We start from the raw sequence: 84,654 nt of genomic DNA on the forward strand, positions 1-84,654 counted from the left end.
CGCGAGTTTTTCGCGGCCGCCGTACAGCGCGGCCAGGCCTTCGCCGTCGTGGGCGGCGGTGAAGGCGAAGGTCCAGCCATTGGATTCGGTGTAGTCGTGGCCCCACACGCGTGGGTCATAGTCCTTGGCGTCCACGCGCCAGCTGCCATCGGTCTTGCGGCCCTGGAAGAAGCCCACGGCCGGGTCGAACACCGTGGCGTAGCCGGCGGCGCGGTAGCGGAAGTACTCAGCCTCGGTGCGATAGCGCTCGCGCGCGGCCGGCGTGGTCGCCTTCGTCGCCAGGGCCTGGGCCATGTTGGCAAGACCGAAGTCGTTCAACGCGCCTTCCATCGTCCACGACATGCCTTCGTGCACGTCGGCGCTGGCGTAGCCGCGGAACGTGGAACGGTCCATGCCCTTGCGGCCGACGTGGCGGTCCGGCGGTACCACGGTCGCGTTCTTCAACGCGGCGGCATAGGCTTCGGTCGCGTCGAAACCGCCGATACCCTTCAGCCAGGCATCGGCGAAGGCCACGTCGGAACTGGTGCCGACCATCAGGTCCGCATAGCCCGGCGACGACCAGCGTGCGATCCAGCCGCCGGCGCGGTACTGCTCGATGAAGCCCTGCACCAGCTGCCCGGCATCGTCCGGGGTGAACAGCGCATAGGCCGGCCAGGTCGTGCGGAAGGTGTCCCAGAAGCCGTTGTTCACATACACCTTGCCGTCGCGCACCGGCGCGAACGTGCGGCTGGCGCTGCCGTCGGTGTTGTTCTCTTCGGCGCTGGCCTGGCTGGCATAACGCCAGTCGGGCGCGGCGGCGGTGCCGACATTCTCGTGCCCGGAATTGGGATACAGGTACAGGCGATAGAGGTTCGAATACAGCGTGGTCTTGGCGTCGTCGCTGGCCTGGCCGATATCGAAGCGCGACAGCCGTGCATCCCAGGCGTCCTGTGCGCGCCCGGCCACGCTGGCCAGGCTGTCGGTGTCGGCAATTTCCAGCGCCAGGTTGTGCCGCGCCTGCTCCAGCGAGATCAGCGAGGTGGCGATGCGCATCGTCACCGTGCGGCCCTGCGCGGTGTCGAACTTGATGTAGCCGGTGGGGCGGCCGGTGTCGATGCGGCCACTGCTGCGCCACGGGCGGTCGAAGCGGGCCACCACGTACATGCGGGTGGCGCCGTTGGACAGGCCGCTGCGGGTGTCGGTGTAGCCGCTCAGGGTCTGCGTGGCGGCATCCAGGGTCAGCCCGCCGCGTGCGTCCACGTTGTCGAACAGCAGGTTGGCGTCGCCGCCCTGCGGAAATTCAAACTGGAACAGGGCGGCATGGTCGGTGGGCGCGATGGACGCTGCGATGCCATTGTCGAAGCGCACGTCGTAGCGGTACGGGCGCGCCGATTCCTGGCTGCGGTCGAAGGACAGGGCGCGCTTGCTGCGGTCGGCCTCGGGCACGCCACGGCTGGCCGACGGCATCACCTGGAACGTCTGCCGATCGCCCATCCACGGGCTGGGCTGGTGGCTGAGCGCCAGCGCCTGCAGCTGCGGCCGGTTCTTCGCATCGTTCTGCTCGCTCCAGCGGTACAGCCAGTTCAGTGCACCGGCATCGGTCACCGGCGTCCAGAAGTTGAAGCCGTGCGGTACTGCGGTGGCCGGGAAGTTGTTGCCGCGCGAGAAGGTGCCGTTGGCCTGGGTGCCGCGGGTGGTCAGCACCCAGTCCGACACGCGTTGCGGCACGTTGCGTGGCTGCACGTCCAGGCGCACATCGTCAATCCAGCCCGAGACCGGCGCGCCGTTGGCGCTGGCCACCGCCAGTTCGATGGCCACCACGCGGCGGCCACGCAGGCCCGGTACATCGCCCAGGCGCACCGCCTTGCGCGCCCACTGCTGCGGGTACAGCGTCTTCGAATCGCCCTGCGCGGTCGCGCCCAGAGCAATGCCGTGCTGGTCGCGTGCCGCGCTGGCCGAGACCCGGCTGCCATCGTCCAGGCGCAGATCAAGCGATACGTAGGTCGAGGCCACCGTATCGCTGCCGACGATTTCCGGCAGCAGCAGCCACGACAGCGTGGTGTCGGCGGCAATGGTCACATCGGTGGTGAACAGTTCGCGCGTTGCGTGGCCGCCATCGCCCCGGTAGTGCAGGGCATGCAGGCCGCTGTAGCCAGCGTTGCGCTTGGCCGCGTACGGGGCGGCCGGGCCGCTGCCGATCTGCACCTGCAGTGGGCCATCGGCCTTCAGCGGTGCCGGTTCGCCCGGCTCGAAGGAGGTCTGCAAGGCCTGCGCCAGCGCCGGCGTCGCGGTGGTCGCACAGGCCAGGGCCAGGGCGAGGGGAAGCAGGGCGCGGCGCGGATCGGTCAGGGTCATGCAGGGTCTCCCGGGTAAGGCAGGCGGCTGGCAGGACCCGCATCGGCGAACACCCAGGACAGCACCGCCCGTGCCGCCAACAGGCAGCGTGGGAGCGATGCAGGTCCGGTGGGGGGCGGGCCGTGCGATCGGGTCAGGTTGTGAGGGTCCCGATGCTGCAACAGGCAGACGCACCCTGACAAGTGCCATTTAGTTCGATCCAAATGCGGAAAATCCGCTGCAGCGCACGGTATGGCCGGAACTGCTTGGATCGATTGAAGAAATCCGCCCGGGCCGCTGCCAGCCCAAGGGCGCGAACCCGCCGGACACATCGGTCCGCCTGTTGCAGCGCAATGCTGGCCCGGCCCAGATGCTAGAATCCCAGCCCTCGCAATCCGTTCATCGACACCCGCCATGAGCCATACCGCCACTGCGCCCGCCAACGCCGAAAAGCGCTACACCGTGCACCGCGCCGACCTGCCGCTGAGCTGCCCGACCCCGGAAATGGCGCTGTGGAACTCGCACCCGCGCGTGTACCTGCCGATCGAAGACGAGCCCAACGGTGAAGCGCAGTGCCCGTACTGCGGCGCCACCTTCGTGCTGGCCGACTGATCGGGCGGCCGTTCGATGCGCCGATTGACCGTGGTGCAGTTGCTGCCGGCGCTGCACTCCGGCGGCGTCGAGCGTTCCACCCTTGAAATCGCCGCCGCCCTGGTGGCGGCCGGCCACCGTGCACTGGTGGTGTCCGCCGGCGGGCGCCTGGTGCAGCCGCTGCTGGACAGCGGTGCCGAGCACCTCACGCTGGATATCGGCCGCAAATCGCTGCTGACCCTTCGCCACATGCCGACCCTGCGCCGCCTGTTTGCCGAAGTGGGCGCGGACATCGTGCATGCGCGCTCGCGCCTGCCGGCGTGGCTGGGCCTGTACGCGATCCGTGCATTGCCGGCCGCGCAGCGCCCGCGCTGGGTCACCACCGTGCATGGCTTGAATTCGCCCAGCCGCTACAGCGCGGTGATGACCAGCGGCGAACGCGTGGTCTGCGTGTCCAACACCGTGCGCGAGTATGTGCACACCCATTACCCGACCGTTCCCGACGCGCGCCTGCAGGTGATTCCGCGCGGCGTGGACGTGGGCCAGTTCCCGCGCGTGGCACGCGCCGATCGTCGCCCACGCCTGGCCCTGGCGGCCGATTACCCGTGGCTGGGGCAGGTGGACGGCCCGCTGCTGCTGCTGCCCGGGCGCGGGACGCGGCTGAAGGGCCATGCGCACGCGCTGCAGTTGCTGGCCGACCTGCGTGCAGCCGGCGTGCCGGCGCAGCTGTGGATGCTGGGCACCGATGAGCCCGGCCGCGAAACCTATCTTGCCGGCCTGCGCGCGCAGGCGGCCGCACTGGGCATTGCCGAGGCCGTGCACATCAGCGTGCCTACCGCGCGCATCGCCCAGGCCTACGCCGCCAGCGACCTGGTGCTGCAGCTGTCGGACAAGCCCGAGGCCTTCGGCCGCACCGTGGTCGAGGCCCTGTCGGTCGGCCGCCCGGTGCTGGGCTGGAACCACGGCGGCGTGGGCGAACTGCTGCGGCAGCTGCAGCCGTCGGGTGCAGTGCCGCTGGGCGATGCACAGGCCCTGCGTGAACGCGCGCTGGCCCTGCTGGCGCAACCGCCTTCGTTGCCGGGCCGGATCCCGTTTACCCTGCAGGCCATGCAGCGCGACACCCTTCGCCTCTATGCCGACCTTGCCGGCTGACCCCAGCCCGGCCCTGCGCGATGATCGCGCCGGGCGCTGGGCGCCCTGGTGGGTGCTGGCCTATGTGGCCCTGTGGCCCTTGCCGGGCATCGCCGAAACCGTGCTCGGCCTGGGCGCGTTGTATGCCGCCGCGCGCATGGTGCTGCGCCGGCTGCAGCATCGCCCGCACCTGCTCAGTCCCGCCGCCTGGGCGCTGACCTCGATCCTGTTCCTGGGCTACTGGCTGCCGCAGGCATTTTCCGCGTTCGATGCCATCGATCCCGCCGCGGCCTGGACCAAGACCGCCGCCGGCCTGCGCTATCTGCCCTTCATGTGGCTGGCGGCCATTGCCGTGGCCACGCCCCAGCGGCGTCGGCTGACCCTGGGCGGGCTGGCGATCATCACCGGTCTGTGGACCCTGGACGCGCTGGTGCAGGCGCTGGCCGGCAGCAGTCCGTGGTTCTGGTCGCTGGACCAGTTGAAGCATGTGGTCAGCGGGCACGGCCTGTGTCCTGCCGATGAAGTCGTGCTGGCCGACCGTCTGAGCGGTGCACTGGGGCCATGCAACCTGAAGTTCGGCCAGGTGCTGGCCAGCCTGTCACCGTTCCTGCTGCTGCCCCTGGCCCGCCGATCCGGCCATGCCGGCTGGCTGCTGGGCGCCGCCGCGCTGGGCATCGTGCTGCTGCTGGCGGGCTCGCGTGCGTCCTGGGTCACCTTTGGGCTGGTGCTGGTGTACAGCGGCCTGCGCCAGTTCGGCTGGAAACGCCTGCTGCTGTTGTCGTTGGCCGGCCTGCTGGGTGCGGCCGCGTTGACCGCCAGCGTGCCGCAGCTGCGCGAGCGCGTGGCGCGCACCGCCATGGCCTGGGATGGCGCCGACGATGGCGTGGACCAGGCCCTGTCCGGCCGCGCCCGCATCTGGTCAGCGGCAGCGTGCATGATCGAAGAGCATCCGATCAATGGCGTCGGCGCGCGTGGCTTCCGCGATGCCTATCCCGGCTGCGTGCGCGAACACGACGCGGCGGTGTGGGGCAACGAACCGGCGCTGCACGCCCACCAGATCGTGCTGGAAATCCTCGCCGAAACCGGCGTGCTGGGCCTGCTGCTGTGGCTGGCAGCCGTGGCCCAGGCCTGGCGCGCATGGCGCTTCGCCCCGGCCCATGCGCGTGAGCGCGCGCGACCGGCCATGCTGGCGCTGGCCGTCACCGTGTTCCCGTTGAACACCCACCTGGCGTTCTATTCCACCTTCTGGGGCGGGGTCACCGTGCTGCTGGCGGCACTGTTCGTCGGCACGCTGCTGGCGCGTGAGCCGGACGATCCGCCCAACGCGATGTAATCGCCCTCCCACCCCACTCGCAGGTAGATCCACGCCATGCGTGCATAGCAGTAGATCCACGCCATGCGTGGATGGCGCTTTCCCGACCCAACCCCGGGCAACTCCCCAATACCCCTGCTGACCGCGGCAGCGCAGGCTGTGGTCATGGCCAGCCCCAGACTCCGCTACGGTCGCTACTCCCGCACCGGCAATGTGTACCGCCTGACCACGGTCACCCTGCGCCGTGAACCCTTCTTCGCCGATGCCGCCAACGTGGCGATCCTGATCGATGCCCTGCGCTTCGTTGAACGTGCCGGCCTCAGCTACAGCCTCACCTGGGGGGTGATGCCCGACCACCTGCATTGGCTGATGGAGCTGCAGAAGGGCACTCTGGCCGAGTGCATGTCCTTGTTTAAATCCCGCAGCAGCCGCCTGTTGAACCAGCAGCTGGGCCGGCGCGGTGCGCTATGGCAGCACGGCTACCACGACCACGCGGTGCGCACCGATGAGTCACTTCACGAGAAGGCCATGTACATCCTGGCCAACCCGGTCCGTGCAGGCTTGGCGTGCGAGGTGGGGGAGTACCCGTACGCATGGTGCCGTTGGCCGTTGTAATCCGCTGGCGTCGCGCGGAAATCATCCACGCATGGCGTGGATCTACTGCACCTCATTCCACGCCACGCGTGGATGCAGCATTCCCGCCGATGGCAGTAGATCCACGCCACGCGTGGATGCGGCATTCCCCGGTTACTTGTAAAAATCGCTGCGGCCGCCAGGCTGGCGCTTGAAACGCCGGTGGATCCACAGGTACTGATCCGGGGCTTCGCGCACCATCTGTTCAATGGCCTGGTTCACCCGCGTGGTATCGGCTTCCACATCCTCGCTGGGGAAGTTCTCCAGCGGTGCGCCGATCTTCAGGAAATACTTCCCGCCTTCGCGGCGGTGGAAGTAGGGAATGACCGCGCAGCCGGTCATGCGTGCCAGCTGGTGGGTGGCGGTGATCGTGGCTGCGGTATGGCCGAAGAACGGCACGAACACGGTGTCCTTGCCGCGCATGTCCTGGTCGGGGGCATACCACAGGAAGCCGCCCTTCTTCAGGTGGCGCACGGTCGCGCGGATGTCCTCGTTGGCGTACATCGCCTTGGCATAGCGCAGCCGGCCGAACTTCACCGCCCACTCGTACACCGGGTTCTTGTGCCTGCGGTACATGCCCGACAGGTCGACGTGGTCGCACAGCAGGCGCCCGCACATCTCCAGCGTCATGAAGTGCCCCGACACCAGCAGCACGCCACGGCCCTCGGCCTGCATCTGCTTCAGGTGTTCCAGGCCCTCGATCTGCACCTGCGGGCGGATGCTGTCGATGCTGCCCCACCAGGAACGCGCACATTCGAAGATGCCCACGCCCAGCGCGTCGAAGCTGTCGCGCACCAGGCGGTTGCGCCAGGCCTCGTCCTTTTCCGGGAAGCACAGCTTCAGGTTGACCTCGGCGGCGCGGCGGCGGCTGCCCAGCAGGCGCCAGGTGATCCAGCCGACCCCGCGCCCCAGCGCGCGCTGCAGGAACCACGGCAGGCGGGCGATGCCGAAGGCAGCGAACATCGCCGCGAACATCGGCCAGTTGCGGGGATCGGCCAGGGACGGGCGGACGGCGGTGGAAGCATCGGACATGGGGCCATTCTACCAAGCCCGCCGCGTGTCTTTCCCTGGGGCGTCCCGTATCCTTGCCGCATGCGTAAAGACCCTGTCGAATGGATCCTGCGCGGCCTGTACTCGGCCGTGCTCTACATCCTGCTGCCGATCACCGTGTACCACCTGGTGTGGCGGGGCTTCCGGGTCCGCGAATACTTCCGGCGCTGGGATGAACGCTATGCGTCCTACCCGCAGCCGACCGGCCAGCCGCGGGTCTGGCTGCACGCGGTGTCGGTGGGCGAAGTGAACGCGGCCGCGCCGCTGGTGAACGCCCTGCGCAAGCAGCGCCCGGACATCCGCTGGGTCATCACCACCATCACCCCCACCGGTTCGGAGCGCGTGCGCGCGCTGTGGGGCGATGCGCTGGATCACGTGTACCTGCCCTATGACGTGCCGGGCAGCGTCAATCGCTTTCTCGGCCATTTCCAGCCCAGCCTGGCGCTGATCCTGGAAACCGAGCTGTGGCCCAACATGCTGTTCGGCTGCCGCGACCGCCGCATTCCGGTCTACATCCTCAACGCGCGGCTGTCGGCGCGTTCGCTGCGGGGCTACCGCGTGCTGGCCGCGCTCATCCGCCGTGCCCTGCGTACGGTCACCTGCGTGGCGGCGCAGTCGCAGGATGATGCCGCGCGCTTCGTGCAGCTGGGGGCGGCGCCCGAACAGGTGCAGGCGCTCGGCAACCTGAAGTTCGACATCGCCATTCCCGAGGTGCAGCCGTTCATCGCCCAGTTCCATCAAAGCGTGCCCGACACCCGTCCGGTATGGATCGCCGCCAGCACCCACGAGGGTGAAGAGCAGGCAGTGATCGACCTGCACCGGCGGCTGCGCCAGCAGCATCCGGATCTGCTGCTGCTATGGGCGCCGCGCCACCCGGAACGCTTCCCGAAGGTGGAAGCGCTGGCCCGCGAACAGGGCTGGCGCGTGGCCACCCGCCGCGCGCAGCGCTGGCCGGCAGCCGATACCGATGTGTTCGTGATCGACACCCTGGGCGAACTGATGCCGTTCTATGGCTGCGCCCAGGTCGCGTTCGTCGGCGGCAGCCTGCAGGCCATCGGCGGGCACAACCTGCTGGAGCCGGCGGCGCTGGGCACGGCCGCAGTCACGGGCCCGCACCTGCACAACTTCGCGGAAATCTCCCGGCGCATGCGCGAAGCCGGGGCGCTGCTGATCGGCGATGACGTGCAGGCAGTGGGCGACCACCTGCAGCATCTGCTGCAGGATGTTCAGGCGCGCGAACACATGGCGCATGCCGGCTGCACGCTGGTCAGCAACGGTCGTGGCGCCCTGCAGCGCACCGTGGCACTGGTGGAACCGCACCTGCCGCCGCCGCGCGACTGACGTTCGACTGCGGAGCATTGTCGCGAACGGCCAAGTCAAGCTTGCTTGATGGCTGTACCGATGTCGTAGCTGGCCTGCCCAGACCGCTGTGGACGTGTCTTTGATCACAGGCCGACGCACGCGTGCGCTTTCCCGATACCGCCAGGCCGCGGCCGCTGCCAGCCTGCTGTCGACCACGCTTGGTCGGCATCAAGGAAGCTTTCAATGGACCGCGATTGCAGTGGCGCCGCGCGGGGTGGCGTGCGAACCGGCGGTGTACTGGGTACCGATCATGTACTGGTGCTGGCGCTCACGCTGGTGGCCGGCGGCAGTGTGATCGCGCTGGTCGGCCAGCACACCGCTGCAGAGGCGGGGCCGGCCATCGTGCTCAGCCTGCTGCTGGCGGCGCTGGGTGCGTGGCTGGTGCTGTGCAGCCTGCGCGATGCGCTGCGTGCGGCGCCCGCGGGTTGCGGTCTGCACGATCTGCTGCAGTTGGCCTGGGGCCGGCGGGTGGCTGATCTGCTGGTGCTGGCGCTGCTGCTGGAGCTGGTGGTCACGGTGGCAGGCGCAGCGCAGAGCGGTGCGCGCCATCTCTACGCCGCCGCCACCGTGGTGGGCGCCGAGCCAGGGCAGTGGCTGCCGGTACAGATCGTGGCAGCTCTGCTGGTGCTGGCCACGGCGGCGATGGCCCTGCTGCGGCCGCGTCGCGCGGTGCTGCTGGCGTGCGCCCTGCTGACGCTGAAGTTCGGCATTGGTGCGCTGCTGGTGCTGCTGGCCGCGCGCCATGTGCATTACGCGCACTGGGTTCCCTGGCTGCCCAATGCAGTAGCGCCCTACCGGTTCGGCCTGGGCGGTGTGCTGGCCGCCAGTGTGCCGCTGCTGGCGGTGTTCGCCAGCACGGGTCTGGTGCTGGCCGTGGCCACGCTCGCGTGGCGGCCGCGGCGGCAACTGGTGCTGGCGGTGGGCGTGGCGGTGCCGGCGGCCATGCTGTGGCTGATGACGCTGGCGGCGCTGCAGTCCGGGCTGGTGGCGTTCCCAGCCTTGGCCAGCACCCGGCCGCTGTCGGTGGCCCTGCAGGGCATTGCGCAGCTGCAGTGGTTGCTGCCGCTGCTGCCGACGGCCGGCGCCGCAGGCCTGGCGGCCCTGCAGCTGGTGCTGCTGCTGCTGGCGGTCACCCTGTGTACGCAACGCTGGCGCGGTGCGCTGCAGCGCCTGGGGCTGCAGCGCGCAACGGTGGTGGCGTCACTGGCAGTGCTGGCCGCCCTGCTGGCGGTGTGGCTGCCCGAGGGCGTGCTGCCGGGTCTGCCGGGGCCGGTGTCATTGCTCGTACTTGCAGCGGTGTGTGCGGGGCAGGTACGGCAGTCCGGCGGGGCGCGGGTGCGCGCGCCCCTGGCCACCGCGCTGTGCCTGCTGCCGGTGCTGCAGCGGTTGCTGTAAGGGCGCGCTGTCGGCCTGGCAGCGTCGTTGCCGCACAAAAAAACCACCCTTGCGGGTGGTTCTTCTGTACCGCCAGCAGCGCGCGGAATCAGCGCGTGGTGGTGGCCGGGGTGCCCGCGTCCTGGGTCAGCAGGCGGTTGACGTCCTGCAGCTCGGCCACGTCCAGCGAACCCAGCGACTGGCTCAGCAGCAGGCGGTTCTGCAGGAAGGTGTAGCGGGCCTGGGCGTAGTCCAGCTGCGCCGAGAACAGGATGCGCTGGTTCTGGATCACGTCCAGCACCGTGCGCGTACCCACTTCCAGGCCAACCTGCGAAGCGTCGTAGGCGCTCTGTGCGGAAACCACCGCCAGACGACGCGCTTCCACTTCGCTGATGCCCTGCACCAGGGTCTGGTAGGCATTGCGGGTGTTGCGGTCCAGGGCGCGCTTCTGCTGCTCGTAGGTGTCCTGGGCGATGTCACGCTGGGCCAGCGCCTGGCGTACGCCGGACTGGGTGGCGCCGCCGGAGAAGATCGGCACGTTCAGGGTCAGGCCGATGCTGTTGGTACGGGCATCGGGCGACAGCGAGCCGGCACCGGTGCTGTCGCCCCAGGTCGCGCTCTTGCCCCAGCTGCCGCCCAGCGACAGGGTGGGGTAGTGGCCGCCACGGGCCGCCTGCACGCCGGCTTCAGCGGCGCTGACCTTCAGTTCCTGTGCCTTCAGTGCCGGGTTCTGGCTGCTGGCCTGGGTCACCAGTTCATCGATGTTGCCACGGTTGGCCGGCACTTCCGGGCGGAAATCGGCCGGCAGGCCGCGCAGGTTCACCACCGGCTGGCCGGTCAGTTCGGTCAGCGCCTGGTAATTGTCGGCCAGGGTGTTCTGCGCAACGATGGTGTTGGCGCGCGCCTGGTCGTACTGGGCGCGGGCTTCGTGCACGTCGGTGATCGGCGCCAGGCCCACTTCCAGGCGCTTGTCGGCGAAGTCGAACTGCTTCTTCGCGGCCGCTTCATTGGTCTGTGCGGCGGTCAGCGATTCGATCGCCACCAGCACGTTGAAGTAGGCCGCCGAGGTGCGCACGATCAGGCTGTCGTTGGCCGAATCGAGGGTGAAATCCGCCGCCTTGCTCAGCTCACGCTGCGAACGCAGGTTGTTGATCTGGGTCCAGTTGAACAGCGTCTGGCTGCCATCGACCGTGTAGCTGCGGCGCTTGCTCATCACCGAGCCGGAGTTGGCGTCGGCATTGGCTTCGCTGCGCGTGCGGTTCAACGCGGCAGTACCGTTGATCTGCGGCAGCAGGGCGGCGCGTGCCTGCACGGCGCCTTCCTTGTCGTACAGCCGGGTCGATTCGGCAGCGGCCAGCTGCGGGTCGCCGTTGCGCGCCATTTCGTAGACCTGCAGCAGGTCGGCGGCATGGGCAGACAACGGCAGCAGGGCAGTGGCCAGCGCAACAGCGAGGGATCGGCGGATCATTGCGGCTTCCTTGGACTCAGAGGTGGAACTGGGGTGCCGGGGCGGCACCGCGCAGGTAATCGATATCGGTCTCGAACAGCGATTCGGTGCTGCCGTCGGCCTTCACCAGCAGCGCTTCCATGGCCGGCGAACGGCCGTGGATCACGAACAGGCGACCGCCCGGACGCAGCCACGAGGCGAACTGTGACGGCACCACGTCCACTGCGCCAGTGACACAGATCACGTCAAAGCGGCGATCGGTCTGCCAGGTCAGGGCGTCGGCCACTTCCACCCGCACGTTGGTGCCCAGGCCCGACGCATCCAGGCGTGCACGCGCCGCGGCGGCCAGTTCCGGATCGATTTCCAGGCTCAGCACGTCGCGCGCCAGCGCGCCGATGCAGGCAGCCAGGAAGCCGCTGCCGGTACCGATCTCCAGCACTTCATCACCCGGCTGCAGATCCAGCGCCTGCAGGGTGCGGCCTTCGATCACCGGCTTCATCATCTTCTGGCCGTTGCCGATGGGCAGTTCGACATCGGTGTAGGCCAGCGCACGGCGCGCGTCGGCGACAAAGGCCTCGCGCGGCAGGCGGGCCAGGACGTCGAGCACCTTGATGTCCAGCACGTCCCAGGGACGGATCTGCTGTTCCACCATCAGTTCGCGGGCGTGGGCGTAATCAATCGTCATGAGGTTCAAATCCAGCGCAGTGGGCCGGCCATTTTACCGGTGCCGGAGGCCGGCGGCGCGCCCAGAGCATCAGCTGCCGGGGGGCCGGGGTCGCAGTGCCGGAAGTCATCGCGACCTCCGGTTCGTTCAGGTTGGTGCGTTCAGCGGTGTCCAGCCCCTCGTGGAGCGTAGGCGCGCAGGAAGAAATCGACGCTGGCGGCCACATGGGTCGTGGCGTCGGTCTCGGCCGGGGACAATGGCATGCCGCACATCATATGCATGTGCACCTCACCCTTCACCAGGGTCAGGAACTGTTGGCCGGCCTGGGCAAAGTCGCTGATCTCCAGCTCGCCGCGTGCCGTGCGCGAGCGCAGGAACTCGGCCAGCGCCTCGCAGGTGCGCAGCGGACCGGCCTGCCAGAACAGTTCGCGCAGGCGCGCGTCGGTTTCCGGGGCCATCATCACCCGCTGGATCGACAGCGCCGCGTCCGAGGTAATCAGCTCGAAGAAGGCATGGCCGATGCCCAGCAGCTGGTCGCGCAACGGGCCATCGGCGTCGGCCACGAACAGCGCGTCGGGCAGCATCTCGATGCACTTGGACTGCACCGCCTGCGAGAACAGGGTCTCTTTGTCGCCGAAATGGCTGTAAACGGTCAGCTTGGACACGCCGGCCTGGGCCGCGATGTTGTCCATGCTGACGCCGCTGTAGCCCTGTTCAATGAACAGCACTTTGGCGGCCTCCAGGATCGCGGCGCGCTTGCCCAGGTCCTTCGGACGCCCGGGCCCGGCAGCCTTCGCCGGAGGCTTGGCCGACGGCTTGCGGGAAGTGGGGGAATTCATTCCCGTAATACTAGACCACGCGGTTCGATATTTATACTATACCGACTGGTTCAATAATCTCCGTGGCGTAACAGAGTGTTGCTGCTGCGGTTTTCCGGATTTCCTTTCAGGTCGTATCGCCATGAAGAACATGCGTTGGTTGGGCGTAGGTGCGTTGGCCGTGGTGCTGGCTGGGTGTGGCAAGCAGGCCGCCGAGCCGGCGCCGGCCATTCCGGTGCTGGTGGTGCATCCGCTCACCCAGGACGGCCAGGCCGCGGCCGCCTACCCCGGCGAAGTGCGCGCGCGCCAGGAAAGCCCGCTGTCGTTCCGCGTGGGCGGCAACCTGGTCAAGCGCCACGTGGACGCCGGCCAACGGGTGAAGAAGGGCCAGTTGCTGGCCGAACTGGACGTGGCCGACTACGCCTCGCAGGCGGCGGCATCGCAGGCGCAACTGGCGGCAGCCGAAGCCGATCTGGTGCGCGCCCGCGACGACCAGAAGCGCTACGCCACCCTGGCCGAAGACCAGCTGGTCAGTCGTTCGGCGCTGGACCAGCAGACCGCGGCGTTCAAGGCCGCGCAGGGCCAGGCCAACGCCGCACGGGCCAACCTGGCCGTAGCCCGCAACCAGGCCGAGTACGCGCAGCTGCGGGCACCGGCCGACGGCGTGATCGCCAGCCGCCAGGCCGAAGCCGGGCAGGTGGTCAGTGCCGGGCAGACGGTGTTCACCCTGGCCGCCGATGGCGGCCGCGAAGTGCTGATCGCGCTGCCGGAAAGCTCGATCCGCGATTACCAGGTGGGCCAGGCGGTGCAGGTGGAACTATGGAACCGCCCGGGCCAGATGCTGCCCGGCACCCTGCGTGAGATCGCCCCGGCGGCCGATGCGCAGGCACGCACCTATGCCACCCGCGTCAGCCTGGCGCCGGAAGCGCTGAGTGAGGTGGAACTGGGCCAGAGCGCACGCGTGTTCGCCACGGCCGGCCGCAGCGGCACGCTGCAGTTGCCGTTGGCTGCGGTGCAGCGCTGCGCCGATGGCCAGGCCAGTGTCTGGGTGGTCAACCCGGCCACCGGTGCACTGAAGGCAACGCGGGTAACGGTAGGCGCCTACGGTGCGCAGGCGGTGCCGGTACTGTCCGGCGTGGGCCCCAGCGACTGGGTGGTGGCCGCGGGCGGTCACCTGCTGCGCGAGGGCCAGGTGGTGACCCCGGTCGATCGGCAGAACCGTCCGGTCCTGGCGCCGACCGCGACCGCTGCCAAGGAACACTGAGCCATGCGCCGCTTCAACCTTTCTGAGTGGGCGCTGGGCAACCGCCCGCTGGTGCTGTTCGCCATGCTGGCCTTCGCGATCATCGGCGCGTGGTCGTACAAGCACCTGGGCCAGTCCGAAGACCCGCCGTTCACCTTCAAGGCAATGGTGATACGCACGATGTGGCCGGGCGCGACCGCCGAACAGGTCTCGCGGCAGGTGACCGAGCCGATCGAGAAGGCGCTGATGAACACCGGCGAATACGAGTTCATCCGTTCGTACTCGCGCCCAGGCGAATCGCAGGTGATCTTCATGGCCCGCGACAGCCTGCGTTCCAAGCAGATTCCCGACCTCTGGTACCAGGTGCGCAAGCGCGTGGGCGATATCCGCGCCACGCTGCCGCGCGAGATCGTCGGGCCGTTCTACAACGATGAATTCGGCGACACCTTCGGCAACATCTACGCATTGACCGGCGAAGGCTTCGACTACGCGGTGATGCGCGACTACGCCGACCGCATCCAGCTGGAACTGCAGCGCGTGCCCGACGTGGGCAAGATCGACCTGGTCGGCCTGCAGGACGAGAAGGTCTGGATCGAACTGTCCAACACCAAGCTGGCCACGCTGGGTGTGTCGCTGCAGCAGGTGCAGCAGGCGTTGGCTGACCAGAACGCGGTGACGGCCACCAGTTTCTTCGAGACCCCGAGCGACCGCGTGCAGCTGCGCGTGACCGGGCAGTTCGATTCGATCGAAGACATCCGCCGCTTCCCGATCCAGGCCGGTGAACGCACCGTGCACCTGGGCGACATTGCCCAGATCAAGCGTGGCTTTGCCGATCCGGCGTCGCCGAAGATGCGCTTCATGGGCCAGGATGCCATCGGCCTGGCGGTGGCGATGAAGGACGGCGGTGACATCCTGAAGCTGGGTGCCACCCTGGATGCCGAGTTCGAGCGCCTGCAGAAGACCCTGCCGGCGGGCATGCAGCTGCGCAAGGTCTCCGACCAGCCGCACGCGGTGGAAGAGTCGGTGGGCGAGTTCGTGCAGGTGCTGACCGAGGCGGTGGTGATCGTGCTGCTGGTCAGCTTCTTCTCGCTGGGTCTGCGCACCGGCCTGGTGGTGGGCGTGACCATCCCGCTGGTGCTGGCGATGACCTTCTTCGTCATGCACTACTTCGATATCGGCCTGCACAAGATCTCGCTGGGCGCGCTGGTGCTGGCGCTGGGCCTGCTGGTGGACGATGCGATCATCGCGGTGGAAATGATGGCCACCAAGATGGAGCAGGGCTACGACCGCCTGCGCGCGGCCAGCTTCGCCTGGGAATCGACCGCGTTCCCGATGCTGACCGGCACGTTGATCACCGCCGCCGGCTTCCTGCCGATTGCCACGGCTGCGTCCAGTACCGGTGAATACACCCGTTCGCTGTTCCAGGTGGTGACCATCGCGCTGGTGGTGTCGTGGATCGCCGCAGTGCTGTTCATCCCGTACCTGGGTGACAAGATGCTGCCGGACCTGTTCAATCCGCAGCCGCCCAGGCCCGGAACCCTGGCCGCGCGCTGGCATGCACGCCGCCTGCAGTGGGCCGACCGCTACCCGGCATTGGCGCGCTGGATCGTGCCCAGACAGCACGGCCACGATCATGATCCGTACCAGGGCCGCTTCTATACGCGCTTCCGTGGCTTCCTGGACCGTTGCCTGCGCCACCGCTGGTGGGTGATCGCCGCGACCATCGCGCTGTTCGTCGGCTCGCTGCTGCTGTTCCGCTTTGTGCCGCAGCAGTTCTTCCCCGATTCCACCCGTCCTGAATTGATGGTGGACATTGAACTGGCCGAAGGCGCTTCGCTGGCGGCCACCCAGGCCCAGGTCGACAAGCTGGAGAAACTGCTGAAGGGGCGCGCCGGCATCAGCAACTACGTGGCCTACGTCGGCACCGGTTCGCCGCGCTTCTACCTGCCGCTGGACCAGCAGTTGCCGGCCACCAACTTCGCCCAGTTCGTGGTGCTTACCGACGATGCCAAGGCCCGCGAGAGCACCCGCGACTGGATGCTGAAGGACGTGATCCAGCAGTTCCCGGACGTGCAGATGCGCGTGACCCGTCTTGAGAATGGCCCGCCGGTCGGCTATCCGGTGCAGATGCGCGTGTCGGGTGAGCACATTGCCCAGGTGCAGGCGATCGCGCGCCAGGTCGAGGCCAAGGTGCGGCAGAACCCGCACGTGATGAACGTGAACCTGGACTGGAGCGAGCCGAGCAAGGTGGTGCGGCTGGTGATCGACCAGGACCGCGCGCGTGCGCTGGGGGTAAGCAGTGCGCAGGTCAGCCAGTTCCTCAGCAGCTCGCTGTCGGGCATGAGCGTGAGCACCTACCGTGAAGGCAACCGCCAGATCGAGATGCTGCTGCGCGGGCCGGACAACGAACGCGCGCAGCTGGACCTGCTGGGCAGCCTGGCGATTCCGACCAGCGGCGGCACCGCGGTGACCCTGTCGCAGGTCGCGCGGCTGGAGTACGCCTTCGAGGACGGCATCATCTGGCACCGCAACCGCCTGCCGACGGTCACCGTGCGTGCGGACATCAGCGATGGCATGCAGGCGCTGGACGTGGTGCAGCAGATCGTGCCGACCCTGGATGGCATCCGTGCCGGGCTGCCCAGTGGCTACCTGCTGGAAACCGGCGGTTCGGTGGAAGACTCCACCCGCGGCCAGGATTCGATCAAGGCCGGCATGCCACTGTTCCTGATCGTGGTGGCTACCCTGCTGATGCTGCAGCTGCGCAGCTTCTCTCGCGCGGCGATGGTGCTGGTCACCGCGCCGTTGGGCATCATCGGTGCCACCCTGTTCCTGCTGCTGTTCCGCGCACCGTTCGGCTTCGTGGCGTTGCTGGGCACGATCGCGTTGGCCGGCATGATCATGCGCAACTCGGTGATCCTGATCGACCAGATCCAGCAGGATATCGACGCCGGGCATGACCGCTGGCACGCGATCATCGACGCGACCGTGCGCCGCTTCCGCCCGATCGTACTGACCGCGCTGGCCGCGGTGCTGGCGATGATTCCGCTGTCGCGAAGCGCGTTCTATGGCTCGATGGCGATCTCGATCATGGGTGGCCTGATCGTCGGCACCGTACTGACCCTGGTGTTCCTGCCGGCGCTGTACGCCGCCTGGTTCCGGGTGAAGCCGGACGAATCCGGGGCGTAATGCCCCGGGTTCCCGGGCCGCTGCCCTTGGTAGGTGCCAACCTTGGTTGGCACGGGTTGGGGCATCCACGCATGGCGTGGGTCTACCGCATCCACGCATGGCGTGGATCTACTGCATCCACGCATGGCGTGGATCTACCGCGGAGGTGCGTGGCGCGGATGGCGGCATCCACGCGTGGCGTGGATCTATCGGGGAGGTGCGTGGCGCGAATGGCGGCCTCCACGCATGGCGTGGATCTACCGGGGAGGTGCGTGGCGCGGATGGCAGCATCCACGCGTGGCGTGGATCTACCGCGGAGGTGCGTGGCACGGATGGCAGCATCCACGCGTGACGTGGATGTACCAGTAGAGCCACCCCATGGGTGGCTGTGCGCAGTATCCGAAGAAGGCCAGATCAGGCCAGCTTGGCCAACACCGCGTCGGTGGCGGCCGCCGTGCTCACCGCCTGGCCCTTGGCGGCCAGGTCGGCGGTGAACACGCCGTCGTCCAGCACCGCATGCACGGCTGCTTCGACGGCGGCGGCTTCCGCTTCCAGCCCCAGCGAATGGCGCAGCAGCATGGCGGCGCTGAAGATCGTCGCGTAGGGGTTGGCGATGCCCTTGCCGGCGATGTCCGGCGCCGAACCATGGATGGGTTCGTAGATGCCCACCGCGCCCGGCTCACCCAGCGAGGCCGACGGCAGCAGGCCCAGCGACCCCGCCAGCATCGAGGCCTCATCGGTGAGGATGTCGCCGAACATGTTCTCGGTCACGATCACGTCGTACTCGCGCGGCTTGGCCAGCAGGTGCATGGCCATCGAGTCGACCAGCTGGTGTTCCAGTGCCACGTCCGGGAACTCCTCGCGGCCGATGCGCGCGGCCACGTCACGCCACAGGCGCGAGGTTTCCAGCACGTTGGCCTTGTCCACCGAAGTGACCTTGCCACGGCGCTGCTGCGCCAGGCGGAAGGCGCTGCGCAGCACGCGCTCGATCTCGGCCACGGTGTAGCGGCACAGGTCGCTGGCACTGTCGGCATCGCGGGTCTTGTCGCCGAAGTAGATGCCGCCCGTCAGTTCGCGCACCACCACGAAGTCCACGCCCTGCAGCAGCTCGGCCTTGATCGGCGAGGCATGCAGCGCGGCTTCATGGGTGCGCACCGGGCGCAGGTTGGCGTACAGGCCCAGCGCCTTGCGGATCGCCAGCAGGCCCTGCTCCGGACGCACCTTGGCATTCGGGTCGGACCACTTCGGGCCACCCACCGCGCCCAGCAGCACCGCGTTGGCAGCCTGGCAGGCGGTGAGGGTGGCGGCCGGCAGCGGCTCGCCATGGCGATCGATGGCGATGCCACCGATATCGTGCTCGCTGAAGGTGAAGCTGTGGTTGAAGCGTTTGGCGACGGCCTTCAGGACGGCAACCGCGGCGGCGGCGACTTCCGGGCCGATGCCATCACCGGGCAGGACAACAATTTCAGCGTGCATGCTCACTCTCGTAACGTTCGATTTCAGGGACACGGCCCAACAGATACCCCAACTGGTCCACGCCTTCCAGCAGGCAGGTCTGCGAGAAGCCGTCCAGCGGGAAGGAATAGACGCGGCCGTCAGGCGTGCGCAGCTCGCGTGCGGCTACGTCGATGGTCAGTTCATCGTCCGGGCGCTGCATCAGGGCCTGCACGTCGGCCTCGTCCAGCACGATCGGCAGCAGGCCGTTCTTCAGCGCGTTGCCGCGGAAGATGTCGGCGATCTCGCTGCTGACGATGGCGCGCAGGCCCAGGTCGGTCAGCGCCCACGGCGCATGCTCGCGCGAGGAGCCGCAGCCGAAGTTGCGGCCGGCCAGCAGGATGCTGCGGCCGGCGTTGTGCGGCTGATTGAAGGCGAAGTCGGCCACCGGCGAACCGTTGGCCTGCCAGCGCCAGTCATTGAACGCGTTGCGGCCCAGGCCGGCGCGCTCGGTGGTGGACAGGAACCGCGCCGGAATGATCTGGTCGGTATCGATGTTGGTCTGCGTCAGCACCACGCTGGACGAGGTCAGGGTACGGAAACCGGCCATTACGCCACCTCCTGTGCGAACAGTTCGCGGGTATCGGCCACCTGGCCCTTCACTGCGGCCCAGGCCGCGCTCATCGGCGAGGCCAGCAGGGTGCGCGAGCCGGGGCCCTGGCGGCCCTCGAAATTGCGGTTGCTGGTGCTCACCGCCAGCTGGCCGGGGGCGACCAGGTCACCGTTCATGGCGATGCACATCGAGCAGCCCGGCTCGCGCCATTCGGCACCGGCCGCGCGCACGATCTCGTGGATGCCTTCGGCCTCGGCCTGGCGCTTGACGATTTCCGAGCCCGGAACCACCAGCATGCGCACACCGTCGGCGACGTGGCGGCCACGCAGCACCTGTGCCACTTCGCGCATGTCGCTCAGGCGCCCGTTGGTGCACGAGCCAACGAACACGACGTCCACCGGCGTGCCTGCCAGCGCATGGCCGGGCTGGAAGTGCATGTAGTCCAGGCCCTTCTGCGCGGCGGCATCGTTGGCGGCCGGAATCGGTGCGTCCACGGCGATGGCCGTGCCCGGGTGGGTGCCCCAGGTCAGGGTCGGGCGGATGTCGGCCGCATCGATGTGCACTTCGCTGTCGAAGCGCGCGCCTTCATCGCTGCGCAGCTGCTGCCAGCGCGCCACGGCGGCGTCGAAGTCGGCGCCCTTGGGGCCGCGCGGGGTGCTGGCCACGAAGTCGAAGGTGACCTGGTCCGGGGCGACCATGCCGGCGCGTGCACCGGCCTCGATCGACATGTTGCACAGGGTCATGCGCTGTTCCATGTCCATCGCTTCGATGGTACTGCCACGGAACTCGATGACGTGGCCGGTGCCACCGTTGACGCCGATCACGCCGATGATGTGCAGGACCACGTCCTTGGCACCGACGCCCGGCGCCAGCGGGCCATCAACGGTGATCGCGAAGGTTTTCGCCTTGCGCTGCAGCAGGCACTGGGTGGCCAGCACATGGCCCACTTCGCTGGTGCCGATGCCGAAGGCCAGCGAACCGAACGCGCCGTGGGTGGAGGTGTGGCTGTCGCCGCAGACGATGGTCATGCCCGGCTGGGTGAAGCCCTGTTCCGGGGCGATGACGTGGACGATGCCGCGGTTGTCCGAGGCCATGTCGAACAGCTCGATGCCATGCTCGGCGCAGTTGCGTGCCAGGGTATCGACCTGCGCTTCGGAGGCGGCGCTGGCGTAGGGCAGCTTGCCGTCGGCACCGGCCGGCAGGGTCGGAGTGGAGTGGTCCATCGTCGCCTTGGTGCGGTCCGGGCGGCGCGGCGCCAGGCCGCGCGAACGCAGCTCGGTGAACGCCTGCGGCGAGGTGACCTCGTGGATCAGGTGCAGGTCGATGTACAGCACGGCAGGGGCGCTGTCGGATTCGGGAACCACCACGTGGGCGTCCCACAGTTTGTCGTACAGGGTGCGGGGTGCGGAAGTCATGCGTATGCCTGGCAGAAGTACGAAGTTGCGAACATCAGTAAAGAAAGCAGATCGGTCAAGTCAGCGGCGGCGGGCAAGCACGCGCAGGCGCACGTAGTCGGCCAGCGGCTGGCCGGCTGCGTCACGCGGCAGGTCGTCCAGCAGGGCCACCGCGGCCTCGCGCACGGTGGCGCGTGCGGCTGCTGGCAGATCGTCCAGCAGCGGCGCGGCGAACACCCGCAGCCAGCCGGCCACGCCGGTCGGCAATGCGGTCGGGCGTGGCGTGGTCTCGATCAACTGCACCTGGAAGCCGTGCTGGCGCAGGCGGTCGGCGTAGGCATCAGCAGTGGGGAAATACCACTGGAACGTGCTGCTGCCATGGCCATGGGCCACGCGTGCGGCCTGCACCGCGGCGATGATCGTGGCCACGTTGCCATGGCCGCCGAACTCGGCGACGAAACGGCCGCCGGGGCGCAGGGAACGACGCACGCCCTCCAGCACGCGGTCCGGGTTGCCCATCCAGTGCAGCGCGGCATTGCTGAACACCGCATCGAACTCGGCGTTGAAGGTCAGCGCGTGGCCATCCATCACCTGGGCATCGACGCCGCGCGCGCGGGCGGCATTGACCAGTTCCGGCGAGGCGTCCACGCCGTGGATGCGTGCGCCGCTCAGGGCCAGTTCGGTGCTGAGTACGCCGTCGCCACAGCCCAGGTCGAGGATGCGCTCACCGGTGCGCGGGTCGAGCAGGCGCGCAACCGCACCGCCGAGCAGCGGCACGAAACCGGCATCGATTGCATAGTCCTGGGCGTTCCACTGCTGGCCGGCGGCCGTGGTGGCGGTGTCGAAGGCGCTCATCTCAGATTCCTCAGGCAGTGGCGGCGGTCGGGGTTTCGGTGCTGCTGGCGGCGGCCTGGCGCTGGCGCAGCAGGCGGTTGGCCACGTCCAGCCAGGCCAGCGCGGACGCTTCGATGATGTCCTTGCTGGTGCCGGTACCGTCGTACTCCACGCCTTCGTGGCGCACGCTCAGGTTGGCTTCGCCACGTGCATCGGCACCGATGCCGACGCTGTGCACCTGGTAGCTGTCCAGCTGCAGCTGCACGCCGGTGGCCGAGGACAGCGCGCCGAACAGCGCATCGACCGGGCCATCGCCCTGTGCGGTTTCGGCCACGCGGTTGCCTTCCGGGTCCGACAGCTCGACCAGCGCATTGGCGCGGCTGCCGACGTCGCTGATGGTCATCGAGGCCAGGCGGTAGCCCTGGGTGTTGGCGCCACCCTGCATCAAGGTCTGCAGGTCGGCGTCGGTGACCACGCGCTGCTGCTCGCACATCGCCTTGAACTGTTCGAAGACCAGCTTCAGCTCGTCTTCTTCCAGCCAGAAGCCCAGTGCACGCAGGCGCGATTCGACCGCGGCGCGGCCACTGTGGCGGCCCAGCACCATCTGCGAATCTTCCCAGCCCACGTCCTCCGGACGCATGATTTCGTAGGTGCCGCGGTGGCGCAGCATCCCGTGCTGGTGGATGCCCGATTCGTGGGCGAAGGCATTGGCGCCGACGATGGCCTTGTTGCGCTGCACCGGCATGCCGACCAGGCGCTGCAGCAGCTGCGAGGTGCCGACGATGCGCGGGGTATTGATGGCGGTGTCCTGGTCGTAGAAGGCCTGGCGCACCTTCAGCACCATGGCGATTTCTTCCAGCGAGCAGTTGCCGGCGCGTTCACCGATGCCGTTGATGGTGCACTCGACCTGGCGTGCGCCACCTTCGACGGCGGCCAGCGAGTTGGCCACGGCCAGGCCCAGGTCGTTGTGGCAGTGCGCGCTGAAGATCACGTTGGCCGCGTTCGGCACGTCGGCCACGCCGGCGATGACCTGCTGGAACATCGCGCGGATTTCTTCCGGCGTGGTGAAGCCGACGGTGTCGGGCAGATTGACGGTGGTCGCGCCGGCGGCGATCGCCACGCGGGCCACCTCAATCAGGTAGTCCAGCTCGGTGCGGGTGGCATCCTCGGCCGAGAACTCCACATCGTCCACATAGGTGCGGGCCAGGGTGACGTGCTTGCGTACCGATTCCAGTACCTGCTCGCGGGTCATGCGCAGCTTGTGCTCGCGGTGCAGCGGGCTGGTGGACAGGAACAGGTGCAGGCGCGGGTTGGCCGCGGCTTCCAGGGCACGTGCCGAGGTTTCGATGTCGGCCTGCAGGCAGCGCGACAGCACCGCCAGGGTCAGGCTCGGGCGGCGCAGCTCACGGCCGATCAGGGCCATCGCTTCGCGGTCGGACTGCGAGCTGGCCGGGAAGCCGGTCTCGATGATGTCCACGCCCAGTTCGTCCAGCGCACGCGCCATCACCAGCTTCTGCGGCGGGCTCATGCTGCAGCCGGGGGACTGCTCGCCGTCACGCAGGGTGGTGTCGAAGATGCGGATGCGCGGGGTGGTAATTCGTTCGATGGTGGTCACAGGGAAATCTCCTCGACAGCGGGCGTTGCGGCTTGCAGGTGGGAAGGGGAAGAGGTGGGGGAGGCGGGGGCGCTGGCCTTGCTGGGCGAGCGTGGGGTTTCACTGCGGCGCCGGCGCGGTTTGCGCGGCGGCCGCGGGCGGATATCGGTGAGCAGGCCGGCCAGGACACCGGCATCGATGTTGCCGCCGGAGACCACTGCGCATTTGCGGCGGCCGGCCACGCGGCGCCCGGCGGCCAGTGCCAGCGCACCGGCGCCTTCGGCGATGATGTGTTCTTCCAGCGCCAGCCGCACCAGCGTCTCGCGCAGTTCGGCTTCGCGCACGATCACCACGTCGTCCAGCAGCGAGGTGCACAGGCGGCGGGTCAGGAAGCCGGGAATCTTCACCCGCACACCGTCGGCCAGCGACGGCACCGGTGCGATCTCGCGCACGTCACCGCTGATCGCGCGGGCCATTGAATCCACGCCCTCGACCTGCGCGCCGATCACGCGCACGCCCTGCGATTTCAGTGCCAGCGCCACGCCGGAGGCCAGGCCGCCGCCACCGATCGGCACGATCACCACGTCCGGTGCATGCGGTGCCAGTTCGATGCCGACCGTGCCCTGGCCGGCGATCACGTCGGCATCGTCGAAGGCGGACAGGAAGCGGTAGCCATGGCGCTGCGCCAGTTCGACGGCGAAGGCGAAGGCATCGTCGTAGCTGTTGCCGTGCTGGCGAACGGTGGCGCCCCAGTGGGCGACACCGGCGATCTTGGTCGCAGGCGCGCCATGCGGCATCACGGTGATGGCCGGCACGTCCAGGCGGTAGGCGGCCCAGGCCACGCCCTGTGCGTGGTTGCCGGCCGAAGCGCAGATCACCGGGCGGGTGTCGCCACGTTCGCGGCCGGCCAGCAGGGCGTTCAGCGCGCCGCGCACCTTGTAGGAACCGGTGCGCTGCAGGTTTTCCAGCTTCAGCCAGGTGCCGAAGCGTTCGGCATGGTGCAGCGGGGTAGGCGGCAGGAAGCGGCGCAGGCGGGCCTGCGCGGCCAGTACGTCGGCAACGCTTACGTCGCCGACATCGCTTTCCTTGCTGGCATCAGCGGCCGGCATGGGCCACCTGCGGGTTGCCGGACTGCGCCGGGTGCGGGCACGGGCGACGAAGAAGACGCCTCCGTGCCGGCACCGTGGTCGCTACGGTACGGGTGTTCATCATGCAGCTCCTTCCACGGGCGTCAGCTGTACCGACACACAGTCGTAGATCTTTTCCATCTGCCGGCACAGGGTGTCCGGCGGCCGCTGGCCATCGACCACCAACTGCAGGTGCCAGCGTCCGTCATCGGCGGCCACCGGCGCGCCGCTGATCGCGCGCGGGGCGAAGCCGCGGCGTTCGGCCATGCCGATCACGCGCAGCAGCGCGCCTTCGGCCGGGTGCAGCACCAGGTCAAGCCGGTATTGCATTGGGGGTCTCCTGGCGGGCGTGGGCGGGGTTGCTTTCCAGCATGGTGCTGTTGGCGGTGTTGGGCGGCACCAGCGGCCACACGTTGGCGCGTGCATCGATGGCCACGTGCAGCAGGGCCGGGCCCGGTTCGGCCAGCAGCGCGGCCAGGCCACCTTCGACGTCATCGCGGTTGTCGATGCGGGTGGCAGCGATGCCGAACACCTTGGCCAGGGCCACGAAGTCCGGGTTGTCGGACAGGTCGATCTCGCTGTAGCGCTCAGCGAAGAACAGCTCCTGCCACTGCCGCACCATGCCCAGGGAACTGTTGTCCAGCAGCACGATCTTCACCGGCAGCCGGCAACGGGCGATGGTGGCCAGCTCCTGCACGTTCATCATGAAGCTGCCATCACCGGACACCAGCACCACGGTGCGGTCGGGGCAGGCGAACTGCGCGCCCATCGCGGCCGGCAGGCCGAAGCCCATGGTGCCCAGCGCGCCACTGGTCAGGTGGTTGCGCGGGTGGTTGAAGCGGCAATGCTGGGCCACCCACATCTGGTGCTGGCCGACATCGCAGGCGATGACCGTGTCGGCGGGCGCCACTTCGCTCAGGCGCTTCAGCAGCGCCGGGGCGTAGATGTGCTGGCCCGGTGCGTCGTAGCGGGCGGCGAAGCGGTCGCGGTGCTGGGCACAGCGCTTGCGCCATGCGTCCTGGTGGGCCTGGGGGGAGGGGAAGGCCGCACGCAGGGCGCGGATGGCATGGCTGACATTGCCCGGCACCGCGACATCGGCGCTGCGCAGCTTGGAGATCTCGTAGGCGTCGGCGTCGATGTGGACCACGCGGGCGAACGGCGCGAACTCGGCCAGCTTGCCGGTGGCACGGTCATCAAAGCGCGCACCCAGCACCAGCAGCAGGTCGCTTTCCTGCACCGCCATGTTGGCCGCGCGGGTGCCGTGCATGCCCAGCATGCCCAGCGACTGCGGGTGCTGCGGGGGCAGCGCGCCCAGGCCACGCAGGGTCATCACGGTGGGGATGGCGCTGGCCTCGGCGAAGTCGCGCAGGTCCTGCACGGCCTCGCCCAGGGCAATGCCACCGCCAGCGTAGATCACCGGCTTCTCGGCCGCCGCCAGTGCGGCGATGGCCTCGGCGATGGCCGCATCGGCGGCGGCCGCCGGCGGCTCCACGCTGGACGGCACGTGCACCGGCAGGTGGCTGGCATCGGCCAGCTGCACGTCCTTGGGCAGGTCGATCAGCACCGGGCCGGGGCGGCCCTCACGGGCAATGCGGAAGGCGTCGGCCACTACGCGCGGCAGGTCATCGACGCTGCGCACCAGCCAGCTGTGCTTGACGATGGGCAGGGTCAGGCCGAACACATCCAGTTCCTGGAAGGCGTCGGTACCCAGCAGCGGCGTGGCGACCTGGCCGGTGATGCAGACCATCGGCACCGAATCCAGCATGGCATCGGCGATGCCGGTGACCAGGTTCGACGCGCCGGGGCCGGAGGTGGCCACGCAGACGCCCACCTGGCCGCTGGCGCGGGCGAAGCCATTGGCCGCCAGCGCGGCACCCTGCTCGTGGCGCACCAGGATGTGCTTCAGCGACGAATCCACCAGCGCGTCGTAGAACGGCATGATGGTGCCGCCGGGATAGCCGAACAGCGTACGGACGCCCTCGGCCTCCAGCGCCTGGGTCAGCCAGCGCGCGCCGTTCGGCGGCGCGCTGCGGTGTGTGGGAGAGTTCATGGGGGAACCTTGCAAAGCGGGTGGGGGAGGCTGCGTGGTTACGCAGCCTGTCCTTGCAACCAGACCATCTTGGCGCGCAGCTCCTTGCCCACCTTCTCGATCGGGTGCTCCAGGTCGGCCTGCTTGTACTTCTTGTAGTTCGGCAGGCCTGCTTCGTACTCGGCCACCCAGTTCTTGGTGAAGGTGCCGTCCTGGATGTCCTTCAGGACTTCCTTCATGCGCTCCTTGGTGCTGGCGTCGATCACGCGCGGGCCGCTGACGTAGTCGCCGTACTGGGCGGTCTCGGAGACGAATTCCAGCATGCGCGAGATGCCGCCTTCGTAGAACAGGTCGACGATCAGCTTCAGTTCGTGCAGCACTTCGTAGTAGGCGATTTCCGGCTGGTAGCCAGCTTCGACCAGCGTTTCGAAGCCGGCCTGCACCAGCGCCGAGGCGCCGCCGCACAGCACGGCCTGCTCGCCGAACAGATCGGTTTCGGTCTCTTCCTTGAAGGTGGTCTGGATCAGGTTGGCGCGGGCGCCGCCCAGGCCGGCTGCATAGGCCTTGGCATGCTGTTCGGCCTTGCCGCTGACATCCTGGTGGATGGCCCAGATGCACGGCACGCCGCGGCCGATTTCGTATTCGCGACGGACCAGCGCGCCCGGGCCCTTCGGCGCGACCAGCACTACGTCCAGATCGGCGCGCGGTTCGATCATGCCGTAATGCACGTTCAGGCCGTGGGCGAACAACAGGCAGGCGCCCTGTTTCATGTTCGGCGCCAGCACCTCGTTGTAGAGCTTCTTCTGCACCATGTCCGGGGTCAGCACGGCCACCAGGTCGGCATCCTTCACGGCTTCGGCCGGGGCCACCACGGTGAAGCCGTCGGCCTGGGCCTTCGCTTCGGTCGGGCCGCCGGGACGCAGGCCTACCACCACGTCGAAGCCGGATTCACGCAGGTTCAGCGCGTGGGCGCGGCCCTGGCTGCCGTAACCGATGACGGCGATCTTGGTCTGGGGCAGGGAGTTGGTGCTCATGGGGGAGGTTCCTTGGCTGGGAAGAAAAAAGACGGCCGGCAGTCGAAGCGACGTACCGGCCGGTCAGGGGAAAGCGGGGGAGGAGGCGCCGCGCATCTCACGGGCACAGCCACCACGGCAGGGCGTGGTGCGGCAGGTCCGGGTTTTGCGGGAGGCGGTGTGCATGGTCGTGACTGGATGGTTGAGTGGTTGCGTGTGAAACCAGGTCCTGAAATGAAAAAACCCGCACCAGGGTGGATGCGGGTTTCTGATCGAGTTCCGGTGTGTCTGTTGCTTACACGCTGGCTCGTCCCGCACCTGTGGGCTGGCTAATAAGTACGAGCACGAGAAGCGAACGCAGCGATGCGGCGCCGGAATCGGCGGCTTCAATGGCGGTTCGCAGGGACGAGTGGCGTTGCAGCATGGGATCGAGAGAAACATAGCCATTTCGACGGTGTCAACCTTCGCAACGGGTTTTTCATCGGTTTCGCCTGCATCTGGCGCAAAGGCTTGTGGCACAAGGATGGTTGCCACTGAAAGTGTTTCAGTGAACCGTAATTCACTCCTTTCAGCGGGTTTTTTGCGCGGATTTGCCGGTGATTCCGCTCTGGTAGGTGCGGACCTTGGTCCGCACTGGATTCCCCGAAGCCGGCAGCCGTGCACGCATCCCGCTCTGGTAGGTGCGGACCTTGGTCCGCACTGGATTCCCCGAAGCCAGCAAAAGTCCGCACCCAGCGAAGCGCTGCCGCCCATGACCTCTGCCCGATTCCGGCTGCAGCCCGAAGCAGCGAAGATCAGGGCACCACCCTTCCATCGGAACCCAACCGTGTCCCGACGCCTTGCCCGCTCCCTGCTGGCCGCTGCCGTGCTGGCCGCAGTCCCCGCCCTGTCCACGGCCGCCGACCGCATCACCGGCCAGACCTTTGCCACCCGCTCCGAGGTCATTGCCCCGCACGCCATGGCCGCCACCTCGCAGCCGCTGGCCACCCAGATTGCGCTGGACGTGATGAAGGCCGGTGGTTCGGCCGTCGATGCCGCCATTGCCGCCAATGCGGCGCTGGGCCTGATGGAGCCGACCGGCAACGGCATCGGCGGCGACCTGTTCGCCATCGTGTGGGATCCGAAGACGCAGAAGCTGTACGGCTACAACGGCTCGGGGCGTTCGCCGAAGTCGCTCACCCTGGCTGAGTTCCAGCGCCGTGGCCTGAAGGAGATTCCGGCCACCGGTCCGCTGCCGGTATCGGTCCCCGGCGCGGTGGACGGTTGGTTCGCGCTGCACGACCGCTTCGGCCGCAAGCCGATGGCCGACAACCTGGCGCCGGCCATCCGCTATGCGCGCGAGGGCCATCCGGTAGCCGAAGTGATTGCCTACTACTGGGATCGTTCGGTGCCGCGCCTGTCGAAGTATCCCGGCTTCACTGAGCAGTTCACCATCGACGGCCATGCCCCGCGCAAGGGCCAGATGTGGAAGAACCCGAACCTGGCCACCACCCTGCAGAAAATCGCCGATGGCGGCCGCGATGCGTTCTACAAGGGCGACGTGGCCCGCACCATCGGCGATTACTTCAAAGCCAACGGCGGTTACCTCAGCTACCAGGACATGGCCGACCACCAGGGGGAATGGGTCGAGCCGGTCAGCAGCAATTACCGTGGTTATGACGTGTGGGAACTGCCACCCAACAGCCAGGGCATTGCCGCGCTGCAGATCCTCAACGTGCTGGAAGGCTACGACTTCTCGAAAATCGCGTTCGGTTCGCCCGAGCACGTGCACCTGTTCGTGGAAGCCAAGAAGCTGGCCTTCGCCGATCGCGCGCGTTTCTATGCCGACATGGCCTTCCAGCCGGCACCGGTGCAGAAACTGATATCCAAGGAGTACGCCGCGCAGCGCCGTGCGCTGATCTCGATGGACAAGGCGTTGAAGGAAGTGCAGCCGGGTACGCCGAAACAGCTCGAACAGGGCGATACGATCTACATGACCGTGGCCGACAGCGACGGCATGATGGTCTCGCTCATCCAGTCCAACTATCGCGGCATGGGCAGCGGCATGGCGCCGCCGGGGCTGGGCTTCATCCTGCAGGACCGCGGCGAGATGTTCGTGCTGCAGAAGAACCATCCCAACGGCTACGCACCGGGCAAGCGACCGTTCCAGACCATCATTCCGGGTTTCATCACCAAGGACGGCAAACCGTATGCCAGTTTCGGCGTAATGGGCGGTGCCATGCAGCCGCAGGGCCATGCGCAGATCGTGATGAACCTGGTGGATTTCGGCATGAACCTGCAGGAGGCCGGCGACGCACCGCGCATCCAGCATGAAGGTTCGACCGAGCCAACCGGGCAGGCCACTGCCATGAGCGATGGCGGTGAAGTGAACCTGGAAACCGGCTTCCCCTACGAAACCGTGCGCGCGCTGATGCGCAAGGGACACCGCGTGGTGTTCGCCGATGGTCCGTATGGTGGCTACCAGGCCATCCTGCGTGATCCGGAAAGCGGCGTGTACTTCGGTGCCTCGGAAAGCCGCAAGGATGGCCAGGCAGCGGGCTACTGAGCCAGCCTGTGCTCTAATACGCAGCAAGAAGCGGGGGTACCGCGGCCATCGGCCACGGTTGAGACAGTCCCTTGGAACCTGATCCGGTTCATACCGGCGTAGGGAAGCTTTGCAGTGCAGCCGTGCCCGGAGTCCGCCCAAGGACCGTCCGGGCGCGGTGCGCAGTGCGCCGCCGCTTCGTCCCTGACCTTCCTGGACGATGCCCGATGAACGCACAGCCTTCCGATCTGCAGCAGCAGGCCCAGCAACTTTCCGCGTCAGTGACCCGGCCCATCGCCGGTTCGCACAAGATCCACGTGCCCGGTTCGCGCCCCGACGTGCGCGTGCCCATGCGCGAGATCGCGCTGACCCGCACGCCCACCCTGTTTGGTGGCGAGGAGAATGCGCCGCTGACCGTGTACGACACCTCCGGTCCGTATACCGATCCGCAAGCGACCATCGACCTGACCACGGGCCTGCCGGCGCTGCGCCGTGGCTGGATCGAAGAACGTGCCGACACCGAAGCGCTCGATGCACTCAGTTCCCGCTTCGGTCGCGAACGCGAGCACGACCCGAAACTGGATGCGGTGCGCTTCCCCGCGCGCAGCCTGCCGCGCCGCGCGAAGGCCGGCGCCAACGTCACCCAGATGCATTACGCACGGCGCGGCATCATCACCCCGGAAATGGAATTCGTGGCGATCCGCGAAAACCAGCGGTTGCAGGACATCGGCGATGCCAGCCTGCTGCAGCAGCATGCCGGTGAATCCTTCGGCGCGGCAATTCCGAAGATCATCACGCCTGAATTCGTGCGTGATGAAATCGCCCGTGGCCGCGCGGTACTGCCCAACAACATCAATCACCCCGAAAGCGAGCCGATGATCATCGGTCGCAATTTCCTGACCAAGATCAACGCCAACATCGGCAACAGCGCGGTGTCCTCCGGCATCGCCGAAGAAGTGGAAAAGCTGGTGTGGGCGATCCGCTGGGGCGGCGACACCGTGATGGATCTGTCCACCGGCAAGCACATCCACGAAACGCGGGAATGGATCATCCGCAATTCGCCGGTGGCCATTGGTACGGTGCCGATCTACCAGGCGCTGGAGAAGGTGGACGGGCGCGCCGAAGCACTCACCTGGGAAATCTTCCGCGACACCCTGATCGAACAGGCCGAGCAGGGCGTGGACTACTTCACCATCCATGCAGGGGTGCTGCTGCGGTATGTGCCGCTCACTGCCAGGCGGGTGACCGGCATCGTCAGCCGTGGGGGTTCGATCATGGCCAAGTGGTGCCTGGCGCACCACAAGGAGAATTTCCTCTACACGCACTTCGAAGAGATCTGCCAGATCATGAAGGCCTATGACGTGACGTTCTCGCTGGGTGATGGCCTGCGCCCGGGCTGCATTGCAGATGCCAACGACGCCGCGCAGTTCGGCGAACTGGAAACGCTGGGCGAGTTGACGAAGATCGCGTGGAAGCATGATGTGCAGACCATGATCGAAGGTCCGGGCCATGTGCCGATGCAGCTGATCAAGGAGAACATGGACAAGCAGCTGCGCGAGTGTGGCGAGGCGCCGTTCTACACGCTGGGCCCACTGACCACCGATATCGCGCCGGGCTACGACCACATCACCAGTGCCATCGGTGCGGCCATGATCGGCTGGTTCGGCACGGCCATGCTCTGCTATGTCACGCCCAAGGAGCACCTGGGCCTGCCCAATCGCCAGGATGTGCGCGACGGCATCATGGCCTACCGCATTGCCGCGCATGCAGCCGACCTGGCCAAGGGGCATCCGGGTGCGCAGGTGCGTGACAACGCGCTGAGCAAGGCGCGCTTCGAATTCCGCTGGGAAGACCAGTTCCACCTGGGCCTGGATCCGGAGAAGGCCAGGGAATTCCATGATGAAACGTTGCCGAAGGATGCACACAAGCTGGCGCACTTCTGTTCGATGTGTGGCCCGCATTTCTGTTCGATGAAGATCACCCAGGACGTGCGCGAATACGCCGAGAGCGGCATGCAGGAAAAATCGGCACAGTTCCGCGCGGCCGGTGCGCAGGTCTACCAGCAGGGCTGAGCGGGGAGCGCCGGGCCAGGCCCGGCGGCTTCTCTCACGCGCGACCAGCTATGCTCGCGCCATCGCCCAGGGGAAGGACGCCATGCCCGTTGCTCTGACCACCCGCTGGCTGGCCATCGCGCGCCGCCATCCGTCGGCCTGGTTGTTGGCCGCGCAGTTGCTGGCGGTGCTGTTGTATCCGGCACTGGATGAAACCGCCGGCGGACGCGCTGCATTGGGCGTGTTCGGCATGGCGGTGCTGGGGCTGGCGTTGTGGGTGGTGCAGCGCAGCCCGCTGGGCACGTGGCTGGCCCTGGTGCTGGCCATTCCTTCGGTCGTGTTCTCCATCGCCGCCGCGCTGCTGGATCATCCCGGGCTGGCCATCACGGCGCAGTTGCTGGAGAGCCTGTTGTACTTCTACACCGCCGGCGCGCTGACCGCCTACATGCTGCAGGACCATAAAGTCACGCGTGATGAACTGTTTGCCGTTGGTGCTACGTTCACATTGCTGGCGTGGGGATTCGCGTTTGCATTCGCGGTATGCCAGCAGTGGTATCCGGGCAGTTTCCAGGGCACCGGCGGTGGCTTGCAGCGCACGTGGATGGAGCTGCTTTATCTGAGCTTCAGCTTGCTGTCCGGGGTCGGCTTGAGCGACGTGGTTCCGCTGCATCCACAGGCACGCGCACTGGTCATGCTGGAGCAGTTTTCCGGCGTCATGTACGTCGCTTTGGTGGTTTCGCGGCTGGTCGGGCTGACCATGCTGCGGCGATCCTGAAAATGAACGCCAGATAAAAATTTCGCGCCCCGAAGGGCGCGAATGATGCTGCTTATTATGTGAATGCGTCGGCGAGAGAGAGCCTGATGTCCACCACGCGATAGGCGAGGTAACCTGCATAGGCTAGTATTCGCGCGCTTGGTTTTTTTTGCGGTATGCGCCGATGGTTTGTGCGGAATCTGGCTTTTGGATGTTGCAGGGAAGGAAGCACAACGCTGCCCCGTGGTATCTGCAACGTGTTTCAAGCTTCTAGCAACGAATGAACAGCTACGAAAGCCAGTCGCCAGAGTGTGACCGCGTTCGCGTAGGCGAATGCGTAGTGACTCTGTCTTCACGTGAAGTCGACGTGCCCGGTGCGCGTCGTCCGCGACGCCTCACGCCGAAGGCGCTGGGCGTGCTGCGCGTGCTGCTGCGGCAGCCTGGGCGCGTGGTCACGCGTGAAGAGCTGTTCGCAGAAGTCTGGCCCGACACGTTGCCCACCAACGATGTGCTGACACAGGCGGTGACCCAGTTGCGCAAGGCCTTCGCCATCGGCGAGGACAACGGCCAGGCGTATATCGAAACCATCGCCAAGACCGGCTATCGGCTGCTGGTGCCGGTGCAGGCGCTGCAGGACAGCGAAGGCCTGGCGCAGACAGCGCAGGCGCTGGACGACGCGGCCAGCGAGGACCTGCCGCAGGCCGATGCACACGATGTACGTCGGCGCAGCCTGCGCATGTGGCGTCGTCGTCTGCTGCTGGTGCTGGGTCTGGCCATGCTGGTCGCGCTGCTGGTGCTTACTTCATTGCTGCTGCGCCGACCGGTGCCGAGCTCACCGCTGGATGCGGTGGTGGAGGATGGCACGCGGGTGATCGGCAGTCCCGAGCGCCCCTATCGATTGATTACCGCCACCGCCGGTTTCGAGACCTATCCCACGCTGTCGCCCGATGGCTCGCAGGTCGCCTACGAGGGCGCCAACGACGACAGCGCAACGGGCGGGGCGATCCGGGTGCAGACCTCGGGCAATGCACCGGCCCGCCAGCTGCTGCAACCGCCTGCCGGCGCCAGCGACCGGTTCCCCAGCTGGTCGCCGGATGGACGCGAGATTGCATTCGCGCGTTTTGGCGCTGACGGCAGTTGCCAGGTGCTGATTGCCAGTGCCACCGGCGGCGCGCTGCGCCAGGCCACCCGCTGTGATGGCACCGAGCTGCTCAGTTTCGACTGGACCCCCGACGGCCGCGGGCTGGTGTTCGGCAGCATGGTGGGGCGCTATGCGCACCGGGGCATCCGCGTGCTCGACCTGCCCAGCGGGCAGTGGCGGGCGCTGCAGTACGAGGCCGGCGCAGATGATTTCGACTATGCACCGCGCTATTCGCCTGACGGGCGCTGGCTGGTGTTCGCGCGCAACCCGCAGCTGGGCGACCTGTGGCGCATGCCTGCCAGCGGCGGCACGCCGGAACAGCTGACCAACGAGGCGGCCGAACTGCGCGGTTGGGCCTGGCTGGGCGATGGCCGGCATATCGTGTTTGGCCGGCGCGTGGACAGTGAGGCGCGGCTGTACTACCTGGATGTGGAGCGCCGTACCTTGCGCGACGCGGGCCTGGACGACGCGCAGTGGCCGGCGGTTTCCCGGCGCGGCGACATGCTCGCCTTCGTCCACCGCCGCGCCCAGTTCGGCATGTTCCGCACGCCGGTGCAGGGCGGTGCCGCGCAGCGCCTGTTCGCCTCCAGCGGCCGCGATGGCCAGCCGATGGTGGCGCCGGACGGCCGGCAGCTGGTGTTCAGTTCCGACCGCTCGGGAAGCTTTGCGCTGTGGTGGGCCGACATGGAGCGTCCCGACTCGCTGCGTCCGATTGAGGGGCTGCGCCCGGAAGCGAGGCAGGCGCCGGACTGGTCGCCCGACAGCCGCCAGTTGCTGGTGGTGGGACGCGACGAGCACGGCCAGGCGGTGGTGTATGAGATCGCGCCGCGCGATGAGCGCCTGCAGGTGCTGCCGGTGCCGGTGCAGCAACCGCTGCAGGCGCTGTATGGCGCCACCGCCGAGCAGGTGCTTGTGCTGGAACGCGATGCGCAACAGCGGGTGCAGTTGACACTGTTTGATCGCAGCACCCAGCCGTGGCGACGCCTGGGCAGTCTGGAAGGGGTCTCGCAGGCCCGCCTGGACCGCAGCAGCGGGCGGGTGTTGTTCACGCGGCTGGCCGCCAGTGGTCTGTGGTCGGTCAATCCCCGCCTGGACGCGGCCAGCGTGCAGCAGGTCAGCGACGCGTGGCCCAGCCGCTGGCGTTACCGCACCTGGGCCGTGGCCGGCAACGGGCGTATCGATTACCTGGGCAGCACTGCCGAATGTTCCACCACCCTGACCCGTGTCCAGGGTGGCACCCGGGAACCGGAGCGCTGCCTGGACGCGCAGCGCCTGAGCGCGGGCAACGGGTTGAGCGCCAGTGCCGACGGAAGCGACCTTTATCTGGCTCTGGCCGTGTCCGACGGTGCCGACATTGGCGTCATGCGCCTGCCCGCAGCGCCGCCGCCGCTGTTTCCGGCCTTCTCCAGGTTGTTGATTTTCAACGACAAAGGTCCTTCGTAACTCTTTCGTGCCGACGTCGTGGCGATTTCGTGGCGATCTCGGCGGTTCTTCCTGACCGGCACGCACCTGATTTGGCAAAACGGTGGCCTGTACTTGGCAAATCCGTGGTGCTCCCATGCGTCAACTCTCGCTGGCCGATCGTGGCCAATCCGTCTCGCTGGACAAGGCCGTCGATGACGTGGCCCCGACCTGCCTGGGTGTTGCCCGGCTGGGCAGCCTGCAGACGGCAGGCAGCAGCTTCACCGTATGGATGCAGGTGCGCGGCACCTCGTGGGTGGAGGCGAAGGAAGGCCGCTTCCGCCTGCGCCAGGGCGAATGGATTGCGTTCGAGAAGGAATCACGCCCGCTGGTGCAGGCCGGTCGCAATGGCCTGTGTGTGGGCCTGAACCTGAACGTGGAAGCGCTGCGCGCGCTGGCCGAAATGGCCGACTGCGGGCTGTATGCCGGGCGTGGGCAGATGAACCGCGGCGATGCCCGCGTGGCCCTGCGCCTGTGGCGTGATGCGCTGGCCAGCGGGCAGCCGGCGCAGTCGCTGCGTCCGCTGCTGCTGCACCTGGCGGGCCTGCAGCGCGGTCTGGCCGACAACGTGCAGCGTTGCCCGGGCCGCTCGCGCAGCCGCAAGCGCCAGGTGTTCGGTCGCATGCAGCGCGCGCGCCTGTACCTGGAAGGCAACAGCCACCGCGTGGTGCGCATCGGCGAACTGGCCGAACTGACCAACTTCTCAAGCTGGTATCTGTCCAAAACGTTCCAGAGCCTGTATGAAGAAAGCCCGCAGTCTCTTTCGGCGCGCCTTCGCCTGGAGCGTGCCGCCGATCTGCTGCGCGACACCGACATGATGGTGGGTGAAGTCGCTGCCGCCAGTGGATTCGACAACTGCTGCAGCTTCGCGCGCGCCTTCCGCGCCCGCTATGGCACGTCTGCATCGCGCTTCCGTGAAGACGGTGCGAATCTCCCGCCAAAATCGGCAAAGTCTCTCGTTGGGTCGCGCAAATACAGCGCTGCAACGCAATCGTAACGTGCTGGGGTGTTTTAACACGCTGCTAACACGTACCTTGGAGAGATTGATGAACGTTCGTAATTCCGCAGTGCGGTTGGGTCTGCTGCCCGCCGGCATTGCGCTGGCGCTGTCGCCGGCCTTTGCTTCCGCGCAGGAAGCGGCCTCCGGCACCACCGACCTGGACCGCATTTCGGTCACCGGTTCGCGTATCCGCCAGGCCAGCATGGAGACCGCACAGCCGGTCATCGCGCTGCAGCGCGCCGATATCGAAAAGCAGGGCTTCACCAGCGTTGCCGACATCGTGCAGAACCTGGCCGCCACCGGCTCCCCGGCCATCAGCCGCAGCGATGCGCTGTCCTCGGGCGAAGAAGTCGGCGGTCAGTTCGTCGATCTGCGCAACCTCGGCCCGGAGCGCACCCTGGTGCTGCTGGACGGCAAGCGCATGGGCACCAGCACCGGTGGTTACACCGATCTGGCCTCGATCCCGACCTCGGTGGTCGAGCGCATTGAAGTGCTGACCGACGGCGCTTCGGCCATTTACGGTTCGGACGCCATCGCCGGTGTGATCAACATCATCACCCGCAAGAACTTCGACGGTCTGGAAGCTTCCTTCTACACCGGCCAGTACGGCCAGGGTGATGGCGAGCAGCAGACCTACAACTTCGTCTATGGCCAGACCGGCGACCGTGGCTCGATCACGCTGGGTGCCGAGTACAACGAACAGGACGAAGTGAAGGCCAAGGACCGTCGCTTCAGCCGCTACCCGAATGGCCAGTGGCACCAGACCCCGGACGCCAATGGCGCCAACGGCTGGTCGGCTGCGTCCAACCAGGGCGTGCTGATCGACCCGACGGATCCGGATCTGTGGTACGTGCGCAACCCGGGCGCCGCTGGCGACTCGCTGTCGGACTTCCACGACTTCGGCCTGGCGGATTACACCAACGCCAGCCAGGAAATGTGGCTGCAGAACAAGCTGAAGCGTCGTTCGGTCTTCGCCAACGGCAACTACGACTTCAACGACAACATCCGCGGCACCGCCAGCCTGCTGTACACCAAGCGTACGGCTACCTCGCAGATCGCCGGCTACCCGTACCAGTCGGAAGTCTATGAAACCCCGCTGTCGGGTCAGAGCATCTACAACCCGCTGGGCCAGGATGCGAACTTCATCCGTCGTGGCTCGGAAGTGCCGCGCCAGACCGAGTCGGAGCAGGAAACCTTCCGCTTCAGCGCCGGCCTGGAAGGCTCCTTCCAGTTCGCTGACCGCTACTTCGACTGGGATGTGGGCTACGTCTACAACCAGAACAAGGGCGTCAAGACCGGCACCGGCGACCTGTTCGTTCCGAACGTGCAGAACGCCGTCGGCCCGTCCTTCATCGATGCAGGCGGCGTTGCCCGTTGCGGCGTCGAGGGCAAGGTGATCGCCGGCTGCACCCCGTGGAACCCGCTGGCACCGTACGGTTCGACCGAAGCCGGCTCGCTGGCTGACCCGGCCCTGCAGGCCTACCTGTTCCTGCCGAGCCACGACACCTACACCAACACCACCAAGGTCTACAGCGCCAACCTGTCGGGCAGCATCGCAACCCTGCCGGCCGGCGACCTGGCCTTCGCGGCGGGTTACGAGCACCGCGAGGAAAGCGGTGAGTACAACCCCGACGCGCTGCTGCAGTCCGGCCTGAGCACCAGCCTGGCCGGTGCGCCGACCAAGGGTGAGTACGAGCTGGACGAGTTCTACCTCGAACTGAACGTGCCGATCCTGGCTGACGTTGCGTTCGCCAAGGAACTGTCGCTGGACGTTGCCGGTCGCTACTCGGACTACAACACCTTCGGTGACACCGTCAATTCGAAGTTCGGCCTGAAGTGGAAGCCGATCGACGACCTGCTGATCCGTGGTACCTACGCCACCGGCTTCCGTGCGCCGAACATCGCCAACATGTACGGCGGCGTGTCGCAGACCTACGACTCGTACACCGATCCGTGCGATACGGCGTTCGGCTCGGCTGCACGCAACCCGTCGGTGGCTGCTGCCTGCGGCGCCGCGGGCGTGCCGGCAGACTTCCGCCAGATCACCTCCGGTGGTGCGCAGTCGACTGGCACGAACACCCAGTCCTACAGCGCCTTCGAGTCCGGTTCCAACCCGGAACTGAAGCCGGAAACCTCCAAGACCTGGACCGCTGGCTTCGTCTACAGCCCGAACTTCGTGCAGGGCCTGGACATCAGCCTGGACTGGTGGAAGATCCGCATCGACGACGTCATCGCGGCTGAGTCGGTCACCTCGATCCTGAACAACTGCTACGTGCTGGGCATCCAGGGCGCCTGCGACCGCTTCGAGCGTGGCACCAGCGGCCGTGCCGTGAACCAGGTGGTCGGCGTGACCCGTACCCTGGTCAACGGCGGCTACCGCGAGACCGCCGGTTACGATCTGGGCGTCAAGTACCGTCTGCCGGAGTTCTCGTTCGGTAACTTCCTGATCGACTGGAAGACCACCTACGTTGACTACCTGGAATACAAGTCTGACAACGAGGCTGAAACCCCGGTCGAGCAGTTCACCGGTTGGGAAGGCAACTTCCGCGTGCGTTCGAACCTGAATGTCGATTGGAGCTTCGGCGACTTCGGCGTGAACTGGGGCGTGCGTTACTACTCCGGCATGAAGGAAGCCTGCTCCTACGATCTGGACGGCGGCCGCGAGTGCAACCTGCCGAACTTCAGCTCGGCGTACACCCTGGCCCAGCCGACCCGCAAGGTCGGTTCGAACACCTTCCACGATCTGCAGGTGCGCTACAACGCACCGTGGGATGCCACCATCTCGATCGGCGCGAACAACGTGTTCAACCACGAAGGCCCGGTCATGTACACCCAGCCGAACTCGAGCTTCTCGTACTACGGTGGCTTCGACATCGGTCGTTACTACTACCTGAAGTACACCCAGCGCTTCTGATCCATCGAAGCCTGGAACGCGCAACACAAGGAGGGCGGACCGCAAGGTCCGCCCTCTTTTTTGCGCCGGACCTGTACACAGCGACCGGCGATGAAAAAAGGGCAGGCCCTGCGGCCTGCCCTTGGTCTGTTGCCTGCGTCGCGCTGCCTCAGGCTTCGGTGGGTACCAGCCCCATCAGGCTGTTGGCATGCTCGCGCCACTGCGGCAGCTTGTTCAGCACGCCCGCACGCTGAAGGTAGTCCTCATCCACCGGGTCACCATTGACCAGCGCAAGCGCCACATGCACCGCGCCGGTTACCCAGAAGCTGCGGGTGGTGGACCGCTGCGGCTGCAGGTGGAAGGCCACGGCCTCGATGATCGGCATCGGCAGGCCCCACAGACCCAGCAGGTAGGCGCCGGCCTCGGCATGGCCGGGCAGGGGGTCGCCGCCCAGCGAGGGCTCGGTGCGTTCATTGCGCACGCCCGGCAGCAGCAGGCCGATATCGGCCAGCAGTGCGGCGGTGGCGCCCAGTTCGGCACTGGATTCGGGCAGCAGCCGTGCCGCCAGGCGCGAAGCCATCAGCGCACGCTGCTGCAGCGAATTGCGCTCGGCCGCGGACAGCGTTGGTGCCGAAAACACTTCGCTGGCCAGCACCAGGTCACGCAGGGTGGCCAGGCCCAGCCGCGTCACCGCCGTACGCAGGTCGGCAATGGTGCGGCCCTGGCTGAAGAAGGCAGAGTTGGAAAGCTGCAGTACCTTGGCGGCAATGGCCGGGTCGGCGGCGACCAGCTTGGCGACATCGGCGCTGTCGGTTTCGTCATCGTGTTCCAGCGCTTGGGTCAGGCTCAGGTACAGGTGCGGCGGCGAGGGCAGCTTCTCGATGCGGCCGATGGCATCACGCAGCCGCGGGCTGTCCAGCACCTCGCGCAGTTCTTCCAGGCTGGTCAGTGCTTCCAGCAGTACTTCCGGTGCCAGCGGCAGTGGCAGGAAGCGGTGCGCCACCCCGATCAGGCGCGCCGGCGGCGGCCGGTTGCCATGCTGGGCATCGACCAGCGCGATGCGGATGGTTTCCGGGCGCAACGTGCGGATCTGCCCCAGCAGCGTGGTGGCATTCAGATCGGGCAACTGTGGGCAGACGATTACCGCATCCACGCCCTGTGTCGCCACCACGCTCATCGCGCTGTGGCCATCGGTGGCGGTCAACGGCTGCCAGTCTTCCCCAAGATCGGCAATGAACTCGGACAGCTCAGCCGGCAGGCTGGCTGCATCCCCTACAAGCAGAATACGCACGACACATTCCCCTGGCTGTCTCGACGATGGACGTCGAAGACGTGTGAAGTGACGCAATTTACCTAATACGGCGCCAATAGTGATGGACCGCCGTCATGAAACGTGACCAGGATCGCTCCGGCGCACTGCGTCGGAGCGATCCTGTTCAGAATCAGGCTTTGCTGTCCAGATGACGCTGGTGCGCCTCGATCAGGATCTGCTTGGCCTCGGCCGCGCCACCCCAACCGTCAAGCTTGACCCACTTGCCCTTCTCCAGATCCTTGTAGTGCTCGAAGAAGTGGCCAATGCGCTCCAGCCAGTGGCTGGACACCTGGGCAATGTCTTCCACGTGGGCGTAGCCACTGAAGATCTTCGAGACCGGCACGGCCAGGATCTTTTCGTCGCTGCCAGCCTCATCGCTCATCTTCAGCACGCCCACCGGACGGCAGCGCACGACCGAACCCGGCACCAGCGGCAGCGGCAGCACCACCAGAACGTCGGCCGGGTCGCCATCGCCACACAGGGTGCTGGGCACGTAACCGTAGTTGCACGGGTAGCGCATCGGGGTGGACAGGATGCGGTCGACGAAGATCGCGCCGGTCTCCTTGTCCACTTCGTACTTCACCGGTTCCGAGTCCTTCGGGATCTCGATGATGACGTTGATTTCTTCCGGCGGGTTCTTGCCGGGCGAGACGAGTTCCAGACCCATGGTGTGCTCCAGGTGGGGGGTATAGACGGTTAGCCCCCTATTTTATGCCTTTGCCGGGCGCTGTGCAGGGTAGGGCAGGGCCGACCTTCGTCGTGGCTCGCGGCCGAGTGCTCGCGGCGGGGTTTCCTGATGGGACCGGAGCACCGGGCGGCGCAGGCTGGGGCCTCATTTGCAAGGAGCGCGCCATGATCTGGAGATATTGCAGTGGCCTTGTCGTCCTGCTGTCGATCGCCCCGCCGGCGGTGGCTGGCAGCCATGTCGATCTGATTGATTTCCCCACCAACGAGGCCAACTGGGACCGCTTCTACGACCTCGAATCGGCCCTGATGCGGGGCTTCGACCGCATCTGCGCAGACACCCTCTGCGCTGGGGATTACAGCAACTACCGGGTCATGCAGGTGCGGTGCGCGGTGCGGCTGCTGACCGGGCGGGTTACCCGCTGCGCCTGGGTGGTGGCCGCCAGCGAGCTGCGTGTGCAACCCGTTACGGGGGACGTCCAGGTCGACAATGGGCGCTGGGTCTGTCCCGTCGATCTGCTGCCGGGGGTGCCGGTGGAGCAGTTCCACACGGTCCTGTCGGGGCCCGATGGCGTGGAAGCCCCGTTCCCCGCTCTGGGGCGGGGCTTGTTCGATGACCTGCTTGGCTGTCTGCAGGCCCCCGGCAACGCCGGGAGGCCGGGATGATGCGCCCCCTGTTGCGGGTGATCGGGCTGCTGCTGTGCCTGGTGGCGCAGGCCGTGCATGCCCAAGACCGATACGTCGACGCCCGCCTCTACCCGGACCAGACCGCGGGCTGGGAGCGTTTCCGCAGCGTCGAACGGGCGCTCGTTGCCGGCTTCGATGATGTCTGTGGCGACACCTTCTGCGAAGGCGAGTACTACAACCTGCGGGCCATGCGCCTGCGTTGCTCGGTGGAGCGGGCCAGCGGCCAGCTGGCCGGCTGCGTGTGGACCTTCGCCGGCAGCAACAGCTCGGTGCTGAGCGACGGGCGCATCGACGTGGACGTGCGCAGCTATGCCTGCGCGTTGCCGCTGGCTGCCGGCACGTCGCTGGAGCACCTGCTGCAGTCGCTGGAAGCCGTGCCGCCCCGCGATTCCATCGATGTTCCACTGCCGGGAACCTCGATCAGCATCTACGAGGGGCTGACCGGGTGCCTGTGAGCCGCGCAGTCATACGCAAACGTGACTGATTCGCATTTACGGAGTAGCATGCGCGCCGCCCTTGTCCGTCCCCACCGCGCATGCCCTCCAATGCCGCCACCCTGACCGAACTGCTGATCCGCGAACGGCCGGCGCTGCTGCGCCGTGTTCAGCGCATCCTCGGTAGTGACAGCAGCGCCGAGGACGTGATCCAGGCGGTGTGGTTCAAGGCCCGCGGGGTCGACAGCCAGCAGCAGATCGACAACCCGCGCGCTTACCTGTACCGGCTGGCGATCAATCTGGCCACCGACCATGGCCGTGAGGCCACCCGCCGCAACCGGCTGCTGGCCGATCACTACCTGTGGCAGGACGAGGACCAGGTGTCCACCGAATCGCAGGTAATGGCCCAGGACGAACTGCAGCGCGTGCTCGATGCCGCTGGCCACCTGCCTGAGCCCACGCGTACCATCTTCCGGCTCAACCGCCTGCAGGGCCTCACCCAGGCCGGGATCGCGCGGCGTCTGGGCGTATCGGTCACCACGGTGGAAAACCACATGCGCGCGGCCCTGCAGCGCCTGGCCCGGGCCCGCGAAGGGCGATGATGCTCGTGCTTGGGGCCGGCGTGCCCGCAGACGTCCTCAAGAGGGGCACGCCGATCCCTCCCCGCGCCCTGCCACGCGATTGAACGCGCCCACCTGCCAGCCCATGAGCCCGCACCTGCCGACCTCACCCGCCCCCGATGCTGCCTTGGCCGAGCAGGCCCGTGACTGGATCGCCTGGCTGGCGGCCGGCGAGCTCAGCGATGCGCGCATGCAGGCGTTTGAAGATTGGCTGGCGCAGCCTGGGCACCGCCGCGCGTTCGAGTACGAACGGCAGGTGTGGCGCAGCCTGGGCCCGCGGCCGGCATCGGCGCCCGCGAGCGCACTTCGCCGCCGCCCGCGCCACCTGCGCTGGGCAATGGCCGCGGCGGCCGTGGTGGCGCTGCTGGTGGTGTGGCCCGATGCCTGGCTGCGCCTGCAGGCCGACTACCGCAGCCAGCAGTTCGTGCAGGACGTGCGCCTGCCCGATGGCAGTCGTGCAGTACTGGACGCCGACAGCGCCATTGCCGTGCACTTCGACGCCCATGCGCGGCAGGTCGAACTGCTGCGCGGTCGCGCCTGGTTCGAAGTGACGGCCGATGCACAGCGCCGTTTCAGCGTGTCGGCCGGCAACGGCGTGGTCGAAGACATCTCCACGGCCTTCACCGTGGAACGGCAAGGGCACGGCGCGCAGGCCGGAGTCGGGCAGGGGCAGGTGCGCGTGGCCAGCCCCGTGGACGGCGGCTGGACCTATCTGCGTGCCGGCCAGCGTGCGTCCTACGGCTCACACAGGGGCGTGCAGCGCCTGCCGGATGTCGCCACCGACGGTATCGGCAGTTGGCGCCGCGGCGAACTGCTGCTGGAACAGGCATCGGTGGCCGAGGCGATACAGCGCCTGGGCCGCTACCGCAGCGGACCGACCTGGGTGCGTGGCGATCTGTCGTCACTGCCGCCGGTGAGCGCTGCCCTGCGCATCGACCGCCCCGAGCAGGCGCTGGATACGCTGGCCGCGACCGCGGGCCTGCGGGTCACCCGCTGGCCGTTGGGCGTGGCCATCGTCCATCAGTAGATCCACGCCATGCGTGGATGAATTCACCTGGGGGTTCCACCCGCCCCATTCGTCTTACCCCGTGAACGTACCCGCCGCCGCCACGTACGTCGTTGTGTCCGCGCTCCGTGCGGATGACGCCGCGTCTGCGGTAACGCTCACCTGACAGGTTTCCCATGTACGACTTCCCCCGCCGTGGCCGTGCGCCGCGCCCGTCCCGCCTGTGCATCGCGCTGCTGGCCGCCGGTCTGGCCGCCACCGCACCTGCCGTCTTCGCCCAGTCCGCGCCGCGCAGCGCCGCTGCCGTGCAGCACTTCGACATTCCGGCGCAACCGCTGGATGAGGCACTGCGCAGCTACATGCGCCAGTCCGGCGTGCAGGTTGCCTATGCCGCTGCGCTTACCTCCGGGCTGAGTTCGCAGGCGCTCGATGGCAACCTGTCCGCCAGCCAGGCCCTGTCGCAGCTGCTGCAGGGCACGGGCTTGCTGGCACGCCCCGCGGGGCCCGATGCGGTAACGCTGGAGACCGGTGCTCCCGTGCAGGCTGGTGATGACGTGATCGTGACCGACACGCTCAGCGTCGCGGGCGACCGGGTGCAGGGCGGTGCCGTCAGTGACGAAGCACGCCTGCTCGACAGCTACCGCACGGTGGGCTCGACCAGCACGCTCAACCGCACCACGCTGGAACGCTTCCGCGGCACGTCCAGCGGCGACATCGTCAAGGGCGTAGCCGGTGTCACCGCAGGCGATCCGCGCGTGGGCAACGGTTTCGACGTCAACATCCGTGGCATCCAGGGCCAGAGCCGGGTCCCGGTCATCATCGACGGCGGCCAGTCCAGCATGGATACCTATCGTGGTTACGCTGGCCAGTCGCAGCGTACCTACCTCGACCCCGACCTGATCTCGCGCCTGACCATCACCAAGGGCCCCAGCCTGCAGGCCAACGCCTCCGGCGGCATTGGGGGCGTGGTGGAGATGGAGACGCTGAACGTCGATGACGTGCTGCGCGAAGGTCGCGATGTGGGTGTGCGCGTGCGCGGCGGCCTGGCCAGCGGCAGCGCCAACAACCTGCCCGGCTACGATGCCGCGGCGCGCACCGATCGCAGCGCCACCGGCAGCCAGTTCTTCAACGTGGCTGCCGCCGGCCACTGGGATCGCTTCGATCTGGTGGCCGCCTACGCCTACCGCGACAATGGCAACTACTTTTCCGGCAAGCGCGGCTACGACGATTTTCCCCAGACCCGGCGCACGCTGGCGCCGTTGAACCCGCCGGACACCGAGGTGTTCAACACGTCCTCGCGTTCGAAGTCGGCGCTGCTGAAGGGCACCTGGCGCATCGATGACGCGCAGACCCTAGAACTGGGCTATCGCCGCTACGAAGGCACGGCCGGCGAGATCATGGCCTCGCAGATCATCCGCGTGGATCGTGACCGCGTGCCGCAGTGGGACCCCGGTCACGTGGACATGGACAGCTACAGCGCACGCTATCGCTTCAACCCGGACAGCGAACGGGTCGACCTGCGCGTGAATGCCTGGTACACCGACGCCGACAGCGTGATGTACAACAGCCTGACCGGCATCACCCCGTGGTACTTCGACCGCCCGACCCAGTGGTACGACGCGCCCAGCTTCAGCGGCAACCGCGGCTACAAGGACGCGTACCGCAACCCGCTGCGGCAGAAGCGCTTCGGCCTGGATGCCAGCAACACGTCGATCTTCGACACCGGCGCCGGCCGTTTCACCCTCGATTACGGCCTGTCCTACAGCGATGAAGACATCGCGCCGGGCAGCTCCGGGCCGATCATGCACGATGACCTGGTCAACAATCGTTTCCTGCGCAACGCCTGGCGCAAGGAATACAGCGCCGTGGCTGGGCTGAAGTGGGAGCCCAACGAACACTGGGAACTGATGGCCGGCGGCCGCTGGAACCGCGTGGACGTGCACGACCGCAACCGCCTGGCCACGGTGGACGAGTATGAAGTGCAGGGCCAGTACCGCTACACCGAACTGCTGAACGGCAACCCGGCGCTGCCATCCTGGCGCGCGCAGCGTATCGCCCTGCTGAACTGGTACCCCGACGCCAACGGCAACTTCACCCAGGCCTCGCTGCTGGCCTCGCCGTACAAGAAGGGCACCGTGGCCGACCTCGGCGGCTGGAACTTCTACGACGCCGATGCCCCGGAAGACTATGAAGTGCCGGTCAGCTGGACCTGGTCGCAGCCGATCCGCCGTCGCGACAGCGCGTTCTCGCCCACCGCCAGCGTGGCGTTCCGCTTCAGCGAAGACAGCATGGTCTACCTGAAGTACGCCGAAGGCACCAAGCTGCCCAGCTTGTTCGAAACCACGCTGGGGCTGTTCACCGCCGCACGGCCGGTGGATGAACTGAAACCGGAAACCGCACACAGTTGGGAGCTGGGCGCCAGCACCATCCACCACGACCTGTTCACCGCTGGCGATCGCCTGGCGCTGAAGCTGGCGTACTTCGATACCCGCATCGACGACCTGATCACCCGCGACTACCGCACGCTGTCGGCCGGGCTGATCCGCAACATCGATCGCTTCAAGGTATCGGGCCTGGAGTTCCAGTCCAGCTATGACAGCGGCAAGCTGTTTGCCGATCTGTCCGCGCATTACTACTTCAAGGCCAAGACCTGCGCGCCGGACATCGCGGCCGAACGCCGCGCCTATGGCGTACAGCGGAAGAACGCCGAACTGGCGGCCACCCCCGATTGCGTGGACGGGGGTTTCGAAGGGTCCTACACCAATACCCAGAACCCGCCGCGCTACATGGTCAACCTGACCCTGGGCTCGCGCCTGTTCGACGAGCGCCTGACCTTCGGCACGCGCGTGGTGCACAACGCCGGGCCGATCAGCAAGCTGGACAAGGAATGGAACGTGGGCCTGTCGGCCATCCAGCAGCTGTACCGCCCGACCACGCTGGTGGATGTGTTCGCCAGCTGGACCTTCAACGATCAGCTGTCGGTGGAGGCGATCGTGGACAACCTGACCGACCGCTACTACCTGGACCCGCTTGCACTGGGCGTGATGCCGGCCCCGGGCCGTACCGCACGCTTGGCGGTGACCTGGCGATACTGATCGGCCGACCGATACCGGGGTCGGATCCCTTTCCCGCGGAAAGGGCTCTGACCCCAGCGAGCCCCAACCGCCCTCGGTGGGTGCGGACCTTGGTCCGCACCGCCTTTGACGTGCGGAAGACTCCGCTTGCCCGGAACAACCGCTCTATATATTGGTTCTCAATCCGTTGGCTGGAAGGTCCAGTGAGAGCTCGACATCCGTCCAGTCTTCTTCAACCGGGAGGCGATGAAAAAGGCTGAGAAATAGTTCGCTCAAGTAGCCAGCCCTGTTCCCGACTTCACCAAGCGGAAGTTCGTGTGGAATCAGGTTTCGCCAGTGATCTTCAGCGCTGTTCGTCCCTGCAAGGAAGCCCAGAGTGCTGCGGACCTGGGCACGGGCAGCGGGACCGAATGTCTCCAGGACTTTGCCCATCTCACCGAACAGCCAGGCTCTGTCCTGCGCATCGTTTATCTCGAACGCCGCCAGTTCATCGTCCGGCATGGACAACAGCGGGTAGTAGAGGTAATGGATGTAGTTGATGTTCGCTACGGTCGCCATGGCGGATCAGCCTTGCTATTCCGCTCATCGTGATGGAAATGACGCGCTTCATCGAGGGCTGATTGCGACTGGGGTTTAGAATTTTCTCGGCAAGGGAGTTCATCCACGCGTGGCGTGGATCTACCGGACAACGGGTAGCGCCGGGCAGGGCCCGGCGAACGCTTACAGCCCGGTCGCGGCCTTCACTGCATCTTCGTGCAGCGACTCGTTCAGCTCATCCACAACGGTGCTCCACGCCGCATCGGCCTGCAGCGATTCGGACAGGAACTGGCGCTGGGCATCGTTCCAGTACGGTGCCTCGACCACTTCCACATCGGTGGCCAGCTGGTGCTCGCGGATGAAGCGGGCGATGCCCTCAGCACTGGCATCCAGGCCCAGCTGCAGGAACAGGTTGGTCATGCGCGGTTCGGTGGTGATCATCATCGGTTCCTGGTGGAAGTAGGGAGTGCCCCATTATCGGCACACACGGGCTTGGGGAAAGCCCCGCGGCGAACGTCTACAGCAGGACGACCCTCCCGACCTTCCCATGAACGCACATATCGCCCCTGAAGACAGCCGCAGCCTGCGGCTCAAGGCCGCCACCCGGGACAGCCACGGCGCGCTGGACAAGCGCATCATGGCCGGCGACATCTTCGCCGACCGCAGCAACTTCGCCCGCTTCCTGCGCGTGCAGTACCGTTTCCACCGCAGCATCGATGCGCTGTACGCCAACCCTGCACTTGACGCGCTGCTGCCGGACCTGCGCGAGCGCCGTCGCCTCAAGCAGGTGTCACGCGACCTTCAGGACCTGGAGCAGACCCTGCCCGGTGCGGACATTGACGCGCTGCCGGCCGACCTGGCACTGCCGGCAGCGCTGGGCTGGCTGTACGTGGCCGAGGGCTCCAACCTCGGCGGCACCCTCCTGTACAAGATGGCGGCCAGGCTGGGCCTGGATCGCGACTTCGGCGCCCGCCACCTGGCTGCGCACCCGGATGGCGCTGCCCGCCATTGGCGTGAGTTCACCGCCGCGCTGGACGCGGTGCCGCTGAGCGCCGAGCAGGAACAGCAGGTAATCGACGCCGCCGGCGCCGCGTTCCGCAGCGTGCATGGCCACGTTGAAGTGGAATTCGCCTGATGAACGCCCGCCACCCGCCGGTGCAGCGCTGATGCGCTGGCTCTGGTTCGCGCTGGGCTGGGTGATGGTCGGCCTCGGCGTGATCGGCGCGTTGCTGCCGGTAATGCCGACCACCATTTTCCTGATCCTTGCGGTGGGCTGCTTCGCGCGCAGCTCGCCGAAGTTCGAGCAGCGCCTGCTGGCGCACCCACGCTACGGCCCGTCGCTGCGGCTGTGGCGTGAGCAGGGCGCGGTGTCGCGCAAGGGCAAGGCGTTCGCCAGCGCCGGCATGGCGGTGGGCTTTGCCCTGTTCTGCTGGGGCGCGCACCCTTCGTGGCGCCTGCTGCTGGGCGTGGGCCTGTTCTTTGCGGTCAGCGCCGGCTATGTGCTCAGTCGACCAGCACCACGCATTGAACCCACACCGATGGTTGAAGCGGACGATGCCAACGATCCGCGCGCGGCCCGCCGCCGTGGCGCAGCCCCCGCTAGCGATGGAACCCGTGACGATGCTGCCTGCTGACCTGGCCCCCGTGGCCGCCCCTGCACTGACCCCGTGGGGCATGTACCTGGCTGCCGACGTGGTGGTGAAGACGGTGATGATCGCGCTGGCACTGGCGTCGCTCGCGACCTGGACCGTGCTGTTGGCCAAGGGCTGGGAGCTGGCCCGGCAGGCGCGGCAGCTGCGCGCGGCGCGCGCGCTGTTGCTGCAGTCCGCACAGTTGCCGGCACAGAGCGAAGCGGCAAGCCTGCAGCAGGGCACCGCACTGGCGATGCTGGACGCCGCACGCACCGAACTGCGCCTGTCGCAGGAGCTGGACAGCCGCGACGGCATCAAGGAACGCGTGGCGTCGCGGTTGGATCGCATCGAGCTGGAAACGGCACGCGTGCAGCGGCGTGGTATCGGCGTGCTCGCCAGCATCGGTGCGGTGGCGCCGTTCGTGGGCCTGTTCGGAACGGTCTGGGGCATCATGAACAGCTTCATCGGCATTGCGCACAGCAACACCACCAACCTCGCCGTGGTGGCGCCGGGCATTGCCGAGGCACTGCTGGCGACCGCACTCGGACTGGTCGCGGCGATTCCCGCAGTACTCGTCTACAACCACTTCAGCCGTGTGCTGGCCGGTCTGCGTGGCCTGCTTGGCGATCTGTCGGCGGCCGTGCAGCAGCTGGTCTCGCGCGATCTTGATCGTTCCGTTCCGTGTACCGCAGCAACGCCGCTGCGCGCGGTGCACTGAGGCGCGGCGATGGCGATCAGGACCGCCTCCGACCGCGACGACACGCCGGAAGAAGCCCACGAGATCAACGTCACACCCTTCATCGACGTAATGCTGGTGCTGTTGATCATCTTCATGGTGGCGGCACCGCTGGCCACTGTGTCGGTACCGGTGCAGCTGCCGGCGAGCAGTGCCAGTGCCACGCCGCCGGAACAGGCGCCGGTGTACATCACCGTGCAGGCCGATCTGTCGCTGCGCGTTGGCGAGCAGGCGGTGGCACGCGAAGGGCTGGCGGCTGCCCTGCACTCAGCCACGCAGGGCGACAGTGCACAGCGCGTCTTCCTGCGCGCCGACACCCGCGTGCCTTACGGCGAATTGATGGCGACGCTGGATGCGCTGCGTGGCGCAGGCTACCTGAAGGTGGCGCTGGTTGGCCTGGAGCAGGACGCGCGATGAGCGGACTGCGGCGCTGGGCGACCAGCCTGGCGATCGTGCTGCTGGTGCATGCGCTGTTGATTGGCGCGGCCTGCTGGTGGGCGGCCCGCGCACCGGTGAAAGCTGCAACGGCACCGCCTGCGGCGTTGATGCTGGAGCTGGCACCGATGGCGCAGGCACCGCCGGTACCGCCGCGCGAAGTCGCCATCGGGCCGCTACAGCAGCAACAGCAGCGGCAGGTGCCGAAGCCGGCCCTGCGCGAGCAGCCGAAGGCGCCGGTGCAGCCGCAAGGTGACCTGCCACCGCCGCGTGCACCGGAGCCGACGCCTTCGCCGGATACCGCAGAGGCGAACGTCGCGCAGACCAGCGCACCACCGCAGGTGGCGGCCGACGAGGCTGCCCGCTATACCGCGCCGCAGACCACGGCCGGCGAACGCAGTCGCGCCGAGACAATCTGGGAAGGGCGCCTGCTCGGCCATCTGCAGAAGCATCGGCGCTATCCGCGCCAGGCCGAGCGGCTGCGCCAGCAGGGCGTGGTCTACGTGCGCTTTGCCGTGTCCCGCGATGGTGCGGTATCCGGATTGAAGCTGGGCCGCAGCAGCGGTTTCGAACTGCTCGACCAGGAGGCGCTGGATACTGTGCAGCGCGCCAGCCCGGTGCCGGCGCCGCCGGCCGAAGTGGCCGGCGACCCGGTGGAAGTGATGGTGCCGGTGTCGTTTTTCCTGCGCGGGCGCTGACCTCGCAGGGTTGCGCATGGCGCGGATCTACAGCAGCGGCACCAGCAGCAGTGCGACGATGTTGATGATCTTGATCAGCGGATTGATCGCCGGGCCTGCGGTGTCCTTGTACGGGTCACCGACGGTATCGCCGGTCACTGCGGCCTTGTGCGCGTCGCTGCCCTTGCCGCCGAAGTGGCCATCTTCGATGTACTTCTTGGCGTTGTCCCAGGCACCGCCGCCGGTGGTCATGGAAATGGCCACGAACAGGCCGGTCACGATCGTGCCGATCAGCAGCCCGCCCAGCGCGCGTGGCCCCAGCAGCAGGCCGACCACCACCGGTACGGCCACCGGCAGCAGCGAGGGCACGATCATTTCGCGGATGGCCGAACGGGTCAGCATGTCCACGGCCTTGTCGTACTGCGGTTTGCCGGTGCCCTGCATGATGCCGGGGATGTCGCGGAACTGTCGGCGCACTTCTTCCACCACGGCACCCGCTGCGCGGCCGACCGCTTCCATCGCCATCGCGCCGAACAGGTAGGGAATCAGCCCGCCGATCAGCAGGCCGATGATCACCGTGTGGTCGCTGAGATCGAAGCGGAACTCCTGGCCGGGATTGGCCGCCTGCAGGTTGTGGGTGTAATCGGCGAACAGCACCAGCGCGGCCAGCGCCGCCGAGCCGATCGCATAGCCCTTGGTCACCGCCTTGGTGGTATTGCCTACCGCGTCCAGCGGATCGGTGATGTCGCGGATCTCCGAAGGCAGTTCGGCCATCTCGGCAATGCCACCGGCGTTGTCGGTGATCGGCCCGTAGGCATCCAGTGCCACGATCATGCCGGCCATCGACAGCATCGCGGTGGCGGCAATGGCGATGCCATACAGGCCGGCCAGCGCGTAGGCGCCCCAGATGGCCGCACACACGGCTACCACGGGCAGGGCGGTGGATTTCATCGAAATGCCCAGGCCGGCGATGATGTTGGTGCCGTGGCCGGTGGTCGAGGCCTGCGCCACGTGCTGCACCGGTTTGTACTGGGTGCCGGTGTAGTACTCGGTGATCCACACGATCAGACCGGTCAGCAGCAGGCCGATCAGCGCGCAGCCGTACAGGGCGATCGGCCCGTGCACGTTGTCGTTCATCAGCCCGGTGGTGATCGGATAGAACGCGATGGCCGCCAGCACGCCGGACACGATCACGCCCTTGTACAGCGCGCCCATGATCGAGCCGCCGGGCTTCACCTTCACGAACAGCGCGCCGATGATCGAGGCGATGATCGACACCCCGCCCAGCACCAGCGGGTACAGCACCGCGTTGGCACCGGCTTCGCTCAGCATCAGGCTGCCCAGCAGCATGGTGGCGATCACCGTTACCGCATAGGTCTCAAACAGGTCGGCGGCCATGCCGGCGCAGTCACCCACGTTGTCGCCCACGTTGTCAGCGATCACCGCCGGGTTGCGCGGGTCATCCTCGGGAATGCCGGCTTCCACCTTGCCGACCAGATCGGCGCCGACGTCGGCGCCCTTGGTGAAGATGCCGCCGCCCAGTCGCGCGAAGATCGAGATCAGCGACGAGCCGAAGGCCAGGCCCACCAGAGCGTGCAGGGCCTGGTCCATCGGCAGCCCCAGCCGCAGCAGCAGCGCGTAGTAACCGGCCACGCCCAGCAGGTCCAGGCCGACCACCAGCATGCCGGTGATCGCGCCGCCGCGGAACGCCACGTCCATCGCCGCGCTGATGCCATGGCGCGCCGCTTCGGCCGTGCGCACGTTGGCCCGCACCGAGACATTCATGCCGATGTAGCCGGCCGCACCGGACAGCACCGCACCGACGGCAAAGCCAATGGCCGTGTACCAGCTCAGGAACACGCCAACCAGCACGAACAGCACCACGCCGGCCACGCCGATGGTCAGGTACTGGCGGTTCAGATACGCACGCGCGCCTTCCTGGATCGCCGTTGCAATGGCGACCATGCGTTCGTTGCCGGTGGGTTGGCGCAGGATCCAGCGCGCCGAGACGATGCCAAACAGGATGGCGAGGACAGCGCAGCCCAGCGCCAGTGACAGCCCATGACGTTCCAGCATTAGACCCCTCCGCAGATTGGATGGTGAGCATCCAGTGGCGATGAACTTCACCACGAAGGGGACGACGGGCTGCAGCCTGGAACCAACCCGTGCCGACCATGACGGTCGTCCAACGTATGGCGGTGTTCAGCATTCCCTGGTGCCCGCAGTATGCGTCCCTCTGCGCCCGGATGGTAGCGCCGGGCCGCGCCGCATGACCCGTGGGCGCCCTTTAGATGAACGCATCGCCATGCGCGCGGAACCTGCCGCCGGTCCATGGGCATGCTTTGAGAGCACAGACCCTTTGCACCCCGTTAAGCCACGCTCTGCAAGCCTGCGCACAGTCCCGTAGGAGAACTCCCATGCGCCTTCCCCTGTTGATTATCGCCGTGCTGGCCCCTGCATTGCCGGCGCTGGCGGCCGAAACCCCGGAACTGCAGCGCGCCGTGGGTGCACCGCAGGCCGTGGGCGCCACACACACGCTGCGGCAGATTCCCGAAGCCTGCGCGCGGCTGGAAGGCGCTTTCACCGGGCAGGCGGCCGAGCCGTATCGCTTCGCCGCCGTGCGCACCAGCGAGCAGTGTCAGCCACGCGCGCGCTTCGTCGATTACGCCAAGGCCCAGCCCAGCGCCGCCAAGGGCTGGAAGCTCAATGATGTGATCCGCGTGCCCAATGCCGCCTGCCCGGCGCAGCAGGCGGTGGTGCGGGTGTGGCGCCTGCCGGTGAACAATACCCAGGCGCTGGATGGCCAGGGCCAGTCGCGCATCTATCTGGAAGAAGCGAAGAAGCAGGCGGCCGCCGGCAAGATTCCGCAGGTGACGATGTTCGCCGCGCAGCTGCAGATGGAAGGCAAGGCCTGCCCGTAGACCGCGGGGTCAGAGCCCGTTGCAGGCAACGGGATCCAACCCCGGTCCGGAATTGGCGTCTAGCCTTCGAACGCGGGCAGCTTCTTCTTCACCGCCACGTTCTTCAGCGTTACGTACTTGGGCAGGCCATCGCTGCCATAGGGCAGCGGCGCTTCGCCCTTGATCAGCGGCGACAGGTAGGCGCGCGCCTTGGCCGTGATGCCGAAGCCATCGCGGCGGATGAAGCCGGCCGGCATCTTCTTTTCATGGTTGGCGATCTTCGACAGCGGCGCCGCTTCGATCTTCCAGCGGTAGGGCGCATCGCTGCTGCGCACGATCACCGGCATCACCCCGTTCTGGCCCTTCAGCGCCAGCTGCACGGCCGCCTTGCCCACCGCCTGCGCCTGCTCCCAGTCGGTCCTGCTGGCCAGGTGGCGGGCCGAGCGCTGCAGGTAGTCGGGCAGCGCCCAGTGCACCTTCAGGCCCAACTGGTCCTTCACCCGGCCTGCCAGGTGCGCGGCCACGCCGCCCAGCTGCGAATGCCCGAACGAATCCTTGCTGCCACCGGCGTCGGCCACGAAGCGGCCGTCGGCCGTGGCGATGCCTTCGGAGGCCACCACCACGCAGTAGCCCACCCGTTCCACCACCGCCTTCACCTTGGCCAGGAAGGCGGCCTCGTCGTAGGCGCGCTCGGGCAGCAGGATGATGTGCGGCGCTTCGTCGTCGCCATTGCCGGCCAGGCCGGCGGCGGCCGCCAGCCAGCCGGCGTGGCGGCCCATCGCCTCGTAGATGAACACCCGGGTGGAGGTCTCGGCCATGGCCGCCACGTCCAATGCCGCTTCGCGCACGGAAACGGCGGTGTACTTGGCGGCCGAACCGAAGCCCGGGCAGGTGTCGGTCACGGCCAGGTCGTTGTCGATCGTCTTGGGCACGCCGATGCAGGTCAGGTCGTAGCCCGACGCCTTGGCCAGCTGCGAAACCTTCAGCGCGGTGTCGGCCGAATCGTTGCCGCCGTTGTACAGGAACCAGCGCACATCGTGGGCACGCAGCACGTCCAGCAAGCGGTCGTAACGGGCACGGTCGGCCTCGAGCGACTTCAGCTTGAAGCGGCATGAGCCGAACGCGCCGCCCGGGGTATGGGCCAGCGCACGGATGGCCGCGGCACTCTCTTTGCTGGTGTCGATCAGCTCTTCGCGCAGGGCACCGAGGATGCCGTTGCGGGCGGCCAGGACCTTGATGCCCTTGGCCCGGGCCTGTTCGATGACGGCCGCCGCCGAGGCATTGATGACTGCGGTGACGCCGCCGGACTGGGCGTAGAGGAGGGTGCCATTGCGCATGCTTCTACCTGCGGGTACGAGGGGACATTGCAGGGACATTACCCGGATGCGGTAAAGTGGCGCTATTGCGGTGCAGCGATACCGGCCCGTCCGGTACGCGAACCTTCTTTGTTTTCAACACGTTGGAGTCAGGTCAATGCGATTGGTTCTGTTGGGACCGCCCGGTTCGGGCAAGGGGACGCAGGCGACGCGCCTGAAGGAAAAGCTGGGCATCGCCCACATTTCGACCGGTGACATGCTGCGCGCGGAAATCGCCGCGGGCTCGGAACTGGGCAAGCAGGCCAAGGCGGTGATGGATGCCGGCAACCTGGTGTCCGATGACATCCTGCTGGGCATGCTCGAGTCGCGCCTGACCCAGGCCGATGTCGCCAAGGGCTTCATCCTGGACGGATACCCGCGCAATGTGGCCCAGGCCAACGCGATGGACGGCCTGCTGGCCAAGATCGGCAAGCCGCTGGATGCGGTGGTGCAGCTGGACGTGGCCACCGAGCTGCTGGTCGAGCGCATTGCCGGTCGTGCCCAGGAGCAGGGCCGCGCCGACGACAACCCCGAATCGGTGCGCCAGCGCCTGCAGGTCTACAACGACCAGACCGCCCCGGTGGTCGACTTCTACGCCGGCCGTGGCACCCTGGCCCGCGTCGATGGCGTGGGCGAGCTGGACGAGATCGAAGCCCGCATCCTGGCGGCGATCCAGCACTGAGTGCGGTGGGCCGGCCATGCCGCCGGTTCCTTCGGGTACAAAAACACAGGCCTGATCCTTGCGGATCAGGCCTGTGTCGTTTCATAGGCGCCAGCAAAAGGCTTGCTCAAGGCCCCGCAGCATGAGCTCCCTTGGGGATGGCCTCTTGGGGAGTAGGACCGGTTCGGGTACTGCGGCTGGCGTTCTGAATTGTGTACGGGTTCACATAACACCGCTATCAGGAATTCCCCGACAGACGATTGGACTTTTCTCATAGTGGATGTAGGACTTGTCTGACCCTGATGCTGACAATGGCCCGATACAGCCGTGATCGGTCACAATCCCCGCTCATGAGCAACGTACATATCCTTGCAATCGCCGGCACCTTCATGGGCGGCGTGGCCGCGCTGGCGCGGGAACTGGGCCATGCGGTCAGTGGCAGCGACCAGGCCATCTACCCGCCCATGTCCACCCAGCTGGAACAGCTGGGCATCAGCCTGGACCAGGGCTACCGGGCCGACAGCGTGCCCGCGGGCACCGACCAGGTCGTGGTGGGCAACGCCCTGTCGCGCGGCAACCCGGCCGTGGAAGCGGTGCTGGACAACGGCCAGCGCTACATCTCCGGCGCGCAGTGGCTGGCCGAACAGGTGCTGCCGGGGCGTGACACCCTTGCCGTGGCCGGCACCCACGGCAAGACCACCACCACCACCATCCTCACCTGGTTGCTGGAAAGCGCCGGTCGCGCGCCCGGCTTCCTGATCGGCGGGGTGGCCGAGGACTTCGGCGTGTCCGCGCGGCTGGGTCAGGGCCGCGAATTCGTGGTCGAGGCCGACGAGTACGACACCGCCTTCTTCGACAAGCGCAGCAAGTTCGTACACTACCGGCCGCTGGTGGCCATCCTCAACAACCTTGAATACGACCACGCCGACATCTTCCCCGACGTGGCCGCGATCCAGCGCCAGTTCCACCACCTGGTGCGCACCGTGCCCGCGCGTGGCCGGCTGATCGTCAATGGCGAAGACCCGTACCTGGCCGAAGTGCTGGCCATGGGTTGCTGGACCCCGGTCGAGCGTTTCGGCTTCGATCCGTCGCTGGAGTGGCATGCCGAGCTGCTGACCGCCGATGGCAGTGCCTTCCGCGTGCACCATCGCGGGCAGGCGCTGGGCGATGTGCAGTGGTCGCTGCTGGGCCGCCACAACGTGCTCAACGGCCTGGCCGCGCTGGCCGCCGCGCATGCTGTGGGCGTGGCCCCGGCCGAGGTCATTCCGGCCCTGGCGCGCTTCAGCAGCGTCAAGCGCCGCATGGAAGTGATCGGCAGCCACGACGGCATCACCATCTACGACGACTTCGCCCACCACCCGACCGCGATCGCCACCACCCTGGAAGGCCTGCGCGCCAAGGTCGGCGATGCACGCATCGTGGTGGCGATGGAGCCGCGCAGCAATTCGATGCGGCTGGGCGCCCATGCGCAGGCGCTGGCGCCGTCGCTGGCGCTGGCCGACGAGGTCGTGTTCCTGCACCGCCCGGAGCTGGCCTGGGATGCCGCCGCGGTCATTGCCGCGGTACGCGGCACGGCGCACGCGGTGCCCGATACCGATGCCCTGCTGGCGCGGTTGCAGGCCGACGTGCGCAGCGGCGACCACGTGGTGTTCATGTCCAACGGTGGCTTCGACGCCGCGCCGCGCCGGCTGCTGGCCGCGTTGCAGGGCCGATGAGCACCGATACGACCCTGCCGCTGTTCCCGCTGCACACCGCGCTGGTGCCCGGCGCGGTGCTCGGCCTGCGCGTGTTTGAACGGCGCTACCTGGATCTGGTGCGCGACTGCGGGCGCAGCGGCGAAGGCTTCGGCGTGTGCCTGATCCTGCAGGGCCAGGAAGTAGGGGAGCCGGCCACCCCGGCCGCCTACGGCGTGCAGGTGCGCATCGAGGATTTCGACGTCGGCGCCGACGGCGTGCTGCAGCTGCGCCTGCGTGGCACCCGCCGCTTCCACGTAGAACGCACGCGGGTGCGTGACAACGGTCTGGTGGTGGCCGACGTGCGCTGGTGCGACGAAGATCCTGACGACGAACTGCGGCCGCAGCATGCACTGCTGGCCACCGTGCTGGGGCACATCATCGAACAGGCCGGCGAAGCCTATGCGCCGGCCAACCCGGCCCTGCTGGACCAGGCCAGCTGGGTGGGCTGGCGCCTGGCCGAACTGCTGCCCTTGGCCGAACAGCAGCGCCTGCAGCTTCTGCAGCTGGACGACCCACACGAACGCCTGCAGCAGCTGTTGGGCTGGATGCCGTAAACACCGGTCTTGGGTAGGCGCGCACCTTGGTGCGCACGCTTTGCATGCCATCCACGCATGGCGTGGATCTACGCCGCCCTGCGTTTGGTAGGTGCGCACCTTGGTGCGCACGCTCGGGGTGCCATCCACGCATGGCGTGGATCTACGCCGTCCTGCGTTTGGTAGGTGCGCACCTTGGTGCGCACGCTCGGGGTGCCATCCACGCTTGGCGTGGATCTACTCCGCCGGCGCGGTCTGCAACCGCAGCACCGGCAGCCCGGTCTCGCGCTGCACGTCCTCGTGCTGCGGCAGGCCCTGCACGGCGTCCTTCACTGCATTGAAGGCAGGGTCGACACCGCGCACCGGGTGCCACATGCCGATCCAGGCGAAGTGCCGCTCGTAGCGCAGGGTCTGCGCACTGCCCATCCACAGCGGCACGGCACCGGGCTGCAACCGCACCGGCGCCGGCCACAGACGCAGCACGTAGCGCTCATCCGGCTTCGCCCCCTGGCGCACCATCAGCAGGGCTTCAACGCGCGTGTCCAGCGTGGCCGGCAGTACCGGCAGTTCGTCGGCACCGGTGTTTTTGTCCAGCATCAGCAGAGCTTCTTCCCAGCCGGCCTGCGCCTGCACGGTCCAGCCACGCGCTTCCAGCTGTGCCTGCAGCGGTGCCAGCGGACCGGCCACCTGCACGTCCAGCGGCCAGCGCTGGTCATCGTCGAACTCGTTGCGGCGCGCCGGCAGGCCTGCCCAGTCGCGCTGCCACCAGGCCTGCAGATCCATCGCCAGCGGCGCCGGCAAGGTCGGTTCGAAGCGCTGCAGCTTCACCGGAATGTTGCGTGGCGCGTACCACATGGCCGCCAGCGCGAATACGCCATAGAACAGCCAGGCCACCGGCTTCACCCAGAACGAGCGGTTGAAGCGGCGGCGGTAGGCGATGCCCAGCACCAGCAGCCAGAAGGTGCCGAACAGCATGCCGCCGATCACATCGCTCAGCCAGTGCGCGCCCAGGTACAGGCGGGCAAAGCCGATCAGGCTGACTACGATGCCCGACACCAGGTACGGCCACACGCGCGTGCGCCCCGGCATCTCGCGGGCGATCAGCACCGCGAAGAAGCCGAAGGTGATGGTGGCCATGGTGACCGACACCGACGGGAAGCCGAAGCCGCTGCTGGCATCCAGCGGGCGCACCACGTCCACGGTGGCGCCCAGCAGCATGGTCAGGGCCAGGCCGAAGGCCAGCGCGGCCAGCCAGTGTGCGGCGGCCATCCAGCGCCGGCGCCAGACCAGGTAGCCCATGCCGGCGGTGGTGGCGGGCAGCAGCACCTGCCATGCGCCCAGCGAGGCCAGTGCCGCCATCGGGTAGTCGGCCAGCGGGTTGCGCAGCGCCAGCATGGCCTGGTGCACCCACAGGTCGACGGCCAGCGGTTCGCCGTGCGCCACCACCACCGTCAGCAGGGCGAACCAGCCCCAGCCCAGTACCAGCAGCATCAGCGCCAGCATTGCCAGGGGCACCGATTCGCGGCGCTTCGGGTCCAGCACGCCCACTGTGTAGCGGCCCAGCGTGGGGTGGCGGTTGGACCAGTCCAGCAGCCGTGCCAGCCAATGGTCCATGCGCGCGGCGGACCAGCGGTAGCCGTACAGCACCAGGGCCCAGACCATGCTCATCAGCACCACCAGCAGCCCGACCACCACCACCAGTCGGCCAGCGACCGCAGCGACCGCGTCATAGGCTTCACCCAGCACCCAGCCGGGCGCCAGGAACAGCAGTGCCCAGGAGATGCTGGCGATGCCGCTGGCCTGCACATAGCGGCTGGCGGGCATGTTCATCATGCCGGCGATGGCCGGCACGAATGGCCGGATCGCACCGACGTAACGGGCGACCAGGATGCTCTTGAACGCATTGCGGCGGAACAGATTCTCGCCGCGATCCAGCAACTGCGGATAACGGCTGAAAGGCCACACCCCGCGCAGGCGATCGCCCCAGCGGCGGCCGATCCAGTAGCTGATGCCGTCACCGGCGAAGGCACCCAGCGCCGCCGCAGCCACGGCATAGGGGCCGGAAATCTGCCCCAGGCCGATGAACACGCCCACCGCGAACAGCAACGGCAGCGCCGGCACGATCGCGCCCAGGATGATGACCGCATCGCAGAAGGCGATCAGAAAAATGACCGCACCCGCCAGAACGGGGTGAGCGGCAATCCACGCAAGCGTGGCGTCGATCCATGAAGAGTCCATTGCACGATTATAGAGGCGTGAAGGTGACTGGTTCCCAGCCGCTTGGTGACCGTTTGCAACCGGCGCCATCGCCTAGAATGGGCGCATGCCGCACTCGACCGACGCTCCAACGCATGCCCTGAAGGCCGACAGCTTCGGCCGCATCCTGCTTGTGCAGGGACCGCAGGGCCCCTTCGTACGCCGCGACCTGGGCGCAACGCCGCTGTGGCTGCGCGTGCCGGCGTGGTGGCTGGCCCGCCGCGAAGCACGCGCGCTGCGACATATCGAGGGCATGGCCGACGTGCCGCAGCTGCTGGAGTGGGATGGCCGGCACCTCGACCGAAGCTTCATGGCTGGCGATGCCATGTACCAGCGCCCGCCGCGCGGCGATGTGGCCTGGTTCCGTGCCGCGCGCCGTCTGCTGCAGCAGCTGCACCGGCGCGGCGTGGCCCATAACGATCTGGCCAAGGAAGCGAACTGGCTGGTGACCCAGGACGGCCGCCCGGCGCTGATCGACTTCCAGCTGGCGGTGATCGGCCACCCACGCTCGCGCTGGATGCGCCTGCTGGCCCGCGAAGACCTGCGCCACCTGCTCAAGCACAAGCGCATGTACTGCCGCGAGTCGCTTACACCGGTGGAGAAGCGCGTGCTCAAGCGCACCTCGTGGGTACGCGAACTGTGGTTCGCCACCGGCAAGCCGGTCTACCGCTTCGTGACCCGCCGCATCCTGCATTGGGAAGACAACGAAGGGCAGGGGCCGAAGCCGTGACCGCCGCGCAGGTGGTGACCGCGCCACCGAGCGCGACCAGCGTGCTGCGCGCGCAGCTGCCCGGCGCCAGTTTCGTGCACGCCTGCCAGGCCCATACCCGTCGCAACGGCCGCAGCGCGTTGCAGGCATACCGGGACATGGCCGCGACCATCCCCGGCTGGTTCGATGGCCTGATGGCGCTGCGCAACCGCGGCATGCGCCTGCTCGGCATGAAGGACCTGGGCTCGTTGCGCGCGGTGCAGGACACCACCGCGCCGCGACCGGGCCAGCGGCTGGGCATCTTCACTCTGCAGACGCTGGATGAGGACGCCATCGTGCTGGAAGACAACGATCGCCACCTGCGCGTGCAGCTGGCCCTGCAGTGGCAGGGCGACGTGCTGGAAGTGGCTACCGTCGTGCATACCCACAACGCGTTTGGGCGGATCTACATGCTGCCGGTGGCGCCGGTGCATCGATGGATCGTGCCGCACCTTCTGAAGAAGCAGGTGCAGTCGTATTGCTGATTCGACGCAGGCCGCCGGGCATGGCCCGGCGCTACCTGGAGGGTACGTTGCGGATCGGTAGCGTCGGGCGACGCGCGGCATTTCGGGTGCTCACAAGAAGGGTTTTGGAATTTTCTGGGTATAGGCGGCTCCGCCGAGGGTGATTATGGACCTCTTGCGCTTGGAGTTTCTGACGCTTTTGGCGTTCCACGCTCTAGCAGGGATCAATGCAATTGCACTTGTCCGCGTCATGCTGTTTTCATGCGGCCTGAAAGTGATCAGCGACGCTGCTGCAGGGATTTGATGGGCTGGAGCGCACATCGAAGGCGAGGGCTTGCCATGTCCAGCCAAGCTGGGCCGTGGCCTTGGTGTTGACACGATGCGCAAGCTGCATGAACTTCGCAGCCGGATTTTTCAGGGGTATGTAAGGGATTGCATGAATATGAAAGTGGTCGGCGCCACTGCCGTCGCCATGGTGGGACTTTCGGTCCTTGGCTGGAAGCAACTGGAAGGTGAAGCGAATGATCTTGCACGCAGTGCCGTGTCAGCTTCGAATCCAGCACCGGGACCAACGGGTACCAGTCATCAAGTCATAGAAGCTCACCCGGTCGCTGGCTCCAACTACCCAACTTCTTTGACGCCTCGGCATCCCTTCCCGGAAGTGCCTCTGACGCGCGAAGGCATGGACTTTGAAGATGACCCAGGCTTTGCAGAAAGCAGAGCTGAGCAGCAGTGGCTTGACCTGCACGGCTATCCGAACCTCGAGCAGTGGCAGGCTTACAGCGTTGCGCCCAATGAAAAGCTGCGGGAGGCGGCTGCCGCTGGTGATGGAGTCGCAGGCGCGATGCTGGACGGGCGGCTTCTGAGCACGGATCCCAAGGCTCAGGAGCGGCTGGTTGACGCTGGGGTAGATGGCAACCTGTTCGCGCTCCAGTTGCTGGCTTCGTACCAGGCTGGGAGCCGGGACGGCGATCTCGTGGCTGCCTATGCGGTGTCGCGGGTCAGTGAGTTGCGTGGTGACCTGCGTGCAGCCATTGGCCGCGAGGTGATGTTGCCGGCGCCACTAACGCCGGACCAGCGACTGCTTGGAGAAGCAGAAGCGATGCGGCTGAACGAGGAAATGAACAGAATGCATTTTGAAAAACACGGAACACCTGCGGAGTTCCTGCCGCGACCAATCGGTCATTCCTGAAGAGCCCACGGATCAACACATAAGAGAATGGATTCATGCAGCTGAAAAAGAAACTTTCGCTTTCCCTCATCGGTTTTGGAGCAGTTGTCGGGGTTGCCATCGCCTGCCAGGTGCTTCCCATGCCTCCCATGACACCGCTGAAGGTCACGATGGTGGATCTGCCCAAGGCCAACGATTACAGCAACCCAGCAAACGCAGCCTTCATGAAGAAGCTCGATAGTGCCGCTGGGAAGCTGGTTGGTTCGGGGAACTGGCGTGCCAACGCCTTCCATGGTCACGTCACCTATTCCTTCAAGCTGATGATGATGACCGGTATGGGCATCATCTACGTCGAGAAGCCTTGTGACAGTTCAGCCGAGGAGATGGCGCAGAAGGCTGCACAGTCGGTGGGGGCCATTGGCGGAGGCGGAAGCGGCGGCGGAGGCGGTAGCGGAGGAGTACTGATCGGCGGTGGTTGCTACGGCAGTTGCGGCGGGAAAATGCCCGTTGTTGACGTGGGTCCCCCGAAGCAGATCAGCTGAGGCCCATTTCCCCCGGCCCTGCCTTGCGGCGGCCGGGGGCCTGGGATGCCGCGCACCGCATGGATCAATCCCGAGGCTGCTACGGCGCCGCCGGCACCACCTGCTGGCCGATGAAATTGCGCTTGCCATCGAAGTCATAACCGATCTGCAGCTGGCCGACATCCCCACAGGCATGGCAGTCGCGCAGCGGCGTGCGGTACAGCAGGCGGATGCCGCCGCCATCGAGCGGTGCCGTGCCTGCTGCCTGTGCGGGCGCGAACGGCGTGGCCTGCGGGTGCGCGGCCAGCACCGCCTGCACGCTGGGATCGGCGCGCAGGGTGTCGTCCAGCTGCACCGCGTCGACATCGATGCGCTTGCCGCCGGCATCCACCAGGCGCGTGCCCTCGTTGGTGTTGGCGCGGAACGGATACTCCACCGTGGCCACGCCCAGGCCATCGTGTTCATGCCAGGCCGTCACGTAGGCCAACTCGCCGCCGGTGGACAGCTGCTCTGCAGCGGCCACGGCATCGGCGCTGGCGCCGGCGGACTTCATCGTTTCGGCCAGGCATTCGCGCGTTGCGCTGTTCTCACCTTGGCGGCAGGCGTTGAGGTCGCCATCCCAGACCACCGACTCGCTCCAGCGCAGTGAGCCATCGGCGGCCCTGTTGGCGGCGGGCGCATCGCCCGTGGCGGGTCCGGTGCCGGGTTCGGGCGAACGGCCCTGGCAGGCAGTGAGCAGAGCCAGGCCCAGGGCAGGCAGCAGCAGACGGGAACGGCGCATGGCGTACACCTCGTGCGTTGACCGGGGGGCCAGTATCGTCAACGTGCGGTGAACTCCGCGTCGGCGCGGCATACTAGCCGCTCATTGCATACGCTGGAGTGTGGAACGTGGGCAGTCTGCAGGGCAAAACCCTTTTCATCACCGGCGCCTCGCGTGGCATCGGCCTGGCCATCGCACTGCGCGCGGCGCGTGACGGTGCCAACGTGGCCATCGCCGCGAAGTCGTCGGTACCCAACCCGAAGCTGCCGGGCACCATCCACAGCGCCGCCGAAGCCGTGACCGCTGCGGGCGGGCAGGGCCTGGCGCTGAAGTGCGACATCCGCGAAGAAGACCAGGTGCAGGCGGCCGTGGCTGCGGCCGTGGACACCTTCGGTGGCATCGACATCCTCATCAACAACGCCAGCGCGATCTGGCTGCGTGGCACCCTGGACACGCCAATGAAGCGCTTCGACCTGATGCAGCAGGTCAATGCACGCGGCAGCTTCCTGTGCGCGCAGGCCTGCCTGCCGTACCTGCTGCAGGCGCCCAATCCGCACATCCTCACCCTGGCGCCGCCGCCCAGCCTGGACCCGAAGTGGTGGGCGCCGCACACCGGTTACACCCTGGCCAAGATGGGCATGAGCTTTGTCACTCTGGGCCTGGCGGCGGAGTTCGGCCCGCAGGGCGTGGCGGTCAATGCGTTGTGGCCACGCACCGTCATCGCCACCGATGCGATCAACATGATTCCCGGCGTGGATGCAGCGGGCTGCCGTACCCCGCAGATCATGGCCGACGCCGCCCACGCCGTGCTGGTGCGGGACGCGGCCGGTTTCCACGGTCGCTTCCTGCTGGACGACGAGGTGCTGGCCGAAGCGGGCGTGACCGATCTGTCCGGGTACGCCGTCGACCCTTCGCGCGCGCTGCTGCCGGACCTGTTCCTGGACTGACGCGCGGCAGCTGATCTGCGGCAGGCGTCAAGGATCGCGCCTGCCACCGATCGCTAGAATGGTCGGCTGGAACCGATTTCAACAAGGATGTGATTGCATGAGGACGCCCCTGCGTTCTGCGGCGCTGGTCGCTGCTCTGTCGCTGGCACTGGTCGCCTGCGGCAAGTTGCCCGGTACGGCGGGCCCTGCCGAACACAACGGCCATGCCGTTGCCGAAGACGCATCGGCCGCTGCATCGGGCGCCGACGCGGCCGAGCAGGCGCTGGCCGCCAAGCTCAACGCCTACATTGACTGCTACAACGATGTGGATGGCGGCCTGCAGCAGGGCATCGGCTACTACACCCGCTGGATGGACGACCCGAATGTGGGCCCGACCGGTCGCGAAGAGCGGCCGATCGGGCCGCCAGATCTGACCGCTGCCGACCTGAAGGTCTGCGAGACGAAGATCGCCACCGCGCGCGCTGCACAGCCGCCGTTGCCGGCACTGGATGACGCCGCCCAGAAATACCTGGACAGTCTGCACGTGTTGCAGCCGCTGGCCCATGCCGGTCACGACTACTACTCGCGCGAGGATTACCAGGACGATGCCTTTGCCCGTGGCAAGGACATGCATGCGCCGCTGATGGCCGCGCTGATCACCTTCGCCGAACGCAGCAAGGCGTTCAGCAGTGCGCTGGAGGCGCAGAACAGGGCCCAGCAGAATGCAGCGCTGGACGCGATGAAGCAGCGCGGCGAGCTGACCCGCGAGTACTACCGCATGGCGATGATGCGCGATGCCAAGGCGCTGATCGATGTGATGGCCGAAGACCACTTTGATGTGGCCCAGGCACAGACACTGCTGGATGCCTTCAACCGCATTTCCGACGAAGCGCATGCTGCCGTGGGCGAGCAGGAGCCAGGGCGCATGCAGTGGAACAGCTTCGAGCATGAGGCTGAAGTCTTCCGTCGTGATGCCAGGTGGCGGCTGGAACGCGTGTCAGGCAAGCGCCCGTTCACCGACATCGAAAAGAAGTGGCTGGCCCAGGGCTCGGACATTCCCAGTGGCTCGCCCGGCAAGCTGATGCAGGCGTACAACGTGCTGGTGGAAGAGAGCAACCGGCAGTAACCGCAGCGGGTTCCCGGCGCTGATGGCCGGGAGCCGGTGTTCGGGTCAGGTGTTGAAACTGTCGGGAATCGCGTGGCCGCAGCGGCGGCAGTGGCGTGCGTCGGGCTCGTGCCCTTCCAGGCCGCAGTGCGGGCACCCGCGGGCGTCGCGGCGCGCGGCCAGTTCTGCCTCGCGCATGCTGCTGGCCAGTTCGGCGGTGTAGATGCCGGTGGGCACGGCGATGATGCTGTAGCCGATCAGGATCAGCACCGAGGTGACGAAGCGGCCCAGCACGGTCTGCGGCACGATGTCGCCGAAACCGACCGTGGCCATGGTCACCACCGCCCAGTACATGCTGGCCGGGATGTTGCTGAAGCCGTGTTCGGGACCCTCGATCACGTACATCAGGGTGCCGGCGATGATGGTGATGGTGATGACCGTGAACAGGAACAGCAGGATCTTCCGCCGGCTGCGCCACAACGACTGCAGCAGGATGCCGCTTTCTTCGATGTAGCGGGTCAGCTTCAGGATGCGGAACACGCGCAGGATGCGCAGCGCGCGCACCACCAGCAGGCTCTGCGCACCCGGCACGAACAGCGACAGGTAGGCCGGCAGGATCGACAGCAGGTCGATGATGCCCCAGATGCTGACCGCGTACCGAAGCGGGCGCTTGACCACCGCCAGGCGCAGCAGGTATTCGATCGTGAACAGGGCGGTGAAGACCCATTCGATCACGTACAGCCCGTCGGCCCAGGCCACGTGCAGGTGCTGCACGCTGTCGATCATCACCACCAGGATGCTGGCGATGATGGCCACCACCAGGATCAGGTCGAAGTTGCGCGAGGGCCGGCTGTCGTGCCGATAGATGATGTCGAACCAGGTGCGGCGCCAGCCGGAGGCGGTGGCGGGGTTCAGTTGGGGGGCGGAAAACGGTCGCATCGGTGCATTGTGCCGCAGGGGCTGGGGGGCGAGAATGGGGGTTCCTGAATCCTGCCCACTGCCATGACCGCCGCTACCGATCCGCTGATCTCTCTTTCGCACTACTACCTGCCGGTCTACAAGCCCCGCCAGGTGGTGTTGGAGCGAGGCCAGGGCGCCCGCGTGTGGGACAGCCAGGGCCGTGAGTTCATTGACCTGGCCGCCGGCATTGCCGTGTGCGGCCTGGGCCATAACGACCCGGACCTGACCGCCGCGCTGGTGGAACAGGCCGGCAAGCTGTGGCACACCAGCAACGTCTTCTACAGCGGGCCGCCGCTGCACCTGGCCGAAGAACTGGTGAAGGCCAGCCGCTTCGCCGAGCGCGTGTTCCTGTGCAATTCCGGCGCCGAAGCCAATGAAGTGGCGATCAAGATGGTGCGCAAGTGGGCATCCAGCCAGGGCCGCCCGGCCGACAAGCGCGTCATCATCACCTTCCGCGGCAGCTTCCACGGCCGCACCATGGGCGCGGTGACCGCCACCGCCCAGCCGAAGTACCAGGAAGGCTACGAGCCGCTGCCCGGTGGCTTCCGCTACATCGACTTCAACGATGAGGTGCAGCTGGAAACGGCGATGGCCGCCGGCGACGTGGCCGCGGTCATGCTGGAGCCGATCCAGGGCGAGGGCGGGGTGATGCCGGCCAAGTCCGGCTTCCTCAAGCGCGTGCGCGAGCTGTGCGACCAGCACAACGCGCTGCTGGTGCTGGACGAGATCCAGGCCGGCATGGGCCGCACCGGCACCCTTTTCGCGCACTGGCAGGACGATGTGGTGCCGGACATGGTCACCCTGGCCAAGGCGCTGGGCGGCGGCTTCCCGATCGGCGCCATGCTGGCCGGCCCGAAGGTGGCCGAAACCATGCAGTTCGGCGCGCATGGCACCACCTTCGGTGGCAATCCGCTCGCCGCTGCCGTGGCCCGCGTGGCACTGCGCAAGCTGGGGTCGGCTGAGATCGCCGCCAATGTCAGCCGCCAGTCGAAGGCGCTGCGCGATGGCTTTGCCCGCATCAATGAAGAATTCAACGTCTTCAGCGACGTGCGTGGCCGTGGCCTGATGCTGGGCGCCGTACTGAACAAGGATTTCGCTGGCCAGGCTGGCGCGATCCTCGACCACGCCGCCGATCAGGGCCTGCTGACCCTGCAGGCCGGCCCGGACGTGCTGCGCTTCGTGCCGTCGCTGAACATCACCGACGAAGAAGTGGCCGAAGGCCTGAAGCGCCTGCGCGCGGCCATCGCCGCGTTCGTCGCCGCGCGCTGATCGGGTAGCGCTTCAGCACCTTCCCCAGCCCGCGCCCGTCGCGCACCGTCTCCGCGTGCAGGCCGGCGGCGCGTGCGCCGCGCACGTTGGCGAACAGGTCATCGACGAACAACGTGCGCGCAGGTGCAACCTGCAGCACCTCAAGCACGCGCTGGAACACCGCCGGCTGCGGTTTGCGCAGGCCGAAATCGGCACTGCAGAACACCCGGCCGTTCAGCGCGGGGAACAAGGCCGGCAACAGGCTGGGCAGTGCCTGCACCATCAACGCACCGTTGTTGGTCAGCACCGCCACTGGCACCTGCAGGTGCTCCAGACGCTGCAGCACCGCGTCCTGCGGATGGCTGGCAGCCTGGCGTGCGGCGGTCCAGGTTGGCACATCCACGCTGCGGCCCAGCCGTTCGCCAAGGCGCGCCAGATAGGTCGTACCATCCAGCGCGCCGCTGTCGTGTGCCGCTTCCAGCCCACTGTCATACAGCGCCGCCTGCACGGCATCGGCGCTCACGTCCAGCGCCTGCGCCAGATGCAGCACGCGCTGCGCGCGCTGATACTGCACCAGCACGCCATCCACATCGAGCAGCAACAGGTCGATCCGCATGGCCTGAGCATGCCATCGCCGTGGAAGCGCGAACACCCGGGCGTGCGCATGCGACAGACGGTCGCAGCCGGTGGCGCATGGCCCTGCCTAGAATGGTCGGTGAACCCGCAGGAGACGCAACGATGAAGGCTTGGATGGTGGCGGTGGGACTGGGTGCGCTGATGCTGGCGCCGTCGGCGATGGCACGCGTGTGCGCAGTGAGCATCGACAGCACTGACCAGATGAGCTTCAGCACGCGCCAGATCAAGGTGGCTGCTGACTGCACCGACGTGGACCTGACCCTGCGCCACACCGGCAAGCTGGCGGCCACGGCGATGGGCCATAACTGGGTGCTGACCCGCACGGCCGATTACCAGCCGGTGGCGATGGCCGGGATGCGCATGACCTTGGCCGACAGCTACCTGCCCAAAGCCGACAAGCGCGTGCTGGCGCACACCAAGGTGATCGGCGGCGGCGAAACCGCGCGCGTGCGTTTCTCGACCAAGGGCCTGCAGAAGGGCGGCGATTACACCTTCTTCTGCTCGTTCCCCGGCCACTTCGCGATGATGAAGGGCAGCTTCGTCTTCGGTTGATGCCGTTTGTAGAGTCGAGCCATGCTCGACTGCACGCGTGCCAACCAAGGTTGGCATCTACCAATGCAATGCGTGGTCACGGCAACGCCAACCAGGGTTGGCATTGCCGGGTGTGGGCTCAGCCCTTGGCGGCCTTGAACGCCACGCGTGCGGCGGCCAGGGTGGCCTCGATCACGGCGTCGTCGTGCGCGCTGGACATGAAACCGGCTTCGTACGCCGACGGTGCCAGGAACACGCCCTGTTCCAGCATGGCGTGGAAGAAGCGGTTGAACGCCGGAATATCGCAGGCGGTGGCCTGGGCATAGGTCTCCACCTTCTCGCTGGTGAAGAACAGACCGAACATCGCGCCCACCTGGGTGGTCGTCACGGCCACGCCGGCGTCGGCAGCGGCCGCTTCCAGGCCGGCGCACAGGCGTGCGGTGCGCTCGGCCAGGTCGGCGTGGAAGCCCGGCTGTGACACCAGGTCGAGCATGGCCAGGCCGGCGGCCATTGCCACCGGATTGCCGCTGAGCGTGCCGGCCTGGTAGATCGGGCCGGCCGGTGCAATCTGCTGCATCAGGTCGCGGCGGCCACCATAGGCACCCACCGGCATGCCGCCGCCGATGATCTTGCCGAAGGTGGTCAGGTCCGGGGTGATGCCGTAGTGCGCCTGCGCGCCGCCCAGGGCCACGCGGAAACCGGTCATCACTTCATCGAAGATCAGCAGCGCACCGTGCTGCGTGCACAGCGCGCGCAGGTGCTGCAGGTAGCCCTCGCGCGGCGGAATGCAGTTGGCGTTGCCCACCACCGGTTCGATGATGAGGCCGGCGATCTCGCTGCCCTGCGCCTCGAACAGCGCGGTGGCCGCTTCGAAATCGTTGTAGGGCAGGGTCAGGGTCAGTTCGCTCAGGCCCGCCGGCACGCCCGGCGAGGTCGGCACGCCCAGAGTCAGCATGCCGCTGCCGGCCTTGACCAGGAACGAATCGCCGTGGCCGTGGTAGCAGCCCTCGAACTTCACGATGCGGTTGCGGCCGGTGGCGCCGCGCGCCAGGCGGATGGCCGACAGCGTGGCCTCGGTGCCCGAATTGACCATGCGCACCATTTCGCACGACGGCACCAGCCGGGTGATGGTCTCGGCCATGGTCACTTCGGCCGCGCACGGCGCGCCGAACGACAGGCCGTTGTCGATCGCGCGCTTCACCGCCTGGCGCACGGCCGGGTGGTTGTGGCCGACGATCATCGGGCCCCACGAGCCCACGTAATCGATGTAGCGGTTGCCGTCCACATCGTACAGGTAGGCGCCGTCGGCGCGCTCGACGAAGAACGGCTCACCGCCCACGGATTTGAACGCGCGCACCGGCGAATTGACGCCACCGGGCAGCAGCTGCTGGGCGCGGGAGAACAGGGCGTGGGACTGATCGTGGTTCATGCGGTTTCCTGGGGCGAGCCGGGTTCAGCGGAACCGGGCAAGGTAGGCCTGCAGCGTGGCGACCGGGTCCTGGGCGGCATAGATGCCGCTGACCACGGCCACCAGGTCGGTGCCGGCGTCGATGATGGGACCCACATTGTCCGGGGTCAGGCCACCGATCGCCACCCGCGGCACGCCCAGTGCGGCGGTTTGCCGCAGCAGGTCGGTGTGGGCCCGGCTGCGGGTGACCTTGGTGGTGGTGGGGAAGAAGGCGCCGAAGGCCACGTAGCTGGCGCCCGCAGCCACGGCCTTTTCGGCGTTGGCCAACTGGTCGTAGCAGGACGCGCCGATGATGGCGGCCGGGCCGAGCAGGGCACGCGCGCTGGGAATGTCACCGTCGGTGCCGCCCAGGTGCACGCCGGCCGCGCCCACGGCCTGGGCCAGGGCCGGGTCGTCATTGATGATCAGCGGCACGTCGTGCCCGGCGCACAGCGCCTGCAGGGCAGTGGCCTGCTCCAGGCGCAGCGCATCGCTGGCGGTCTTGTTGCGGTACTGCAGCCAGGTGGCGCCGGCGGCCAGCAGCGGCGCGGTGCGTGCCAGCAGGCGGGCGGTATCCGCCTCGTCCGGGGTGATCAGGTAGACGCCGCGGGGCGCCGGGGAAGCTGCGTTCATGGATGGCTACCGGTAGAAGGGCCGCGGTGGGACAATAACGGCCAGTGAATCCAGCGTTGATTATCCGATGAGCGATGCCACCCCCACCACCTTGCGCACCTGGATGTGCGTGGTCTGCGGCTTCATCTACCACGAAGCCGAGGGGTTGCCGGAAGAGGGCATCGCCCCGGGCACGCGCTGGGAGGATATTCCCGAGACGTGGACCTGCCCGGATTGCGGGGTGACCAAGGACGATTTCGAGATGGTCGAAATCGATTGATCGACGGTGGGTGCGGACCGTTGGTCCGCACACCTGACAAGATCAATGCAGCCGGGGCATCGGCCCGCCCAGGTCGATCAGCTTCTCGCGCAGCCACTGCGCATCACTGGCCTCCGGGGTGCGCTTCAGGTACTGCCCCAGGTCGTGGCGCGCGCCGGCCAGGTATTCCAGCTGCAGATAGGCCAGGCCGCGGTCGCGCAGGGCATCGTCCTGTTCCGGGGCCAGTTTCAGCAGGCGATCGGCACTGCGCGCGGCCCGATCCCATTGGCCGGCCTCGGCGTACACGCCATGCAGGTTGCGCAGCATGCGGATCAGGATCGCCCGGCTCGGCGCCGGGTCCAGGATCTGTGCCAGCACCTGATCGTCCGGTGCCTGTCCGCCCAGGTGTGATTTGGCGCGCTCGCGCAGCTCATCCACGTCCAATGGGCGGCCACCATTGAACGGGTCCATCACCAGCACGCCATCGTCCACCGGCAGCCGCACCAGGAAATGGCCGGGGAAGGACACCCCGTCCAGCGGAATGCCCAGCCGCCGTGCCACTTCCATCTGCACCAGCGCCAGCGAGATCGGATTGCCCAGCCGCCGCTCGAACACCTGGTTGAGGTAGCTGTTGCGGGGGTCGTAGTACTGCTGGTGGTCGCCGCTGTAGCCCAGTTCGTCGAACAGGTGGCGGTTGACCGCGGCCATCTTCAACGGCCAGCGATCAATGGTGTCCACCTCGGCGCGCAGGTGATCGACATGGCTCTGCACCAGTGCCTCGTACACGCCTGGCTGAAGATCGGGGTATTCATCGCGCGCGATCAGCAGCGCGGTCGGCAACAGTGGCAGCGCCTCGTCGTCGAGGTCGGCCAGTGCATCCCAGTCGGGGAGTGTGATCCGGTCCTGCATGGCCACAGACTGGCGGCAATCGCAGGCGGTTTCAAGCGGTGTGGCGTGAATTCCGCTTGTCGTTGTTGCCCTATCCACGCATGGCGTGGATCTACCGTCAGATATCGAAATCAATCTGGGGTCGGAGCCCGTTGCGCAGCAACGGGGTCCGACCCCGCGCCGTTCCAACAGATCGCGGCCAACCGTCGAAGGCGGGGTGGGTCCGGTGGCGGGGGTGTCCGCGGCATGGATGCCGCGGCCAAGGCTACAGGGACGTACTTGCGCCGTCCCCCGCCACCGGACCCACCCCGCCATTCCTCGAAATGCACGAATTTGACGTTGACGTTGACGTTGCCGTTGATTCGGCGGGTGCCGGGCGCAGCCCGGCGGTCCGTCAGTTCTCGATGCCCGGGCCGAAGGTCAGCTCTGTGCCGTCCTTCAGCTTCAGCTTCTCAGCCTGGCCCGCGTTGAGTTCCAGCACATAGCGGGCAGGGCCGCTGCTGGGGTAGGGCGGGCACAGGTCGCCGGCCGAACACGGCGGCACATCGCGCTGCTGGCTGACCAGCCGGCGCTGGTTGTCGAAGTACAGGATGTCCAGCGCGATCCGGGTGTTCTTCATCCAGTACGCCTGCAGGTCCTCCTGCTCGTGCACGAACAGCATGCCGTGGTCGGCCGGCATCTGGTCGCGGAACATCAGGCCGCGGGCGCGGGTGGCATCGTTGGTGGCCAGCTCCACCTGGTAACGGGCACCGTCCAGTTCCACCCAGTGGCGGGCGGCGTCGGTGGCACAGCCGGTCAGGGCCAGCAGCGGAAGCATCAGCAGCGAGCGCAGCGACATGTCAGCGTCCTTGGGAAAAATCAGAGCACGACCGGCGGTTCGCCGCCGACAATCACCACATCGGCACGGCGGCGGGCGAACAGGCCCACGCACACCACGCCCGGCAGCTGGTTCAGCTCGCGCTCCAGCTTTTCCGGATCGGTGATCTCCAGGTTGTGGATGTCCAGGATCTGGTTGCCGTTGTCGGTCACCACGCCCTCGCGCCAGGTCGGCTGGCCGCCGGTCATGTCGCGGATCTGCCGCGCCACCAGGCTGCGCGCCATCGGGATCACTTCCACCGGCAGCGGGAACCTGCCCAGCACCGGCACCTGCTTGCTCGGGTCGACGATGCAGACGAAGCGCTCGCTGGCCTCGGCGATGATCTTCTCGCGGGTCAGCGCGGCACCGCCGCCCTTGATCAGGCACTTGTTGTCGTCGCACTCATCGGCGCCGTCCACGTACAGCGACAGGTTGCCGCTGTGGTTCAGCTCGATCACCTCGATGCCGTGCTGCTTCAGGCGGGCGGTGCTCTGTTCGGAACTGGACACCGCGCCCTTGATGCGGTGCTGGATGCGGGCCAGGGCATCGATGAAGTAGGCCACGGTGGAACCGGTGCCGACGCCGACGATCATGCCGTCTTCGACGTATTCGATGGCTTTCTCGGCGGCAAGGCGCTTGGCTTCGGACATGGGAGGACTCTCAGGCAGGGAATCAGGATTTCTTTTCCAGCGACAGCAGCAGCTTCCACTGCGCGGCCGTCACCGGGAACACCGACAGGCGGTTGCCCTTGGCAACCAGCGGGAAGCCCTCGCCGAGTTCGTCGGCGTGCAGCTTGATCTCGTCCAGCGCGATCACCTGCTTCAGCTTGCGCTCGAAACCCACGTCCACCAGCATCCAGCGCGGGTTCTCGCGCGTGCTCTTGGGGTCGTGGTAGTCGGATTCCGGGTCGAACTGGGTGTCGTCCGGGTAGGCCGGGCTGGCCACCGTGGCCAGGCCGACGATGCCGGGCACCTTGGTATTGGAGTGGTAGAACAGGATGCCGTCGCCCACCTGCATGCCGTCGCGCATGAAGTTGCGCGCCTGGTAGTTGCGCACGCCATTCCAGGGCTCGACCTTCACCTTGGCCAGGTCATCGATGGAAAAAGCGTCCGGTTCGGACTTCATCAGCCAATAGCGCTTGCGGGCGGTCATGCGTTCACGGGGGCAGCGGAGGGGAACAGGGGGCCGTCTTCGGTGCAGATCGCATCCACCGGCACGTCCCACGACGCCACCGGCAAGGACTCGACCTGCTGCGCGGCGAACGCGGCACCCACCAGCCAGGGCGGTGCCGGCCGGTCGTGGCGGAAGGCGAAGCTGCGATCATACCAGCCGCCCCCCATGCCCAGCCGCCGGCACTGGCTGTCGAAGCCGACCAGCGGGGTCACCACCAGCGCCATCTGCGCAGCTTCCAGGGTGTCTTCCAGGGCCACGTCCGGTTCGGGAATGCCGTAGCGGTTGCTGGTCAGCGGTTGGCCGGGACGCCACGGCGCGAAGCGCAGCACCTCGCCGGCCAGCACCGGCAGGCAGTAGGTCAGGCCTTCGGGCAGCTGCAGCTGCCAGCGGTGCAGGGCGATCTCGCCATCCAGCGCCCAGTAGCCGGCCACGGCGCCTTCGCGCGGGGCGAAGGGCAGGGCGAGCAGGGCGTCGGCCAGCGATTCGGCAGCGGCAATGCGGATGGGCGCGGAAAGTGCGCGGCGGCGTTGCCGCAGGTCGTGGCGCAGGGCCTGGCGCGGGTCGGTCATGGCAGGTGGCGGCAGGAAACAGCGGCCATTGTGCCGGAAAGAACAAGGGCGACGCCCGAAGACGCCGCCCTTGCTGGAATATTGCATTCTCCGCAATGTCGATGCATGCGAAACGACCTTGAACCCGGGGGCTCAAGTGGGAACGCTGGAGAACCATCGGGCTTCCCGCTACAAGGCGGACCTGCACTCCCGGCGCTGTCGCGCTCCCGGTGTCGTTCTTAAGGGACAAGGCGAATGTTTGCACATGCCGTCGAGTACCGCAGAGAACGCGTGGCCATTATAGCCAGCGTGCACGATCTGGATAGGCCGTTCGTCGGCAACAGTCCGTGCCAATTCAGATATGAGAAGACGCGTTGTGCGCGTTGCTCACACGCTGCTATCGATCGCGCGGTCCAGGCGCCGGTTCAGATCGGCCAGCGTCTGCTGCAGGGCCACGGCCTGGCGTGCGTTTTCGTCGCGCAGCAGCTGCAGCTCGTGGGCCAGGTTCAGTGCGGCCAGCACCGCTACCCGATCCACGGCGGCCATGCGGTTGCTGCCGCGGATCTCGCGCATGCGCGCATCGAGCAGGCGCGCGGCAGCCATCAGACTGTCGCGTTCATCGCCGCCCACGCCCACGGTGTATTCACGATCGAGGATGCGGACACTGACCGGTTCTGCGCTCATGTGTGCTGCTCCAGGGATTTGAGCCGGCTGATCATCGCTTCCACCCGCGAGCGGGCCTGTTCGTTCTTGGCCAGCAGGGTGGACCGCTCGGCCACCAGCTGTTCCTGCTGGTGGCGCAGGCTGCGGTTCTCCTCGGCCAGGCGCTGGTTGCGCTCCAGCAGCGCTTCCACGCGGGCGGCAAAAGCCTGCAGCTGGGCAAGGGGGTCGGCGGGTTCCATGCCGCACGATAGGCAAGCCGGGTGAGGGCGGTCAAGCGTTGTCGCAGCAGGGCCGGACTGCCACGAGGAGGACCCGGTTGGGTTGCTACACTACCGGGCTCACGGGCGCGCGCGTGCGCACCCCGGGTTTCCCTATACGAACGAGCCGCACGATGACCGAACTTCCCTCCGTCGACGACGTTTCCCGCGCCAGCCAGGAACTGGGCCTGGGCGCCACCGCCGCCGAGCTGCATGGCGGCCTGTGCGGCTGGCTGGCCGCCGGCGGCGCCCCCGGCAACGACTGGCCGGCCCGCGTGCTGGCCGACGACACCTTGGCCCCGGTCGCCTCGGGCAGCGCGCTGGCGCAGCTGCTGGAAGCCACCATCAAGCAGCTGGAAGACCGCGACTTCGCCTTCGAGCTGTTGCTGACCGACAACGATGACGTGGCCGCGCAGGCCGATGCCATGTTCAGCTGGACCCGTTCGTTCCTGGGCGGTTTCGGCCTGGGCAGCGGCGGTCGCCGTCCCACCCTGTCCGAAGAGGGCGAGGAAGCCCTGACCGACATGGCCAGCCTGGCACGTGCCTCCAGCGAGGATTTCGAAGCCGGTGGCGAGGACGATGACGAGGCGCTGTCGGAAATCGAGGAATTCATCCGCGTGGCGGTGCTGCTGCTGCACGGCGATGTGGTGCTGGCCGCACGCCACCGCCAGCGCCTGAACTGATGGATATCAAGCAGCGCACCGGCATTGCCGCCGGCGAGTACAAGCGCCGCCGCCGCCAGCTGATGGACATGGCCGGCGACGATGCGATCCTGGTCCTGCCGGCGGCCTCGGAGAAGGTGCGCAGCCTGGATACCCATTTCCCGTTCCGCCAGGATTCGGATTTCCAGTACCTGAGCGGTTTCCCGGAGCCCGAGGCGGTGCTGGTGCTGATTCCCGGCCGTCGCCACGGCGAGGCCATCCTGTTCTGCCGCGAACGCGATGCCGAGCGCGAAGCCTGGGATGGCAGCCGTGCCGGTCAGGACGGGGCAGTGGCGCACTACGGCATGGACGATGCCTACCCGATCGATGATCTGGACGACATCCTGCCGGGCCTGCTGGAAGGGCGTTCGCGCGTCTACTACCACTTTGGCCGCGAAGCGGAGTTCGACCTGAAGCTGATCGGCTGGGTGAATCGCGTGCGTTCGCAGGTGCGCCACGGCGCGCAGCCACCGCATGAGTTCCTGGAACTGGGGCACCTGCTGCACGAGCAGCGCCTGTTCAAGTCCGGCGCGGAAGTGGCCTTGATGCAGCACGCCGCGCAGATCAGCGTGCGGGCGCACCTGGCGGCGATGCACGCGGCCAAGGCGGGCATCCACGAATACGAACTGCAGGCCGAGCTGGAGCGGGTGTTCCGTGCCAGCGATGCCGTTCCCGCCTACTGCAGCATTGTCGGTGCCGGGCGCAACGGCTGCATCCTGCACTACCGCGACAACAACGCACGCTCGCGCGATGGCGAACTGGTGCTGATTGACGCCGGTGCCGAGTACCGCGGCTACGCCAGCGACATCACCCGCACGTTCCCGGTCAACGGCCGTTTCAGCGCCGAACAGCGCGCGCTGCACGATCTGGTCGGCCAGGCGCAGGCGGCTGCACTGGCCCAGGCGCGGCCCGGCGTGGCCTACGAAGCGGGCCATCTGGCCGCGGTGCAGACCCTGACCGAAGGCCTGCTGCGTCTGGGTCTGCTGAAGGGCACGCTGGAAAAGAACCTGGCCGAAGGGTTGTACCAGCGCTTCTACCGGCACAAGACCGGGCATTGGATCGGCCTGGACGTGCATGATGTGGGCGATTACCGGCTGGCCGGTGAATCGCGCCTGCTGGAACCGGGCATGGCGTTCACCATCGAACCGGGCCTGTACATCGGCGTGGATGACACCACGGTCGAGCCGCGCTGGCGGGGTATCGGCATCCGCACCGAGGATGACGTGCTGATCACCGATGACGGCCATCGCGTGCTGACCGAAGGCCTGGCGCGCAGCGCCGACGAGATCGAAGCGGTGATGGCGGGGTAAGGGGTTCTTCTGCAGGGCTTGCAGCCCTGCACCCGCTGCAAGCCAGGGCAACAGCAACAGCGGGCATTCCGTGGGATGGCGGGGCACTGTGGGTTTGCGGGGACGCCGTGAATCCATCCCTGGAGGCTTGGTCGCCGCATCCATGCGGCTCACACCCCGTAAACCCACAGTACCCCGCCTTCGACAGGTTCACGGGGCTGTTGGTGGGTGCCGACCGTTGGTCGGCACATCTGTCAGACATCGAATGAATCATCCACGCATGGCGTGGATCTACTGGCAATTGCGGTTGTTGGCGCGCGCGGCTGTTGGTAGGTGTCGACCTTGGTCGACACAGAGCGAGCGCAGCGAGCGACCCGCTCTTGATTTTCTTTTTCTTTTCCGTGGCTGGACGCGGCAGGGAACTGTCCGAGGTGGGGCGGGTGGGCCATGCAGGGGCGTTGGCGCCATGGATGGCGCCATCGAGCTTACAGGGACGTACTTGCAGCGTCCCCTGCATGGCCCACCCGCCCCGCCAAGCGCGGCTTCTGAAATCAGCACCCAGCCACGAGGGGCTCAGCCGTTGGCTGCCGCAAACGCCGGGCGGGTCAGGTTGTCCGCGTCGCCTTCGGTGCACAGCACTTCGTCTTCGATGCGGATGCCACCGTAGGGCCGGAAGAAATCGACGCGGTCCCAGTTGATCGCATCGCCATGGCCGGCGGCCTTCACTTCATTCAACAGCATGTCGATGAAGTACAGGCCCGGTTCGATGGTCACCACCATGCCCGGTTCCAGCACGCGGGTCAGGCGCAGGTACGGGTGGCCGGCCGGACGCTCGATGCGGCCCCCGTCTTCGCTGGCGGCAAAACCAGCCACGTCGTGCACCTGCAGGCCGATCAGATGGCCGATGCCGTGCGGGAAGAATGCGGCGCTGACGCCGGTTTCCAGCGCGGTCTGCGGCGACACCTTGATCACGCCGAAGTCCTTCAGCACGCCCATCAGCGAAAGATGTGCGTCCACGTGCAGTTGCTTGTAATCAAAGCCGGCACGCACCGCTGCACACATCTGCAGCTGGGCCGCGTCCACCGCGTCGACCATTGCGGCGAATTCGTCGTGGCCGTGCGCCGCGTAGGTGCGGGTGATGTCGCTGGCGTAGCCGTGCGCGCTGGCGCCGGCATCGATCAGGAAGCTGCGCAGCGGCTGCGGTGCCTTGCGGCCCAGCTCGGTGTAGTGCAGCACGGCGGCGTGTTCGTTCAGTGCCACGATGTTGCCGTAGGGCAGTTCGTTGGCATCCTGGCCCACCGCCTGGCAATACGCCATGTGGATGTTGAATTCGTCGGCACCGTTGCGGAAGGCGGCTTCGGCCGCGCGATGCCCGCGCACGCCCAGCACCTGCGCCTGGCGCATCAGCGCCACCTCATACGGCGTCTTGTAGGCGCGGTGCCATTCCAGGTAGTTCACCACCGGTGCCGGGTTGTTCGGCACGTAGGCACCGAGTGCGCTCTGCGGTTCACCCAGGATGGCGCAGCGGGCCGGGTTGGCCGGCAGCAGCGCCAGCGCCTCTTCCGGTGTGCGGATGATATGGATGTCGAAGTGCTCCACCCACCAGCCGCTGGGGGCGTCCGGCACCACGTGCCAGTAATCGAACGGCTGGTGGAAGATCACCGCCGGACGCTTGCCCGGGGTGAACACCACCCAGCTGTTGGGCACGCGGGTGAGTGGCAGCCAGGCCTTGAACTGCGGATTCACCGCATACGGGTAGTCGCGGTCGTCGAACACCTGATAGTGAAGGGTGCCACTGGGCACGACCAGGTGGTCGAAGCCGCCGCGGGCCAGCGCCTGTTCGGCGCGTCGGCACAGCACGGCCAGGTGGTCGGAATACAGGGCGCCGGGGTCTTGCTGGATCATTGCGGTGGCTCGACACGGAAAACGGCCCTAGATTCTGCCGCATAGCGCAGAAAACCGCTGTGCCGGAACCGGCACTCAGCCTGTCGAAACCGGTTCGCCGTCGTTGTCTTCGCCAATCCAGCCGCGCAGCAGCTGGCGGTGCTCGCGCGACAGGGTGAGGAAGCGGAAGCCGGCCCAGTGCTGGCCCGGCACGTGCGCCGGCTCGCTCCACAGCAGGTGCACGCCCACGTCGATCGTTTCATTGCGGCCATCGCCCAGCGCCAAGGGGAAGCGCAGCTGGTACAGCGCATCCTCGCGCAGGCCGGTGCTGGCCAGCATCAACATGCCGGTTTCGGAAACGTTGCCCAGTCGGCCGATCACGGTGTCGCGCATCTGGTCAGTGACCGGCACCAGGTCGGCCACCTGCCGGCGCGGGGCGCGGCGGGTATCCACGGGCGGTGGCGTGCTCATGCCTTGGACTCCGGATTCAGGCGGCTGGCCAGCGAACGCAGCGCCGACAGGCTGGCCTGCCACGCGCGGTCCACCAGGCGGCCTTTCTCTTCTGTCACCAGCTGCGCCTGGCCGCTGGCCATCTGTCGTGCCAGCGTGTCCAGGGTGGTTTCGCCGATCTTCTGCCCACGTGCATTCACCAGCAGCACGTGTCCGGTCAGCAGGCTGTACCAGGACAGGCGCTGGCGCCGTTGCGCGCCTTCACCCAGATCGATGTCGAACCAGCTGCCGAACGGCAGCGTGACCAGCTGCTGGTAGCAGACTTCCTCGCTGTCGCTGCGCGCGCCGCGCCCGGCCTCGGCCTGGCTGTCGGCACTGCCGTCGTTCTGTTCGCCCAGGCGCGCACGTGCTTTCAGGCGCGCGCTCAGTTCGGTGCGCGAAGTGCTTTCGTCTTCACCGCCCGGGGTCGCCAGGCGACGGGCCACGGCGGCCGCTTCGTCGGCGTGGTAGCCCACCTGCAGCAGCGCTGCTTCCACATCGGCCGCCAGTGGGGCGTCGGTCATGCCGGCCGCGCTGGCCGGGGCGGCGGTAACCGTGGCGATGCGCTCGGTCTGCTGCAGGCGCTCGCGCCATTGCGGGGAATCCTCGCCATGGCGCAGCCGCGTCAGTGTCAGGGCATCGGCCCAGGCCTGGCGCAGCAGGGTCTGCACGAAGCGCGGCGGCTGGGTGGCCTGGCACCACTGGTCGATCTGGGTGCTGGCTTCGCGCCGCGCCAGCTCCAGCCGTTCCTTGCCGCGTGCCGCTTCCACGTGGCGGCGTTCGGCCAGTTCGGCGCGGTGTGCGGCCGCACGCTGGTGCTGCTGGATTTCCTCGTTGGCGGCGGCAAACGCTTCCGGCGTGCGCGCGTCCTGGCCCAGCAGGCCCTGCACGCTCTGCGCCAGCCGCTGCAGCAGTTGCGGATCTACATCGTCATCGCCCAGCCAGTGCGCGCCGGCCTCCGCCACGGTGTTCAGCAGTTCCCGGGCTGGGTGCTCGTCGCGCACGAAGAAGGCCGGGTCGGCCATCGCCGCGCGCGCCAGCGGTACCTGCAGGCGCGCCAGCAGCGCGGCGGGTACCGGGTCGGGCCGCTGTTGCTGCTGCACCTGCTGCAGCAGCAGGCGCAACAGGTCCAGGTTGTCGCGGTCGTGGCCGGCCAGTTGCGCCTGCGCGCCATGCTCGCTGCGCAGCTGCGCCAGCAGGGCGCCCTGCAGATCGGTCACGCTGGTGGCGGCGCTGGCCTGGCCCTGCAGGCGCGCCAGCACGGCGTCCACCGCGGCGGTGGGCAGCGCGGCCGGCTCCAGGGCCAGCGGCTGCGAGGGCTGTCGCCGTGCCTGCTGCAGCAGTTCGTGCAGTACGGTGGTGGCCGGGATGGTCAGCCCGGCGGCGGCCGCGTCGGCACCGGCCAAGGCGTCCTGCATCAGGTTCGACCACGATCCCGCCGGCGCAGAAGCGCCCCAGCCGGTCATCGGGGTGGCGGCGCGTGGCGCGGGGCGTCCGTTGCGTTCGTGCCCCACCGAACGGGTGATGACCCGGCGCGTGGCGGACGAGCGCGCCAGATAGGGGGTGTAGACCAGGCCGGGAAGGATGCCGTGCTGGGCCAGCAGCGCATTGGCGCGGTCCAGAATGTCGCCCAGGCGTTCCAGGCACTGCCGCTCGAAACTGCGGTACAGCGCCAGCTGCACCTCCACGCTCAGGCCATCGTGTTCGGCCACGCGGCGCACCATCGCGCACAGCGCCTGCGGTGCCAGCGGCAGCGTATCTGCATCGAAGGCCGGTGCTGCGGCCAACACGCCCATGCGCTGGCCCAGCAGGTTCAGCGCATTGCCCGAGCGCAGGGTTTCCCGACGCACCATCTCGGTCAGCAGCAGGTCGCGGTCCACCTCGTGCTCGGCCACCAGCGACAGCCCCATCAGGGTCGGCAGCGGGGGCGGCGTGCTGGTCGGCGCGGCCGCAGGCGCCGGCTCACGCAGCCGCACCAGCGCCTCGGTCAGGGCGTCCAGCATGCGCTCGCTGAAGTGGCCGGAGAAGGCATGCAGCTGGCCGCGCTGGGCCAGCAGGTCGGCCTGCTGCTGCGGGTTGCGCGCATGGTCGGCGTCATGCAGCAGCGTCTGTTCCAGCGCCTCCACGGTCAGGATCAACGGCGCGGTCAGCGTGTGGTGGCACAGGCCGATCAACGCACCCAGCACCTCGCGTACCCGCGGTGGCAGGTCGGCGGCGGCCAGGCGCGCGGTGTCCGCGCTGGACAATGAAAAGACGGCAGACATCGGCGAGGGGTTCCGGAATTCCCGCGGATCGTTGGGGCAATCTACCGTGCCGGCAGGGCAGGGCGCCAGCCGCCGGCCAAGGGCCGGCGCTACCCAGGCACGTCCGATCAGTCTTCCAGGAACAGACTCACCACATCGTTGGTGAAGCGCCGGCCCAGCTCGGTGGGCTGCACATGGCCGTCGCCCACCTGCAGCCAGCCGCGCTGGCAGGCCTGGGCCAGCGGCGCGTCCAGCACGCTGCGTGGCAGACCGGTCCGCGATTCGAAATCACGCAGGCTGAAACCTTCATGCAGGCGCAGCAGGTTCAGCATGTACTCAAACGGCAGGCGCTCGGCAGCGATCACTTCGTCGCCACCGAACGAGGCCGGGCTGCCTGCGCTGTCCAGGTAGGCCTGCGGGTGCTTCACCTTCCAGCGTCGCAGAACGTGTTCTTCCGCGCCGGAACTGATCTTGCCGTGCGCGCCGGCGCCGATGCCCAGGTAATCGCCGAAGCGCCAGTAGTTCAGGTTGTGCGCGCTCTGCCGGCCGGGGCGGGCATAGGCGCTGACCTCGTACTGGCCGTAACCGGCTTGGGCCAGCAGGGCCTGGCAGTGCTCCTGCATGTCCCAGGCGTTGTCTTCATCGGGAATGCCCTGCGGCGGCCGCGCGAAGAACACCGTGTTCGGTTCCAGAGTCAGCTGGTAGTGCGAGATGTGCGCCGGCTGCAGTGCGAGCGCGCGTTCCAGATCGGCCTCGGCACCGGCCAGGGTCTGTTCCGGCAGCGCGTACATCAGGTCGATGTTGAAATTGTCGTAGCCCGCGTCCTGGGCCATCTTCACCGCGCGCTCGGCTTCGCCACTGTCATGGATGCGCCCCAGCCGCTTCAGCGCGGCATCGTCGAAGCTCTGGATGCCGAAACTGAGCCGGTTCACGCCCGCCGCGCGGTAGCGGTCGAAGCGGCCGTGTTCGGCCGTGCCCGGGTTGGTTTCCAGCGTGATTTCCGCATTCGGCGCAAAGCGAAGCCGCGCGCTGGCCTGCTGCAGGAAGCGGTCGATCGCTTCGGGCGGGAACAGGCTGGGCGTACCGCCACCGAAGAACACGCTGTGCACCACCCGGCCCCAGACCAGCGGCAGGTCCTGGTCCAGGTCGCGCAGCAGGGCGTCGATGTAGGCCTCGAACGGCAGTTCGCCCTTGGCCTGGTGCGAGTTGAAATCGCAGTACGGGCATTTGCGCACGCACCACGGCAGGTGCACGTACAGCGACAGCGGCGGCGGCACCAGACGCACCGGTGCGGCGTGGCCGTGGTCGCCGTCGCAGGCTTCGCCGGGCAGGTGGGTGCAGTGATCGTGGGCGTGGGACATGACGGCAGAACTACGTGCGGGTGTGGGTCAGAGAACGGCAGCCAGCTGCAGCTTCAGCTGCTGCAGGGCCAGTGCGCGGTGGCTGATCGCGTTCTTCAGCGCCGGCTCCATTTCCGCGGCGGTCAGGCCGTGGGTGGTGTCCAGGAACACCGGGTTGTAGCCAAAGCCATTCGTGCCGCGCAGTTCGCGGATGATCTGCCCTTCCCAGCGGCCTTCGCAGATCAGCGGCTGCGGGTCGGTGGCGTGGCGCAGCAGCACAATGACCGCATAGAAACGCGCGCTGCGCTGGCCATCGGGCACCTCGGCCATGGCCTGCAGCAGCTTGGCGTTGTTGGCCGCCGCGTTGGTCGGGTGGCCGGCATAGCGTGCGCTGTACAGGCCGGGGGCACCCCCCAGCGCATCGACGATCAGGCCCGAATCATCGGCCAGCGCCGGCAGGCCGGTGGCCTCGCAGGCGGCGCGTGCCTTCAGCAGCGCGTTCTCGACGAAGGTCAGGCCGGTTTCCTCCACATCGCCCAGGCCCAGTTCGGCCGCCGAGGTGATCTGCAACGGAAGGTCGGCCAGGATCTCCTGCATTTCCACCAGTTTGCCGGCGTTGTGGCTGGCAAGCACGAGGGTCTTCATGCGCGGGGCTCCAGCAGGTCCCAGGTATTGCCGTACAGGTCGCCGAACACC

At 67.4% G+C, this 84,654-nt stretch carries 77 protein-coding genes, 1 other RNA gene and 1 riboswitch (1 of these 79 only partly in view); of the genes, 39 read left to right on the top strand and 39 right to left on the bottom strand.

Going from position 1 to position 84,654, the window contains the following annotated elements; genetic code table 11:
* Positions 1-2,334 carry the 5' portion of a GH92 family glycosyl hydrolase gene (locus RTY46_RS06550; protein WP_312707314.1) on the bottom strand. It extends 1,011 nt beyond the left edge of the window, so only the first 2,334 of its 3,345 coding nucleotides appear in the window; it begins with the start codon at positions 2,332-2,334; its stop codon lies beyond the left edge, outside the window.
* Positions 2,335-2,727: 393 nt separating this feature from the next.
* Here RTY46_RS06550 and RTY46_RS06555 point away from each other — a divergent pair, with 393 nt between their 5' ends.
* The 4 genes from RTY46_RS06555 to RTY46_RS06570 all read left to right on the top strand — a co-directional run bounded on the left by RTY46_RS06555 (position 2,728) and on the right by RTY46_RS06570 (position 5,962).
* Positions 2,728-2,925: a zinc-finger domain-containing protein gene (locus RTY46_RS06555; RefSeq protein WP_312707316.1), complete on the top strand. Its 198-nt coding sequence runs from the start codon at positions 2,728-2,730 to the stop codon at positions 2,923-2,925.
* Positions 2,926-2,940: 15 nt separating this feature from the next.
* A complete protein-coding gene (locus RTY46_RS06560; RefSeq protein ID WP_312707318.1) occupies positions 2,941-4,056 on the top strand; it encodes a glycosyltransferase in 1,116 nt (371 codons plus the stop codon).
* Positions 4,037-5,368, top strand: a complete 1,332-nt coding sequence (locus tag RTY46_RS06565; protein ID WP_312707320.1) for an O-antigen ligase — start codon at positions 4,037-4,039, stop codon at positions 5,366-5,368. Before RTY46_RS06560 ends, RTY46_RS06565 begins: the two co-directional genes overlap by 20 nt.
* A gap of 144 nt (positions 5,369-5,512) precedes the next feature.
* Complete coding sequence (locus tag RTY46_RS06570) at positions 5,513-5,962, top strand: transposase (protein WP_312707322.1); 450 nt, start codon at positions 5,513-5,515, stop codon at positions 5,960-5,962.
* 132 nt (positions 5,963-6,094) lie between these two features.
* On the opposite strand, the gene RTY46_RS06575 is transcribed toward RTY46_RS06570, so the two are convergent.
* The gene (locus RTY46_RS06575; protein ID WP_312707324.1) at positions 6,095-7,012 is read right to left on the bottom strand and encodes an LpxL/LpxP family Kdo(2)-lipid IV(A) lauroyl/palmitoleoyl acyltransferase; all 918 of its coding nucleotides are present in this window, start codon (positions 7,010-7,012) and stop codon (positions 6,095-6,097) included.
* A 60-nt stretch (positions 7,013-7,072) separates the two neighbouring features.
* Here RTY46_RS06575 and waaA point away from each other — a divergent pair, with 60 nt between their 5' ends.
* Positions 7,073-8,371, top strand: a complete 1,299-nt coding sequence (gene waaA, locus RTY46_RS06580; RefSeq protein WP_312707326.1) for a lipid IV(A) 3-deoxy-D-manno-octulosonic acid transferase — start codon at positions 7,073-7,075, stop codon at positions 8,369-8,371.
* Between the two features lie 204 nt (positions 8,372-8,575).
* Positions 8,576-9,787: an amino acid transporter gene (locus RTY46_RS06585; RefSeq protein WP_312707328.1), complete on the top strand. Its 1,212-nt coding sequence runs from the start codon at positions 8,576-8,578 to the stop codon at positions 9,785-9,787.
* An 88-nt stretch (positions 9,788-9,875) separates the two neighbouring features.
* Here RTY46_RS06585 and RTY46_RS06590 read toward each other — a convergent pair whose 3' ends face one another.
* The 3 genes from RTY46_RS06590 to RTY46_RS06600 form a co-directional block, all read right to left on the bottom strand.
* Positions 9,876-11,234 (bottom strand): TolC family outer membrane protein, encoded by a 1,359-nt coding sequence (locus RTY46_RS06590; protein WP_312707330.1) that lies wholly within the window; start codon positions 11,232-11,234, stop codon positions 9,876-9,878.
* A 16-nt stretch (positions 11,235-11,250) separates the two neighbouring features.
* The gene (locus tag RTY46_RS06595; protein WP_312707331.1) at positions 11,251-11,898 is read right to left on the bottom strand and encodes a protein-L-isoaspartate O-methyltransferase; all 648 of its coding nucleotides are present in this window, start codon (positions 11,896-11,898) and stop codon (positions 11,251-11,253) included.
* Positions 11,899-12,038: 140 nt separating this feature from the next.
* Complete coding sequence (locus tag RTY46_RS06600) at positions 12,039-12,716, bottom strand: TetR/AcrR family transcriptional regulator (protein ID WP_312707332.1); 678 nt, start codon at positions 12,714-12,716, stop codon at positions 12,039-12,041.
* Between the two features lie 121 nt (positions 12,717-12,837).
* On the opposite strand from RTY46_RS06600, the gene RTY46_RS06605 reads away from it, so the two are divergent.
* Together RTY46_RS06605 and RTY46_RS06610 are read left to right on the top strand one after the other, a co-directional pair.
* Complete coding sequence (locus RTY46_RS06605) at positions 12,838-13,959, top strand: efflux RND transporter periplasmic adaptor subunit (protein WP_312707333.1); 1,122 nt, start codon at positions 12,838-12,840, stop codon at positions 13,957-13,959.
* Positions 13,960-13,962: 3 nt separating this feature from the next.
* The gene (locus RTY46_RS06610; protein WP_312707334.1) at positions 13,963-17,124 is read left to right on the top strand and encodes an efflux RND transporter permease subunit; all 3,162 of its coding nucleotides are present in this window, start codon (positions 13,963-13,965) and stop codon (positions 17,122-17,124) included.
* 393 nt (positions 17,125-17,517) lie between these two features.
* Here RTY46_RS06610 and leuB read toward each other — a convergent pair whose 3' ends face one another.
* From leuB to ilvC, 9 genes are all read right to left on the bottom strand, one after another.
* Positions 17,518-18,579, bottom strand: a complete 1,062-nt coding sequence (gene leuB, locus RTY46_RS06615) for a 3-isopropylmalate dehydrogenase (RefSeq protein ID WP_312707335.1) — start codon at positions 18,577-18,579, stop codon at positions 17,518-17,520.
* Positions 18,569-19,147, bottom strand: coding sequence for a 3-isopropylmalate dehydratase small subunit (leuD, locus tag RTY46_RS06620; protein ID WP_312707336.1), 579 nt, complete (start codon positions 19,145-19,147; stop codon positions 18,569-18,571). The genes leuB and leuD overlap by 11 nt, the downstream gene beginning before the upstream one ends.
* The gene (gene leuC / locus RTY46_RS06625) at positions 19,147-20,565 is read right to left on the bottom strand and encodes a 3-isopropylmalate dehydratase large subunit (protein WP_312707337.1); all 1,419 of its coding nucleotides are present in this window, start codon (positions 20,563-20,565) and stop codon (positions 19,147-19,149) included. The genes leuD and leuC overlap by 1 nt, the downstream gene beginning before the upstream one ends.
* A gap of 60 nt (positions 20,566-20,625) precedes the next feature.
* Positions 20,626-21,399, bottom strand: a complete 774-nt coding sequence (locus RTY46_RS06630) for a methyltransferase domain-containing protein (RefSeq protein WP_312707339.1) — start codon at positions 21,397-21,399, stop codon at positions 20,626-20,628.
* Positions 21,400-21,409: 10 nt separating this feature from the next.
* Positions 21,410-22,993, bottom strand: a complete 1,584-nt coding sequence (locus tag RTY46_RS06635; RefSeq protein ID WP_286069791.1) for a 2-isopropylmalate synthase — start codon at positions 22,991-22,993, stop codon at positions 21,410-21,412.
* Positions 22,990-24,081, bottom strand: a complete 1,092-nt coding sequence (locus RTY46_RS06640; protein WP_312707340.1) for a threonine dehydratase — start codon at positions 24,079-24,081, stop codon at positions 22,990-22,992. The genes RTY46_RS06635 and RTY46_RS06640 overlap by 4 nt, the downstream gene beginning before the upstream one ends.
* A 99-nt stretch (positions 24,082-24,180) precedes the next feature.
* A complete protein-coding gene (locus tag RTY46_RS06645) occupies positions 24,181-24,429 on the bottom strand; it encodes an ACT domain-containing protein (RefSeq protein WP_200751343.1) in 249 nt (82 codons plus the stop codon).
* Positions 24,413-26,149, bottom strand: coding sequence for an acetolactate synthase 2 catalytic subunit (ilvG, locus tag RTY46_RS06650; RefSeq protein WP_312707341.1), 1,737 nt, complete (start codon positions 26,147-26,149; stop codon positions 24,413-24,415). Before ilvG ends, RTY46_RS06645 begins: the two co-directional genes overlap by 17 nt.
* A 38-nt stretch (positions 26,150-26,187) precedes the next feature.
* Positions 26,188-27,162 (bottom strand): ketol-acid reductoisomerase, encoded by a 975-nt coding sequence (gene ilvC, locus RTY46_RS06655; protein WP_312707342.1) that lies wholly within the window; start codon positions 27,160-27,162, stop codon positions 26,188-26,190.
* An 805-nt stretch (positions 27,163-27,967) separates the two neighbouring features.
* On the opposite strand from ilvC, the gene ggt reads away from it, so the two are divergent.
* The 6 genes from ggt to RTY46_RS06685 all read left to right on the top strand — a co-directional run bounded on the left by ggt (position 27,968) and on the right by RTY46_RS06685 (position 38,986).
* Entirely contained in the window at positions 27,968-29,686 is a 1,719-nt protein-coding gene (ggt, locus tag RTY46_RS06660) for a gamma-glutamyltransferase (protein ID WP_312707343.1), read from the top strand.
* Between the two features lie 22 nt (positions 29,687-29,708).
* A riboswitch (TPP riboswitch) is annotated at positions 29,709-29,809 on the top strand.
* 83 nt (positions 29,810-29,892) lie between these two features.
* Positions 29,893-31,737, top strand: coding sequence for a phosphomethylpyrimidine synthase ThiC (thiC, locus tag RTY46_RS06665; protein WP_312707344.1), 1,845 nt, complete (start codon positions 29,893-29,895; stop codon positions 31,735-31,737).
* Between the two features lie 82 nt (positions 31,738-31,819).
* A complete protein-coding gene (locus RTY46_RS06670) occupies positions 31,820-32,491 on the top strand; it encodes an ion channel (RefSeq protein ID WP_312707346.1) in 672 nt (223 codons plus the stop codon).
* A gap of 259 nt (positions 32,492-32,750) precedes the next feature.
* Positions 32,751-35,054 (top strand): winged helix-turn-helix domain-containing protein, encoded by a 2,304-nt coding sequence (locus RTY46_RS06675; RefSeq protein ID WP_312707347.1) that lies wholly within the window; start codon positions 32,751-32,753, stop codon positions 35,052-35,054.
* A gap of 115 nt (positions 35,055-35,169) precedes the next feature.
* Positions 35,170-36,069, top strand: coding sequence for a helix-turn-helix transcriptional regulator (locus tag RTY46_RS06680; RefSeq protein ID WP_312707348.1), 900 nt, complete (start codon positions 35,170-35,172; stop codon positions 36,067-36,069).
* A gap of 49 nt (positions 36,070-36,118) precedes the next feature.
* Positions 36,119-38,986, top strand: coding sequence for a TonB-dependent receptor (locus RTY46_RS06685; RefSeq protein WP_312707349.1), 2,868 nt, complete (start codon positions 36,119-36,121; stop codon positions 38,984-38,986).
* 148 nt (positions 38,987-39,134) lie between these two features.
* On the opposite strand, the gene RTY46_RS06690 is transcribed toward RTY46_RS06685, so the two are convergent.
* Positions 39,135-40,256: an HDOD domain-containing protein gene (locus RTY46_RS06690; RefSeq protein WP_312707350.1), complete on the bottom strand. Its 1,122-nt coding sequence runs from the start codon at positions 40,254-40,256 to the stop codon at positions 39,135-39,137.
* Positions 40,257-40,407: 151 nt separating this feature from the next.
* Positions 40,408-40,944, bottom strand: a complete 537-nt coding sequence (ppa, locus tag RTY46_RS06695) for an inorganic diphosphatase (RefSeq protein WP_005410935.1) — start codon at positions 40,942-40,944, stop codon at positions 40,408-40,410.
* Positions 40,945-41,129: 185 nt separating this feature from the next.
* On the opposite strand from ppa, the gene RTY46_RS06700 reads away from it, so the two are divergent.
* The 5 genes from RTY46_RS06700 (at position 41,130) to RTY46_RS06720 (ending at position 46,803) form a co-directional block, all read left to right on the top strand.
* Entirely contained in the window at positions 41,130-41,627 is a 498-nt protein-coding gene (locus tag RTY46_RS06700; protein ID WP_312707351.1) for a hypothetical protein, read from the top strand.
* A complete protein-coding gene (locus RTY46_RS06705; protein ID WP_312707352.1) occupies positions 41,624-42,103 on the top strand; it encodes a hypothetical protein in 480 nt (159 codons plus the stop codon). Before RTY46_RS06700 ends, RTY46_RS06705 begins: the two co-directional genes overlap by 4 nt.
* 80 nt (positions 42,104-42,183) lie before the next feature.
* Positions 42,184-42,684 (top strand): RNA polymerase sigma factor, encoded by a 501-nt coding sequence (locus RTY46_RS06710; RefSeq protein ID WP_312707353.1) that lies wholly within the window; start codon positions 42,184-42,186, stop codon positions 42,682-42,684.
* 103 nt (positions 42,685-42,787) lie between these two features.
* Positions 42,788-43,729, top strand: coding sequence for a FecR domain-containing protein (locus tag RTY46_RS06715; RefSeq protein WP_312707354.1), 942 nt, complete (start codon positions 42,788-42,790; stop codon positions 43,727-43,729).
* Between the two features lie 155 nt (positions 43,730-43,884).
* A complete protein-coding gene (locus tag RTY46_RS06720; protein WP_312707355.1) occupies positions 43,885-46,803 on the top strand; it encodes a TonB-dependent receptor in 2,919 nt (972 codons plus the stop codon).
* A 144-nt stretch (positions 46,804-46,947) separates the two neighbouring features.
* On the opposite strand, the gene RTY46_RS06725 is transcribed toward RTY46_RS06720, so the two are convergent.
* Entirely contained in the window at positions 46,948-47,340 is a 393-nt protein-coding gene (locus tag RTY46_RS06725; protein ID WP_312707356.1) for a hypothetical protein, read from the bottom strand.
* A 162-nt stretch (positions 47,341-47,502) separates the two neighbouring features.
* The gene (locus RTY46_RS06730; protein WP_010483993.1) at positions 47,503-47,760 is read right to left on the bottom strand and encodes a DUF2789 domain-containing protein; all 258 of its coding nucleotides are present in this window, start codon (positions 47,758-47,760) and stop codon (positions 47,503-47,505) included.
* A gap of 106 nt (positions 47,761-47,866) precedes the next feature.
* On the opposite strand from RTY46_RS06730, the gene RTY46_RS06735 reads away from it, so the two are divergent.
* The 5 genes from RTY46_RS06735 to RTY46_RS06755 are packed head-to-tail and all read left to right on the top strand — an operon-like array spanning position 47,867 to position 50,819.
* The gene (locus RTY46_RS06735) at positions 47,867-48,454 is read left to right on the top strand and encodes a biliverdin-producing heme oxygenase (protein WP_312707357.1); all 588 of its coding nucleotides are present in this window, start codon (positions 47,867-47,869) and stop codon (positions 48,452-48,454) included.
* Positions 48,455-48,485: 31 nt separating this feature from the next.
* Positions 48,486-48,953 (top strand): YbaN family protein, encoded by a 468-nt coding sequence (locus RTY46_RS06740; RefSeq protein WP_312707359.1) that lies wholly within the window; start codon positions 48,486-48,488, stop codon positions 48,951-48,953.
* A complete protein-coding gene (exbB, locus tag RTY46_RS06745) occupies positions 48,940-49,668 on the top strand; it encodes a tonB-system energizer ExbB (protein ID WP_295572447.1) in 729 nt (242 codons plus the stop codon). Before RTY46_RS06740 ends, exbB begins: the two co-directional genes overlap by 14 nt.
* 9 nt (positions 49,669-49,677) lie before the next feature.
* Positions 49,678-50,103, top strand: coding sequence for a TonB system transport protein ExbD (exbD, locus tag RTY46_RS06750; RefSeq protein ID WP_312707361.1), 426 nt, complete (start codon positions 49,678-49,680; stop codon positions 50,101-50,103).
* Entirely contained in the window at positions 50,100-50,819 is a 720-nt protein-coding gene (locus RTY46_RS06755) for an energy transducer TonB (protein ID WP_312707362.1), read from the top strand. Before exbD ends, RTY46_RS06755 begins: the two co-directional genes overlap by 4 nt.
* Before the next feature lie 27 nt (positions 50,820-50,846).
* On the opposite strand, the gene RTY46_RS06760 is transcribed toward RTY46_RS06755, so the two are convergent.
* Positions 50,847-52,874: a sodium-translocating pyrophosphatase gene (locus RTY46_RS06760; RefSeq protein WP_312707363.1), complete on the bottom strand. Its 2,028-nt coding sequence runs from the start codon at positions 52,872-52,874 to the stop codon at positions 50,847-50,849.
* 341 nt (positions 52,875-53,215) lie between these two features.
* Between RTY46_RS06760 and RTY46_RS06765 the strand changes: the two genes are divergently transcribed.
* Entirely contained in the window at positions 53,216-53,719 is a 504-nt protein-coding gene (locus RTY46_RS06765) for a hypothetical protein (RefSeq protein WP_312707364.1), read from the top strand.
* Positions 53,720-53,778: 59 nt separating this feature from the next.
* Here RTY46_RS06765 and RTY46_RS06770 read toward each other — a convergent pair whose 3' ends face one another.
* Complete coding sequence (locus tag RTY46_RS06770) at positions 53,779-55,035, bottom strand: 6-phosphofructokinase (RefSeq protein ID WP_312707365.1); 1,257 nt, start codon at positions 55,033-55,035, stop codon at positions 53,779-53,781.
* 136 nt (positions 55,036-55,171) lie between these two features.
* Here RTY46_RS06770 and RTY46_RS06775 point away from each other — a divergent pair, with 136 nt between their 5' ends.
* The 3 genes from RTY46_RS06775 to RTY46_RS06785 all read left to right on the top strand — a co-directional run bounded on the left by RTY46_RS06775 (position 55,172) and on the right by RTY46_RS06785 (position 58,004).
* Positions 55,172-55,735, top strand: coding sequence for an adenylate kinase (locus tag RTY46_RS06775; protein ID WP_108750628.1), 564 nt, complete (start codon positions 55,172-55,174; stop codon positions 55,733-55,735).
* A 329-nt stretch (positions 55,736-56,064) separates the two neighbouring features.
* On the top strand, positions 56,065-57,429 hold the full coding sequence (gene mpl / locus RTY46_RS06780) for a UDP-N-acetylmuramate:L-alanyl-gamma-D-glutamyl-meso-diaminopimelate ligase (RefSeq protein ID WP_312707366.1): 1,365 nt from the start codon (positions 56,065-56,067) through the stop codon (positions 57,427-57,429).
* Complete coding sequence (locus tag RTY46_RS06785) at positions 57,426-58,004, top strand: LON peptidase substrate-binding domain-containing protein (RefSeq protein WP_312707368.1); 579 nt, start codon at positions 57,426-57,428, stop codon at positions 58,002-58,004. Before mpl ends, RTY46_RS06785 begins: the two co-directional genes overlap by 4 nt.
* 216 nt (positions 58,005-58,220) lie before the next feature.
* Here RTY46_RS06785 and RTY46_RS06790 read toward each other — a convergent pair whose 3' ends face one another.
* Positions 58,221-60,221, bottom strand: a complete 2,001-nt coding sequence (locus tag RTY46_RS06790; RefSeq protein WP_312707370.1) for a bifunctional DedA family/phosphatase PAP2 family protein — start codon at positions 60,219-60,221, stop codon at positions 58,221-58,223.
* Positions 60,222-60,306: 85 nt separating this feature from the next.
* On the opposite strand from RTY46_RS06790, the gene RTY46_RS06795 reads away from it, so the two are divergent.
* From RTY46_RS06795 to RTY46_RS06810, 4 genes are all read left to right on the top strand, one after another.
* Entirely contained in the window at positions 60,307-60,969 is a 663-nt protein-coding gene (locus RTY46_RS06795; RefSeq protein WP_312707371.1) for a serine/threonine-protein kinase, read from the top strand.
* Positions 60,966-61,472: a DUF2867 domain-containing protein gene (locus tag RTY46_RS06800; protein WP_312707372.1), complete on the top strand. Its 507-nt coding sequence runs from the start codon at positions 60,966-60,968 to the stop codon at positions 61,470-61,472. The genes RTY46_RS06795 and RTY46_RS06800 overlap by 4 nt, the downstream gene beginning before the upstream one ends.
* A gap of 358 nt (positions 61,473-61,830) precedes the next feature.
* Positions 61,831-62,643, top strand: a complete 813-nt coding sequence (locus tag RTY46_RS06805) for a hypothetical protein (RefSeq protein WP_312707373.1) — start codon at positions 61,831-61,833, stop codon at positions 62,641-62,643.
* A gap of 35 nt (positions 62,644-62,678) precedes the next feature.
* A complete protein-coding gene (locus RTY46_RS06810; protein WP_312707375.1) occupies positions 62,679-63,164 on the top strand; it encodes a hypothetical protein in 486 nt (161 codons plus the stop codon).
* A 79-nt stretch (positions 63,165-63,243) separates the two neighbouring features.
* On the opposite strand, the gene RTY46_RS06815 is transcribed toward RTY46_RS06810, so the two are convergent.
* Entirely contained in the window at positions 63,244-63,924 is a 681-nt protein-coding gene (locus RTY46_RS06815) for a hypothetical protein (protein WP_312707377.1), read from the bottom strand.
* Between the two features lie 107 nt (positions 63,925-64,031).
* Here RTY46_RS06815 and RTY46_RS06820 point away from each other — a divergent pair, with 107 nt between their 5' ends.
* Complete coding sequence (locus tag RTY46_RS06820; RefSeq protein ID WP_312707378.1) at positions 64,032-64,850, top strand: NAD(P)-dependent oxidoreductase; 819 nt, start codon at positions 64,032-64,034, stop codon at positions 64,848-64,850.
* A gap of 97 nt (positions 64,851-64,947) precedes the next feature.
* Entirely contained in the window at positions 64,948-65,955 is a 1,008-nt protein-coding gene (locus tag RTY46_RS06825; RefSeq protein ID WP_312707379.1) for a YiiG family protein, read from the top strand.
* 45 nt (positions 65,956-66,000) lie between these two features.
* On the opposite strand, the gene RTY46_RS06830 is transcribed toward RTY46_RS06825, so the two are convergent.
* The gene (locus RTY46_RS06830) at positions 66,001-66,873 is read right to left on the bottom strand and encodes an ion transporter (protein ID WP_312707380.1); all 873 of its coding nucleotides are present in this window, start codon (positions 66,871-66,873) and stop codon (positions 66,001-66,003) included.
* A gap of 63 nt (positions 66,874-66,936) precedes the next feature.
* On the opposite strand from RTY46_RS06830, the gene RTY46_RS06835 reads away from it, so the two are divergent.
* Positions 66,937-68,163: an acetylornithine transaminase gene (locus RTY46_RS06835; RefSeq protein ID WP_312707381.1), complete on the top strand. Its 1,227-nt coding sequence runs from the start codon at positions 66,937-66,939 to the stop codon at positions 68,161-68,163.
* Here RTY46_RS06835 and RTY46_RS06840 read toward each other — a convergent pair.
* The gene (locus tag RTY46_RS06840; protein ID WP_312707383.1) at positions 68,090-68,758 is read right to left on the bottom strand and encodes an HAD-IA family hydrolase; all 669 of its coding nucleotides are present in this window, start codon (positions 68,756-68,758) and stop codon (positions 68,090-68,092) included. The two genes, RTY46_RS06835 and RTY46_RS06840, sit on opposite strands and share 74 nt — an antisense overlap.
* Positions 68,759-68,880: 122 nt before the next feature.
* On the opposite strand from RTY46_RS06840, the gene azu reads away from it, so the two are divergent.
* Entirely contained in the window at positions 68,881-69,330 is a 450-nt protein-coding gene (azu, locus tag RTY46_RS06845; protein WP_312707384.1) for an azurin, read from the top strand.
* A 118-nt stretch (positions 69,331-69,448) separates the two neighbouring features.
* On the opposite strand, the gene hemL is transcribed toward azu, so the two are convergent.
* Positions 69,449-70,738: a glutamate-1-semialdehyde 2,1-aminomutase gene (gene hemL / locus RTY46_RS06850; RefSeq protein WP_312707385.1), complete on the bottom strand. Its 1,290-nt coding sequence runs from the start codon at positions 70,736-70,738 to the stop codon at positions 69,449-69,451.
* Between the two features lie 24 nt (positions 70,739-70,762).
* Positions 70,763-71,389, bottom strand: a complete 627-nt coding sequence (gene thiE / locus RTY46_RS06855; RefSeq protein WP_312707387.1) for a thiamine phosphate synthase — start codon at positions 71,387-71,389, stop codon at positions 70,763-70,765.
* A gap of 67 nt (positions 71,390-71,456) precedes the next feature.
* Here thiE and RTY46_RS06860 point away from each other — a divergent pair, with 67 nt between their 5' ends.
* The gene (locus RTY46_RS06860) at positions 71,457-71,648 is read left to right on the top strand and encodes a rubredoxin (RefSeq protein ID WP_312707389.1); all 192 of its coding nucleotides are present in this window, start codon (positions 71,457-71,459) and stop codon (positions 71,646-71,648) included.
* Between the two features lie 42 nt (positions 71,649-71,690).
* Here the strand turns inward: RTY46_RS06860 and RTY46_RS06865 are convergent, their stop codons facing one another.
* The 8 genes from RTY46_RS06865 to RTY46_RS06900 all read right to left on the bottom strand — a co-directional run bounded on the left by RTY46_RS06865 (position 71,691) and on the right by RTY46_RS06900 (position 75,994).
* Positions 71,691-72,536: a SirB1 family protein gene (locus RTY46_RS06865; RefSeq protein ID WP_312707391.1), complete on the bottom strand. Its 846-nt coding sequence runs from the start codon at positions 72,534-72,536 to the stop codon at positions 71,691-71,693.
* 373 nt (positions 72,537-72,909) lie between these two features.
* Positions 72,910-73,353, bottom strand: a complete 444-nt coding sequence (locus RTY46_RS06870) for a DUF192 domain-containing protein (RefSeq protein WP_312707393.1) — start codon at positions 73,351-73,353, stop codon at positions 72,910-72,912.
* A 20-nt stretch (positions 73,354-73,373) separates the two neighbouring features.
* Positions 73,374-74,021, bottom strand: coding sequence for a ribose-5-phosphate isomerase RpiA (gene rpiA, locus RTY46_RS06875; protein WP_312707394.1), 648 nt, complete (start codon positions 74,019-74,021; stop codon positions 73,374-73,376).
* Positions 74,022-74,043: 22 nt separating this feature from the next.
* On the bottom strand, positions 74,044-74,523 hold the full coding sequence (locus RTY46_RS06880; protein ID WP_312707396.1) for an EVE domain-containing protein: 480 nt from the start codon (positions 74,521-74,523) through the stop codon (positions 74,044-74,046).
* Positions 74,520-75,113 carry a 5-formyltetrahydrofolate cyclo-ligase gene (locus tag RTY46_RS06885; protein WP_312707398.1) on the bottom strand — a complete coding sequence of 198 codons (594 nt, stop codon included), beginning with the start codon at positions 75,111-75,113 and terminating at the stop codon, positions 74,520-74,522. The genes RTY46_RS06880 and RTY46_RS06885 overlap by 4 nt, the downstream gene beginning before the upstream one ends.
* An 83-nt stretch (positions 75,114-75,196) precedes the next feature.
* A non-coding RNA gene (gene ssrS / locus RTY46_RS06890) (6S RNA) lies at positions 75,197-75,382 on the bottom strand.
* 97 nt (positions 75,383-75,479) lie between these two features.
* A complete protein-coding gene (locus RTY46_RS06895) occupies positions 75,480-75,776 on the bottom strand; it encodes a cell division protein ZapA (protein WP_108750986.1) in 297 nt (98 codons plus the stop codon).
* A complete protein-coding gene (locus RTY46_RS06900; protein ID WP_079223080.1) occupies positions 75,773-75,994 on the bottom strand; it encodes a TIGR02449 family protein in 222 nt (73 codons plus the stop codon). Before RTY46_RS06900 ends, RTY46_RS06895 begins: the two co-directional genes overlap by 4 nt.
* A gap of 152 nt (positions 75,995-76,146) precedes the next feature.
* Here RTY46_RS06900 and RTY46_RS06905 point away from each other — a divergent pair, with 152 nt between their 5' ends.
* Together RTY46_RS06905 and RTY46_RS06910 are read left to right on the top strand one after the other, a co-directional pair.
* Complete coding sequence (locus RTY46_RS06905; protein WP_312707400.1) at positions 76,147-76,695, top strand: UPF0149 family protein; 549 nt, start codon at positions 76,147-76,149, stop codon at positions 76,693-76,695.
* A 5-nt stretch (positions 76,696-76,700) separates the two neighbouring features.
* Positions 76,701-78,023, top strand: coding sequence for an aminopeptidase P N-terminal domain-containing protein (locus RTY46_RS06910; protein ID WP_312707413.1), 1,323 nt, complete (start codon positions 76,701-76,703; stop codon positions 78,021-78,023).
* Between the two features lie 552 nt (positions 78,024-78,575).
* On the opposite strand, the gene pepQ is transcribed toward RTY46_RS06910, so the two are convergent.
* From pepQ to rdgB, 5 genes are all read right to left on the bottom strand, one after another.
* Positions 78,576-79,907: a Xaa-Pro dipeptidase gene (pepQ, locus tag RTY46_RS06915; RefSeq protein WP_312707402.1), complete on the bottom strand. Its 1,332-nt coding sequence runs from the start codon at positions 79,905-79,907 to the stop codon at positions 78,576-78,578.
* A gap of 75 nt (positions 79,908-79,982) precedes the next feature.
* Positions 79,983-80,357: a PilZ domain-containing protein gene (locus tag RTY46_RS06920; RefSeq protein WP_312707403.1), complete on the bottom strand. Its 375-nt coding sequence runs from the start codon at positions 80,355-80,357 to the stop codon at positions 79,983-79,985.
* The gene (locus tag RTY46_RS06925) at positions 80,354-82,639 is read right to left on the bottom strand and encodes a DUF1631 family protein (protein ID WP_312707405.1); all 2,286 of its coding nucleotides are present in this window, start codon (positions 82,637-82,639) and stop codon (positions 80,354-80,356) included. The genes RTY46_RS06920 and RTY46_RS06925 overlap by 4 nt, the downstream gene beginning before the upstream one ends.
* Before the next feature lie 107 nt (positions 82,640-82,746).
* Positions 82,747-83,979, bottom strand: coding sequence for a radical SAM family heme chaperone HemW (gene hemW / locus RTY46_RS06930; RefSeq protein WP_312707406.1), 1,233 nt, complete (start codon positions 83,977-83,979; stop codon positions 82,747-82,749).
* Between the two features lie 27 nt (positions 83,980-84,006).
* Positions 84,007-84,603: an RdgB/HAM1 family non-canonical purine NTP pyrophosphatase gene (rdgB, locus tag RTY46_RS06935; protein WP_312707407.1), complete on the bottom strand. Its 597-nt coding sequence runs from the start codon at positions 84,601-84,603 to the stop codon at positions 84,007-84,009.
* Positions 84,604-84,654 lie beyond the last annotated feature (51 nt).

Source organism: Stenotrophomonas sp., assembly GCF_032056425.1.
Taxonomy (GTDB): domain Bacteria; phylum Pseudomonadota; class Gammaproteobacteria; order Xanthomonadales; family Xanthomonadaceae; genus Stenotrophomonas.

Bases quoted from the DNA above. Each gene is read 5' to 3' on its own strand.
- RTY46_RS06555 (WP_312707316.1), top strand. From the start codon at position 2,728: ATGAGCCATACCGCCACTGCGCCCGCCAACGCCGAAAAGCGCTACACC.
- RTY46_RS06560 (WP_312707318.1), top strand. From the start codon at position 2,941: ATGCGCCGATTGACCGTGGTGCAGTTGCTGCCGGCGCTGCACTCCGGC.
- RTY46_RS06565 (WP_312707320.1), top strand. From the start codon at position 4,037: ATGCCGACCTTGCCGGCTGACCCCAGCCCGGCCCTGCGCGATGATCGC.
- RTY46_RS06570 (WP_312707322.1), top strand. From the start codon at position 5,513: ATGGCCAGCCCCAGACTCCGCTACGGTCGCTACTCCCGCACCGGCAAT.
- RTY46_RS06575 (WP_312707324.1), bottom strand. From the start codon at position 7,012: ATGTCCGATGCTTCCACCGCCGTCCGCCCGTCCCTGGCCGATCCCCGC.
- waaA (WP_312707326.1), top strand. From the start codon at position 7,073: ATGCGTAAAGACCCTGTCGAATGGATCCTGCGCGGCCTGTACTCGGCC.
- RTY46_RS06585 (WP_312707328.1), top strand. From the start codon at position 8,576: ATGGACCGCGATTGCAGTGGCGCCGCGCGGGGTGGCGTGCGAACCGGC.
- RTY46_RS06590 (WP_312707330.1), bottom strand. From the start codon at position 11,234: ATGATCCGCCGATCCCTCGCTGTTGCGCTGGCCACTGCCCTGCTGCCG.
- RTY46_RS06595 (WP_312707331.1), bottom strand. From the start codon at position 11,898: ATGACGATTGATTACGCCCACGCCCGCGAACTGATGGTGGAACAGCAG.
- RTY46_RS06600 (WP_312707332.1), bottom strand. From the start codon at position 12,716: ATGAATTCCCCCACTTCCCGCAAGCCGTCGGCCAAGCCTCCGGCGAAG.
- RTY46_RS06605 (WP_312707333.1), top strand. From the start codon at position 12,838: ATGAAGAACATGCGTTGGTTGGGCGTAGGTGCGTTGGCCGTGGTGCTG.
- RTY46_RS06610 (WP_312707334.1), top strand. From the start codon at position 13,963: ATGCGCCGCTTCAACCTTTCTGAGTGGGCGCTGGGCAACCGCCCGCTG.
- leuB (WP_312707335.1), bottom strand. From the start codon at position 18,579: ATGCACGCTGAAATTGTTGTCCTGCCCGGTGATGGCATCGGCCCGGAA.
- leuD (WP_312707336.1), bottom strand. From the start codon at position 19,147: ATGGCCGGTTTCCGTACCCTGACCTCGTCCAGCGTGGTGCTGACGCAG.
- leuC (WP_312707337.1), bottom strand. From the start codon at position 20,565: ATGACTTCCGCACCCCGCACCCTGTACGACAAACTGTGGGACGCCCAC.
- RTY46_RS06630 (WP_312707339.1), bottom strand. From the start codon at position 21,399: ATGAGCGCCTTCGACACCGCCACCACGGCCGCCGGCCAGCAGTGGAAC.
- RTY46_RS06640 (WP_312707340.1), bottom strand. From the start codon at position 24,081: ATGCCGGCCGCTGATGCCAGCAAGGAAAGCGATGTCGGCGACGTAAGC.
- RTY46_RS06645 (WP_200751343.1), bottom strand. From the start codon at position 24,429: ATGCAATACCGGCTTGACCTGGTGCTGCACCCGGCCGAAGGCGCGCTG.
- ilvG (WP_312707341.1), bottom strand. From the start codon at position 26,149: ATGAACTCTCCCACACACCGCAGCGCGCCGCCGAACGGCGCGCGCTGG.
- ilvC (WP_312707342.1), bottom strand. From the start codon at position 27,162: ATGAGCACCAACTCCCTGCCCCAGACCAAGATCGCCGTCATCGGTTAC.
- thiC (WP_312707344.1), top strand. From the start codon at position 29,893: ATGAACGCACAGCCTTCCGATCTGCAGCAGCAGGCCCAGCAACTTTCC.
- RTY46_RS06670 (WP_312707346.1), top strand. From the start codon at position 31,820: ATGCCCGTTGCTCTGACCACCCGCTGGCTGGCCATCGCGCGCCGCCAT.
- RTY46_RS06675 (WP_312707347.1), top strand. From the start codon at position 32,751: ATGAACAGCTACGAAAGCCAGTCGCCAGAGTGTGACCGCGTTCGCGTA.
- RTY46_RS06680 (WP_312707348.1), top strand. From the start codon at position 35,170: ATGCGTCAACTCTCGCTGGCCGATCGTGGCCAATCCGTCTCGCTGGAC.
- RTY46_RS06685 (WP_312707349.1), top strand. From the start codon at position 36,119: ATGAACGTTCGTAATTCCGCAGTGCGGTTGGGTCTGCTGCCCGCCGGC.
- ppa (WP_005410935.1), bottom strand. From the start codon at position 40,944: ATGGGTCTGGAACTCGTCTCGCCCGGCAAGAACCCGCCGGAAGAAATC.
- RTY46_RS06700 (WP_312707351.1), top strand. From the start codon at position 41,130: ATGATCTGGAGATATTGCAGTGGCCTTGTCGTCCTGCTGTCGATCGCC.
- RTY46_RS06705 (WP_312707352.1), top strand. From the start codon at position 41,624: ATGATGCGCCCCCTGTTGCGGGTGATCGGGCTGCTGCTGTGCCTGGTG.
- RTY46_RS06710 (WP_312707353.1), top strand. From the start codon at position 42,184: ATGCCCTCCAATGCCGCCACCCTGACCGAACTGCTGATCCGCGAACGG.
- RTY46_RS06715 (WP_312707354.1), top strand. From the start codon at position 42,788: ATGAGCCCGCACCTGCCGACCTCACCCGCCCCCGATGCTGCCTTGGCC.
- RTY46_RS06720 (WP_312707355.1), top strand. From the start codon at position 43,885: ATGTACGACTTCCCCCGCCGTGGCCGTGCGCCGCGCCCGTCCCGCCTG.
- RTY46_RS06725 (WP_312707356.1), bottom strand. From the start codon at position 47,340: ATGGCGACCGTAGCGAACATCAACTACATCCATTACCTCTACTACCCG.
- RTY46_RS06730 (WP_010483993.1), bottom strand. From the start codon at position 47,760: ATGATCACCACCGAACCGCGCATGACCAACCTGTTCCTGCAGCTGGGC.
- RTY46_RS06735 (WP_312707357.1), top strand. From the start codon at position 47,867: ATGAACGCACATATCGCCCCTGAAGACAGCCGCAGCCTGCGGCTCAAG.
- RTY46_RS06740 (WP_312707359.1), top strand. From the start codon at position 48,486: ATGCGCTGGCTCTGGTTCGCGCTGGGCTGGGTGATGGTCGGCCTCGGC.
- exbB (WP_295572447.1), top strand. From the start codon at position 48,940: ATGCTGCCTGCTGACCTGGCCCCCGTGGCCGCCCCTGCACTGACCCCG.
- exbD (WP_312707361.1), top strand. From the start codon at position 49,678: ATGGCGATCAGGACCGCCTCCGACCGCGACGACACGCCGGAAGAAGCC.
- RTY46_RS06755 (WP_312707362.1), top strand. From the start codon at position 50,100: ATGAGCGGACTGCGGCGCTGGGCGACCAGCCTGGCGATCGTGCTGCTG.
- RTY46_RS06760 (WP_312707363.1), bottom strand. From the start codon at position 52,874: ATGCTGGAACGTCATGGGCTGTCACTGGCGCTGGGCTGCGCTGTCCTC.
- RTY46_RS06765 (WP_312707364.1), top strand. From the start codon at position 53,216: ATGCGCCTTCCCCTGTTGATTATCGCCGTGCTGGCCCCTGCATTGCCG.
- RTY46_RS06770 (WP_312707365.1), bottom strand. From the start codon at position 55,035: ATGCGCAATGGCACCCTCCTCTACGCCCAGTCCGGCGGCGTCACCGCA.
- RTY46_RS06775 (WP_108750628.1), top strand. From the start codon at position 55,172: ATGCGATTGGTTCTGTTGGGACCGCCCGGTTCGGGCAAGGGGACGCAG.
- mpl (WP_312707366.1), top strand. From the start codon at position 56,065: ATGAGCAACGTACATATCCTTGCAATCGCCGGCACCTTCATGGGCGGC.
- RTY46_RS06785 (WP_312707368.1), top strand. From the start codon at position 57,426: ATGAGCACCGATACGACCCTGCCGCTGTTCCCGCTGCACACCGCGCTG.
- RTY46_RS06790 (WP_312707370.1), bottom strand. From the start codon at position 60,221: ATGGACTCTTCATGGATCGACGCCACGCTTGCGTGGATTGCCGCTCAC.
- RTY46_RS06795 (WP_312707371.1), top strand. From the start codon at position 60,307: ATGCCGCACTCGACCGACGCTCCAACGCATGCCCTGAAGGCCGACAGC.
- RTY46_RS06805 (WP_312707373.1), top strand. From the start codon at position 61,831: ATGCGCAAGCTGCATGAACTTCGCAGCCGGATTTTTCAGGGGTATGTA.
- RTY46_RS06810 (WP_312707375.1), top strand. From the start codon at position 62,679: ATGCAGCTGAAAAAGAAACTTTCGCTTTCCCTCATCGGTTTTGGAGCA.
- RTY46_RS06815 (WP_312707377.1), bottom strand. From the start codon at position 63,924: ATGCGCCGTTCCCGTCTGCTGCTGCCTGCCCTGGGCCTGGCTCTGCTC.
- RTY46_RS06825 (WP_312707379.1), top strand. From the start codon at position 64,948: ATGAGGACGCCCCTGCGTTCTGCGGCGCTGGTCGCTGCTCTGTCGCTG.
- RTY46_RS06830 (WP_312707380.1), bottom strand. From the start codon at position 66,873: ATGCGACCGTTTTCCGCCCCCCAACTGAACCCCGCCACCGCCTCCGGC.
- RTY46_RS06835 (WP_312707381.1), top strand. From the start codon at position 66,937: ATGACCGCCGCTACCGATCCGCTGATCTCTCTTTCGCACTACTACCTG.
- RTY46_RS06840 (WP_312707383.1), bottom strand. From the start codon at position 68,758: ATGCGGATCGACCTGTTGCTGCTCGATGTGGATGGCGTGCTGGTGCAG.
- azu (WP_312707384.1), top strand. From the start codon at position 68,881: ATGAAGGCTTGGATGGTGGCGGTGGGACTGGGTGCGCTGATGCTGGCG.
- hemL (WP_312707385.1), bottom strand. From the start codon at position 70,738: ATGAACCACGATCAGTCCCACGCCCTGTTCTCCCGCGCCCAGCAGCTG.
- thiE (WP_312707387.1), bottom strand. From the start codon at position 71,389: ATGAACGCAGCTTCCCCGGCGCCCCGCGGCGTCTACCTGATCACCCCG.
- RTY46_RS06860 (WP_312707389.1), top strand. From the start codon at position 71,457: ATGAGCGATGCCACCCCCACCACCTTGCGCACCTGGATGTGCGTGGTC.
- RTY46_RS06865 (WP_312707391.1), bottom strand. From the start codon at position 72,536: ATGCAGGACCGGATCACACTCCCCGACTGGGATGCACTGGCCGACCTC.
- RTY46_RS06870 (WP_312707393.1), bottom strand. From the start codon at position 73,353: ATGTCGCTGCGCTCGCTGCTGATGCTTCCGCTGCTGGCCCTGACCGGC.
- rpiA (WP_312707394.1), bottom strand. From the start codon at position 74,021: ATGTCCGAAGCCAAGCGCCTTGCCGCCGAGAAAGCCATCGAATACGTC.
- RTY46_RS06880 (WP_312707396.1), bottom strand. From the start codon at position 74,523: ATGACCGCCCGCAAGCGCTATTGGCTGATGAAGTCCGAACCGGACGCT.
- RTY46_RS06885 (WP_312707398.1), bottom strand. From the start codon at position 75,113: ATGACCGACCCGCGCCAGGCCCTGCGCCACGACCTGCGGCAACGCCGC.
- RTY46_RS06895 (WP_108750986.1), bottom strand. From the start codon at position 75,776: ATGAGCGCAGAACCGGTCAGTGTCCGCATCCTCGATCGTGAATACACC.
- RTY46_RS06900 (WP_079223080.1), bottom strand. From the start codon at position 75,994: ATGGAACCCGCCGACCCCCTTGCCCAGCTGCAGGCTTTTGCCGCCCGC.
- RTY46_RS06905 (WP_312707400.1), top strand. From the start codon at position 76,147: ATGACCGAACTTCCCTCCGTCGACGACGTTTCCCGCGCCAGCCAGGAA.
- pepQ (WP_312707402.1), bottom strand. From the start codon at position 79,907: ATGATCCAGCAAGACCCCGGCGCCCTGTATTCCGACCACCTGGCCGTG.
- RTY46_RS06920 (WP_312707403.1), bottom strand. From the start codon at position 80,357: ATGAGCACGCCACCGCCCGTGGATACCCGCCGCGCCCCGCGCCGGCAG.
- RTY46_RS06925 (WP_312707405.1), bottom strand. From the start codon at position 82,639: ATGTCTGCCGTCTTTTCATTGTCCAGCGCGGACACCGCGCGCCTGGCC.
- hemW (WP_312707406.1), bottom strand. From the start codon at position 83,979: ATGTCCCACGCCCACGATCACTGCACCCACCTGCCCGGCGAAGCCTGC.
- rdgB (WP_312707407.1), bottom strand. From the start codon at position 84,603: ATGAAGACCCTCGTGCTTGCCAGCCACAACGCCGGCAAACTGGTGGAA.